This window comes from Chromobacterium sp. CV08 (assembly GCF_051129845.1).
In the GTDB taxonomy this organism is placed as follows: Bacteria; Pseudomonadota; Gammaproteobacteria; order Burkholderiales; family Chromobacteriaceae; genus Chromobacterium.
On sequence record NZ_CP150453.1, the window covers coordinates 562,363 to 672,677 of the forward strand.

The following is a 110,315-nucleotide window of genomic DNA, read 5'->3' on the forward strand; positions in this document are numbered from 1 at the left end:
ATCCGCCCGTTCGGCCAGCGCATCTGGCTGGACAATCTGTCCCGCGAACTGATCTCCTCCGGCGAGTTGTCGCGCCTGCTGGCCGATGACGGCATCGCCGGCGTGACCTCCAATCCGGCCATCTTCTACAAGGCGATCAGCTCCGACGCGAGCTACCAGGGCGAGCTGGCCGTGCTGAAGCGGGACGCCTCGCTATCCGCCGAGGCGCGGTACGAAAAGCTGGTGGTCGCCGATATCCAGGCCGCCTGCGACCTGCTGCTGCCGCAGTACGAGGCCAGCCAGGGCAACGACGGCTACGTCAGCCTGGAAGTGTCGCCGGAGCTGTCGCGCGACGAGGCCGGTACGCTGGCCGCCGCGCGCCGGCTGTGGGCCGAGATCGGCCGCGCCAACGCGATGATCAAGATCCCGGCCACGGCCGAAGGCATCCGCGCCTTCCAGACGCTGACCCGCGAAGGCGTCAACGTCAACATCACGCTGCTGTTCTCGCTGCCGCAGGTGGAGGCGGTGTGGGACGCCTACATCGCCGGCCTGTCCGCGCGACTGGCCGACGGCCGGCCGGTGGCCGGCGTCAAGGCGGTGGCCAGCTTCTTCCTGTCGCGCGTCGACAGCCTGCTGGATCCGCAGCTGGCCGAGCCGCACAAGGGCAAGGTGGCGATCGCGCTGTCCAAGGCCGCGTACGCCCGTTACCAGGAACGCTTCCACGGCGAGGAATTCGCCAGGCTGCGCGCCGCCGGCGCCCGTCCGCAATTCCTGCTGTGGGCGTCGACCGGCACCAAGAACGCCGCCTACCGCGACGTGCTGTATGTCGAGAGCCTGATCGGCGACGAAACCGTCAATACCGTGCCGGACGCGACGATGGCCGCCTTCCGCGACCACGGCGAAGCCGCGCTGACGCTGCCGACGGACATCGATCAAGCCAAGGCGCTGCTGGTGGCGGTGGAGGCCGCCGGCGTCGATCTGGCCGCCGCCGGCGAAAAGCTGCAGCAGGACGGCCTGAAGCTGTTCGAGGACGCCTTCGCCGAACTGCTGAAGCTGACGGCTTGATGCCGCCCCGCTGCGAATGAGGACGGAAACGGGTTGTCGGCGCGAGCCGGCAACCCGTTTTGCATCGCCGGCGGATTCAGTCGGCCTGCTGGCGGCGGCGCGCCATATTGGCGCCCGCCTGGCGCAGCTCGTCGGCGTTTAGCGCGCTGGCGGCGGTGGGGAAGAGCCAGGCCTCCTCGGCGGCGGCGTGTTCGCGGTACTGGCGGGCGAACTCCTGCAGCTCGACGTGGCTGATCTGCCGGATGCGGCCGTCGCGCAAGGACATCAGGTCGTCGCGGATCGCGTTCCAGCAGGAGTGCAGATAGCCGTGCTCGGCCGATAACTGCTCCAGCCGCGGAACGGCGGTGGGGACGCGCTGTTCTATCAGCGGGAACAGCTCCTCCTCTTCGTCGGTATGATGGGCCGGTCCGGCGAGGTCGAAGTAGCGCACCACGTCGTCTATCGTGTTGCGCGCCGCCTCGTCGATGCCGTGCTGCTCGATGTAGGGCGGCAGTTTGTCCAGCTGATCGCAGAAGCGGCGTATCTTGTCGTGGCAGGCCAACAGCATTTCCAGCGGCTGTTCGAAGCTGGGGGCGGTGGCGCCGCCCAGGGTGTCGAGCGTGAGCATGAGTGGTCTCCTGCATGGGGGTCGGCATGATTGTGCCGCACGGTGCAAACCTTGGACATGACGCGCCTCAAGTGCAGGCCGTCCGCCACACAGGCGGCCGCACGCGGCCGCAAGTTCTTGATTGATACCGCTTTGCGCGATGGAACACAAGCCGGATTTGTACGCGTGGGCCCGGCTTTTCGATGACGGGGGCGTAATGGATTTGCCTTTTGAAGTGAAGGACTTGGACCTCGGCGACGCGGCGCTGGCGCAGCGGGCCTTGCAACTGCAGCTGGATGCGCACCGGCTGGAGGTGGAGTGGCTGGACTATCCGGGCCTGCCGGTATTGTGGCCAGATCTGGCGGCGTTGCATTCTTGCCGCGACCGCATCCTGGCGGTCTTCGACGGCGATGCGCTGCGCGGCCTGCTGGTGACCTCGCGCCGGCTGGACGGCGGCATGCACATCGAGCGCACGGTGGTGGACCCTGGCCATCTGGGCGAGGGCTGGGGCTATCGCCTGCTGAACCACGCGCTGCAGGGGGAGAGCAGCGTCAGCGTCGACACCGCCGAAGTCAACAGCGCGGCGATCTCGCTGTATCACAAGGCCGGCTTCGTGCTGGCCCAGCGCTGGAACACCACCGACGGCCTGATGCTGTGGCGGCTGGAATACCGGCCGGCGACGCCGCCGGAGCTGGCGCTGGGCGACGACGGCTGGGTCCAGGGGGCGCGGCAGCTGCCGTCGCCGAACTGCGACGCGCGCGGGCCCGGCTGCGAGCCTGAGCTGCTGGTGATACACAATATCAGCCTGCCGCCTTATCGCTACGGCGGCCCCGGCGTCGAGCAGCTGTTCACCAACCGGCTCGATCCGACCGAGCATCCCTACTATCAAGGCATCCACCAGTTGCGGGTGTCGGCGCACTTCTTCGTCCGCCGCGACGGCCTGCTGCTGCAGTTCGTGCCGGTCGGACAGCGCGCCTGGCATGCCGGCGTCTCCAGCTGGCGCGGCCGCGAGAAATGCAACGATTTCTCGATCGGCGTCGAACTGGAGGGCTGCGACTTCGAGCCGTTCAGCGAGGCGCAGTACCGGACGCTGGCGGCGTTGGCGCGGGCGCTGCGCCGAGGGCTGCCGTCGCTGACGGCGATGACCGGTCACGAGCACATCGCGCCGGGACGCAAGACCGACCCCGGTCCTTGCTTCGACTGGTCGCGCGCCCGCGCCGACATCGGCCTGGACGCGTGAGGGCCTATTTCAGTTTCAGATAGGGCCGGGGGTGGCTGTGGAAGGTCAGCCCGGCGTCCGGCAGGCTGAAGGTGGCGTACAGGAAGCCGATGTAGAACGCGAGCTCGTCGCTGAGCCGCTGGATGACGTCGAGGTTGCTGAGCAGGTCCTTGTACGGGATGCCGATACGGGTGTCGTCGTCGCTGACGAAGCCGACGCTGCGCTCGAACACGATATCCTTCAACCGGAAGTCGCCGTCTATCGCGACGTCGCGGAAATCGTACTGCGCCTGCAGCGCCGGGCGGCCGCGCGCCACCTTGCCGGCGACGACGCCGGCCAGCAGGATCTCGTCGCGCGGCAGCCCCTCCAGGCTGGACAGCCGCACCGCCTTGTCCAGCGGCACGCGGTAGATCTTGGCGGTGTTGACCAGCCGCACCATGATGGCGTCGGGCGTGATGTCGTCTATCGTCAGCGTGGTCATAGCGCCTCCAGGATCAGCTTGGCCTTGGCATCCAGTTCGTCTTGCTCCAGTCTGGGGCTGGAGTGGCGGGTCACGGTGCTGCCGACGCGGGTGAACGCCGAGCCGCAGCGCAGCAGCGCGCTGCGGATCAGCGTGCCGAGATTGGTTTCGCCGGCGGTGACGTAGCCGAAGGCGCCGCCGTACCAATGGCGCTTCTCGTGGCGGGCCAGCAGCCGGATCGCCTCGGCGGCCGGGGTGCCGACTATGGTGGCCGGCCACAGATGGTCGCAGATGGCGTCGGCCTCGCCCAGGCCCGGCTTCAGCGTCGCGACGACGTGGGCCGAGGTGTGGAACACATTGGGAAACCGTTCGATCTCGCGTTCGGCGATCAGGCGGATGTCGTCGCCGCAGCCGCGCTTGGCCGCGATGTCGGCGCGCACGCACTCCTCCAGTTCGAAACGGTCCTTGTCCGAGGCCAGCAGTCTGGCGATCTGCAAGCTGTCCTCGTCGGCGTCGCGGCCGCGTGCCGCCGTGCCGCAGATCGGGCTGGTTTCCAGCCGGCCGGCGCGCAGCCGCAGGAACATCGCCGGAGAGGCGCCGGCCAGCTGGAAGCCGCCGCCGTCGAAGAACAGCTGGTAAGGCGCATCGCTGCGGTCCATCAGCCTCTGGTGCAGGTCCCAGCCGCCGCAGGCGGCCGGGCGGCGGATCGCGAAGCTGGGGTTCAGCGAGCGCAGCGTGCCGGCGTCTATCTGCCGTCGCGCCAGCCGGTACATGTCTGCGTATGGCGCGCCGCTGCCGGCGGCGAAGGCGTCCAGGTCCAGCCAGCGCTCGAGCCGTAGCGGCTCGTCGCCGGCATCGTCGGCGTCCGGCGCCATCCAGTAGCCGTGCGCTGCGCCGTCGACCCGCAGCCGTTGCGGCAGGTGGAACACGCCCAGCAGCTCGTCGTCGGCGGCATGCGCCAGCTCATAGGTGAAGAAACCGTACAGGCCGAAGTGCTCGTCGGCGTCGAACAGCCTCGGCAGCGCCAGCAGGCGGGCCAGCTTCTCGCGGGGGCCGGCGGCGTCCGACAGGTCGAGCCGCCAGGCGCCGCCATCGTCGGGGTGTAGCGGCAGGCGTTCCGCCAGCGCGGCGGCCATCGCCCGCCCGTTGTCGCCGCGCGGCAGCAGGATCAGGCTGTCGGCGCGGAACAGCACGGTCAGCGCGGCCTGGTCGACTTGCCGCGACTGCCTCACGTATTTGGCGGTATGGTCGTAATTGCAGCTCAGCGCGAAGACCGGCGGCGTGCCGGGCCGGGCCGCGCCGCGGCCGGGGTGCAGGCGTATCGTGTTCATACTTGCAGGTAGCGTGAGGAGAACTTGACGGTCTTGCCGGCCGGCGCTTCCTCGCTCCAGGCGCGATAGCGGTACAGCAGCTGCACGATGTATTGCGAGATCCAGGACAGGATCACCGTCGACGAGAACTTGAACACCAGGCTGAAGGCGAAGATCTTGACGATGGTGGCGAACGGGAACACGCCGTAGAAGGCGATCATGAAGCAGATGGCGGTGTAGACCACCTCGCCGATCACCGACGAGAAGATGTCGCGGATGAAATAGAAGCGGCTGGACCACAGATTCTTCAGATACAGCAGGAAGCGGGTGTTGAACTGGCTGCCTATCAGACAGCCCAGCGCGAAGGAGATCGAACCGCGGACGATGTGCTCGCTGATCAGCACATAGCTGGTGTTCAGCGCCTGGCAGCGATCGCGCTCGGCCAGCGCCATCGCGGCGCAGTCGCGTTCGGACTGGCTGAGCGCGGTGAAGGCCAGCGCGAACAGGATTTCGGCCAGGCAGGTGGCGAACAGGATCTGGTTGGAGCGATTCTTGCCGTAGACCTCGGCGATGGGATTCAGCAGCATCAGGATGATGGGCATCGTGAAGGTGCCGAGGCTGGCCTCGGTGCCGAATATCTGGACCACCTTGTACGAGGTCAGGTTGGAGACGATGGCCGCCGCCAGGATCATGAAGGACAGGATGACGATGGGGTCTATGGTGTCCAGGGTCTTGCGGGCGAGCAGGGAGAGGATTTTCATGCGTTCTTCCTGAAGGTGATGCCGATGATCTTGCCGACGGCGGCGCCGCCGGCGGCGAGGGACAGGTGGTCGCTGTGGCGGTACACCAGTCCTGAGGCTTCGTCGGCCCCGGACTGGATCAGCAGCACGGCGCGGGCCGGGAACAGCGCGGGCCGGAACAGCGCCTGGTCCACGGCCACGATGTCGGCCGCCGCCGGGTGGTCCAGCCGCACGTATTCGTCCCAGACCGGCTGGCCGGCCGGCGGCAGCCGGTCCAGCTGTTCGAGCCGGGTCAGAACCGGCGCCATGCGGACGTCGGGGCTGCGGTCGCGGGCGAAAGGGTCCAGGCCCAGCGCGTGGCTGATGGCGTGGGCGTTGCTGAGCGTCAGCTCCCTCTCCTCGAACAGGCCGCGGTGCAGCGTCGACTGCTTGATGCCGGTCAGCCGAGCCAGTTCGCTGATGGTCAGTTTGCGGTCGCGTATCCTGCGGATGGCGCTCGATTTGAATTCGTTCAGGAAACTGCTGTGTTGCGGTTCATCGTTGGCGTGCATCTGCGTTTTCCTTGCCTGGAGTCTGGAACGGCGAATATCGGTATCGGTGGTCGCTCCGCCTCGATCGGACGCTGCATGCGCGGGGTACTGGAAACAATGGCGCGCTCCATGCTAGATTCATGCTTTATGAATTTGGTAATAAAAAGTACTAATCAATTCAGTTTTATCGGCGACTGATCGCCAATATGGCGAGCGGTCCGGAAAATCATGCCGCGCCGAAATGGCCGCCGTCGGCGTCATTGAAATCCCGTGCCGGTTCGCTATGCCTGGTGATTTATCGATCCCGCGATAAAAATACCAGAGCATTATTTTTGACGCGAAATTCTATTCCAATAAAATATTCTTATACAAGCTTTTAGCTTAAATAGGATTTGGCCGAAATGGACAGGGTGTCCGCCGGCCCAGGATCGCCAGATGGTTCCCGGCGGGGACGGTCCGGTCGAGTTTCATGCGGTAATGACGGACGCGCCCGCCGGCGGCGGGGCGTTCAGGAGCGAGGAATGAGAGACGCATTCATTCAGACGGTATCCGGACGCTACCTCAATGTGCTGGATCCGCAGCCGGACGATATCGACATCGCCGACATCGCCCATCATCTGGCGCATATCTGCCGCTTCGGCGGCGCCTGCCGCCAGTTCTACAGCGAGGCGGAACATGCGATACGGATGGCGGAGATCCTGCCGCCGCAGCTGCAGCTGGCCGGCCTGCTGTACGGCGCCGCCAAGGCCTACTCCGGCGCGGTGGTACGGGCGGACTCCTTCGAGTGCTCGCCGCTGCAGCACAGGCTGACGGCGGCGGTGGAGGCGCGCTTCGGGCTGGAGTTGTCGGGCGAGGACAGGGCGACGCTGGCGATGGCCGATACCCGGCTGCTGGCGACCGAGCGGCGCGACCTGATGCCGCCGGACAATATAGAGTGGCCGATACTGGCCGGCGTGCAGCCGCTGCAGGAGCGCATCTGGCCGATGACCATCTCCCAGGTGCTGGCGCGCTTCTGCACGCAGTACGAGCAATACCTCGGCTGGGCGCCGAGCTCGCATATCCGCCTGCGCAGGGAGGCCCGCAGCTAGAAAGCCTCCGGCGGCGTCGGCCGCCAGGCAATGAAAAAGGCGCGCCGGGACGGCGCGCCTGTCTTGATGCGGAACGGCGCTCCTTACAGTTCGACCTGGGCGCCCAGTTCCACGACGCGGTTGGCCGGCACCTGGAAGAAGTCGGTGGCGCGCAGCGCGTTCTTGCTCATCCAGACGAAGACCTTTTCGCGCCAGCGCGCCATGCCCGGATGGTCGGTGATGATGATGGTCTCGCGGGACAGGAAGAAGGACGTGTCCATCAGCTCCATGTCGAAGCCCTCCTCGGCGCACATCTCGATCACCTGCAGCACGTTCGGCTCCTCCTTGAAGCCGTAGCGCGCCACCACCCGCCAGAACGACGCCGACATCTGCACGACGTCCAACCTGTCCTCCTCGGCGACATAGGGCACGTCCTCGGTGCGCACCGTCATCAGCACGACGCGCTCGTGCAGCACCCTGTTGTGCTTCAGATTGTGCAGCAGCGCGTGCGGCACGCCGTGCAGCGTGCTGGTCAGGAACACCGCGGTGCCCTGGACCCGCGCCGGCGGATAGGCTTCCAGATTCTGGATGAAGTCGTCCAGCGGCAGCGCCTGGTCGCGCAGGCGGCGGAACAGGATCTCGCGGCCCTGCTTCCACGTGCTCATCAGCGTGAAGATGATCATGCCCAGCACCAGCGGCAGCCAGCCGCCGTCCGCGACCTTGTGGACGTTGGCGGCGAAGAAGGCGGTGTCGATCACGCCGAACAGCACGGTGATGCCCAGCGCCAGCGGCAGCGGCCAGCGCCAGTTGACGCGGGCGACGACGAAGAACAGCAGCGTGGTGATCAGCATGGTGCCGGTGACGGCGATGCCGTAGGCGGCCGCCAGGCTGGACGAGCTCTTGAAGGTCAGCACCACCACCAGCACCGCGACCAGCAGCGCCCAGTTGATGAAGGGCATGTAGATCTGGCCGATCTCCTTGTCCGAGGTGTGGCGAACCTCCAGCCGCGGGCAGTAGCCGAGCAGGATGGCCTGACGCGTCAGCGAGTAGGCGCCGGAGATCACCGCCTGCGACGCGATGACGGTGGCCAGCGTCGCCAGCACGATCATCGGCAGCAGCGCCCAGTCCGGGGCCAGCAGGAAGAAGGGGTTCTTGATCGCCGCCGGATTGCTCATCAGCAGCGCGCCCTGGCCGAAATAGTTCAGCCCCAGGCCGGGCAGCACCAGGCTGAACCAGGCGCGGCGGATCGGCGTCTTACCGAAGTGGCCCATGTCGGCGTACAGCGCCTCGGCGCCGGTCAGCGCCAGCACCACCGAGCCCAGCGTCAGGAAGGCGTGGAAGCCGTTCTGCTGGACGAAGGTGACGGCGTGCCACGGGTTCAGCGCCTGCAGCACCGCCGGCTGCTGGATGATCTGGTGCAGGCCGAGTATGCCCAGGATGGCGAACCACACCGTCATCACCGGGCCGAACATCAGGCCTACCCTGGCGGTGCCGTGGCGCTGCAGCAGGAACAGCCCCACCAGCACGCCGACCGCCATCGGCAGCACATAGGCCTCCATGCCGGAGGAGAGGACCTCCATGCCCTCGGCGGCGGACAGCACCGAGACGGCCGGGGTGATGATGGCGTCGCCGTAGAACAGCGCGGCGCCGAACAGGCCGAGCAGCACGATCTTCCAGCGCGCGGCGTGGGTGGTGTAGTGCCGCGCCAGCGCCATCAGCGCCATGATGCCGCCTTCGCCGCGGTTGTCGGCGCGCAGCACGAAGGCGACGTACTTGATCGATACCACGAAGATCAGCGACCAGAAAATCAGCGACAGAATACCGAAGATATTGTCAGGCGTGGTGGGGAGGTTCTGGCTGACGAAACACTCGCGCAAGGTGTACAGCGGGCTGGTGCCGATATCGCCGTAGACCACGCCGAGGGCGGCCAGGGTCAGGCCCGCCATCGCCTGTTTGTTGTGATCCTGCATAAGTTTCCATTACGGTTGTGCGCCGCCGGCGGGGGAGGCGCAGCGGCGAGGGTCCGGGTTGTTTATGGCTGGATGCCCTCTCATTGTCGACGACAAGGGCAAAATAAAAAAGCCGTAAACCCCGGCTGCGCGCAGGTTACTCCAGTGCGACGGGGCCGCCAAGTACAGCGCGGCGGGCTGTGCGCAGGATTGTTGTACTGCAACAACTGGCAAAAACCGCGCGCCGGGCCCGGCGGCGCTTGGCCGGCGGGCGGGGACGACGCTACAATCGTCTCCATTTAGCCGAATTTTCAAGGACGCATCATGCGCGCATCGCAGTTTTTCATTTCCACTCAGAAAGAGGCCCCCGCCGACGCCGACATCGTCAGCCAGAAGCTGATGCTGCGCGCGGGCTTCATCCGCAAGCAGGCCGCCGGCATCTATTCCTGGATGCCGATGGGCCTGCGCGTGGTGCGCAAGGTGGAAACCATCATCCGCGAGGAAATGAACCGCGCCGGCGCCATCGAGGTGAGCCTGCCGGTGGTGCAGCCGGCCGAGCTGTGGCAGGAAACCGGCCGCTGGGACAAGATGGGCGCCGAGCTGCTGCGTTTCAAGGATCGCCATGAGCGCGACTTCGCGCTGCAGCCGACCGCCGAGGAGGTGATCACCGACATCGCCCGCCGCGAGCTGCGCAGCTACCGCGCGCTGCCGAAGAACTTCTACCAGATCCAGACCAAGTTCCGCGACGAGCGCCGTCCGCGCTTCGGCGTGATGCGCGGCCGCGAGTTCACGATGAAGGACGCGTACTCCTTCGACCGCAGCGCAGAGGACGCTGGCCGTAGCTACGACAATATGTACGCCGCCTACCGCCGCATCTTCGACCGCCTGGGCCTGAGCTACCGCGCGGTGGCGGCCGACACCGGCGCCATCGGCGGCGACCGCTCGCATGAATTCCAGGTGATCGCCGACACTGGCGAGGACGCCATCGTCTACTGTCCCGCTTCCGAATACGCGGCCAATATCGAACTGGCCGAGGCTGTGGCGCCGGCCGGCGAGCGCGCCGCGGCCGCCGCCGCGCTGGCCAAGGTCCACACGCCCAAGGTCAAGACCATCGCCGAGCTGGTCGATTTCCTGAAGGTGGACATCAAGGACACCGTCAAGGCCGTGGTGGTCGAAGGCGAACAGGACGAGGCCGTGCTGATGCTGGTGCGCGGCGACCACGAACTGAACGAGGTGAAGGCGCAGAAGATCGCCGGCATCAAGAACCCGCTGACTTTCGCCAGCCCGGCCGCCATCCGTGCCGCCTTCGGCGCCAATCCCGGCTCGCTGGGCCCGGTGGGCTTCCAGGGCCGCGTCATCGCCGACCGCACCGTCGCCAAGATGGCCGACTTCGTCATCGGCGCCAACGAGGACGACCAGCACTACACCGGCGCCAACTTCGGCCGCGACTGCGCCGAGCCGGAGGTGTTCGACATCCGCAACGTGGTGGAAGGCGACCCGTCGCCGGACGGCCAGGGCGCGCTGGCGATCCAGCGCGGCATCGAGGTCGGCCACGTGTTCTACCTGGGCACCAAGTACTCGGTGGCGATGAACGCGACCTTCCTGGACGAGGACGGCAAGTCCAAGCCGTTCGAGATGGGCTGTTACGGCATCGGCGTCACCCGCATCCTCGGCGCCGCCATCGAGCAGAACTACGACGACAAGGGCATGATCTGGCCGGATGCCATCGCCCCGTTCGCGGTGGTGGTGTGCCCGGTAGGTTACGACCGCTCCGAGGCGGTGAAGGAAGCCGCCGACAAGCTGCACGCCGAGCTGCAGGCCCGCGGCGTCGACGTGATGCTGGACGACCGCGGCGAGCGCCCGGGCGCGATGTTCGCCGACTGGGAGCTGATCGGCGCGCCGCACCGCGTCACCATCGGCGACCGCGGCCTGAAGGAAGGCAAGGTCGAGTACCAGCACCGCCGCGACAGCGAAGCCACCGCCGTCGCCGCCGATGCTATTCTGGAGCATGTCCTCTCCAAGCTGGCCTGATGAAGACGAGCCTCCTCCTCCCGCTATCGTTGTGCCTGGCGCTGGCGCATGCGCCGGCATGGGCCGGCGCGCAGAAGGAGGAGGCGCTGTCGGCCAATGTCGCCTCGGCGATGAGCCGTTCGATCTCGGACGTCAACGCGCCCAGGCTGGTGTTCGACGATCCGCGGCTGGGCCAGGCCTGGCTCGCCGAGATGTCGGTGCGGTTGCAGAAGCGCATTCCCGATCCGTGGGTGCGGGAGCGCCTGTTGACCGCGATCCAGTACGAGGCCGTCCGCGCCGGACTCGACCCGCAACTGGTGCTGGGCCTGATCCAGGTGGAAAGCGGCTTCAACAAGTACGCGGTCTCCGGCGCAGGCGCGCGCGGCCTGATGCAGGTGATGCCGTTCTGGGTGCGGCACATCGGCAATTCCCAGCACAATCTGTTCGACCTCTCCACCAATCTGCGCTACGGCTGCACGATATTGCGCTACTACCTCGACGTCGAGCGCGGCAATCTGTTCCGCGCGCTGGGCCGCTACAACGGCAGCCTCGGGCGTCCCGAATATCCCGATCTGGTCATAGGCGCCTGGCATAGGCGCTGGGCGTGGACCCCGCCGGCCTTGAGGGTGGCCGGCGACGCGCCTGCGCTGCGCGCGCGCTGAGCCGGCCCCGTTACCATCGCGCCATGCTGCCCACCACCGCCACCGCACCGTTCTGCCCGGCCGAGGTCAACGGCAGCATACGGATAGATCCTAACGCCTCCCTGGGCCAGCGCTTGCGCCGCTTCGCCGGGCCGGGACTGCTGGTCGCGGTCGGTTATATGGACCCCGGCAACTGGGCCACCGACATCGAGGCCGGCTCGCGTTTCGGCTACCAGCTGCTGTGGGTGGTGATGCTGTCCGGGATCGCCGCGATGCTGCTGCAGATGCTGGCGGCGCGGCTAGGACTGGTCACCGGCCTGGACCTGGCACAGGCCAGCGCACGCCGCTACGGCCGCGTCGGCCGCCTGCTCCACTGGCTCAGCGCCGAAGTCTCCATCATCGCCTGCGACGTCGCCGAAGTGCTGGGTTGCGCGCTGGCGTTCAAGCTGCTGTTCGGCGTGCCGCTGGCATGGGGCGTCGCGCTGACCGCATTCGACACGCTGATCGTGCTGGGGCTGAAGGGGCGCGGCTTCCGCCAGCTGGAGGCCATCGTGCTGGGGCTAATCGCCACCATCACCTTGTGCTTTCTGGCGCAGTTGGCGCTGCTGGATACCCATTGGCCGGCGGTGGCGGCGGGCCTGGCGCCCAGCTTGCCGGCGCAAGGCATGGACAAGGCTGTGGTGCTGGCGCTGGGCATCGTCGGCGCCACCATCATGCCGCATAACCTCTACCTGCACTCGTCGGTGGTGCAGACCCGGAAGGTGGAGGGCGGAAAGGACGCGCTGCGGCAGACGCTGCTGCTGTGCCGGATCGATACCATCGCCTCCTTGCTGCTGGCGATGCTGGTCAACGGCGCGATCCTGGTGCTGGCGGGCAGCGCCTTCCACGCCGCAGGCCACACCGCGGTGGCCGACATCGCCGACGCCCACGAACTGATCCGTCCGCTGGCCGGTTCGCTGGCGGCGCTGCTGTTCGGCGTCGCCTTGCTGGCGGCCGGACAGAGTGCCACCTTGACCGGCACCGTCGCCGGCCAGGTGATCATGGATGGTTTCCTCAAGATCCGCATCCCCTGCTATCAGCGGCGGCTGATCACCCGCGCGCTGGCCTTGCTGCCGGCGGCTGCCGGCATCGCGTGGCTGGGCGAGCAGGCGGTGGGGCCGCTGCTGGTGTGGAGCCAGGTGGTGTTGAGCCTGCAACTGCCGCTGGCGATGTGGCCATTGTTGCGGATGACGGGAGACAAGGCGTTGATGGGCGCGCATGCCGCGCCGCATTGGGTAGTCGTCTGCGGCTGGGGATTGTTCTGGCTGATATTGGCCGCCAATTGCGCGCTGCTTTTCGGGTGAGCGGCTGGGAAACGCCCGATGCGGCGTTGCGCCTCCTTGCCGTGCGACGGGCACTGTCTGCGTCGGCGCGCCTTGCCTCGGGCGTTTTGCCGGCTGCTCGAACAGCTGAGTGAGCAGGCGCGATGCGACGTCGCGCCTCCTTGCCGTGCGATGGGCACTGTCTGCGTCGGCGCGCCTTGCCTCGGGCGTTTTGCCGGCTGCTCGAATAGCTGAGTGAGCAGGCGCGATGCGGCGTTGCGCCTCCTTGCCGTGCGATGGGCAAGACAAAGGCCGCCCTCGGGCGGCCTGTCTGGCGGATCAGTCTTCCTGCGACTGCAGCATCTTCTTCAGCAGCCGCGCCAGCGTGCGGCGCTCGTCCTCGTCCAGCATGTCCATCAGTTCCGCCTCGGCCGCCAGGTGGTGTCCGGCGGCATCCTCTATCACCTGGAAACCCTTGGCCGTCAGCGTGACGATGACGCCGCGGCGGTCGTCGGGATCGGGCGAGCGGCTGACCAGCCCGGCCTCTTCCAGCCGGTTGATGCGGTTGGTCAGCGCGCCGGACGAGATCAGCACCATGCCCTGCAGCTGGTTCGGCGACAGTTGGAACGGCTCGCCGCCGCGGCGCAGCGCCGCCAGCACGTCGAACTCGCCCACGTTCAGATTGTGGCGGGCCAGGTCCTGCAGTACCCGGCGGGTGATGAAGTATTCCATCCGCACGATGCGGCCGATGACTTCGGTGGCGGAGGTGTCGAGGTCGGGGCGGACCTCGTTCCACAGGGCGACGATACGGTCGATCTGGTCTGGTGCTTGCTGCATGCTGCTGGTTCCTGATCCAAAAAGATAAACGCGGCAAACTCGGTCGGGCGCAAGAGTATCACGACTTCAAAATATACTATCTTCATCTAAAGACAATGAGTAAATCGCTTTCCTGCCTGTGCCGTCCTGCCGCCGGCTTGCCCTGTGGCATCGACGCGGGTATATTTACACGTAAAGATTCTTTAAGTGAAGATAAATGCCGGCGGCCAGCCGCCGGCGGAGGGAGAGGAATTTGAAGACTGCGGTACGCGGCGATGTGCTGACTTTCCGGGGCAATCCGTTCCGGGACGCCGAGCGGGATTGCCTGGCTTTCCAGCGCGATGCGCTGGTGGTGATGGAGAACGGCCGCATCGCGGCGTGCGGGCCGGCGGCCGAGCTGCTGCCGTCGCTGCCGGAAGGCGCGCGCGTCGAGCATTATCCCGACCATCTGATCGTGCCCGGCTTCATAGACTGCCACGTCCACTATCCGCAGACCGAGATGATGGCCGCCTTCGGCGAGCAGCTTCTGGACTGGCTGAACCATTACACCTTCGTCACCGAACAGGGCTTCGCCGACATCGACCATGCCCGGGACGTGGCGAAGTTCTTCCTGTCCGAGCAGCTGCGCAACGGGGTCACCACCGGCTGCGTATTCGGCACCGTCCACGGCGTCTCGGTCGACGCCCTGTTCGAAGAGGCGTCGCGCCACAATCTGCGCATCCTGGCCGGCAAGGTGTGCATGGACCGCCATGCGCCGGAGGCCTTGCTGGACACGCCGCTGGCCGCCTACGAGGCGTCGCGCGCGCTGATCGAGCGCTGGCACGGCAGGGGCCGCGCCGAATACGTGATCACGCCGCGCTTCGCGCCGACGTCCAGCCACGGCCAGCTGGAAATGCTGGGCGCGCTGGCGGCCGAATTCCCCGACGTCGCCATCCAGTCGCATATCTCGGAGAATCCGGACGAGATCGCCTGGGTCGGGCGGCTGTTCCCCGGTTGCCGCGACTACGCCTCCGTCTACCAGCGCTACGGCCTGCTGCGGCCGCGCGCGATCTACGGCCACGGCGTCCATCTGTCTGAAGCCGAACTGGAGATGTTGCACGACAGCGGCGCGTCGCTGGCGCATTGCCCGACGTCCAATTTCTTCCTCGGCTCGGGCAGCCTGAACCTGCGGCGCTGCGTCGAGGTCGAGAAACCGGTCGGGCTGGGCCTGGGCACCGACCTGGGCGCCGGCACCAGCTTCTCGATGCTGCAGACGATGAATGCCGCCTATATGGCGTCGCAGACCCACGGGCGGCCGCTGACGGCGGCCCAGGCTTTCTATCTGGCCACCCGCGGCGGCGCCGAGGCGCTGGGCATAGCCGACAAGGTCGGCAGTGTGGAAGCGGGCATGGAGGGCGACCTGGCGGTACTGGACCTGCGTTCGACGCCGCTGCTGGACTTCCGCATGCGCCACGTCCGCGACCTGTCCGAGGCGCTGTTCGTGCAGATGATGCTGGGCGACGACCGGGCGATCGCCGCCACCTATGCCGCCGGCGCGGCGGTGTACAGGCGCGGGGAGCGCGCCTGAGCCGGGTTGTGGATAAATTCTAAAATAACCGGCCGCTGTGGATAAGTCTGCGGCCGCGCGTTTTCACCCGCTGTCGGCGGGGCCGCCTCATTTGCCGCCGCGCGGCGGTTTGGGCAAGAGCACGAGCCTGGTGCCGGCCAGCCGGTCGTGAAGATGCCTCCGCTCCTTGTCGTAGAAGCGGGCGAGGAAGGGCAGCAGCCACCAGACCAGCGCCAGCCACTTGGCGGCAGGATGGTCGCCGTAGCTGCGCTGCCAGCCGAGATAGGACACGACCGGGAGGCCGACGAACAGCATCGCCGCGACGGCGAAGCGCATCAGCGCCTGTTGCCAGTTCAATAGCCGGCCATCGGCCGACTCCAGCCGGATGTGCCAGGTCTTCATTGCCGCGGTCTGGCCGCTGCGGGTCCAGCAGTAGCCGAAATAGGCGAACAGCACGCCGGCGGCGGCCAGCTGGATCAAGGTGTGCAGCAGCGCGGAGTCCTGGCCCAGCGCCAGCTGCAGCGGTGTCAGTATCGCCGCGGTCACCAGCAGCATCGCGACGATCAGCAGCGATTCGTAGAACAGGCTGGCCAGGCAGCGGGCCAGGCCGGGGGAGGCGGTTTCCGTCATTTTGCGTTCGAGGCCTTCGGCGTTTGCGCGCGCAGGCGCCGCATCACTTGTTCGCGTTGTTCGGGCGGCAGCTGTTGCAGTTTGCGCCAATTGGCCCGGATTTCGCGCCGCTGCTGCTGGCTCAGCTCGGACCAGGCTTTCAGCTTCTGCTGCACCTGCTGTCGCTGCGCGGCCGGCAGGCCGGAAAGCCGCGGCACGATGGCCAGCAGATTCTGTTTCTTGTCCGGCGCATAGCGGTTCCACTCCGGCGCCAGCGGCGCCAGCACCTGTTGTTGTTCGGCGCCGAGCTGGTCCCAGCGGGGGTCGGACGGCGGGGCGGCGAGGACGGCGGCGGGCAGCAGGGCCGCCAGGTACAGCGCGGCGGCCGGCAGCATCTTATTCATGCAGGCTCCGGCTGAAATGCGGCTCCAGCAGCGAGTCCAGCGGCAGGTCCTGCGACAGCACCGCGGCGTCGACCGATTCGGATTCGGCCAGCAGCCCCTCGGCCAGCATCAGGCCGACGGCGGTCAGCGCGGCGAAGCCCAGCGCGGCGGTGCCGCGCTTCAGCAGCACGATGTGGCGCTGCGCCCACAGGGCCAGCTGCTCGTGCAGACCGATGGGCTCGGCGGCGCGCATCTCGAAGCGCTCCATCGCGCGTCGGCGGGCGGCCTGCAGCCGCGCGGCCTGGCTGGCGGTCGGATGGGAATGGGGATTGTCGAGGATGCGGGCGATATGGGTCGGCAAATGGTCGCCGTGGCTATCGTTGGCGTGTTTCACAGCAATACTCCCTTTTGCGCAAGAATGGCCGCCAGGGTGTGGTTGGCGCGCGAGCAGTGCGTTTTCACGCTGCCCTCCGAGCAGCCCATCACCAGGGCGGTTTCGGCAACGTCCAGACCCTCCCAGTAACGCAGCAGGAAGGCTTCGCGTTGACGGGCCGGCAACAGCTGCAGCGACGCGTCTATCATCTCGGCCACTTCCTTGCGCTGGTACCATTTCTCCGGATTGGTGTGGGCCTCGTCGGCGGCGACGTCCAGCGTCTCCAGCGGGTCCGGGCTGTCGTCCTCGGCATGGGTGGGTATCAGCGACGACAGCAGCGTGCTGACGAAGCTGCGCACCTTGCTGCGCCGGTAATGGTCGCGGATGGTGTTCTGCAGGATGCGCTGGAAGATCAGCGGCAGCTCTTCGGCCGGCGCGTGCGCGTAGCGATCGGCCAGCTTCATCATCGAGTCCTGGACGATATCCAGCGCGTTGTCTTCGTGCCGCACCGCGTACAGCGCCTGCTTGAAGGCGCGCTTTTCCACCGACTCGAGGAAGTCGGCCATTTCCTTGCGGCTTGCCATCTGTGCGTTTCGGGTTGATGCCAACCAACGATGGTATCAGAGCAGGATTCGCTAGGCTAGTCCGATTTTTTGCCTGAAATAACCGTGGCTTAGCGGCTTTTTTGCACCTGCACAAAAGCACTTGACCATGCTTTGAGCAATACGATAAGGTCTTTGAGCAAACGGGATGAAATCAACATGAAATAGAGGCGATATGCAGATATCGGGCGCCGAAATAGCAGTCCGCTGCCTGCAGGAAGAGGAAGTCGAGTTCGTCTTCGGCTATCCGGGCGGCGCGGTACTGGAAATCTACGATGCCATCTTCCGGCAAGACAAGTTCAAACACGTGCTGGTCAGGCACGAGCAGGCCGCGGTGCACGCCGCCGACGCCTACTCGCGCTCCAGCGACAAGGTGGGGGTGGCGCTGGTCACCTCGGGCCCCGGCGCGACCAACGCCGTCACCGGCATCGCCACCGCCTATATGGACTCCATCCCGCTGGTGGTGATCTCCGGCCAGGTGCCGTCCCCGGCCATCGGCCTGGACGCGTTCCAGGAAGTGGACATGGTCGGCATCACCCGTCCCTGCGTGAAGCACAACTTCCTGGTCAAGGACGTGAACGAGATCGCCGCGACGATCAAGAAGGCGTTCTACATCGCCAAGAGCGGCCGCCCCGGCCCGGTGGTGGTGGACATTCCGAAGGACGTGACCCAGGCGCGCGCCGAGTTCCGCTATCCGGACAGCGTGCACATCCGCTCCTACGTGCCGGCCACCCGCGGGCACAGCGGACAGATCAAGAAGGCAGTGAACCTGCTGCTTGAGGCCAAGCGTCCGTTCATCTATGTCGGCGGCGGCGCGGTGCAGGGCGGCGCCGAGGCCGAGGTGACCGAGCTGGTGCGCCACCTGAACCTGCCGTGTACCAACACGCTGATGGGCCTGGGCGCCTATCCGGGTTCGGACCGGCAGTTCCTCGGCATGCTGGGCATGCACGGCACCTACGAAGCCAATATGGCGATGCAGTACTGCGACGTGCTGATCGCCGTCGGCGCGCGTTTCGACGACCGCGTGATCAGCGTGCCCTCGCATTTTCTGGCCCAGGCCAAGAAGATCGTCCACATCGACGTCGATCCGTCGTCTATCTCCAAGCGCGTCAAGGCCGACATACCGATCGTCGGCGACGTCAAGCTGGTGCTGCGCGAGATGCTGGACCAGCTGAAGCAGTCCGGCCAGAAGCCGGACGGCTCGGCGCTGAACCAGTGGTGGCGGCAGATCGAGGAGTGGCGCGGCCACGACTGTCTGTTGTACACGCCGTCGGACGAGTTGATCAAGCCGCAGATGGTGGTGCAGAAGCTGTACGAGATCACCGGCGGCCAAGCCATCATCACGTCCGACGTCGGCCAGCACCAGATGTGGGCGGCGCAGTACTACAAGTTCGACCGGCCCAAGCAGTGGCTGAATTCCGGCGGCCTAGGCACGATGGGCTTCGGCCTGCCGGCGGCCATCGGCGCGCAGCTGGCCAATCCGAACGCCCAGGTGGCCTGCATCACCGGCGAGGGCTCGATCCAGATGAACATCCAGGAGCTGTCCACCGCCAAGCAGTACCACACGCCGGTCAAGGTGGTGGCGCTGAACAACCGTTATCTGGGCATGGTGCGCCAGTGGCAGGAGTTCTTCTACGGCACCCGCTATTCCGAGTCCTATATGGACGCGCTGCCGGACTTCGTCAAGATCGCCGAGGCCTACGGCCATATCGGCTTCAAGGTGGAGAACCCGGCCGACGTCGAGCCGGTGCTGCGCGAGGCCTTCAGCGACAAGCTGAAGGAACGCCTGGTGTTCCTGGACTTCCGCACCGACCAGTCCGAGAACGTGTTCCCGATGATCCAGAACGGCAAGGGACTGGATCAGATGGACCTGCCGGCGCATATGCGCGCCGTCCAGCAGGTGCCTTTCGAGAACAACCGTGACTACGGCAATATGTGCTAAGGCGGCCGGCATGCGACACATCCTATCCATACTTCTGGAAAACGAGGCGGGCGCGCTGTCGCGCGTCGTCGGGCTTTTTTCCGCCCGCGCCTACAACATCGATTCGCTGACAGTGTCCACCACCGAGGACCCGACGCTGTCGCGGATGACCATCGTCACCCACGGTTCCGACGAAGTCATCGAGCAGATCACCAAGCAGCTCAACAAGCTGATCGAGGTGGTCAAGGTGATAGACCTCAACGAATCCGAGCACATCGAACGCGAGATGATGCTGATCAAGGTCCGCGCCGTAGGCAAGGACCGCGAGGAGATGAAGCGGATGGCCGACATCTTCCGCGGACGCATCATCGACGTGACGGAAAAGACTTACACCATCGAGCTGACTGGTACGAGCGACAAGCTCGGCGCCTTTATCGAGGCGGTGGACCGCGCAGTGATCCTGGAGACGGTCCGTACCGGCGCATCCGGCATCGGTCGAGGCGAACGGGTTCTGAAAATCTGAGCAGGACTTGAGCAAGTCCCTTAGCAAACAATACCAAGGACAAAGAAATGAAAGTTTATTACGACAAGGACGCCGATCTCTCCATCATCAAGGGCAAGAAAGTGGCCATCATCGGCTACGGCTCGCAAGGCCATGCCCATGCGCAGAACCTGAAGGAATCGGGCGTCGACGTCATCGTCGGCCTGCGCAAGGACGGCGCGTCGTGGAAGAAGGCCGAGGCGGCCGGCCACAAGGTCAAGGAAGTGGCCGAGGCGGTGAAGAAGGCCGACGTGGTGATGATCCTGCTGCCGGACGAGTCGCAGCCGGACGTCTACCACAAGGACATCGCGCCGAACCTGAAGAAGGGCGCGGCGCTGGCCTTCGCCCACGGCTTCAACATCCATTACAACCAGATCGTGCCGCCGGCCGACGTCGACGTGATCATGGTCGCGCCCAAGGGCCCGGGCCACACCGTGCGTTCCGAATACCTGAAGGGCGGCGGGGTGCCGACGCTGATCGCCGTCTACCAGGACAAGTCCGGCAAGGCGCGCGACGTCGCGCTGTCCTACGCCGCGGCCAATGGCGGCACCAAGGGCGGCGTGATCGAGACCAATTTCCGCGAGGAGACCGAGACCGATCTGTTCGGCGAACAGGCCGTGCTGTGCGGCGGCGCCGTCGAGCTGGTCAAGGCCGGCTTCGAGACGCTGGTGGAAGCCGGCTACGCGCCGGAAATGGCCTACTTCGAGTGCCTGCACGAGCTGAAGCTGATCGTCGACCTGATGTACGAAGGCGGCATCGCCAACATGAACTACTCGATCTCCAACAATGCCGAGTACGGCGAGTACGTGACCGGGCCGGAAGTGGTGACCTCGGCCACCAAGGAGGCGATGAAGAAGGCGCTGTACCGCATCCAGAGCGGCGAGTACGCGAAGATGTTCATCCTGGAAGGCAAGACCAACTACCCGGCGATGACCGCCCGCCGCCGCCTGACCGCCGCCCACCCGATCGAGAAGGTCGGCGCCGAGCTGCGCGCGATGATGCCGTGGATCGCCAAGAACAAGCTGGTGGATCAGTCCAAGAACTGAGCCGTCGGTTTATCCCGCGGGAAATGACGAAGCCGGGCTTGCGCCCGGCTTTTTTCATCGCCCCGCCGTCACGCGCCGTGGCCGGCGCGGCTGCCCGTCGTCTTCAGTTCCTGCAGATTGAGCAGCTGGTGTTTCAGACCCAGTTCCACCAGCGACAGCAGATATTCCTTGGTGAAGATCAGCGAGCCCTCCCATTCCGATCCCGGTTCGCCGACCATCAGCGGGCTGGTCACCAGCACCGGGTCGCCGCTGATCACATCCAGCGCATAGTTGTCGTCCGCGATTTCCCTGACAAGGTGGTGATGCATAGTTCGGCTCCGCGAAGTTGGGCTAGCAGGAATGGTCTTTATTCGCATTTAAAACAACTGCTTAGCTGGCGCCGGATCAGCCGGCTGCAGGAAACAGCCGCTACGTTAGCGCATTCGCGGGTCGGGAATAAGTACAGAAATCTGCAGTGAATTGCGGCGGAGGAGCCGGTGGCGAGCCGGGCTGCCCTTCGGGGCCGTTTCCTGCCGGCGCATGGCTTTGTCAAACGCCCCTTGCCGTGAACGACGCTGCGGCGGGCCATTTTTCGCGCCCCGCATCCGGCAGAAAACGGCCGCTGCCGCAAAAAGACCTTGAACAGGCTCTTAGACGTCGAACAGGTGGGAGGAGGAGGCGAGCGGATTGCCGCCCCAGGCGGCGTCGAATTGCGCCAGGCTGCCGTCGATGTCGGCGCTGGACGCGAACAGGCGGCGGTAGACCTCGACCGGCAGCGTGACCGCGGCGATGCCCAGGCGCGCGCAGCCGAGGAACTGGTCGACGGTCTTGATCGCGGCGCCGAGTATGGCTGTCGGGTAGCCGGCGCGGTCCACGATGTGCTGGGCCTGTTCCAGCATCGCGAAGGCGTTGCCGGTGGACTGCTCGATCCGGTTGACATAGGGCGCCGCGTAACGCGTGCCTATCATGCCGGCCATGACGATCTGCCGGGTCTCGAAAATGGCGGTGGCCAGCGTGGCGATGCCTTCTTTTTCCAGCGTCGCCATCGCCTGGAAGCCGTCTCCCATCGCCGGGATCTTGATCACGATGCGGGGGCTTTTGCGGGCGATGCGGCGCGCCTGCTTCAACTGGCCGGCCAGATCGTCGCTGCAGACCTGGACCGCCAGCAGGCCGGACTGGATGTCCAGCAAGCGGTCCAGTATGGCTTCGACATCCTCGTTCGCCGCGCCCAGGATAGCGGGATTGGTGGTCACGCCGGCGAGTATGCCCAGGTCCTGGGCGTGCTTGACGGCCTGAAAATCAATGGTATCCAGCCAGAGCTTCATGTCGTATCACCATGTTTGATTGAGAAGGGGTAGAGGTTTTTCGCGCTGAGCTTGCCCATGACGAAGCCGAGCTGGCACAGCGAGCGGCAATTCAGCCTGTCCTTGATGTTCTTGATGTGCTTGTTGACCGCGTCGCTGGAAATGCCCAGCTGCATCGACGCCTCGGCGCAGGAGGCGCCCTTGACCAGCTCCCGCATCAATTCCAGCTCCTTGGTGGTCAGGTAGGCGTTGCCGAACTCCTCGCCGACATAGATGCGGGAGACGTCCCGGCGGTCCAGCAGGCTGTAGAAATCGGCGGCCAGCATGTCGTGATTCAATTCGCTGTCGCGGATGGGATTCTTGGCCAGCGCGAAATCCGGCAGCACGATCCGGTTTTTCGCCGCGCCGTTGATGACGTCCTGCAGCTTGTATTTGAACAGCGACATGAATTTGTGCAGGACGCCCATTTTTCCCATCAGGTACTCGTTGTCGACGCTGTTGTCGTTGATCGCGCCGAAGTGATAGAAATCGCAGTGCTTGTCATGCCGCTCTATCAGCGTGACGCCATTGTCGATGCCGAACTGGGCGGCGGCCGAATAGATCGGTTCGCGGTTCAGCCAGTTCCAGAAGACGTGGCCGTCTGAAAAGCTGCTGGGCGCGTTCTCGAAGATCGCCAGCTTGTACATGTCGTTGCGCCAGTAATGCGTGATCCAGTCTATCGAATTGGTCAGCACCACGCGCGAGCCGTCCTGGTAATGCCGGTCGAAGGTGAAATAGTTGATTTTCAGGCTGCGCAACGGCCGGGTGAACTCGATGATCGCGTCGGTCGAGGTGAATGACGGGTTGGTCGCATAGAAAATATCGGACTGAAAATTGATGGTTTCCATTGACGCCTCATGCCGGCGGGGCAGACCTGTGCCGTGGTTTTCTTGCCGGAACGGCTGCCGAGCCGGCCGTTTGGGGCGACGGGATCGATGCGTGAGAACCGAGGGCTTCCGGCGCGCTCCGGATGGATCGGGATCGTATCCTATCATTTAGGCATTATTATTTGCATACTTTTATGATTTTGTAATAACGAGTAATTTCTCGTGTCGAACGGTGGGGCGGGACGGTCGGCGGGGGACGGGATGGGGAATAAAAAAAAACGACGCCGGGGCGTCGTTTCGGTTTGGCGGCGTTCGGCGTCGCTCAGTCGGCCATCGCCTCGCCCAGGCGCACCGGGCTGGCGGCCTGCCACTGCGGGTTGAACTTCATCGGGCCGGCCGGGAACAGCAGCACCACGGTGGAGCCGAGCAGGAAGCGGCCCATTTCCTCGCCTTTGGCCAGGCGGATGCCCTGGCCGCGGTAATCCCATTTCTCGACGGACGGACGGCGCGGCGGATTGACCACGCCGTGCCAGACGGTGGCCATGCTGCCGACGATGGTGGCGCCGACCAGCACCATGACGAAGGGCTGGCCGCCGTCGTCCTCGAACAGACAGACCACGCGCTCGTTCCGGGCGAACAGCCGGTCTACGCCGCGGGCGGTGGCCGGGTTCACCGAGTACAGCTCGCCCGGGACGTAAGTCATTTCCAGCAGCCGGCCGGCGCACGGCATGTGGATGCGGTGGTAGTCGCGCGGGCTGAGGTAGATGGTGGCGAAATGGCCGTCGGCGAAGCGGGCCGCCAGTTCGGTATCGCCGGCCAGCAGCGCCGTCGCGCTGTAGTCGCGGCCCTTGGCCTGGAAGATGCGGCCGTCGTCTATCGATCCCAGCTGGCTGACCGCGCCGTCGACCGGGCAGACCAGGCGGGCGTCGGCCAGCGGCCGCGCGCCGGGCCGCAGCGCGCGGGTGAAGAAGTCGTTGAAGGTGGCGTAGGCGGCCGGATCGCTGTTGGCGGCTTCGCTCATGTCGACGTGGTAGCGCGCGATGAAGCGGCGGATGGCCGCCGTGGTGATGCCGCCGCCCTTCCAGCCGGCGAAGCAGCCTGCCAGCCGGGTCAGCGCCAGCTTGGGCGTCACATGTTGGGACAGTACGAACAGGCGCTCGGACACGGGCATTTCCTGATGATGAGTTTAACCGCCCATTATATCGCAGCTAGGCGCGGCTGGCCCGCCGTCTGCCGATGACGCGACGCTTTCGCGCGGGCCATGCCGACTTCCCCTAAATGGACGAGCGCGCCACAGAAAGCGCCGCAGCCATCCGGCGCTGCGCTGAATGGCGGGCCGCCAGCGTGCGCCTTCGCGACGATAGCCGCGCGTTTCGGCTGGGTCAGAAATGGTAGCCCATGCCGATGGACACCTCCCGGATATGCGCGTTGAAATAAGCAAGGTCCGAGTTGAAACGGCCATAGTTGCCGCTGAGAAAGGCGGACCAGGCCTTGGCGCCGAACAGGTTTTTCCGGGTCAGGCCCAGGCTGAGCAAAGCGTCGCGGCTATCCGCTTTCTGGCCGGCGAAGACCGGATTGCCGGCTTGGTAGCGGGTGAGAAGCGCGGTGAGGGAGGCCGTGGCGTCCCAGTCCGCGCCTTGGTAGGCGTAAGCCAATTGCATCCCGTAGCGTCGGGTGTTCATCGCCTTGCCGTCCAGGTTCGAGCGCGCGTATATCAGGCCGGGGGTCAGCGTATGCGCGCCCTGGCTGTCCAACTTCCAGGCGTAAGAGGCTTGGACGCCGTAGTTGTTGCCATTGCGTTGCAGCAGGGCTTGATCGGCCAGCGTCAAGCCTGGCGCCTGCCCGCTCCGTTCATTGGCCAGCTTTTGTCTGGCGAAGCTGACGTTGGCGCTGAACGGCGTATTCAGGATGTTCGACCAGCCCAGCGCCAGACCCGCGCTTTTCAGCTTGCCGTCCTGGCGGGCGACATTCAAAGCATAGGGGTCCAGCCAGACTTCGCTCTCGCCATAAGTCAGCGCCGCCGACACCGTGCCGGCTTGTGGCAGTTGCTGGCGCAGACCGAACTGCATGCCGCCTCCGGCGGCGAAAGTGTCGGTATTGGAAGGCGAGATGAAGAGCCGGGTGCCTGTGCCGGCGAAGCCATAGCTCCATTCGCCTTCGAACAGGGGGGCGGTGCCGGATTGCGAGGCCGGCGATTGCGCCAGGCTGGCGGCGGGGGGACGGCCGTCGTTCGGCGCCTTGAGGAAATTGCTGGCCAGTTGATAGTGGCTGGCGCCTAGCCGGAAGGTCCCGGAGAAACCGTCTTGTTCATTCCCGGCGGCGACTGCCAGCAAAGGCGCAAGCAGTATCAATACGGCATGATGTTTCATCGGATATTCCTTTGGATGGAGTGAAAAGAGCGGGTCGCCGGGCGGGCAATTCATCCTGGCCTTGGATGGCCACGCCGATTGTCTGTCTTGAGCGCGCGACCATATACTCGATGGCCAGCGCAAAGAGAGGGCATCCCGTTGCATGGCGCAAGTATGCGTATGCCAACCTTTTGCTAAGCCAAAGATTGTCGCGGTGAAAACGAAAATGCATTTATTGATCGTTGAGGATGACTTGGATCTGGGGCGGGCTTTGCAGGCCGCGTTGAAAGCCGAAACGGTGACGACCGAATGGGTGCGCCAGTTGGCGGATGCGGACGCCTTGTTCGAGCCGGACCGGTTCGATTGCGTATTGCTGGACCTGGGCCTGCCGGACGGCAGCGGCCTGTCTTTGCTGCGCCAATGGCGGGCCAGGCAGATCGCCGTGCCGGTGATCATGATCACGGCCAGCGCCGATTTGAACGATAAATTGGCGGGTTTGGACGATGGCGCCGATGATTATCTGTGCAAGCCGTTCGCGGTGTCGGAAATGGTGTCGAGAGTGCGGGCGGTATGCCGCCGCAGCGCCCGCCAGGCCAGCGAAGTCTGGAACCTGGGCGCGCTGAGCCTCCAGCCGCGCGTGCATTTGGCTTGGCTGGATGGTCTGGCGTTGGACTTGTCGCCTCGCGAATTCCGCTTGCTGGTGGAACTGGCGCGCGATCCTGGCCGCATCGTCTCGAAAACGGTGCTGGGACAACGCCTGGAGCCGCTGGGCGACATTGTCGACGGCGCGACGATAGAGGTGCACTTGTCCAATCTGCGCCGCAAGATAGGTGCCGAACGCATCCGTACCGTACGCGGCGTGGGCTATCAATATGTGGTTTAAGCGACTGGCGGACGGTTTGGCGCCGTCGCTGACGAGGCGGGTCTTGCTGGCTTTGTTGCTGGCTTTCGCCTTGATATGGCTGGCGTTGGTCGGGCGGGAATACCAGGAGTCGATGTCATCGGAATCCCGCCGCCAAGTTTTGTGGAAAGCGGCCGATCTGCTTTCCGTGGTGCTGACGCCTGGCCGGATGGAGCAAAATCGGCAAGCCCTGGAGACGGCGGATCGCTTGTTCAACGCATCGCGGCGCATCAATGTGGCGTCCAAGGTCGAGATCGATCACCCGGGCGATTTGTTGATTTCGGCGCGAACGCGGCAAGGCGAGCGGATCTACGCTTCTCCGGGCGTCCCGGCCGCCGCGCTGCCGGCGCGCGATTTGAATAAGGGGGTGGTGCAGCTGAAAGGAAAAGCGTATCGGGTGGCGGAGCGTCTCTATCCCGCTGGGTATTTGACCGTGTTCGAGCCGCTGATTCCAGACGAGGAAGTGCTGCCTTTCATCACCAAGCAATATATCGCGCCCCTGGTCATCTCTTTTTCCTTGGTCCTGTTGCCGCTGTGGCTCGCCATTTCGCGCGGCTTGCTGCCGCTGAGGCGCTTGGCCGATTATCTGAACCGTCGCGCCTCCGATGATTTTTCCCCTTTGTCCATGAGCTTGCCCTACCGGGAGTTGGCGCCCATTGTCCAGGCGCTGGACCAGTTGCTGAGGCGCAGCCGCGACAGCATCGCTCGTGAACGCGCCATCGTGCAGGATGCCGCCCATGAGATGCGCACGCCGTTGGCGGTGATTTCCACCCAGGCGCATGCTTTGGCCTGCGAGGAGGATGCCGAGGCCAGGCAGCAAAACCTGGCCGCTTTGGAGCAGGCGGTGGCCCGCCATTCCCATTTGGTGCAGCAGCTGTTGCGGCTGGCGGCGTTGGAAGGTGTGGAGAGCGAGCGCCGGCAACAGGTCGATCTGGTCGAGGTGACCCGCAATGTCTTGATCGGCTTGTTGCCGCGGGCGGAAGAAAAGGGCATGGAGCTGGAGCTGGACTCGCCTGATGGCTTGCCGGCCAGCCTGGCCTTGGTTTCCTTCCTCTCGATTGTGGACAATTTACTGTCCAATGCGGTGGCCTATGGCCGCGCCGGCGGTTGCGTCCGGGTGCGCCTTGCCGCCGCCGATGGACGGATAGAGTTGGCGGTGGCGGATGACGGGCCTGGCATCGCCATTGAGGACAAGCCGCATCTGTTCGAGCGCTTTTACCGGGGCAAGACGGCATCCGCGCAGGGTTCCGGCCTGGGGCTCGCCATTGTTTGGCAGGCGGTACAGGTGCTGGATGGCTGCATCAGGCTGGAGGAAGGGCTGGAAGGTCGGGGCGTGGCGTTTCATGTCAGCCTGCCCTGGTTGCCGCCAAGTTAATGCTTTTCAAGATTGATGCGGGCGCCTGGAGGCGTTTTTTTTACGCCAATTTCTACAATTTGTCTAAAAAATAGAATTAGACATCGGGTGTGACGAATTTGATACAGATATTTTCCGTCAAATTTGACCTTGTGTCTTATTTTTGAGTAGTCTGACTCAAAATATGCTGCAGGAGCACATCAATGCAAGTGGACATCGACCGACTGGTGGCGGACTTCGGCGGACCGGGCAAGCTGGCCGACGAGCTGAACCGTCTGTTCCCCGAGGATCAGGTGAGCCGGGCAGCGATATACAAGTGGAGGGAACGCGGCAGCCTGCCGCTGGCCCAGCTGGGCCGGTTGGCGCAATTGGCCGCCGGGCAGGGCAGGCGCTTTGATTTCAACGACTATCTGGTCGGCGAGCCGGACCAGGCGGCAGGGAGAACTATCGACATGGGCGAGCGCCTCTACATTTTCGACACCACCTTGCGCGACGGCGAGCAATCGCCGGGCGCCTCGATGACGAAGGAAGAGAAGATCCGCATCGCGCGCCAGCTGGAGCGGCTGGGCGTGGACATCATCGAGGCCGGTTTCGCCGCCGCCAGCCCGGGCGATTTCGACGCGATCCGCGCGATCGCCGAAACGATCAAGGACTCCACCGTCTGTAGCCTGGCGCGCGCCAACGAGCGCGACGTGCGCGCCGCCGGCGAGGCGATTCGCCCGGCCGCGCGCGGCCGCATCCACACCTTCATCGCCACCAGCCCCATCCATATGGAGAAGAAGCTCAGGATGAGCCCGGACGAGGTGGTGGCGGCGGCGGTGAACGCGGTGACGATCGCCCGCGAATACACCGACGACGTCGAGTTCTCCGCCGAGGACGCGCTGCGCTCCGACATCGACTTCCTGGCCCGCATCTTCGGCGAGGTGATCAAGGCCGGCGCCACCACGCTGAACGTGCCGGACACCGTCGGCTACGCGGTTCCGCGGCTGACCGAGGCCTTCTTCCGCGAATTGATCGCCCGCACGCCGGGCGGCGACAAGGTGATCTGGTCCGCCCACTGCCACAACGACCTGGGCATGGCGGTGGCCAACAGCCTGGCGGCGGTGCTGGGCGGCGCGCGGCAGGTCGAATGCACGATCAACGGCCTCGGCGAGCGCGCCGGCAACGCCAGCCTGGAGGAGATCGTGATGGCGGTGAAGACCCGCCGCGACGTGTTCGGCGTCGACAGCCGCGTCGACGCCACCCAGATCGTGCCGGCGTCCAAGCTGGTTTCGACCATCACCGGCTACCCGGTGCAGCCGAACAAGGCCATCGTCGGCGCCAATGCCTTCGCCCACGAGTCCGGCATCCACCAGGACGGCGTGCTGAAGCACCGCGAGACCTACGAGATCATGTCGGCCGAGTCGGTCGGCTGGAGCGCCAACCGGCTGACGCTGGGCAAGCTGTCCGGCCGCAACGCGTTCAAGACCAAGCTGGCCGAGCTCGGCATCGTGCTGGACAGCGAGGAGGCGCTGAACGCCGCCTTCGCCCGCTTCAAGGAGCTGGCCGACAAGAAGCGCGAGATCTTCGACGAGGATCTGCACGCGCTGGTGTCCGACGAGATGGTCACCATCGAGCGCGAGGATTACAAGCTGGTCTCGCTGAAGGTGCTCAGCGAGACCGGGGAGCCGCCGCAGGCCAGCATCGTCTTCGTCGAGCGCGGCCAGGAGCGGCATGGCGAATCCAGCGGCTCCGGCCCGGTGGACGCGGCGTTCAAGGCGATCGAGATCGTCGCCGCCAGCGGCGCCGAGCTGGAGCTGTATTCGGTGAACGCCATCACCAAGGGCACCGAGTCGCAGGGCGAGGTGACGGTGCGCCTGTCGCGCGACGGCCGCATCGTCAACGGCCAGGGCGCCGACACCGACATCATCGTCGCCAGCGCCAAGGCCTATCTGTCGGCGCTGGACAAGCTGACGGTAGAGGAAAAGGTGAGCGCCCAGGCCATCGTATAGCAATGTTTTCCCGGCGCGGCGGCCCGTCGCCGCGGGGAGGCGGCAAGGTTTTCCATCCCGGCCTTGTCGTTGCGCCCCGCAGGCGGACGGTGTCGCCAAGCCAAGAGGCTTTCACTCCATCCCCGCGTGAAATCCTGCGCAGGCCTACCCGGCCGCCCCTACTGCGCCATCGCTCAAAAGGCCGACGGCACAGCGCCGACCCACAAGGTCGGCGTTGGCACGTCGACGGCGCGGTCCGGGGCCTTTCCCGTCAAACCGCCAGCGCCGGCTGCCCGCCCTCCAGCAGCCGCCGACAGTTCGCCGTCTTCGTCCAGTGCGTCAGCCACAGCGCCACCGCAGGCAGGATGGCCAGCAGATTGACATAGGGCACGAAGCACAGCACCAGCAGCGCGACCAGCGCGACGCTGACGGCGAGGCCGCCGTCGCCGGTTTCGCCGCGCTGCGCCAGCTCCGTTCTCAGCGCGCTGGCCAGCAGCACGATGTAGATCATGTACCAGATCAGCCCGGCGACCGGCACCAGCGCGAGCCAGATCAGCCCGCCGGGCAACGGCCGGTTGGCCGGCGACACCGCGTTCATCGCCTGCTGCAGCGTCAGGTAGTAGAAGATGCTGACCGCCAGCGCCAGCGCGACCATCACCACCAGCGCCACGATGCCCATGCCGGCCAGCGCGGCGAATGCCTCGTTTTCGTTCATGGCTTGCTCCTGAAGTCATCGGTGCGGGATTCTGGCATGGCGGGCGCGGGCGGGCCGCAGGGGCTGGTCTTTCGGCCTGCCGCGATCGACGCCGGCGCCGGACTGGCGGATCGGCGCGCGCTGGTGTAGAACATCGGTCCCGGGCGGCGGCTCGCCCGTCGACAACGATCATTTCAGGAGCAAGCATGAGCCAGGGCTATTTCATCACCGGCACCGACACCGAGATCGGCAAGACCCATTCCGCCGTCGAGTTGATCCGCCTGTATCGGGGGCAGGGCAAGACCGTGCTGGCGATGAAGCCGGTGGCGTCCGGTTGCGAGATACTGCCGGACGGCCGTTGGTTGAACGACGACGTCGCGCGGCTTGTCGCCGCGACCGGACAGACCGATCTCGACTTGATGAACCCCTACCGTTTCCTGCCGCCGGTTTCGCCGCACATCGCCGCGCGCGAGGCCGGGGTGGAGATCGAGCTGGCCCGCATCGGCGAGCATTACCACCGCTTGTCGGCCCAGGCCGACATCGTGCTGGTCGAGGGGGCCGGCGGCTGGCTGGCGCCGCTGTCGGACACGCTGTTCATGGCCGATCTGGCGCAATCGCTGGCCTTGCCGGTGATCCTGGTCGTCGGCATGCGGCTGGGCTGCATCAACCACGCGCTGCTGAGCGCGCGCGCCATCGCCGACAGCGGCCTGGAACTGGCCGGCTGGGTGGCCAACTGCGCGCAGCCGCCGCAGGCGGCCTATGCCGAGAACCTGGCCACGCTGCGCCGCCACATCCCGGCGCCGCTGCTGCTGGAGCTGCCGTACCGGCCGCTCGAGTGACGCTGCCGCGGGCCGCTGTGGGCGCCCGGCATCCGGCGGCAAACCGGCGATGCCGGAAAAATAAGGCGATCCGCTGCGGCATGCCGGCCTTGGGCGCCGTTTACCCGCTTGTCGCGCGGCATTGCGCCGCATCATGACACCTTCTTGTTTTTCTTGACCGAACTCCTACGATGAAAGCATGCTGGCGCCAAGCCGGCGGCTGGACATGCATTTCATTGAACCGGTCGTTTTGACCGCGAGGGGGCGACATGTCTTGTTTTCGCATTCCGTTCTTGTGCGGCCTGCTGCTGGCGGCGCAGGGCGCGGCCGCCGCGGAGTTCAATCTGCAGCAGCCGGTGACCCCGCTGGCGCGCACCGAATACCATCTGCACACGCTGCTGCTGATCATCACCGGCGTCATCTTCGTCGCGGTCTTCCTGGTGATGCTGTATTCCATCGTCCGCCACCGCAAGTCGGCCGGCCACGAGGCCAAGCAGTTCCATGAAAACACCACGGTGGAAATCATCTGGACCGTGGTGCCGCTGCTGATACTGGTGGTGATGGCGTTGCCGGCCACGCGCGCGGTGCTGGCGCAGAAAAGCACCCGCAGCGAGGACATGACGATCAAGGTCACCGGCTACCAGTGGCGCTGGCGCTACGACTACCTGGACGACAATTTCGGCTTCGTCAGCCACCTGGCCACGCCGCGCGAGGCGATAGAGGGCAAGATTCCGAAGCCGCCGCACTATCTGCTGGAAGTGGACGAGCCGCTGGTGGTGCCGACCCATCGCAAGATCCGCCTGCTGCTGACCGCCAACGACGTGATCCATTCCTGGTGGGTGCCGCAGCTGGGCGTCAAGCAGGACGCCGTTCCCGGCTTCCTGCGCGACAGCTGGATGCTGATAGAGAAGCCCGGCACCTATCGGGGCCAGTGCTCCGAGCTGTGCGGCAAGGACCACGGCTTCATGCCCATCGTCGTCGAGGCCAAGTCGCCGGAGGACTACGCGAAGTGGCGCGAGGCCAAGATGAAGCAGCTGGCCGCCAGCGCCGACGATCCGAACAAGGTGTGGAAGCTGGACGATCTGAAGGCGCGCGGCGAGAAGATCTACACGCAGAACTGCATCCCCTGTCATCAGGCCAACGGCAAGGGCGTGCCCGGCACCTTCCCGGCGCTGGACGGCTCGCCCATCGTCACCGGGGACAAGGCCGCCCACATCGAGATCGTGCTGTTCGGCGGCAAGAAGAATCCGGCGATGGCGGCCTGGGGCAAGCAGCTGTCCGATACCGACATCGCGGCGGTGATCACCTACGAGCGCAACAGCTGGGGCAATCATACCGGCCAGGTCGTGCAGCCGAAGGAAGTGAAGGCCGCGCGCGGCAAGACGGCATAAGGAGTCGGACTCATGGCAATCGCGGAAACCACCCACGCCGGCGGCGCCCACCACGGCAAGCCGCACGGCATCATGCGCTGGCTGATGGCTACCAACCACAAGGACATCGGCACGATGTATTTGTGGTTCTCGTTCACGATGTTCCTGACCGGCGGCGTGCTGGCGCTGTGCATACGCGCCGAGCTGTTCAGCCCCGGCATGCGCTTCTTCCAGCCGGAGCTGTTCAATCAGCTGACCACGCTGCACGGCCTGATCATGGTGTTCGGCGCCATCATGCCGGCCTTCACCGGCATGGCCAACTGGATGCTGCCGCTGATGATAGGCGCGCCCGACATGGCCTTCGCGCGGATGAACAACTGGAGCTTCTGGCTGCTGCCGCCGGCGGCGCTGCTGCTGCTGCTGTCGTTCGCGGTGCCGGGCGGCGCGGCCGCCGCCGGCTGGACGCTGTACGCGCCGCTGTCGACGCAGATGGGCATGGGCATGGACATGACCATCTTCGCGATACACATCCTCGGCATCAGCTCCATCATGGGCTCGATCAACATCATCGTCACCATCCTGAACCTGCGCGCGCCGGGGATGACGCTGATGAAGATGCCGATGTTCGCCTGGGCCAGCCTGATCACCGCCTATCTGATCATCGCCGTGATGCCGGTCTTGGCCGGCGCGGTGACCATGGTGCTGACCGACCGCCACTTCGGCACCCACTTCTTCAACGCCGCCGGCGGCGGCGATCCGATACTGTACCAGCACGTGTTCTGGTTCTTCGGCCATCCGGAGGTCTACATCATGGCGCTGCCGGCCTTCGGCATCGTCAGCCAGGTGATTCCGACCTTCGCCCGCAAGCCGCTGTTCGGCTACACCTCGATGGTGTACGCCACCAGCTCGATCGGCGTGCTGTCCTTCATGGTGTGGGCCCACCACATGTTCGTCACCGGCATGCCGGCCACCGCGCAGCTGTTCTTCATGTACGCGACGATGCTGATCGCGGTGCCGACCGGGGTCAAGGTGTTCAACTGGATCGCGACGATGTGGCAGGGGGCGATGAGCTTCGAGACGCCGATGCTGTTCTCGATAGGCTTCATACTGCTGTTCACGATAGGCGGACTGTCCGGCATCACCCTCAGCGTCGCGGCGGTCGACATCCAGCTGCACGCCAGCTACTACGTGGTCGCCCACTTCCATTACGTGCTGGTTGCCGGCGCGCTGTTCAGCCTGTTCTCGGCGATCTACTACTGGTTCCCGAAGATGAGCGGGCGGATGTACAGCGAGAAGCTGGGCAAGCTGCACTTCTGGTGGTCGATGATCTGGTTCAACGTCACCTTCTTCCCCATGCATTTCCTCGGCCTCGCCGGCATGCCGCGGCGGATTCCGGACTACGCGCTGCAGTTCACCGAGTTCAACCGCATCGCCAGCGTCGGCGCCTTCATGTTCGGCCTGGGCCAGCTGATCTTCCTGTACAACATCCTGCATGCGCTGCGCTACGGCGAGAAGGCGCCGCACAAGCCGTGGGAGGGCGCCAACACGCTGGAATGGGAGCTGCCGACGCCGGCGCCCTACCACAGCTTCGAGGAGGCGCCGCGGCTGGAGACCGGCGAGAACGGGGTGATCCTGTCCTACCGGGAGGGCGGGAGCGGACATTCGCACTGAGGAGGCGGCGATGAACACGATGGCCATCCGTCAGCGCAACCGCCGCCTGGTGCGCAAGCTGGCGGTGATCGCCGCGCTGATGTTCGGCTTCGCCTGGGCGATGATCCCGCTGTACCGCATCGTCTGCGAGCAGACCGGCCTGAACGACGTGGTCAAGGCCGACGAACTGGAGAAGGGCGACCTGGCCGCCGGCACCGGCGAGGTCGAGATGAGATTCGATTCCACGGTGCAGGCCGGCCTGCCGTGGCAGGTGCAGCCGCTGACCACGCGACTGAAGGTCAAGCCCGGCACTTTCGTCCAGGTGCAGTACCGGATCACCAACGCCAGCCCGCATGCTGTGGTCGGGCAGGCGCTGCCGCGCTATCTGCCGGGCGAGGCCGCCGCCTACGTCAAGAAGCTGGAATGCTTCTGCTTCACCCAGCAGCGCTTCGCGCCGGGACAGACCCGCACCTTCCCGGTGGTGTTCGTGATAGACCGCAAGCTGCCGGCGTCGATCACCAGCATCACGCTGGCCTACACCGTGTTCGATGTGCCGGGGCAGGGAGGAGGGGCGTCATGAGCTGGGGACAGGGCGTGAAGGCGGTGCTGGGCGCCTTCATCGGCGTGCGCAAGGGCTCAGCGGCCCGAGTGGACCAGATATTGAAGCCGTGGCAGCTGATCGCAACCGCCTTTCTTTTGATGGCGGGTCTGATCGCGCTGTTGCTGTTGGTGGTGACCTGGGTGACCAGCTAGGAGAGAGGCATGGCAACTGAGCAAATCGAGTCTATCGCCGAGCAGGACCGCTATTTCGTGCCGCCGCCGTCGCGCTGGCCCATGGTGGGATCGCTGGCGCTGTTCTTCATCGGCCTCGGCGCGGCCCTGGCCGTCAACGGCATGCTGCTGGGCAAGCTGTCGCTGGGCCTGGGCATGCTGATCCTGGTGGCGATGCTGTTCGGCTGGTTCGGCGACGTGATACGGGAGAGCCGGCTCGGCGTCTACCTCGGGCGCGAGGACATGTCCTTCCGCTGGGGCATGGGCTGGTTCATCTTTTCCGAGGTGATGTTCTTCGGCGCCTTCTTCGGCGCGCTGTTCTGGGTGAGGACGGTGTCGGTGCCGCTGCTGGGTTCGCTGGACTACAAGATGCTGTATCCCGATTTCGAGGCCTCGTGGCCGCTGGCGACCGGGCCGGGCATCACCCAGGCCTACCAGGCGATGGAGGCCTGGGGGCTGCCGGCGTTCAACACGATGATATTGCTGTCGTCGGGCGCCACCGTCACCTGGGCGCACTGGGGGCTGCTGACCGGCAAGCGCGGCCAGCTGAAGCTGGGCTTGTTCCTGACGGTGCTGCTGGGCTGCAGCTTCCTGGCGCTGCAGATGCACGAGTACGGTCACGCCTTCTCGACCTTGCACCTGACGCTGGCGTCCGGCGCCTACGGCATGACCTTCTTCATGCTGACCGGCTTCCACGGTCTGCACGTGCTGCTGGGCTCCATCATCCTGTTCGTGGTGTGGCTGCGCAGCCTGAAGGGCCATTTCGATCCGCAGCAGCACTTCGCCTTCGAGGCCGCCACCTGGTACTGGCACTTCGTCGACGTCGTGTGGCTGCTGCTGTTCATCTTCGTTTACTGGCTATGAAGGCAATCAGACCTGGTGCGGGCGCCACCAGCCGAACAGCGCGCCCAGCAGCAGCAACAGGAACAGGCCGATCGACAGGCCGACCCTCAGGGTCAGCGAGCGCACCAGGCGCTGGGAGCCGTGTTCGGCCTTCAGCAGTCCGGTCAAACCCCAGAACAGAGCCAGGACGATACAGGCGAGCAACAACAGGATGACGAGTTTCATGACCGTATCCTCCTCACATTCCGATGCGGAAAACAAACCCACATCCCGCTGGCAGCGGGTGCTGTGGGTGTTTTTGCTGGCAATCACATTATTGCCGTACGCATTGGCAGTATGGCAGTGGCAACGGGGGCAAGACAAGGAAGTGCTGTTGCGTTCGCTGACCAGCGCGATGAGCGTCGCGCCGGTCGGCCTGGTCTACCGCGAGGCGGAACCGCCGCCAGGCTTCACCCGGGTCAGGCTGATCGACGCCGAGCCGGCCGGTCCGGTGATCGAGCTGCGCAACAGCTATATGGCAGGCCAGAGCGGGCGGCGCATCCTGCAGCCGTGGCGGCAGGGGGTGGACCGCTCGATGGTGCTGCTGGACCTGGGCTGGGCGGTGGACGGCGCGCGGTTGCCGGCTTTCCGCCCCGATCAGATCGAGCCGCAGGGCTATCGGGTGCCGACGCCGCATCATTTCGTGCTGTCCGGCGCCGTCAAGGGCACGTCCGGGCCGGTCGACGAGATCGACGAGCCGGGACTGCGCCGCCGCTATCCCGGCCACTGGTTCCAGGGCGTGGTGGTGCTGGAGAGCTCGCCGGAACCGCTGCTGCACTGGCCGGTGGTCCCGGAGTTCATGCCGGACCGGCACTACGCTTACGCGGTGCAGTGGCTGTTGCTCGGCGTCTGCCTGAGCGGCTTGTGCTGGCTGATGTGGAGACGACGCCATGAAATCCATTAAACGCGGCCGGATGGCGCTGTTCGCGATGGCGCTGCTATGCCTGGCGCCGGTGCTGGCGGCCTGGCTGGCCTACGCGCTGCTGCCGCCCGGCGGCGGCGCCAGCTACGGCCTGCTGCTGCCGACCCAGCCTTTCGTCGCCGCCGGCCGGGCGGACTGGCCGCGCGGCAAATGGGTGCTGGCCGCGGCCCAGGGCGCCGATTGCCAGAACCGCTGCCGCCAGCGCTGGTACGCGATGCAGCAGATAGAGAAGGCCCAGGGCGAGGCGGCCGGGCGACTGACCCGCGTGGCGCTGCTGGTGTCGGCCCGGCCGGCCGAGGTGGACGCGCCGCACCGGCTGTCCCATGCGCCGGAGCATGCGCTGCCGGCCGGCACCCAGGGATTCTATCTGGTCGATCCGCTCGGCAACCAAGTGCTGTTCTACCGCGACGGCGCCGATCCGGGCCGGGTCATAGACGAGGTGGCCAAGGTGTTGAAGGTCAACAACGGCCTGGGATAGCCGGCCGAACCGACGAAACGCGTTGCAATGTGGGGGGCGCTTGCCATGCGAAAACTGATCTGGGCGGCCTTGCTGCTGGCCGCCGTCGTGGTGCCGTTCGGCGCCTATGTCAGATTGTCCCACGCCGGGCTGGGCTGCCCGGACTGGCCCGGCTGCTACGGCCAGATATCGCCTGCGCACGCCGCAGACAGCATAGGCCGCGCGCAGGCGCTGGCGCCGGATGGTCCGGTCAGCCTGGGCAAGGCCTGGCGCGAGATGGCGCACCGCTATCTGGCCGGCAGCCTGGGCCTGCTGATCCTGCTGATAGGCTGGCGCGCCTGGCGCGAGAAGCGCCAGCGGCTGCCGGCCGGCCTGCTGCTGGCGACGGTGGGCCTGCAGGGCCTGCTGGGCATGCTGACGGTGACGCTGGTGCTCAAGCCGGTCATCGTCACCTCCCACCTGCTCGGCGGCATGGCGGTGCTGCAGATCCTGGCCTGGATGGCGCTGGCGCCGGGCCTGGCGCCGGTCCGCGTCCCGGCGGCGCTGCCCAGGCTGGCCGGCCTGCTGGCGTCGGCGCTGGTGCTGCAACTGGCGCTGGGCGGCTGGGTGTCCAGCAACTACGCCGCGCTGGCCTGCCAGGGTTTTCCGGCCTGCAACGGCCAGGGCTGGCCCGAGCTGCGCTTCGACCGCGCCTTCCATTTATTGCGCGAACTGGGCGAGTCGCCGGACGGCGGCCTGCTCGATTTCGCCAGCCTGGTGACCATACATTGGCTGCATCGCCTGGGCGCGCTGGCGGTGTCCTTGCTGCTGTGCTCGGTAGTGTGGCTGGGCTGGCGCGAGACGGCGCTGCGTCCGCATCTGGGCTGCCTGGCCGCGGCCTGGCTGCTGCAGATCGGCCTCGGCGTCGCCAATGTGCTGCTGCAGCTGCCCTTGCCGCTGGCGGTGGCCCACAACGCCGGTGCCGCCTTGCTGTTGATGACGGCCTTGCTGCTGCGGTCGCGCCTGAGGGCGCCGGCGGCCGCGAGACGAAGGGCGGCGCTGCCGGCGCCGCCGCTGGGGCCGTGGGGCCGGCCGGGAGCGGAGCGATGAGCGCGCTCGGCCTGCCGCTGTGGCGCCAGCACGCGCAGGCGCTGTGGCAATTGTCCAAGCCGCGGGTGGTGGCCTTGATCGTGTTCTGCGCGGTGATAGGCATGTTCCTGGCCAGTCCCGGCCTGCCGGACGCGACGGTGGTCGTGCCGGCGACGCTGGGCATCGCGCTGGTGGCCGGCGCGGCGGCGATGATCAACTGCCTGGTCGAGCGCGGCGTCGACGCCCGTATGCGCCGCACTGCCTGGCGCGCGACCGCCACCGGCGACGTCGGGACGCTGGAAACGCTGTTGGTGGCGCTGTCGGCCGGCGGGGCAGGCCTGACGCTGCTGCTATTGTGCTGCAACGCGCTGACCGCCTGGCTGACGCTGGGCACCTTCGTCGGCTACGCCATCGTCTACACGCTGTTGCTGAAGCCGAACACGCCGCAGAACATCGTCATCGGCGGCGCCAGCGGCGCGATGCCGCCGGTGCTGGGCTGGGCGGCGGTCAGCGGCGAGATCAGCGCCTTCGCGCTGGTGCTGTTCCTGATCATCTACGCCTGGACGCCGCCGCATTTCTGGGCGCTGGCGCTGTACCGGCGCGACGACTACGCCCGCGCCGGCCTGCCTATGCTGCCGCTGACCCACGGCCAGCGCTACACGACCTTGTCCATCGTGCTGTACAGCGTGCTCTTGTGCGCGATCACGCTGCTGCCGGCGGCGCTGGCGACGGTCGGTTGGATCTATCTGGCCGCGGCGCTGGCGCTGGACGGCAGGCTGTTGTTCCTTGCCGTGCGCCTGCATCGACAGTATGCTGACGCTCTGGCGCGCCGCGTTTTCGCCTGGTCGATCTGGTATCTGACCCTGCTGTTCGCGGCCTTGTTGTTAGACCATTACTGGCTGATTCCGCTTTCCTGATGTCCAAATTCCTGCACTTCCTGTCCGGATTCCTGATCGTGCTGGCGCTGAGCGCCTGCGCGCCGCCCGCCGTCGATTTCAAGGGCACGTCGATAAACGATGATTCGATGGGCGGCGGCTTCACGCTGATAGACTACAGCGGCAAGCCGCGCAGTCTGGACCAGTTCCGCGGCAAGGTGGTGGCCGTGTTCTTCGGCTACACCAACTGTCCCGACGTCTGCCCGACGACGATGCTGGAGTACGGTTCGGTGATGAAGCAGCTGGGCGCCGACGCGGACAAGGTGCAGGTGCTGTTCATCAGCGTCGATCCCGAGCGCGACACGCCGCAGGTGCTGGCCGGCTACGTGCCGCACTTCGACAAGCGCTTCATCGGCCTGACCGGCGGCGTCGACGCGATCGAGAAGGTGAAGAAGCAATACAAGGTGGTGGCGCAGAAGGTGCCGACGCCAGGCGGGGGCTACAGCGTGGACCACAGCGCCGGCTCCTATCTGCTGGACCGGGACGGCAAGCTGAGGGTATTTGAGGCCTACGGCACGCCGGCGTCCAACCTTGCTTATGATATCAAGCAGTTGTTACGCTAAACTTGGCGTATCACTCCACTCCCGAAGACATGAAAGTCGGCATATCGTGAGCAACGACCCCACTCCCGTCAATCCGGCCGGCCAGCACCAGTCCCTGGACCTGGCCAGATTCACGCTGGCTTCGCCGGCGGAGATCGCCCAGCATCTGTCTGGTATCGCCAAGCACGGTCACATGGTGACGGTTTTCGCCAACAAGGGGAAAAACTTCATCCTGACCCGCTTGCTGGAGGTTGATTACCAGGCCGGCGTGTTCACCTTCGACTGGGGCGCCGACGAGGACACCAACCAGCAGGTGCTGAACAGCGAGCGCAATGTCTTCGTCTGCTCGCCGGAAGGCGTGAAGACCCAATTCGTCGCCGGCCAGATCAGCCGGGTGACGGTGGACGACAGGCCGGCCTTCCAGTGCCGGCTGCCGGATCAGGTGATCAAGCTGCAGCGGCGCGAGTTCTTCCGCATCCAGACGCCGCTGGGCACCCCGGTGTTCTGCCATATCGGCGACTTCAACCAGCGCGCGATCGATCTGGCGCTGTTCGACATCAGCCTGGGCGGCATGAGCCTGTGGCTGCCCGGCGTAGACACGCCGGGCTTCGACCTCGGCCAGCAGTACCTGCAGTGCTCGATAGAGCTGAAGCCGCTGGGCGTGCTGACGCTGGGCATCGAGGTGCGCCACCGGCTGACCGCGCGGATGCGCAACGGCAACGAGGCGATGCGGGTCGGCTGCTCCTATCTGAACCTGACGCCGCCGATGGAGACGCTGATACAGCGCTATGTCGGCCTGCTGGAGCGCGAGCGCCGCGCGCTGGTCGGCTGACGCCGGCACATCCAATCACTTTCGCAGTAGAAGACCATGAAGCTGACCATCGCCCTGTCCAAGGGCCGAATCTTTGAAGAGACGCTGCCGCTGCTGGCGGCGGCCGGCATCGTGCCGGCGGAAAACCCGGAATCGTCGCGCAAGCTGATCATAGGCACCAACCACCCGGAGGTGCAGCTGGTCATCGTGCGCGCGTCCGACGTGCCGACCTATGTGCAGTACGGCGCGGCCGACCTCGGCATCGCCGGCCGCGACGTGCTGATCGAGCACGGCGGCGCCGGCCTGTACCAGCCGCTGGACCTGAACATCGCCAAGTGCAAGATGATGGTGGCGGTGCAGGAGGGCTACGACTACGACGCCGCGGTGCGCCAGGGCGCGCGGCTGAAGATCGCCACCAAATATCCGCTGATCGCCCGCGAGCATTTCGCGAAGAAGGGCGTGCACGTCGACATCATCAAGCTGTACGGCTCGATGGAACTGGCGCCGCTGGTCGGTCTGGCCGACGCCATCGTCGACCTGGTGTCCACCGGCGGCACGCTGCGCGCCAACAAGCTGGTGGCGGTCGAGCACATCATAGACATCAGCTCGCGGCTGGTGGTCAACCAGGCCGCGCTGAAGCTGAAATACGACGCGATCCAGCCGGTGCTGGACGCCTTCGCCGGCGCCGTGCCGGCCTGATCGACACGCATGCCGGCCGGGTAGCGGTCAACCGATGGCCTCGGCCGGCGTTGGCCATTGTTCAGGCCTCAAGCATCAGAGAATCGTTATGTTGAAACTGTCATCTTCCCAGCCCGACTTCGCCGCGCGCCTGCAGGCGCTGCTGGCCTTCGAAACCGCGCAGGACCCCGCAGTCGACGCCGCCGTGGCGTCGATCTGCGCCGACGTCCATCATCGCGGCGACGCGGCGCTGGTGGAGTACACCAACCGTTTCGACCGCATGCAGGCGGCGAGCATGGCCGATCTGACGCTGAGCCGCGAACAGCTGGAGGCCGCCTGGGAGCGTTTGCCTGCCGACGTGCGCGACGCGCTGTCGGCGGCCGCCGGGCGGGTGCGCCGCTACCACGAAAGGCAGCTGGCCCACTCCTGGAGCTACGAGGACGAGGACGGCACGCTGCTGGGCCAGCAGGTGACGGCGCTGGACCGCGTCGGCATCTACGTGCCGGGCGGCAAGGCCGCCTATCCGAGCTCGGTGCTGATGAACGCGCTGCCGGCCAAGGTGGCCGGCGTGGCCGAAATCATCATGGTGGTGCCGACGCCGGGCGGCGAGCGCAACGACCTGGTGCTGGCGGCGGCCTATATCGCCGGCGTCGACAAGGTGTTCACCGTCGGCGGCGCCCAGGCGGTGGCCGCGCTGGCCTACGGCACCGAAAGCGTGCCGCAGGTCGACAAGATCACCGGCCCCGGCAACGCCTACGTCGCCGCAGCCAAGCGCCGGGTGTTCGGCGTGGTCGGCATCGACATGGTGGCCGGCCCGTCCGAGATCCTGGTGATCTGCGACGGCGACACCGACCCGGACTGGGTGGCGATGGACTTGTTCAGCCAGGCCGAGCACGACGAGATCGCCCAGGCCATCCTGCTGTGCCCGTCGGCCGAATACATCGCCAAGGTCGAGGCCAGCATGGCGAAGCTGTTGCCGGCGATGCCGCGCCGCGCCATCATAGCGGCCAGCCTCGGCAACCGCGGCGCGCTGATCCAGGTGAAGGATCTGGCCGAGGCCTGCGAGATCAGCAACACCATTGCGCCGGAGCACCTGGAGCTGTCGGTGGCCGATCCGGACGCCTTGCTGCCGCGACTGCGCCACGCCGGCGCCATCTTCATGGGTCGCTTTACTTCGGAGAGCCTGGGAGATTACTGCGCCGGTCCCAATCATGTGCTGCCGACCAGCCGCACCGCCCGCTTCGCCAGCCCCTTGGGCGTCTACGATTTCCAGAAGCGCAGCAGCCTGATCCGCGTGTCGCAGGCCGGCGCGCAGAAACTGGGCCGCGTCGCCAGCTTGCTGGCGCATGGCGAGGGGCTGACCGCGCACGCCCGCGCCGCCGAGCTGAGGTTGGACAAGTAAGTCCGTCGTAGCCGCGCCGCAACAGGCGAGGCCCGCCGGGCGCGCGGCGGTAGTCCGCCGCGCCCGGACGCGTTACGATGTTTTTTTGCCCGTTCGCGGGACCATGACGGCGGCTCGCGCCGCAGACACACGATGACGATCAAACTGACCGCCAAGCAACTCGTACGCGACGAGATCGCCGCCATCGGCGCCTACCATGTGGCGCCGGCCGCGGGTTTCATCAAGCTGGACGCGATGGAAAACCCATGGCCGCTGCCCGTCGAGTTGCAGCACGAATTGGCCGCCGAGCTGGCCCGGGTGGCGCTGAACCGCTATCCGGACGCCAACGGCGGCGGCCTGAAGGACGCGCTGCGCGAGGCCTTCGGCATCCCGGCGGCGGCCGACATCGTGCTCGGCAACGGCTCGGACGAGCTGATCACGCTGGTGACGCAGGCGCTGGCGCGTCCCGGCGCCAAGCTGCTGGCGTTGGAGCCGTCCTTCGTGATGTACAGGATGAACGCGCTGTTCTCCGGCCTGCAATACGTCGGCGTGCCGCTGCGCGAGGACTTCACGCTGGACCTGCCGGCCACGCTGGCCGCCATCGAGCGCGAGCGGCCTGCGGTGGTCTTCGTGTCCTACCCGAACAATCCCACGGGGCCGCGCTACGCCCGCGACGAGGTGATGGCCATCTGCCGCGCCGCGCCGGGGCTGGTCGTCGTCGATGAGGCCTATCAGAGCTTCGCCTCCGACAGCTTCATCGACCTGGCCGGCGAGCTGGACAACCTCTTGGTGATGCGCACGCTGTCCAAGCTGGGGCTGGCCGGCATCCGCCTCGGCTACGCCGCGGCCTGCCCGGCGTGGATCGATGAATTGAACAAGGTGAGGCCGCCGTACAACGTCAACGTGCTGACCCTCGCCGCCGCCCGCTTCGCATTGCAGCATCTGGAGGTGTTCAACCGCCAGGCGGCCGAGCTGCGGGCCGAGCGCGCCCGACTGTCCGACGCGCTGGCGGCGCTGCCCGCGTTGGCCGTCTTCCCGTCCGAGGCCAACTTCATCACCGTCCGCGCGCCGGACGCGCCGGCGCTGTTCCAGCACCTGAAGGCATCCGGCATCCTGATCAAGCAGCTGCACGGCAGCCATCCGCTGCTGGAGAACTGCCTGCGCCTGACCGTCGGCAGCCCGGACGAGAACGCCGCGCTGCTTGCCGCCATCCAACGTTTTTTCGCCTGAAGCCATGAGAACCGCAACCGTCACCCGCAACACGCTGGAAACCCAGATCACCGTCACGCTGAATCTGGACGGCACAGGCCAGGGCCATTTCGAGACCGGCGTGCCCTTCCTCGACCACATGATGGACCAGATCGCCCGCCACGGCCTGATCGACCTGGACGTCAAGGCGGTCGGCGACCTGCACATCGATGCCCACCACACGGTGGAGGACATCGGCATCACGCTGGGCCAGGCCTTCGCCCGCGCCATCGGCGACAAGAAGGGCATACGCCGCTACGGCCACGCCTACGTGCCGCTGGACGAGGCCTTGAGCCGCGTGGTGGTCGACCTGTCCGGCCGCCCGGGCCTGGTCTACGACGTCGAATACACCCGCGCCAGCATCGGCCAGTTCGACGTGGACCTGTTTTCCGAGTTCTTCCACGGCTTCGTCAACCACAGCATGGTCACGCTGCACATCGACAATCTGCGCGGCCACAACAGCCACCATCAGGCCGAGACCATCTTCAAGGCCTTCGGCCGCGCGCTGAGGATGGCCTGCGAGCACGACGAACGGATGGCCGGCATCACGCCGTCCACCAAGGGAACGCTGAGCATATGAGCCGGGTCGATCCCGGCGTCGCCGGCCTCAACCACCTGTGTCTGTCGGTGCCCGATCTGGATGCGGCCCTGGCCTTCTATGACCGGTTGATGCCGGCCATGGGCTGGCGGGGGCGCAGCAGCGCCGATTCGCGCGCCTATGTCGCCGGCAACTACGAAATCTATCTGCAGCAGAGCCAGGCCGCCGGCGCGGGCTTCGTCCGCCATGGCGTCGGCTTGCAGCATCTGGCCTTCAACGCGCCCAGCCGGCAGGCTGTGGACGCGCTGCATGCGCTGCTGCTGGAGATCGGCGCGCGCGTCACCGACGCGCCGGCCGAGTATCCGCATTACGGCGACGGCTACTACGCCGTTTTTTTCCAGGATCCGGGCGGTATCGCGCTGGAGTTCTGCCACACCCCGAACATGAGCTTGTAGCAAGATGAAAGTCGCAGTCATCGATTACGGCATGGGCAATCTGCATTCGGTGCTGAAGTCCCTGCAGGCGGTCAACGAAAACGGCGCCGACATCTTCCTGACGCGCGATCCGGATGCGGTGATCAAGGCCGACAAGGTGGTCTTCCCCGGCCAGGGCGCGATGCCGGACTGCATGCGCGAACTGAACCGCCACGGCCTGGCCGACGCCGTCCGTGAAACCACGCAGAACAAGCCGTTTTTTGGAATCTGCGTCGGCGCGCAGCTATTGTTCGAACATAGCGAGGAAGGCGACACCGCCGGCCTGGGGTTGTTTCCGGGCAAGGTGGTCCGTTTCGCCGACGATCTCGTCGCCGGCGGCGAGCGTCTGAAGGTGCCGCACATGGGCTGGAACCAGGTCTACCAGGCCAGATCCCATCCCTTGTTCGCCGGCATCGCCGACGGCGAGCGCTTCTATTTCGTGCACAGTTACCATTTTGCGCCGGCCGACGCGGCGCTGACGCTGGCGGAAAGCGATTATCCGCAGCGGTTTGCCTGTATCGTCGGGCGTGGCAATATATTCGCCACGCAGTTTCACACCGAGAAGAGCCACCGGGCCGGTCTTCAGATGATGAAGAACTTCCTGGCCTGGGACGGCAATGTTTAACTTACGTTTCGACTTAGCACCATGCTGCTGATACCCGCGATAGACCTGAAAGACGGTCAATGCGTGCGCCTGAGACAGGGCGCAATGGACGATGCCACCATCTTTTCCGATGATCCGGTCAAGGTCGCCGCCCACTGGCGCGACCAGGGCGCGAGACGGCTGCATCTGGTGGACCTGAACGGCGCCTTCGCCGGCAAGCCCAAGAACCTGGCGGTGATCCGCGACATCCTCGGCGAAGTCGGCGAGGACATGCCGGTGCAGCTGGGCGGCGGCATCCGCGACCTGGACACCATCGAAGCCTACCTCGACATGGGCCTGGCCTACGTGATCATCGGCACCGCCGCGGTCAAGACGCCGGGCTTCCTGCACGACGCCTGCGACGCCTTCCCCGGCCAGGTCATCGTCGGCCTCGATGCCAAGGACGGCATGGTGGCGATAGACGGCTGGGCCAAGATCACCAACCATAACGTGATCGATCTGGCCAAGCGCTTCGAGGACTACGGCGTCAACTCGGTGATCTACACCGACATCGGCCGCGACGGCATGATGACCGGCGTCAACATCGAGGCCACCGTCAAGCTGGCGCAGGCGCTGACCATCCCGGTGATCGCCTCCGGCGGCCTGAGCAACCTCGACGACATCCGCGCGCTGTGCGCGGTGGAGGACGAGGGCATCGAGGGCGCCGTCACCGGCCGCGCGATCTACGAGGGCAGCATAGACTTTGCCGCCGCGCAGACGCTGGCCGACGAACTGGCCGGTTGATCCGGCCGGGCGCGCCGGCGGCGGGCGGGTCCCGCCGCTTCGGCGCGCCTGAAGCTTTCTGGAAACGCACATGCTTGCCAAACGCATCATCCCCTGCCTGGACGTGACCGCCGGTCGCGTGGTCAAGGGCGTCAACTTCCTGGGCCTGCGCGATGCCGGCGACCCGGTCGAGATCGCCCGTCGCTACAACGAGCAGGGCGCCGACGAACTGACCTTCCTCGACATCACCGCCAGTTCCGACCAGCGCGACATCATCCTGCACGTGATCGAGGCGGTGGCCGAGCAGGTGTTCATTCCGCTGACCGTCGGCGGCGGCGTGCGCAGCATCGCCGATATCCGCCGCCTGCTGAACGCCGGCGCCGACAAGGTCAGCATCAACACCGCCGCGGTGACCCACCCCGAATTCGTCCGCGAGGCGTCCGAGCACTTCGGCAACCAGTGCATCGTCGTCGCGCTGGACGCCAAGGCGGTGACGCCGGAGAACGACCGCTGGGAGATCTTCACCCACGGCGGCCGCAACCGCACCGGGCTGGACGCCGTCGAGTGGGCGCGCAAGATGCAGCAACTGGGCGCAGGCGAAATCCTGCTGACCAGCATGGACCGCGACGGCACCAAGATCGGTTTCAATCTGCCGCTGACGCGCGCGGTGTCCGACGCGGTGAACATTCCCGTCATCGCCTCCGGCGGCGTCGGCAATCTGCAGCACCTGGTGGACGGGGTCAGGGACGGCCACGCCGACGCGGTGCTGGCCGCCAGCATCTTCCATTTCGGCGAATACACGGTGGCCGAGGCCAAAGAGGCGATGCGCGCCGCCGGTATCGAGGTGAGGCTATGAGCTGGCTCGACGAAGTGAAGTGGGACGACAAGGGCCTGGTCACCGCCATCGCCCAGGACGCCGCCAGCGGCCGCGTGCTGATGGTGGCGTGGATGAACCGCGAAAGCCTGCAGCTGACCGCCGACACCGGCATCGCCCACTACTGGAGCCGTTCGCGGCAGAAGCTGTGGAAGAAGGGCGAGGAGTCCGGCCATCTGCAGACGGTCAAGGAGCTGCGCCTCGATTGTGACGGCGACGTGATCGTGATGCAGATCGAACAAATCGGCGGCATCGCCTGTCACACCGGACGGGAAAGCTGCTTCTACCGCCGTTTCGACAATGGCGGCTGGACGACGGTGGACGCCGTGCTGAAGGATCCGCACGCGATCTACCGTCCCTGAATTGCCGTCGGTCAACGCCGACGGCGCCGGCCGGGTTACAATGGGCCGGTTTTGTCAGAATGTCATGCCCGCGCCGTATACTGTCTGGCCGGCGGACGCAAAGGATTACACGATATGAGCACCCCGGATGTGTTGAAAAGCATAGCCGACACGCTGGAAGCCCGGCGCGAGGCCAGTTCCCAGTCCTCCTACGTGGCCTCGCTGTTCCACAAGGGCGAGGACGCCATCCTGAAGAAGGTGGCGGAGGAGGCAGCCGAGACGCTGATGGCGTCCAAGGACAAGGACAAGCTGCACCTGGTGCGCGAAGTGGCCGATCTGTGGTTCCACACGATGGTGCTATTGGCATATCATGGCCTGCGGCCGGAAGACGTTGTAATGGAGCTGCATAGGCGCGAGGGCATTTCCGGCCTCGACGAGAAAGCCTCGCGCAAACCCACAGTCTGAACGACGGAACACATGATGAGCGATTGCCTTTTCTGCAAGATCGTGGCGGGCCAGATTCCCGCCAGCAAGGTTTACGAAGACGACGACGTGCTGGCCTTCCACGATATCCGGCCGATCGCGCCGGTGCATTTCATGATCATTCCGAAGCGGCACGTCGACTCGCTGGCCCACTGCGGCCCCGAGCACGAGGCGGTGCTGGGCAAGATCCTGACGCTGGCGCCTAAACTGGCCAAGGAGCAGGGCCTGGAGTCCGGCTTCAAGACCGGCATCAACACCGGCCGCGGCGGCGGCCAGGAAGTGTTCCACCTGCACGTGCACGTGTTCGGCCACAAGGGCTGAGGCGGCACCCGTTTTTCGAAACCGAGGAAGAGTCACAATGGGTTCTCTGAGCATCTGGCATTGGCTGATCGTGCTGTTGATCGTGGTCTTGGTGTTCGGCACCAGAAAGCTGCCCGGCATAGGCAAGGATCTGGGCAACGCGGTCAAGGGCTTCAAGGAAGGCATGGCCGAGGGCGGCAAGGACGCCCAGCCGCCGGCCAAGGACGCCGGCCGCATCATCGACGGCGAAGCCGACAAGAAATAAGCACGGACGGTGACGCGGCGTGCTTGACATCAGTTTCGGCGAATTCGTCCTGATAGGCGTGGTGGCGCTGGTCGTGCTCGGCCCGGAGCGGCTGCCGACGGTGGCGCGCACCGTCGGCGCGCTGGTGGCGCGGGCGCAGCGTTTCGTCGCCACCGTCAAGGCCGACATCCAGCAACAGACCAATCTGCAGGAGCTGGACAGCCTGCGGCAGAACCTGCAGGACGCCGCCCACAGTTTCCGCGGCCAGCTGGAGGCCGAGGTGCAGCAGGCGCGCGACGCCATCGACCAGCACGCCGCCGAGGCGCGCGAGCTGGCCGAGCAGGCGGCCCAGCCGTTCGACGAGGCCGGGCGCACGATACACGGCGGCTTGCAGCCGGACGCCGCGCCGCTGTTTCCCGACGAGGCCATGCCGGTGCCGGAGGACTTGGCGGCGCAGACCGAACTGCCGCCGCGCGACGACAGCCAGCTCGACCTGTTCGACGACCCGCCGCCGCATCGTCCGCCCGCTTCCCAACCCCCAGCCTCTGAAGCCCGCGAATGAACGAACAACCGCTGCTCGCGCACCTGATCGAGCTGCGCACCCGGCTGGTGCGCGCGCTCCTGGGCATCGCGCTGACCTTCCTGTGCCTGTTCCACTGGTCTTCCGACATCTACCACCTGCTGGCCAAGCCGCTGCTCGACGCCTTGCCGCAGGGGGGCAGCATGATCGCCACCGAGGTGACGTCCACCTTCTTCGTGCCGATGAAGGTGACGATGCTGGTGGCCTTCCTGATCTCGCTGCCGAACACCTTGTACCAGGTCTGGGCCTTCGTCGCGCCCGGCCTGTACAGCCATGAGAAGAAGCTGATCGTGCCGCTGCTGCTGTCCAGCCTGCTGCTGTTCCTGACCGGCATGGCCTTCGCCTATTTCCTGGTGTTCCCGGTGGTGTTCCACTTCATGTCGGCGGTGACGCCGGCCGGCGTCAGCATGATGACCGACATCGACAAATACCTGTCCTTCGTCCTCGGCATGTTCCTGGCCTTCGGCGCCACTTTCGAGGTGCCGGTGGTCGTGGTGCTGCTGACGCGGATGGGCGTGGTATCGGTGGCCAAGCTGCGCGAAGGGCGGCCGTACGTGATCGTCGGCGCCTTCGTCATCGCCGCCATCGTCACGCCGCCGGACGTGCTGTCGCAGACGATGCTGGCGGTGCCGCTGTGGTTGCTGTACGAGGCCGGGGTGGTGGTGGCGGCGCTGATGGAGCGCAAGGCGCGGGCACGCGAGCAGGCGGAGTCCGCCTGATGAGCCGCGACGGCTTCCGCAGCGGCGCCGCGGCGTCGCTGATCGCCCTGATCGCGCTGACGCTGGCCTGGGAGCTGTGGCTGGCGCCGCTGCGTCCCGGCGGCTCCTTCCTCGCCTGCAAGGCGCTGTTCCTGCTGCTGCCGCTGCGCGGCATCCTGGCCGGCAGGCTCTATACCTATCAATGGTCCAGCATGTTCATCCTGGCCTTTTTCACCGAGGGCGTGATGCGCGGCTGGGCCGACCATGGCCTGGCGCAACGCATGGCCTGGTGTGAAGTGGCGATCAGTACACTATTCTTCATCTGTGTATTGGGATTTGCCAGGAGCTTCAAGCGTCGCGCTTGAGCCGGATTGTGCGAGCCTGTCGACCGGTGGCCCATGCCGCCGGTTTTTTTTTGGATTTTCGATATTGATTTCGAGTGAATTCAGCCATTCCGAATGCCAGGGCTGGCTGGCCGCCGCGGCAGTCTACTAAAATCGCGGCATAAGAGCCTGTTCAAGGGCTTTAACAACGGATCGGACGCAGTCCGGCCAGGTTTCAACAACATCGGGTGTGGGGAAGGATTATGCGAAATTTGTCTATCGCGGCAAGGATTACTCTCGGCTTCGCGCTGCTGCTGGCGGCGCTCATTCTGACCGGGCTGCTGACGCAGCTCGGACTCGGCAAGATTTCCCAAAGGGTGGCGGAGGTCAGCTCGCACGAACTGGTGTTCTACACCGACATCGTCGAGCTGCAGCGCGACATGGGCAATCTGCGCCGTTTCGAGAAGGATTACTTCATCAATATCGCCGACGACGCCAAGCGCTCGGAATACCTGGGCAAGTGGAAGTCGGCGCAGGAGCATGCGCAGAAGGCGATAGCCCAGGCGGCATCCCGGCCGCTGAACGACCAGGCGGCGCAGCAGTTGACCAAGCTGTCCTCGCTGCTGGCCGGCTACGCCGACGGCGTGGCCAAGGTCTCGACCCAGGTCGAGGGCAAGCGCGTCACGGCCACCGCGGACGCCAACAAGGAGCTGGAGAAGTACAAGGACAACATCCACCAGATGGAGAGCGTCAGCGCCGATCTGGGCAAGGCCGCCGCCGATGCGGTGGGCCAGCTCGATGAGCAGATCGACGCCACCGCCGCCTCGGTGCGCGGCCAGTTGCTGACGGAAATCCTGATCGCGCTGGTGGCCGGCGCCCTGGTGGCCTGGTTCATCATCGCGTCGATACGCCGGCCGCTGCTCAGCATGCGCGACGCCAGCCAGGAACTGGCCGACCAGCGCAACCTCAGATTGCAGCTGCCGGATTTCGGCCAGAACGAGCTGGGCAGCGTCGCCGGCTCGCTGGCCAAGCTGGTGGACAGCGTGCGCACCGTGGTGGTCGAATCGCAGGGCCATTCGACCCAGCTGGCGCAAGCGGCCGGCAAGCTGTCCGGCGTCAGCGAGCATGTGTCGTCGGCGGCGCAGCAGCAGTCGGAAGCGGCGGCCAGCGGCGCGGCGGCGATCGAGCAGATGTCGGTCAGCATCAATCTGGTGGCCGACAGCACCAAGGACGTCGAGCGCCAGGCGCGGCTGACGATGGAGCAGGCGGCCTCCGGCAGCGATCTGGCGCAGCAGGCCGCCGGCGAGATCCGCCAGGTCGCCAGCAGCATCACCGACACCGCCACGGTGATGGACGGCCTGAACCGGCGTTCGGCCGATATCGGCGACATCGTCCGGGTGATACACGACATCGCCGACCAGACCAATCTCTTGGCCTTGAACGCGGCGATAGAGGCGGCGCGCGCCGGCGAGATGGGCCGCGGCTTCGCCGTCGTCGCCGACGAGGTGCGCAAGCTGGCCGAACGCACCAGCCAGGCGACCACCGAGATCTCCAGCCATATCGACGGCGTGCTAGCCGACACCCAGCGTGCCTACCAGAGCATGCAGCAGGCAAACAGCCGCATCGAGACCGGCGTGGTCAGCGCGTCCAGCGTCGCCGACGCGCTGGGGCAGATCCGGGAACTGGCCGAGCAGTCGGTCGAGCGCATCGCCGACATCGCCAACGCCATCACCGAGCAGAGCCACGCCAGCCAGGAGGTGGCGCGCAATGTCGAGCAGATCGCGCAGATGAACGGCCAGACCAATCGGGCGGCCGGCGAGGCCAGCGCGCTGGCCGGCGAGCTGCGCGGGCTGTCGCACCAGCTGGACGACTGCCTGCAGCGCTTCCGCACCTGAGCGCCGCGAGGCGTCGCCAGAAAAGGCCCCGGTTCCCCGGGGCTTTTTTCCTGGCGGCTCAGTCCAGCGCTAGCGCCTTCAGCGTATTGGCATGCAGCGCCGGCCGCAGCGTCTCTGCCCCGAGGCCGCGCAGGCCGGCCAGAATCTCGACGAAGCGGGCCAGCTGCGCCGGCTCGTTGGGCACGTCCTGCGCGTACTCGGGGCGGATGTCGGGCGCGTCGGTTTCCAGTACCAGGCTGTCCAGCGGCAGCGTCGCCGCGAGCTGGCGGATGCGGCGCGAGCCGCTATAGCTCATCGCGCCGCCGAAGCCCAGCCGGAAGCCCTGGCGGATGAAGGCCCGCGCCTGCTGCTCGCTGCCGTTGAAGGCGTGGGCGATGCCGCATTCCACCTTCTGCTCGCGCAGATGCTTGAGCACCCGGTCGACCGAACGCCGCACGTGCAGCACCACCGGCAGGCCGTGCTTGCGGGCCAGCTTCAACTGCTCGACCAGCAGCGCCTCCTGCCGCGCCGGGTCCAGTTCCGGCAGGTAGAAATCCAGGCCGATCTCGCCGACGGCGACCGGCGCGTGCGCGGCCAGCGCCGCGTCCAGCAGGGCCAGATGCTCGTCCAGGTGCCGGTCCAGGTAGATCGGGTGCAGGCCGAAGGCGATCCAGCAGCCGTAGCGCTCGCGCATCGCCAGCACGTCGTCGAAATTGCCGGCCGTTACCGCCGGCAGCAAGAGCTGGCCGACGCCGGCGGCCCGCGCGCGCGCGACGACGGCGTCGACGCCGGCGCGCAGCTCGGGCGCGTCCAGATGGCAGTGGCTGTCGATCAGGCAGCCGGCGGCAGGCCGGAAGTCGAAGCGGCTCACAGCTTCCACGTGAATCCCAGCAGCGTCTGCCAGCCGGCGGTGTGCTCGCCGGTGTTTTCCGCCGCCCAGCGGCTGCCGGCGCCCAGGTCCAGCGTCCAGTGGCGGGAAAGCGGGTGCGACATCAGCAGCAGCAGATTGCTTTGTTCCAGTTGCCAGCCGGGGCCGTCGTCGCTATGTGCCAGGCCGAGCCGGCGCTTCTGGTTGGCCAGGCTGGCCCAGCCCAGCAAGGAGAACTTCTGTCCCATCCAGTCGCCCAGCGGCGCGTCCAGCGTGGCCACCAGCAGCTGGCCGGGATGGCTGTCGCCGATGCGGCTGGCGTAGCCGAAGGACAGGCTGCCGTCGAGCGGCAGGTCGAAGCCGTAGCGCGCCAGCGCCAGGCTCTGCGACACCCCGCCGCCCAGGCTCCAGGCCGGCTCGTTGGCTACGCCCAGCGACACCCAGCCGGCCGGCGCCGGCAAGGCCCAGCCGCCTTCGCCGTCCTGCACGTAGAGCGCGCCGAAACGGGTGCGGTACTGCAGGTCCACGCTGGGCTGCAGCCGCGACGAATTGCCGTAGGACGTCTGCCGCGTCATCAGCTCGGTGCTGATGGACAGATCGAGATCCTTGCCGTCTTCGGCGCGGCAGGGCAGGGCGGCCAGCAGGCATAGCAGGCTGGCCAGAGCGGGTAGGCGGAACATCGCGACTCCGGTGTCTTCGAGGGCGGGCGCGGCGAGGCGCCGCGATTGACGTGACCTGGGCCCCGTCTCAAGCGTCTATCTTAGCCAACTTGCCGGCCGGGCGCGCGCTTGCCGCTCACGCCTCTTCCTCCTCTTCGGCCTGCATCTGCTGCAGCAGATACAGCCGCTGGTAGATGCCGCCCTGGCGCATCAGCGCGTCGTGGGTGCCGGTCTCGGCGATGCGGCCGTGGTTCAGCACCACGATGACGTCGGCGTCGCGTATCGTCGACAGCCGGTGGGCGATCGAGATCAGCGTGATCTTGCCGGCCAGCCGCGCCAGCGCCTGCTGCACCAGTTGCTCGGTCTCGCTGTCTATCCGCGAGGTGGCCTCGTCCAGCAGCAGGATGCGGGGCTTGCCGGCCAGCGCGCGGGCGATGGCGACCAGCTGCTTCTGTCCGCTGGACAGCCGCGCGCCGCTTTCGCCCATATCGCTGTCGTAGCCGTTCTCCAGCGACAGGATCAGCTCGTGGACGCCGGCCGCGCGGGCGGCCGCCTCGATCTCTTCCTGCGGCAGGCCGCGGCCCATGTCTATGTTTTCGCGGGCGCTGGCGGCCAACAGGAACGGGTCCTGCGGCACCAGGCCGACGCCGGCGCGGAAGGCGGCGTCGCCTATCGCGTCCAGCGGCTGGCCGTCGACCAGGATCGTGCCTTGCTGCGGACGATAGAAGCGCAGCAGCAGCGACAGCAGCGTCGACTTGCCGCTGCCGGTATGGCCGACGATGCCGACGAAGGCGCCGGCCGGAATGTCCAGGCTCAGATCGTGCAGCACCGGGTGCGCCGGCTGGTAGCCGAAGCGCAGATCGCGGAAGCTGACCGCGCCGGCATCGATGCGGCCCTGCTCGGCCGGCCGCGGCGCCGCCGCCTCGTCCAGCAGCTGGCCGACGCGGCCGGCGGCCACCAGCGCCTGTTGCAGCTGGCCGAACTGCAGCGTGATCTGGATCAGCGGCTCGACGACGCGGCCGATATAGCCGACGAAGGCGTACAGCACGCCGATTTCGACGGCGCCGAGGCCGCGCTGGCCGTAACTGTGTATCACCGCGACCAAGAGCAGCACGTTCAGCAGGTCCAGCGCCGGGCGCAGCAGCCAGGCGTTGGCGCGCAGCTCGAGCCGCCGCGCCTGGTAGTAGCGCTGGTTGACGTCGTCGAAGCGGGCGATGAAGCGGGGTTCGGCGTTGCTGGCCTGCAGCACGGCGATGCCGGAGATCGATTCCGCCATCTGCGCGTTGATGTCGCTGCGCAGCGCGCGGGAGCGCGCCACCGACGGCGCGCTCAGGCGCTGGTACAGCCAGACGATGGCGACGGTGGCCGGGAACAGCAGCAGCGTCACCAGCATCAGCCGCCAGTCCAGCCAGGCCATCGCCGCCAGCGCGCCCAGCACCACGATGCTGCTGTTGAGGATGACGAACAGCGCCTGCACGTACAAGGCCTTGACCGACTCGGTGTCGTTGGTGACGCGGCTGACCAGCTGGCCGGTGATGGCCTGGTCGAAAAAGGCCATAGGCAGCCGGATCACGTGGCGGTAGACCCGCTCGCGCAGCCGCAGCACCGAACGCATCGCGACGCCGGCCAGCCGCACCAACTGCCGGTAGCGCAGCAAGGCGGCCGCCAGGCCCAGGAGCAGGCTGGCGGCCAGCAGGCCGGAGATGGCGGGCCAGTCGGCCCGGTGCGGCAGCAGATAGCTGTCGATGAAGATCTTGCCCAGCAGCGGCGCAGCGGCCTCCAGCAGCGCGGCCAGCATCAGCCACAGCGCGCCGCGCAGGAACTGGCCGCGGTCGGGGCGGGCGGCGTCGGCCAACAGCGCGGCGGCTTGGCGTATCGGCGTGCGGCGGGTGTCAGATTGCATCGAGGCTGGCCTCCAGTTGCTGATAGCGCCATTGGCCGGCATACCAGCCGTCCTGCCGCAGAAGTTGTTCGTGGCTGCCCTGCTCGACGACGCGGCCGTGCTGCAGCACCACGATGTGGTCGGCGTCGGCGACCGCCGACAGCCGGTGGCTGACGATGATCACGCTGCGGCCCTGCCGCGTCGCGCGCAGGTGCTCGAGAATGCGGGTCTCGGTCTCGGTGTCCACCGCCGACAGCGCGTCGTCCAGCAGCAGCAGCGGCGCGTCGGCCAGCAGCGCGCGGGCAATGGCCAGCCGCTGGCGCTGGCCGCCGGACAGCGTGACGCCCTTTTCCCCGACCGGCGTGGCGTAGCCCTGCGGCAGCCGCAGGATGTCGTCGTGGACGGCAGCCTGCCGCGCGACGCGCTCGATGTCCTGCTGGCCGGCCCCGGGGCGGGCCAGCGCGATGTTCTCCGCCACCGTGGCCGAGAACAGGAAGGCTTCCTGCGGCACCCAGCTGATCGCGCCGCGCAGCGCGGCCAGCCGGTAGTCGGCGATGTCGGCGCCGTTCCAGCGTATCGCGCCCTGCTGCAGCGGATATTGCCGCATCAGCAGCTTCAGCAGCGTGGACTTGCCGCTGCCGGTCGGGCCGACCACGCCCAGCGTGTCGCCTGCCGGCAGCTCGATGCCGATCTGCTGCAGCGAGGCCGGGGCGTCGGCGGCGTAATGGAAGGTCAGGTCCTTCATCGTCAGCGCGCCGGGGATCAGCGTGTCCAGCGTGCCGTCGTCGGTCACCTGAGGGGCCTCGTCCAGCACCGGCCGCAGCCGCACCCAGGCGGCGGCCCCGCGCTGCAGCAGCGACAGCACCCAGCCGGCGGCGAACATCGGCCAGATCAGTTGCACCAGATACATATTGAAGCTAGTCAGCGCGCCTATCGTCAGCTGGCCCTGCCACACCAGGTAGCCGCCCACCGTCAGCGTGATCAGCGTGGCGAACACCAGGGTGGCGCCGACCACCGGCTCGAAGGCGGCTTCCCAGCGCTGCGCCTCGAAGCTGCTGTCCGAGGCGGCGGCTGCCAGCCTCGACAGCTCGGCGTCGTTGCGGGCCTCCAGCCCCAGCGCCCTGAGCGTGCGCACGCCGGACAGCGTTTCCTGCACATGGTCGTTGAGCCGGCCGAAGCGCGCCAGCGCCTCGCCCCATTCGCGGTGGATGTGATTGGAGATGCGGGAGAAGGCCAGGGCCATCAGCGGGAACGGCAGCAACGCCGCCAGCGCCAGCCGCCAGTCGACGCCCAGCGTCATCATCGCCAGTATCAGCACCAGGGTCAGCATGCCGTCGAAGCCGGCCAGCATCGCCTCGCCGGCCGCCATCTCGACCGAATCGATGTCATTGGTGGCGCGCGCCATCAAGTCGCCGGTACGCTGGCGCTGGAAGAAGGCCGGACCCTGGGCGGCCAGCTGCCGGTACAGCCGGGTGCGCAATTCCACGCCCAGCCGGTAGGAGGCGGAGAACAACTGCAAGCGCCAGCCGACGCGCAGGAAATAGATCGCCAGCCCCATCGCCAGCAGCTTGGCCAGCTCGGCCAGCAGCGCGTCGCCGGCCAGCCTGCTCGCCACCAGCGCGTCGACGATGTGGCCGACCTGGCGCGGGATCAGCACGGTGAGCACCGCCACCGACGCCAGCATCAGGGCGGCCAGGACATAGGATCGCCAGTGGCGCGAGACGAAGCTGAACAGCAGGCGGGACAAAGTCATCGGGCGGCAGCGATTGGTTCGGGACGGTCCATTCTATGCAAAGCCAATTGTCATGGCTAGCGGGCTTTTGTTTCACTTCCGCGATCCGGCCGTCCGGCGGAACCGCCCGCCCGGAGCGGTTTTCAGTACTGGTAGACGCCGCGGCGCGGCGGCGGTTCCACTTCCAGCGGCAGGCCCTGCATCTCGCGCAGCGACGATTCTATCGTATGGCACAGCGTGGACAGCGGCAGGTCGTTGCCCTCGGTCCCGAACGGCTCCTCCAGCTCTTCGGCGATCTGCTCCAGCGCGAAATAGGTGTAGGCGATGAAGACCGCGATAGGCGGCGTCAGCCAGCCTATGCTACTGGCCAGTCCGGCCGGCAGCAGCAGGCAGTAGATGGTCACCGTGCGGTTCAGCAGCACGCGGTAGGTGAACGGCATCGGCGTGGTGGCGATGCGCTCGCAGCCGCCGAGGATTTCCGACAGCGTGTTCAGATTGTGGTCCATCGCGAGCCACTGCAGCTCGCTCAGCCGGCCGGCGCGCTGCAGACGCTGCGTCTCGCCGCCCAGCCAGGCCAGGATCAGCGCCGGACGGAAGCGGCCGGCCATGATGCGTTCGCGTTCGCCGGCGGGCAGCAGCCGCGCCAGGTGCTCGTCGGCGTCGTCGCCGCGCAGCTGGGCCTTCAGCGCGTAGGCGAACGCGCATACCGCGTCGGCGAAGCGGCGGCTGTCGGCGTCGTCGCCGAGCGCCGCCAGCATCTGCCGGCCCAGCGAGCGGCTGACGATCAGCAGGCTGCCCCACAGCTTGCGCGCCTCCCAGAAGCGCTCGTAGCTGACCGAATTGCGAAAACCGAGAAAGATGGCCAGCGACACGCCCAGCAGCGTGAAGGTGGGAATGCCCAGCGACGATTCGCGCAGGCTTTGCAGCCACCAGTGGCGGATGGCGGCGGCGACGACGGCCACCGTCAGCACCATCAGCAGCCGGGGCAGGATGCGCGGCAGCACCGAGCCGTGCCAGACGAAGAGCAGGCGGAACCAGGACGGGGTATTGCGGACGATCATGGCGCGGCGACCAGAAGGCTAAAATCGAATGTTACACAATTATCTTCATCGAAATAGTCGCGATGTCGCCGTCGGACGCGCCGGGATCGGACGGAGGCGGGCTTGCCGTCGATGACCTGGCATAAAGAACAGTTTTTGCCGATGTCAATCGTTCTATAACGAACGAATTGCGCAAAGGGGTTTGTCCGCGCGGCCGCGTCCACCGCTCGTCCGCGCGTCGTGCCGCGGCGTCGGCCGGCTTCGGACGACGGCCCCCGCCATCCTCCCGCCGTCGCCGCGGATATTCCGCGTTCCCCGACGGGAGGCATCATGAAGACCACCACCATCCAGCCGGTCAAGCCGGCGCAGAGCGCACCGCTGGTGCTGCCGGCCGCCCAGCTGCGCAGCAATGCCCAGGCGCTGTTCACCCAATTGGACAAGGACGCGGCCGCGCGCGCCGAATTCATCCACAACCCGGCCGGCGTGCTGGCGGCCAAGGTCGGCCAGCGCCCGCTGCCGCCCCAGCAGGTATCCGACGTCAACCGCCTGTTGTTCACCATGCTGGCCAATGACGGCTTCCGCCAGTGGATGGACGACTATCAGGCCAGCCCGGGCGGCAAGCCGGTCAGCGAGGAGCAGTTCAGCAGGGATTTCGCCGCGGCGGTGCTGAAGTTCGGCGACGGCGACCTGATCCGGGCGATGTTCAAGCTGGCCAGCGACGGTTTCGGCCTGCCGGGTTTCGGCAACTCGGCCGAACAGTTGCTGATCGGCCCGGAGAAAAGCCTGGTCACGCCGGCGGCGACGCCGTCGACATCGGACCAGACGCTGCGTTCCAGCCAGAACTTCAACGGCTTCGCCTCCGGCCTGTCGTTGGGCTTCGCCGGCGTGGTCGACGCGGCGCTGTTGCGGACGGTGATCGGCCAGCTGGTCGACCAGGCCAAGCAGATGCAGGCCGCCGGCCAGCTCAGGGTTTGAACTCGGGCCGCGGCGCGCAGGCAATGCGCGCCGCGGCGGGAGAACGCGCATGAGCGCCGATATGCCGGTTCCGGGCCTGTTCCGCGGACCCAAGACCTTGTCCATCATGCCCACCTACGCCTGCCCGGCCGCCTGCGAGCACTGCGCGTCGATGAGCCATCCGAAGGCCCGCGAGAACCTGACGCTGCAGACGATGCTGTCGGCGATAGACCAGGCCAGGGCGCTGGGCTTCTACAATGTGGTGTTTACCGGCGGCGAGGCCACGCTGCGCTGGCGCGACCTATTGCTTGCGATCCGCCACGCCAGCGGGCTGGGCTTTCCGGTGCGGCTGGTCAGCAACGCCCACTGGGCGGTCAGCGCGAAGAGCGCCGACCGCCGGTTGGATGCGTTGCTGGCGGCCGGCCTGACCGAGATCAATTACAGCACAGGCGACGAGCACGCGCGCTTCGTGCCGGTGGAGCGGGTGGTGGAAGCCTGCCTGGCCGCGGTGCGGCGCCGGCTCAAGGCCTGGGTGATGGTGGAATTGCGCGCGACGCGCGCGGTCACCGCCGCCTCCGTCACCGGCCATCCGCGCATCGTCGCGCTGGGGCCGGAGGACAGGGGGCTGATCGAGATCGTCGAAAGTCCGTGGATGCCGCTGGACCCCGGCCTGGTGGAGGACTACCCGGCCGGCGTCGCCGCCGACAACCACAATCTGAAGTCCTTCCGCGTCTGCTCCAATGTGCTGCAGACCTACACGATACAGGCCGACGGCCGGGTCGGCGCCTGCTGCGGCATAGGCATGCGGCAGATACCCGAACTCAGCGTGGCCGCCGTCGATCAGCCGGACTTCCTGTCCCGCGCGGTGGAGGCGGCCGAGAGCGATTTTCTCAAGCTGTGGCTGCATTACCTGGGGCCGGAGCGGGTGCTGGCCTGGGCCGCCGCCCACGACCCAAGCATCCGCTGGGAGGGCATGTACGCCCACCACTGCCAGGCCTGCGCCCGCATCTACCGCGACGAGGCGGTGCGCCGGCTGGTGCGCGAGCACTACGAGGAAATGATAGCCGAGGTCCTGCAGGCCGCCTGGCTGGACGAGCACCACGTGCCGGTCGAGTCGCGCCGCATCGCGGAGAGCCGCTGCGCCGGCGAGCGGCAGGCCCGGGCGGGGCGGCTAGGCGTGGCGGCCTTGCCCGGACATGATTAGGCCATCCGTTGTCGGATGGCCTGGCGTCTGGCATGGCCGGCCTGACGGCCGGCCATCCGGCGTGCGCGCCCAGGACAGTCGCTGGCAGCTTGACCGACGCCGGAGGGCAGGGCTCCCGGCCTGCGGGGCGTGGTCTGGTGAGGGCTGCTTGGACTGGATGGACGCGGGCGCCGGATTGGAAAATCTGGCTGGAAGAATGTCCGCGTGCGCCGCTATCTTGCTCTCCGTGGTGAGACTATCGGAACTGCTGACCTTAATATCGGCCGGCCGCGGCGAAATTAAATCATTGAACGCGTTACGCTTTGTCTCTGTTTGTAGCGGCCCGCGCGACCGGCGTCTTCCGTCGCCGGCCGCGTCGCTAACGGTCTTCCCGGCGCCGCACCATGAAGTCCCGGCTGGGCGAGAGCAGCGTCCTGCCCTGCCTATGAATCTCGTAGTATGTCCGGAAGATCGAGAATTCGTCCCGCCGATGCGTTCGGTTCCAGCTGATGTAGCTTGTGGCCGGGACCGGCAGCGGAAATTGCAGCTGCCCGTCGCCGGCGCCGGAATAGACTTGCGTCGTCACGATCGGTTTCTGCCCGATCGCCTCCCAGTGGAACAGCACCTGATCGCCGGCCTGCAGATTGCCGACGGTGGCCTTGTCGCCGCTGTCGAAGCGCGGGTCGGCGTCGTGCGGGAAGACTACCGGCAGCAGGCCCGGCGACGGCATGCGGCCAATGATCGGATAGGTCGCGACCGGCGAGCGTTCATTGCCCGCCGTGTACGACAACTGCAATGACTTGCCCGAGTACGGGCCGATGTGGATGTAGGGGATATCGACCATGAGCGGGACGATGCGGTCGTCGGGGGCGTCATGATCCTGGCGGAATGCCGCATGGTATTGATGCAGGGTCTGATGGGTTTGCGGATCGACGATGGCCAGTTGCAGCTCGCCCGTCGTCGGCGGTCCGCCTGCAATGCCGCTGTCCTGGACGATGGCCGAGAACACGCCGTTCGGACTGATGTAGTTGCCGACATCGACGGCGAAGCGCCCGACATAGTCGCTGGGGTAGACGTAGGCGGCCGGCAGGCTGTTCTTCCTGCCTTCGACGCATAGCGTCAGCGGCGGGCTGCGCATCAGCCCGTCGTTTCGGGTATAGCTGAGCACGATACGGCTGCCGGCGCCGGCCACGCCGGCGAAAGGCAGCAGATTCCAGCTGGCCTTGCCGGACGACAGCTCGGGCCAGGCGCTTGTGCTGGCCAGGCTGGCGCGCCGGATGGGGAAGCGGTTGCTCCAGTCGATTTCGAGACGCAGCTTCTGGCCGTTGTCGCCGTCTTTCAGCGGCACGCTGACCCGCCAGCTCGGGTCGGCGGCGTCCAGATCCAGCAGGTAGCGGCATTCGCCTTGCCGGCTGGGCGTCGCGCCGCTGATTTCCAGCGGCGGCAGGGCGCTGTCGGCCAGTTGGTAGCTGCAGCTTTCGGTGTAGGCGCGCCGGATCCTGTCCACTTGCTCGGCGGGGTAGCGCAGCGTTTTGGCCGCCAGCAGCACCGCCTGCGCCGCCTGGTCCTGCAAAGTGTTTTCCCCGGTCATCGCCAGGCCCAGCAGCATCGCCTTGTCCATCGCCGGGCCGCCTATCGCGTCCCGCGCCAGCATATTGCACGCGTTCCAGTACTGGCCCGAGATGTGGGGATCCTCGCCGCCGTTCGGCCGCGCGGCCGCGCGCTGCACATCGTCCGGATAATGGCGGCCGATATTCCAGTTGCTGGTCCGCAGCGTCTTCTTCTGCTTCAGGGCGCCCCATGCCCAGGCGAACAGTCCGTGGTATTCGGGATCGCCGGGCCGCCAGCGGCCGTGGTCGCGAAAGCTGCCGGCGGCGAAGTAGTCGGCGCTGCCCTCGTTCAGGCCGTCCTCGTCCGAGGTGTGGCCGTGGGTGGCCCAGTCGTACAGGCCGTGGCCCAGTTCGTGGATGATGACCGGACCGTCCTCGGCGAAGTCCGGCGAGTCCGGCAGGCTGCTGACGGCGCCGTGGGCGCTGCCGCCGCCGAAGCGGAGCTGGCCACGCCGCCCCCCGGCGTAGGCCGAGTCGGGCGCGGTGTGGACCTTGCCGTCGGCATCGCTGACGGCGCGCCAGCCGTGCGGATCGTACTGGACGCCGCCGGCGTACTGGAAGGGATGGATGGCCAGGCCCAGCGTCTGGTTGACGTAGCGCATCATCCTGTCGATGTGGAAATAGGCGTTGACGGCTTCGAAGGCCGGATTGTCGCGGGTGTATTCGAACACCGGGGCCGTCTCGCGCGGGCAGCTGTCGTAGTCGGTGATCGCGACGCAGTGGGCCCATGGGCCGACCAGCTGGTATCTGCCGTCGATGTCCTTGCTGATGCCGGGCAGCGGCACCCGCACGCGGGCGGCCTTCAACTGCGGCGAGTCCCGGTCGTGGTTGTTGACGTAGCCCGGGTCGCCGTAATGCGAACGCGTCGACGACAGCGGGTCGGGATCGAAGACATAGCCGCGGCCGGTGGACTGATCGTCGGCGCGGACGCGGGCGGCCGGTGTCTGGACGGGAGCCGTGCCGCCGATGCCGCCGATGTCGTTTTCCATCTTCTGCGCGCGCAGCACCGCGCCGCTGCGCTGGTCGACCAGAAGCTGCCACCAGCGACCGTCGTCGGCGCGGCCCTCCACCTGCCATGCCCGCGACGGCGCCTGTCCGGCACGGACGTATACCGTCTCCTCGAAGCGCGGAGACAGCAGCCGCGCGGTCCCTAGGTGGCGCCTGGCCGCCGCCAGCGCCTGGACCCGGCTCAGCTGCGGCGCGGCGGCGCGCCAGACCGGCTGAGCCTCGGGCAGCGGCGAGGTCTGGTTGCTGACGTAGACGACATCGCCGTCGTCGGTCATCGACACGGCGATGTCGGAGCCGAAGACCGGCAGGCCGGCATAGCGCTGTTGCAGGCGGACGACGGTGACGGTGGCCAGCCGGTTGACGGCGGTGACTTGCAGCAGCCGGGCCTGGCCGGCGGATAGGCCCAGCGCGGACAGGTGATGGGCGATGTATTCGCGCGCCATGGCCTCGGGCGCGGCCTTGGCGGCTCGGTAGGCCGGGGCGTGCAGCTGGGTGGCGACGCCGTCGGGCCGGTACCAGCCGTCGGCGCGCAGCCGCTGCGTCGGCGGCGCTTCACGCAGAGATCTGTCGGGGACGGACGGCGCGGCCGCGCAGGCGAGAGCCGGCGCCAGCGCCAGCAGGCAGATCGAGACAAGGGATTTTTTCATCATTCACACTCCTGACCAAGAGTCCGCACTGTGGTGCCATCGTCATGGCGCGGCCGGCGGCGTGGTCGGAATTAGGCGGAATCCGATTCGCGGCGGCCGCGGCCCGGCATCATGGCGATCGCCGCGATGTGCTCACCGGCACCCGGCTGATCAATACCATCAGGTCCTGGCTAGGAGACAGCAGCGTCCGGCCCTGCCGGCGGATCTCGTAATAGGCCCGGAGCCTGGAGTAGGCGTAGATGGCGCGGTCCCACCGCGTGACGTGGTTTGTTGCCAGCGGCGGCGCGGCGAATTGCAGCTGACCGTCGGCGGGGCCGGAGTAGGTCCGCGCCACCACGATCGCTGGCCGCCCGGCCATTTCCCAATGCAGGGACACCTCGTCGCCGGGCTGCAAGTGGCCGATCTTCGCTCCGGCGCCGATCTCCTCGGCGTTGGGATGGTCGATGTTGGCGAATGCCGCCGGCAAGAGGCCGGGCGACGCCATCCGCCCGATGATCGGATACGTCGCCGCCGGCGAGCGCGCGTCGCCGATGCGATAGGAGAGCTGCAACAGCTTGCCCGAGTAAGGGCCGATATGGGCGTAGGGGATGTCGATGCGGAAAACCGGCACCTGCTGGCCCGGCATCCTGTGATCCTGGCGAAAGCTCGCATGATATTGGTGAACGGTCCGGCGGCTTTGCGGATCGACGATCGCCAATTGCAGTTCGCCGGCCGTCGACGGCTCGCCGGGCAGGCGATTGTCCTCCAGCTGGACGCGCAGTGCCCCGGCGGCATTGACGTAGTTGCCGACATCGACGGCCAGGCGGCCGACGAAGGGGCTGGCCGCGAAGTAGGGGGCGGGCAGGGAGTGCCGCTTTCCCTCCAGGCACAGCGTGACCGGCTGGCTGCGTATCCGTCCGTCGTCACGGGTATAGCTCAGGATGATCTTGCGCCCGGCGCCGGCGATGCCCGCCAACGGCATCAGATTCCAGCTCGCCCTGCCGGGAGACAGCCGCGGCCAGGCCATTTCGATGGCCGGACCGCCGAGCCGCAGGCGGGACAACGGAGTCCAGTCCAGTTCCAGGCGCAGGTCCTTGCCGTCGTCGCCGTCTTTCAGCTGCACGCTTGCCGTCCACTGCGGATCGGCGGCGTCCAGGTCCAGCAGATAGTCGCAACCCATTTGCCGGCCGGGCGGCGCGCCGCCGATTTCCGCCGGCGGCGGCAAGCCGGCGATGCCGTAACCGCAGCTCTCCGTGTACGCGCGCCGAATCCCGTCCAGCTGCTGCGGCGTGTAGCGCAGCGCTTCGGCCGCTTTCAGCACCGCCTGCGCCGCCTGGTCCTGCCGGGTGTGCGTTCCGGTCATCGCCAGGCCGACCAGCATCGCCCTGTCCATCGCCGGACCGCCTATCGCGTCCCGCGCGACCATATTGCACGAGCTCCAGTATTGGCCGGCGACATGGGCCTCATTGCCGGCGTTGACGACGTCCTCCGGATAGCGGCGGCCGATATTCCAGTCGCTGGCGCGTTTTTCGCCGGCCCAGACCGCGACCTGGCGGTATTCGGGGTCGCCGGGCCGCCAGCGGCCGTGATCGCGGACGTAGCCGGCGGCGAAATAGTCGCCGACGCCTTCGCCCAGCCCCTCGTATTCGTAAGCCGACGGGGCGCCATGGGTCACCCAGTCGTGCAGGCCGTGGCCCAGCTCATGGATGACGACCAGGCCGTCCTCGGCGAAGTCCGGCGAGTCCGGCTCGTCGCTGACGGCGCCGTGGGCGCTGCCTCCGCCGAACTGGATCCGGCCCTCCTCTCGGGCATATCTCGCATTGGCCTCGGTGCGCGTCTTGCCGTCTTTCGGATCGACGACGCGCAAGCCGTGCGGATCATAGCGGACGCCGCCGGCGTACTGGTAGGGATGGATGTCCAGGCCCAGCGTCCGGTTGACGTAGCGCATCATCCTGTCGATGTGGAAGTAGGCGTTGACCGCGGCGAAGGCCGGATAGTCGCGGGTGTATTCGAACACCGGGGCCGTCTCGTGCGGGCAACTGTCGTAATCGGTCGCGGCGAGGCAATGCGCCCACGGTCCGACCAGCTGGTATCTGCCGTCGATGTCCTTGCCCAGGCCGGGCAGCGGCACCCGGACGCGGGCGGCCTTCAATTGCGGCGAGTCCTGGCCGTGCCGGTTCACGTAGCCCGGGTCGCCGTAATGGGCGCGCGTCGACGACAGCGGATCCGGATCGAAGACGTAGCCGCGACCGGTGGCCTGGTCGCCGGCGAATGTGGACGGCAACAGGCCCAGCAGGCAGGCCGCGGCTAGCATGGTTTTCATTGAGGTCTTTTTCAAAAACTTCCGGCGCCGGGTGGACGACGCCATGCATTCGGATCGAGCCTGGCGGCGGGGCAAGCCGGTCGGGCGGGCTTGGGAAGGAGAGCGGCGCGCCGCCGGCGTCCTGCGGAGGCGGCATCGCTCGATTCAGGCGTCTAGCCGTGGTGGCATGTCGTCGGACGGGGATGCAGGACGCCGAGCGGATCCAGCGGATGGCGCGGCGATCGCGTGCAATGGATGGCGCCGCTCGGATGAAGCGTGCCTCCCGGACGGTGCGTGCCCAGCGGGTAACGCCAGCCGCCGCGCAGGGCGGCCTGCAGCAGCGAGGTTCGGGCGTACATCGTCTGGCCGGCCGTTTGCGTGATGGACGGTTCGGCAACGGCCAGGCATGGCAGCAAGGCCAGTAGGCAAAGCAGATTCTTTCCCATCTCCATTCTCCTTCGGTTTCAAGGAGTCTTGACTATCCGGCGATTGCGACGCCGTCGCGGCGGGGCGGCGGCAAATTCAGCCGAATCCGATGGACAATCGCTGCGTACAGGTGGAACTGGGCGGTCGCTCATCAAGCGCCCTGGCTGAGGAACGGTTGCGGTGGCGGAGCGCTGTGTGAAACGAGGAGGAGTCCGAACGGGCGGCTTGCGCCGGCTCGGCTCGCCGGGGAGGGGCTTCGGACAAGAAAAAACCCGCAAAGCCCAAGGCCGTGCGGGTGTTTCGCGTTGCGGAAGCGGGTGGTGCCCAGAGTCGGACTCGAACCGACACGCCTTGCGGCGGGGGATTTTGAATCCCCTGCGTCTACCAATTTCGCCATCCGGGCGGCATCAGCGCTTCTCGCGAGAGAGGAGCAATCTTAACCTTGGCGGCGGGGTTTGTAAATGGTGGCCGCTCAGTCTTTCTTCATTTTCAGCGCGTGGTCGTACAACTGCTTGCGGTTGGCGCCGCTGATCTGGGCGGCCAGCGTGGCGGCCTGTTTGGTCGGCAGTTCGGCGGCCAGGATTTCCAGCGCGCGCAGCGCCTCGGGCGGCGGCGCGTCGGCGTCGGCTTCCGGCGGCGGCGCCGCGTCTATGATCAGCGCGATCTCGCCGCGCTGCTGGTTGGCGTCGGCCTTGACCCAGGCCAGCAGTTCGGCGGCCGGCAGCGTCTGGAAGGTCTCGAAGGTCTTGGTCAGCTCGCGCGCTATCATCACCCGGCGTTCGCCGCCGAGCTCGGCCACCAGGTCCTCCAGCGCGTCGACGATACGGTGCGGCGCCTCGTAGCAGACGGTCAGGTGGGGCGCCGCCAGCCATTGGCGCAGCGTCTTGCGGCGCTCGCCGCTCTTCGGCGGCAAAAAGCCGTGGAACAGGAAGGCGGGGGCGGTGAAGCCGCTGGCCGACAGCGCGGCGACGACGGCGCTGGCGCCGGGCAGCGGCCGTACCGGGTGGCCGGCGGCGCGCACCGCCTCGACCAGCCGCGCGCCGGGGTCGGACACCGCCGGCGTGCCGGCGTCGGACACCTGGACCACGATCTGGCCCTCGCCCAGCCAGCGCGCCACCTGTTCCGCCATCGCGCGCTCGTTGTGCTCGCGCAGGCTGACCAGCCGCTTGGCGCGGATGCCGTAGGCGGACAGCAGCTGGCCGGTGACGCGGGTGTCCTCGGCGCAGACGACGTCGGCCGCCTCGAACGCCGCCAGCGCGCGGGCGCTGATGTCGGCCAGATTTCCAATGGGCGTGGCCACCACATATAATGTGCCGTTATGGAAACTTTCCCTGGCGGCATCGATCAGGTGGGCGAACGAGGTATGCAAAGACTGACTCCGCTGTTGTTGGTTGGCGTCCTGTTGACGTGGCTGACGCCGGCCATGGCGCAAACCCCAGACTATATCATCCAAAGCAACAGCGCGCCGATGCGGGCGCTGGAGCGGCCTCCGGGCCAGACGCCGCGCCTGGCCCCGGTCCGGCCCGCGGCGGAGGCCGCGGCGCCGTCCCAGCCGGCCGGCGCGTCGGCCGGCGCGTCGGCCGGCGCGTCGGCCGCCCGGACCGGCGGGCGCGGCAAGCTGCGCATAGGCGTCATCCTGCCGGTGGAGACCTCGGCGCTGGGCGAGGCGGCGGCGGTGGTGCGCAGCGGCGTCGAGGCCGCCGCCCAAGTCGACCAGAACGCCGAGCTCTACAGCGTGGACGCCAGCACCGACAACGTCGTGCAGCGCTACCGCGCCGCGGTGGCCGACGGCGTCAACGTGGTGATCGGCCCGCTGTCGCGCGAGGCGATCGCCCAGCTGGCGCCGGCGGTGACGGTGCCGACGCTGGCGCTGAACTCCATCGGTCGCGAGGTGGCGCCGAATCCCAAGCTCTATTCGCTGTCGCTGATCGTCGAGGGCGAGGCGCGCCAGCTGGCGCAGCTGATGCGCGCCGACGGCCGCGCCAATCCGATGCTGGTGGTCGGCACCGACGCGTTGTCGCAGCGCTTGGCCCGCGCCTTCGCCGACGAGTGGCGCAGGCTGGGCGGCAAGGATGTGCTGCAGCGACCGTTCGACGGCAACGATCTGCCGGCGCTGCTGGCGGCCAGCGGCCAGGCCGACGCGCTGGCCCTGGCGCTGGACGCATCGCAGGCCGGCAGGCTGAAGGCCGCGCTGACGCCCGACATGCCGGTCTACGGCACGTCGCAGCTGAATATCGGCGGCAGCCAGCCAGAATTGGCCGGCGTGCGCTTCATCGACATGCCGTGGTTCCTGATGCCGGACCATCCGGCGGTGAAGCGCTATCCGCGGCCGGCCACGGCGCTGACGACGCAGACCGAGCGGCTGTACGCGCTGGGCATAGACGCCTACCGGCTGGCGGTGCTGCTGGCGACCGCCCGTCCGGGTGCGGCGGTGAAGCTGGACGGCGTCAGCGGCGATCTGAAGCTGGGCCGCGACCGCGTGTTCGAGCGCCAGCTGCCGGCCGGGCTGATGGGCGGCAACGCGCTGCAATGAACCAGGCCGGCCGCGACGCCGAAGACCGCGCGTTGGCGCTGCTGCAGGCCGCCGGCCTGCGACTGGTGGCGCGCAACTGGCATTGCCGCGGCGGCGAGATCGACCTGATCATGCGCGACGGCGCCTCGCTGGTCTTCGTCGAGGTCCGCCATCGCGGAGGCGACCGCTTCGGCGGCGCCGCCGACAGCATCACCGCGGCCAAGCAAAGGAAACTGACGCTGGCCGCGGAAGTCTATCTAAGCAGTCACCATCTCGACCTGCCCTGCCGCTTCGACGCGGTGGTCAGCGTCGGCGGCGCCGCGCCGCAGTGGCTGAAGAACGTGTTTACGCAGTAATTCGATAAAGGGGATTCCCCAATGGATTTGATCGACCGGGTGGCCAGCCATTTCCTGGAAAGCATCGCGGCCAAGCAGGAGGCGATGGAGCTGTTGTCGCCGGGCGTGGCGGCGGCGGCGGAGCGGATGGTGGCCTGCCTGATGAACGAGGGCAAGATTCTGGCCTGCGGCAACGGCGGCTCGGCCGCCGACGCCCAGCATTTCGCCGCCGAGATGGTGGGGCGTTTCGAGAAGGAGCGGCCGGGCCTGGCGGCGATTTCGCTGGCCACCGACACCTCGGGGCTGACCGCCATCGGCAATGATTACGACTTCGACATGGTGTTTTCCAAGCAGGTGAGGGCGCTGGGCCATACCAACGACCTGCTGCTGGCGATTTCCACGTCGGGCAATTCCGCCAATGTGATCGAGGCGGTCTACGCCGCCCACGAGCGCGGCATGAGCGTGATCGCGCTGACCGGAAAGGACGGCGGCAAGATTACTGAAATACTGTCGCCGGAAGATATACATCTTAACGTGCCGTCGCTGCGCACCTGCCGGATCCAGGAAGTCCACATCCTGCTGATCCACGCGCTGTGCGACGCCATTGACTGCATGCTGTTGGGAGGGGAATGAAATGAAGCGTACCGTATTGACCTTGTTGCTGGCGGCGGGCGTCGCCAGCGCCTTGAGCGGTTGCGTCGGCCTGGTGGCCGCGGGCGCCGCCGGCGGCGCGCTGGTGGCGTCGGACCGACGCACCAGCGGCGCCTATGTCGACGACCAGGCGATCGAATTGAAGTCGGGCGAGCAGATCGCCAGCCGGCTGCCGTCGGCCCACGTCAACCGTACCAGCTTCAATCGCGCGGTGCTGCTGACCGGCGAGGTGCCGAACGACGAGGCCCGCCAGCAGGCCGAGCTGATCGTGCGCGGCCTGCCCAATGTGCGCCGCGTGTACAACTACACGACGGTGAGCCCGGTGTCCGGTTTCTCCGAGCGCAGCAACGACACCTGGATCACCAGCAAGGTGCGCACCCGGCTGCTGGACGGCAAGGGCGTCAACCCGAACAACATCAAGGTGGTGACCGAGCGCGGCGTGGTCTACCTGCTGGGTCTGGTGACCCAGGGCGAGGGCGCCGAGGCGGCCCGCGTGGTCAGCGAGACCGCCGGCGTGCAGAAGGTGGTGACGCTGTTCGAGTACATCCAGGATGTGACGCCGGCGCAGTAAGCGCGAGGTGGCAAGGCGGCGGTCCATGCGGGCCGCCGCTTTTTTTGCGGGGCGCGTCGGTCCAGCTGAGTGATGAAACGAGAGAGAAAAAATGAAAAACAAGTTGTGGCTATTGTTGGCCTTGCTGCCGGGTTTGGTTTGGGCGGACTGCGGGGCTGGGGCGAAGACGGTGTTCGCCTGTACGACCAAGGTCGGCAAGAAGGTGGAGCTGTGCGATGCGGGCAAGACTATTCGATATGCTTTTGGCAAGCCCGGCGCGCCGGAAATCGCGCTGAGCGTGGAGCGCAAGCGCGCGAGCACGGGGCAGTGGACCGGCGTGGGGTCGCCGTCCTATACCGTGAATGTGCCGAACGGTGATACGGTTTATACCGTTTTCTGGGGCTTTGACAGGAATGCCGACGATCAGCCAATTGAGGCTGGTGTGCATGTGTATGTGAAGGACAAATGGCTGGCCACGGTGAGCTGTTCCGGCAAGAAGCCGATCGTGCAGAACATCGAGGACATCCAGCTGCCAGCCGAGAAAATCTAGGCGGGCCATCGTCAGAGCGTGTCGGTCTGCGGCACCAGCAGGTCGGCGCACAGCACGTGCATGCACTCGTCTATCTCTATCGCCATCGACATCGTCACGCAGGAGCGCGGGTCGGTCATCGACAGGTAGGGCTCGCTCATGTACAGCACGCCGGGCTGGTCGACCGCGTGCTGGAAGTAGCTGCGGCGGGACCAGACCGCGCCGGTGGTGTCGGCCAGCGGCGCGAAGCGCGGGTCCAGGCTGGCCGCCGACTGACGGCTGCTGAGGTTGCGGCCTATCTGCCGGCCTTCGCTGTCCAGCAGGAAGCAGCGGATCACGTCGGGCAGCGACAGCATCGGTTTGGCGGCGAGGTCGAACGGCGTGCCCTGCATCAGCGAGATCGCGCTCTGGACGAAGCATTGCCGCGCCAGCTCGATCTGGCGGCGGGTCAGCTTGCGCTTCAGCAGCGCGTGCGCCATCAGTTCGTCCCAGCGCTCGTCGAGCTTGGGCGTGATGATGTCGTCGCCTTCCGGCTCCTCGGCCGGATGGGCGATGAAATAGCCCTGGATCAGGTCGCAGCCGGAATCCATCGCCACCAGCACGTCGCGCTCGGTCTCTATCCCTTCCACCACCACCAGTGCACCGATTTCGTGCATCAGGCGCACCAAGCGCGTCAGCAGGCTGCGGCTGCGCGGTTGAACGATGGCGTTGCGCAGCAGCTGGCGGTCGAACTTGACCAGGCCCGGCTCAAGCTGGCACACCCGCTCCAGATTGGAATGGCCGACGCCGAAGTCGTCGATGGCGATCATGAAGCCGTTGTTCTTCAGGATGTTGACGCCCTCGATCAGCGCCTCGTCCACCTCCAGCACGTGCTCCAGCACTTCCAGCACCACCGAGTGGGGCGGCAGGCCGGCCTGGCGGATATTGTTGACCAGCGCCATCGCCCGGTCCGGCCGCGACAGCGAGGCGGCGTCGATATTGAGGAAGAGCCAGCGCGGCTTGCCCGACTGCAGCGCGTTGAAGCGTTGGATGTGGGCCTGGCACACGGCCAGGTCCAGCTGATGGCGGCGTTCCGGCGACACGGCGGTGTAGAAGGCCTCGGCCGGACTGAGCGCGGTATTGCCCTGCTCGGCACGCAGCAACGCCTCCACGCCTATGCTGCGCCGGTGCGCCAGGCTGTAGACCGGTTGGAAGTGGCTGCCGATTTTCAGGCCGGCGTGCTCGAAAACTGTCATCGGGATGCTGCCTCCATGTGGTCGGGCTCTGTCGTTTGGCCCGTCTGTGCGCACAAGCAATCGGCATTCCAGTTTAGTGCATGGTCGTCGGAAACAAGAAACGGGCCCAAAGGCCCGTCGTCAACGAGTGTTAAGCGCGCCGGGAACGCGACAGCGCCCGGACGCGCGGCATCGCTCAGTCCTGCTGGATGCCGGCCACCAGCCAGCGGCCGCCGGTATTGCCGTCCTTGACGTAGTGCCAGGTTTCGCCGAACGGCACCAGCGGAGCGTTCACTTCTTCGCTGACCTGGCCGGAGAAGCGCACGCTGGCGACATAGCCGCCGTTCTCGACGGTGGCGTCCACCAGTTGGCAGTCCAGTTGCGGGAAGTCGGCGACGCCGCTGTTGCCGGCGATGTCGTCACGCAGCGCCGCGAACAGCTCAGGCGTCAGGTATTTGCGCACTTCCTCCAGGCTGTCCGGCGTGTTCAGGCTCTGCAGGTGCAGGAAGGTGGCCTTGGCCTGGCGCAGGAAGTTCGGCGTCTCGGTGCCGTCGGGCAGACGGGCCGGCGCGTTGCTCGGCGCCGGGGCGCCGCCGCCGAAACCGTTGCCGCCGAGGCCGGAGCCGATTTTCGGAATCGGATCGAAACCGGCGTTCTGCTCCTGCACGCGGTTCATGCCTTGCGGCATGCCGGCCGGCTGCGGGGCGCCGGCGTTGCCCGCCTTGCGGCGGAAGAACATCATGCCGCCGACCAGCAGCAGGCCGAGCACCGCCAGCAGGCCCCAGGGCATGCCGCCCTTTTCCTGCGGCGCGGCGGCCGGCTGTTGCTGCGCCTGGGAGGCGTTCGGCTGCGCGGCCTGTTTGTCGTTGCCGGACGAGCCTATCATGTAGCCGGCGGCGGCGCCGACGGCGCCGGCGGCCAGCGCGGTGCCGATGCCCGGGCCTTTCTTCTGAGGCTGGGCCTGGGCCGGCACGCCGCCTGCCTGCGGCGCGGCCATCGGCTGCGGAGCCGGCGTGCTCGGCTGGTAGCTGCGGGTGGGGGCGGAGCGCTGCATGCCCGCGCTCTTGCCCTTGCCGAGGCGGGCGGCCTCGGCGAACGGCGTGGCCAACACGGAAACCATGGTGAAGGCGAGTACGATCGTCTTCGCGCGAGTGGTCATGTTTTATTTTCCTGAGTGGTTTGAGTTGCCCCGGTAGGACCGGGAAGATGCGATTTAGTTTTGGTCCGCATACAGAATTTCAAGCACGCGGGCGGTGCCGTCGGCGATGCCGAAGCGTACATTGTAGCAATACAGCGACACGCCGTAGACGCGTTCGGGATCGTCCTGGTAGGCCGGGCGCGGGTCCTGCGCCAGCACCTGGTCCACCAGCTCGGCGAAGCCGGCCGGCGCGGCCAGCGACGCCAGCTGCCGGCCGGCCCGTTCGCTCCACTCGACGGCAAGCCGCGACGGCGGGCCGTCGACGAAGCCGCCGCGCGCGTCGGGCCGCGCCTCGACGAAGGGGATGTAGGGCTTGATGTCCAGCACCGGCGTGCCGTCCATCAGGTCGGCGCCGGCCAGCTCCAGCGTCGCGCCGCCGTCGGTGTTCACCGAAACCAGTTCGACCAGCGACAGGCCCAGCGGATTCGGCCTGTGGGTGGCGCGGCTGGCGAACACGCCGACCTTGGCGTTGCCTCCCAGCCTGGGCGGACGCACCAGCGGCTGCCAGCCGCGCGCCAGCGTCTGGTGGAAGACGAAGTGGATCCAGACGTGGGAAAACGCCTCCAGGCCGCGCACGCAGTCCGGCTGATTGTACGGCGGCAGCAGCTCCAGCGTGACGCGGGCGTCGACCAGCGACGGCTGGCGCGGAATGCCGAATTTCTCGCGATACGGCGAGCGGATCACGCCTATCGTTTCAAAGCTGTAGTTCATGCCGGGATTGTAGCATCCCGGCCGGAGCGGGCCGCCGGACCGGCCTCAGCCGACGAAGTGCTTGTTGTAGCGCGCGCTGAGCCGGCTCATCGGCAGCAGCATGAAGAAGTCGGCGCAGTTGAAGTCCGGATCCCAGGCCGGCTCGCCGCAGACATGGGCGCCGGCGCGCAGATAGCCCTTGATCAGCGGGGGCAGCGGCACCGGGGCGGTGTCGTCGGCGACGCGGTCCAGCGGCAGTGGCAGGTGGGGGAAGACGCGCCATTCGGCCGGCGCCAGATACTGGCCCTCCAACTGGCGGTACAGGCTGACCGCCTGGTGGCCGCCGTCGGTCAGCGATACGCTGGCACAGCCGGCCAGGTAGGCGCCGCCCTGTTGCTGGACGTAGTCGGCCAGGCCCGACCACAAGAGCGCGATCACCGCGCCGGAGCGGAAGTCGCGGTGCACGCAGGAGCGGCCGACCTCGATCAGGCTGTCGCGCAGGTGGGAGAGGCGGGAGAGGTCGAACTCGTGCTCGGAGTAGAGGCTGGGCGCACGGCGCGCGGCGGCCGGCGGCAGCATGCGGTAGGTGCCGACCACCAGGCCGCTGTCGCGGTCCTCGACGATCAGGTGGTCGCACAGCTCGTCGTATTCGTCGCAGTCTATGCCCAGGCCGGCGGAGGCCAGTTCGGCGCCCATCTCGCCGGCGAACACGTCGAAGCGCAGCTTCTGCGCGCGGCGGATGTCGTCGGCGCTGTTCGCCAGCCGCACGGCGAGTTTGGCTTTGTTTCTGCTTGCAAGCTGTTCATTTAGCAGCATGTTTTGCCCCTCGTGGTGATGAGCCACATGCTAGGGGGGCTGTTTGACGCGACGATGTCCGTGCGATGACCATGTCGTGACGCGGTCTTGACGATGGTGTTACGGCGGCGGGGTTATTGAAATCAATGACTTATCAGGCAAACGGTTTTGGCGTAGAATAGGCCGTTTTTCCGTTCGGTTTGCTCTTTCAGCCATGATTTATCCGACAAGCTTCGACGTGATAGTGGTGGGCGGCGGTCACGCCGGCACCGAGGCCGCGCTGGCCGCCGCGCGCATGGGCTGCGCCACGCTCCTCCTGACGCACAATATCGAGACCCTGGGTCAGATGTCGTGCAATCCGTCGATAGGCGGCATCGGCAAGGGACATCTGGTGAAGGAGGTCGACGCGCTGGGCGGCGCGATGGCGCTGGCCACCGACATCGGCGGCATACAGTTCCGCACGCTGAACGCGTCCAAGGGGCCGGCGGTGCGCGCCACCCGCGCCCAGGCCGACCGCGTGCTGTACAAGGCCGCGATCCGCGAGATGCTGGAGAACCAGCCGAATCTGACGCTGTTCCAGCAGCCGGTCGACGATCTGTTGATCGAAGGCGACCGCGTCGTCGGCGCCATCACCGCCATCGGCATCACCTTCCGCGCCAAGACCGTGGTGCTGACCGCCGGCACCTTCCTGTCCGGCAAGATCCACGTCGGCATGGAGAACTACACCGGCGGCCGCGCCGGCGACCAGGCGGCCAGCACGCTGGGCGCGCGCCTGCGCGAGCTGAATCTGCCGGTGGGCCGGCTGAAGACCGGCACGCCGCCGCGCATAGACGGCCGCAGCGTCGATTTCTCGGTGATGGAGGAGCAGCCGGGCGACGTGCCGGAGCCGGTGTTCTCCTACCGCGGCGATCGCGCGATGCACCCGAAGCAGCTGCCGTGCTGGATCACCCACACCAACGAGCGCACCCACGACATCATCCGCAGCGGCTTCGACCGCAGCCCGATGTTCACCGGCGTGATCGAGGGCGTCGGCCCGCGCTACTGTCCGTCGATCGAGGACAAGATCAACCGCTTCGCCGACAAGGACAGCCACCAGGTCTTCCTGGAGCCGGAAGGCCTGACGACGCACGAATTCTATCCGAACGGCATCTCCACCAGCCTGCCGTTCGACATTCAGCTGGCCGCCGTGCGCTCGATACGGGGCATGGAGAACGCCCACATCCTGCGGCCCGGCTACGCGATCGAATACGACTATTTCGACCCGCGCGGCCTGAAGGCCTCGCTGGAGACCAAGGCCATCCAGGGTCTGTTCTTCGCCGGCCAGATCAACGGCACCACCGGCTATGAGGAAGCCGCCGCCCAGGGCCTGCTGGCCGGCCTGAACGCCGGCCTGTTCGCCCGCGAGCAGGACGCTTGGTGCCCGCGCCGCGACGAGGCCTATCTCGGCGTGCTGGTCGACGATCTGATCACCAAGGGCGTGTCCGAGCCGTACCGGATGTTCACCAGCCGCGCCGAGTTCCGCCTGCAATTGCGCGAGGACAACGCCGATCTGCGGCTGACCGAGGCCGGCCGCAGGCTGGGCCTGGTCGGCGACGCGCAATGGGACGCCTTCTGCCGCAAGCGCGACGCCGTCGACGCCGAGAAGGCCCGGCTGCGGGCCACCTGGCTGCATCCGTCCAAGCTCGCCGATCCGGCCGCGCTCGCGCGCGTGCTGGGCAAGCCTATCGAGCGCGAATACACGCTGGAGGACCTGCTGAAGCGGCCCAATGTGCCGTACCGCGAGCTGATGACGGTGGCTGAAGCCGCCGAAGGCGCGTCGGAACTGTCCGACGAGGTTGCCGAGCAGGTGGAAATTCAGGTCAAATACCAGGGATACATCAATCGCCAGAACGAAGAACTGGCGCGCCGCGACAATCTGGAAGACATCCGTCTGCCGGGCGACATCGACTACAGCCTGGTCAAGGGCCTGTCCAAGGAAGTGCAGCAGAAGCTGAACCAGCAGCGCCCGGAAACCATGGGCCAGGCTTCTCGCATCCAGGGCATCACCCCGGCCGCCGTCGCCCTGCTGCTGGTGCACCTGAAACGCGGCTTCACCGACGCTAAGACCGCATGACACTACATACCGCAGAATTGAAACAGGGGCTGGCGCAACTGGCGCTGGATTTGACCGAGCCGCAGCTGGCGCTGCTGGAGCGCTATCTGGCGCTGCTGGTCAAGTGGAACCAGACCTATAATCTGACCGCTATCCGTCAGGAAGAGCGCATGGTCAGCTATCATCTGCTGGACAGCCTGAGCCTGGTGCCGCACCTGGCCGGCGGCACGCGCATGCTGGACGTCGGATCCGGCGGCGGCATGCCCGGCATCCCGACCGCGATCGCGCGGCCGGACCTGCAGGTGGCGCTCTTGGATTCCAACCACAAGAAAACCACCTTCCTGCGCCAGGTGGTGGTGGAACTGGGCCTGCCCAATGTGCAGGTGGTCACCGACCGTGTCGAGGCCTACCAGCCGGAAGAGAAGTTCGATCGCATCACCAGCCGCGCGTTCTCGGAACTGGGCGAGTTCGTCAAGCTGACCCGCCACCTGATGGCCGAAGACGGCCAGTACGTGGCGATGAAGGGCGTGTATCCGTATGAGGAAATCGCCTTGCTGCCGCAAGGCGTGGCGGTTTCGGAGGTGCTGCCGGTAACGGTGCCGGGGCTGGACGCCGAACGCCATCTGGTGAGGATGGTGCTGCAATGAATCCACGCGTGATCGCGGTGGCCAACCAGAAGGGCGGGGTGGGCAAGACCACCACCGTCGTCAATCTGGCGGCCGGTTTGGCCGAGCTGGGCCGGCGGGTGCTGATCGTCGATCTGGACCCGCAGGGCAACGCCACGATGGGCAGCGGCATCGCCAAGCAGTCGCTGGAGAAATCCGGCTACGACGTGCTCTTGGGCGACGCCACCGTCGAGGAGGCGCGCCAGGACGCCAAGGCCGGCGGCTACCACGTGCTGCCGGCCAACCGCAATCTGGGCGGCGCCGAGCTGGAGCTGGTCAACGAGTTGGCGCGCGAGGCGCGGCTGAAGAACGCGTTGGCCGAGGTGGCCGGCCAGTACGACTACGTGCTGATCGACAGTCCGCCGTCGCTGAACCTGTTGACGTTGAACGGCCTGGTGGCCGCCGACAGCGTGCTGATCCCCATGGTGTGCGAATACTACGCGCTGGAAGGCTTGTCCGATCTGGTGGCCACGCTGCGCAAGGTGCGCGTCGCGGTCAATCCGAAGATCGAGATCATGGGCTTGCTGCGCACGATGTTCGACGCCCGCAACAATCTGTCTCAGCAGGTGTCGGAGCAGCTGGCGCGCCATTTCGGCGACAAGGTGTTCCAGACCGTGATTCCGCGCAATGTGCGCCTGGCGGAAGCGCCCAGCCACGGCCTGCCCGGCCTGGTCTACGACCGCAGCTCGCGAGGCGCCCAGGCTTATCTGGCGCTGGCGCAGGAACTGGTCGAACGGCTCGAACCCGCAACCGCAACTCCCACCGTCTGACAATATGGCCAAACTCAAAGGATTGGGGCGCGGACTCGACGCGCTCCTGTCCACCGTTGACGCGGTGGACGACAGACTTTCCACTCTTCCCATCGACAGCATCCGCCCCGGCAAGTACCAGCCGCGAAGCTTCATGGACGAGGCGGCGCTGGACGAGCTGGCGGCCTCCATCCGCGCCCAGGGCATCATCCAGCCCTTGATCGTGCGCGAGCTGGGCCTCGGCGACTACGAATTGATCGCCGGCGAGCGCCGCTGGCGCGCGTCGCGCAAGGCAGGCCTCGCCGAGGTGCCGGTGGTGATCAAGAGCGTGCCGGACGAGGCGGCGCTGGCGATGGCGCTGATCGAGAACATCCAGCGCCAGGAACTGGACCCGATCGAGGAGGCGCAGGGCATCAAGCGCCTGATCGACGAGTTCGGCCTGACCCACGAGACCGCCGCCGACGCCGTCGGCCGCTCGCGCAGCGCGGTGTCCAATCTGCTGCGCCTGTTGGCGCTGCCGCAACCGCTGCAGCAGATGATGCACGAGGGTCAGCTGGAGATGGGCCACGCCCGCGCGCTGTTGAGCCTGCCGGCCGTCGCCCAGCTGGAATTGGCGCAGGAGACGGTGCGCAAGGGCATGTCGGTACGCGAGGTGGAGCGGCGAGTACAACAGCATGCTGCGCAAAAAGCGACAGTTTCGCCGCAGCAAAAGCGCGCCGATCCGGATGTGGCGAGGCTGGAGGAGCAGGTGTCCGAGGCGATAGGCGCCCGGGTCTCCATCCGTCACGCCGGCGGCGGCAACGGCAGGCTGGTCATAGAATATGCCAGTCTGGACGAGCTGGATTCACTGCTGGCCAAGCTGCAAAAAAATCCCCAAAAATGAGCCTGTTGCGCCGCAAAAACCCCGAATGGGCGAAGTTGACGCAACTGAAGCGCAAAGCCTATAATCCAGCGGTTTTTTTGCACTGGCGGCCATGATATATCCGGAAGTTAAGCGCGTACTGCGCCTGCAGGCCAGCCTGACGGGTCTGGCCGTAGTCGTCGCGCTACTCGCCAGCGCCGGCAACCCGACGACCGGCCTGTCCGCGCTGTTGGGCGGACTGGTGGTGCTGGGCCCCGCGCTGTTGTACGCAAGGATCGCCTACGCCAAGCGCCATGTGGCGCCGGCGGTGCTGATCAAGGCGCATTTCCTGGCCGAGGCGGTGAAGTTTTGCCTGACCGTATTGTTAAGTGGTGCGGTTTTGGCCAGTTTCAAGGATTTGTCCGTAGTCGGATTTTTGGGTGGGTTCTTTGCCGCCACCTCCGGCTACGGCTTCGGGCTTCTAATCAAAAATTGAGAAAAGAGCGATGGCAAGCAACGCAACCGATTACATCAAGCACCACCTGACGTTCTGGAATTCCGACCCGTCCGCCGGCTTCTGGAGCCTGCACGTCGACACCTTCTCCATCTCCCTGCTGCTGGGCTTCATCTTCGCCGCCGTGTTCGCCGTCGTGGCGCGCCGCGGCAGCATCGAGGCGCCGGGCCGTCTGCAGCTCTTCGTCGAGATGGTGGTCGAGATGGTGCAGACCCAGGTCAAGGAAGTGTTCCATGGCCAGAGCAAGATGATCGCCCCGCTGGCGCTGACCATCTTCTGCTGGGTGTTCCTGATGAACTTCATGGACCTGTTCCCGGTGGATCTGTTCCCGATGGCCGCCCAGTGGATCGGCCACACCTTCTTCGGCCTGGAGCCGCACCACGTGTACTTCCGCGTCGTGCCGTCCGCCGACGTCAACGCGACTTTCGCGATGTCGCTGTCGGTGCTGATCCTGATCGTCGGCTTCTCGATCAAGGCCAAGGGCCTGGGCGGCTGGGGCAAGGAACTGCTGACCGCTCCGTTCCACAGCTCCCACCCGATCGGCGCCATCATCCTGGCCCCGCTGAACTTCGCCTTCCAGCTGGTCGAGCTGGCCGCCAAGCCGATCTCGCTGTCGCTGCGGTTGTTCGGCAACCTGTACGCCGGCGAGCTGATCTTCATCCTGATCGCGCTGCTGCCGTGGGGCCTGCAGTGGGTGCTGGGCGCGCCGTGGGCGATCTTCCACATCCTGATCATCACGCTGCAGGCCTTCGTGTTCATGATGCTGACCATCGTGTACCTGAGCCTGGCAGTGGAAGCGCACTGATTTACCGTAGATTTCATTCGTTTTACTTTTACCAACCATCCTTGCATTAAGTCTTAGGAGATACACAATGGAAGCACTCGTTTCTCAGATCCAGTCGATGACCGCAATTGCTGCAGCCCTGATCATTGGCCTGGGCGCTCTGGGTACCGCCATCGGTTTCGCCATCCTCGGCGGCAAATTCCTCGAGTCCTCCGCTCGCCAGCCGGAAATGATCCCGGTTCTGCAAACCAAGCTGTTCATCATCGCCGGTCTGCTGGACGCGATCTCCATGATTGGTGTTGGTGTCGCCATGCTGTTCACCTTCAACAACCCGTTCCTGTCCGCTGCCCTGGCCATCGTTAAGGCGGCTCACTAATCCGTTTCCGACGGACACGTAGACGGTTGTTGTAGTCATACTCTGGAGGAAAACAAGCGTGGAATTCAACGTAACACTACTGGGTCAGGCGATCACCTTCGCCATCCTGGTATGGTTCACCATGAAGTTTGTTTGGCCTCCGCTTACCAACATGATGGATGAGCGGGCCAAGCGCATTGCTGATGGCTTGGCCGCAGCTGAGCGTGGCAAGCAGGATCTGGAAGCCGCTGAAAAGCGCGTTGCGGACGAACTCCGCAAGGCCAAGCAGCAGGCTACCGAGATCGTGGTCGCTGCCGAGAAGCGTGCCAATCAGATCGTGGACGAAGCCAAGGAAGCGGCGCGCACCGAAGGTGCCCGCATCGTGGCCGACGCCAAGGCGGAAACTGACCAGGAAGTGCTGCGCGCCAAGGAAGCTCTGCGCGCGCATGTCGCCGACCTGGCCGTTGCCGGCGCCGAGAAGATCCTGCGCAAGGAGATCGACGCCGCCAAGCACGCCGACCTGCTTGCCTCCATCAAAGCGGAGTTTTAACTAACTCATGGCAGAACTCATTACCGTCGCAAGGCCCTACGCCGAAGCGGTATACAGCCTCGCCACGGAACAGGGCAAGCTCGACCAGTGGTCGGATGCGCTGTCGTGGCTGGCTGCCATGGTGAACAACCCGGATCTGGCCCAAGTCGTCACCAATCCGAAACATACCGCACAAGAGGTTGAGGCGCTGATGCTGGATGTGCTCGGCTCGCGCGGCAATGAAGACGTGAAACGCTTCATCGCCACGCTGATCGAGAACGCCCGTTTGACGCTGCTGCCCGAAATCGCCGCGCAGTTTGAATTGCTGAAGGCGCAATCGGAAAACATTGTGGACGCCCTGGTGGAGTCCGCTTTTGCTTTGTCCGATGAACAGAAAGCCGAACTGACCAACATGCTTTCCAAGAAGTACGGCAAAGCCGTGCGTCTTGACGTGCGTGAGAACGCCGACCTGATCGGCGGCGTTCGCGTGTCGGTCGGCGACGATGTCATCGACGCTTCCGTGCGCGGCAAACTGCAGGCAATGGCAGCAAGCCTCAAGAATTAGGAGAGATCATGCAGTTGAACCCCTCTGAAATCAGCGATCTGATCAAGGCCAAGATCCAGAATCTGGCTGAAGGCGCTGAAGTTCGCACCAAGGGCACGGTTATCTCCGTGACCGACGGTATCGTCCGCATCCACGGCCTGGCCGACGTGATGCAGGGCGAAATGCTCGAATTCCCGGGCAACACCTTTGGCCTCGCCATGAACCTGGAGCGCGACTCGGTCGGCGCCGTGGTGCTGGGCGAGTACGAGCACATCTCCGAAGGCGACGAAGTCAAGTGCACCGGTCGCATTCTGGAAGTGCCGGTCGGTCCGGAGCTGGTTGGCCGCGTGGTCAACGCCCTGGGTCAGCCTATCGACGGCAAAGGCCCGATCAACGCCAAGAAATCGTCCCCGATCGAAAAGATCGCCCCGGGCGTGATCGCGCGTAAGTCGGTGTCGCAGCCGATGCAGACCGGCCTGAAGTCCATCGACTCGATGGTTCCGGTCGGCCGCGGCCAGCGCGAGCTGATCATCGGCGACCGTCAGACCGGCAAGACCGCCGTGGCGCTGGACGCCATCATCAACCAGAAGGGCAATGGCGTCATCTGCATCTACGTAGCCGTGGGTCAGAAGGCTTCCTCCATCGCCAACGTGGTTCGCAAGCTGGAAGAGCACGGCGCGATGGGTCACACCATCATCGTGGCCGCCACCGCTTCCGAAGCCGCCGCCCTGCAGTTCATCGCCCCGTACTCCGGCTGCGCGATGGGCGAATACTTCCGCGACATCGGCGAAGACGCGCTGATCGTGTACGACGACCTGTCCAAGCAAGCCGTCGCCTACCGTCAGATCTCGCTGCTGCTGCGCCGTCCGCCGGGCCGCGAAGCCTACCCGGGCGACGTGTTCTATCTGCACTCCCGTCTGTTGGAGCGCGCCGCGCGCATCAACGAAGAGGAAGTGGAAAAGCTGACCGGCGGCGCCGTGAAGGGCAAGACCGGCTCGCTGACCGCGCTGCCTATCATCGAAACCCAGGCAGGCGACGTGTCCGCCTTCGTTCCGACCAACGTGATCTCGATCACCGACGGCCAGATCTTCCTGGAGACCGACCTGTTCAACGCGGGCATCCGTCCGGCCATCAACGCCGGTATCTCGGTATCGCGCGTCGGCGGCGCCGCTCAGACCAAGGTGATCAAGAAGCTCGGCGGCGGTATCCGTCTGGCGCTGGCCCAGTACCGCGAGTTGGCTGCGTTCGCGCAGTTCGCCTCCGATCTGGACGAAGCCACCCGCAAGCAGCTGTCCCACGGTGAAGTGGTGACCGAACTGATGAAGCAGAAGCAGTTCTCCACCCTGTCGACCGCGGAAATGGCGCTGACCCTGTGGGCGGTGAACAAGGGCAGCTACGAAGACGTTCCGGTGAAGAAGGCCCTGGCTTTCGAAGCCGAGTTCCTGGCCAATGTGCGTGCGAACCACGCCGAAGTGCTGCAGGCCGTGAACGCCTCCGGTGATCTGTCTGCCGACAACGAGAAGGTACTGGCCAAGGCGATGGAATCGTTCAAGGCCGGCTACAGCTTCAACTGAGCCTTCGACTTACGTCGTAGCTAGAGAAAGGTTCAGGATATGGCAGTCGGTAAAGAGATTCTCACCAAGATCCGAAGCGTGCAGAACACGCAGAAGATCACCCGCGCTATGCAGATGGTGTCGACCTCGAAGATGCGCAAGACGCAAGAGCGTATGCGCGCTGCCCGTCCTTACGCCGAGAAGGTGCGCACGGTTATGGCGCACCTCGCTCAGGCGAATGCGGAACTGAGTCACCCTCTGCTTGCCCGTCGCGAGACGATCAAGCGCGCCGGCATCATCCTGGTTTCCTCCGACAAGGGCCTTTGCGGCGGTTTGAACGTGAACTCGTTCAAGCGCTTCTTCGCCAAGGTCAAGGAGTTGCAGGATCAGGGCGTCGAAGTCGACGTCTGCTGCCTGGGCCAGAAAGGCCTCGGCGCTGCCCAGCGCGCCCGTCTGAACGTGGTGGCAAGCGCGGTCCATCTCGGCGACATGCCGAAGATGGAGAAACTGATTGGCCCGCTTACGGTTCTGTTCAAGCAGTACGCCGAAGGCGAACTGGATGCGGTTTACATCGTGTACTCCAGCTTCGTGAACACCATGAAGCAGGAGCCGGCACTGGAACAGCTGCTTCCGCTGACGCCGCACCACATGGTGGTCGAGCATTCGCACTCGTGGGATTACCTGTACGAGCCGGATGCGCCGACGCTGATGGAATTCCTGGTGCGCCGTTATCTGGAATCGGTGGTGTATCAGGCTCTGGCCGAGAACATGGCTTCCGAGCAGGCCGCGCGTATGGTGGCGATGAAGGCCGCCACCGACAACGCCGGCAACACCATCAAGCAGCTGCGCCTGGTGTACAACAAGGCGCGTCAAGCGGCGATTACGACCGAGCTGTCGGAAATCGTGGCAGGCGCCGCCGCGGTGTAGCCCACTTGCGGAACACAAAGTTTATTTTTAGGAAGCGATAATGAGCCAAGGCAAAATCGTACAAATCATTGGCGCGGTGATCGACGTGGAATTTCCGCGCGACGCCATGCCGAAGGTTTATGATGCCCTGAAGCTGGTGGACGCCGACCTGACGCTCGAAGTTCAGCAACAGCTGGGCGACGGCGTGGTCCGTACCATTGCGATGGGCAGCTCCGACGGTCTGAAGCGTGGCATGGCCGTTGCCAACACCGGCGCACCGATCTCGGTGCCGGTTGGCGCCGCCACCCTCGGCCGCATCATGGACGTACTGGGCAACCCGGTTGACGAAGCCGGTCCGGTGGCTACCGACGCCCGTCGCGCCATCCACCAGTCCGCGCCGAAGTTCGACGAACTGTCGGCCGCCTCCGACATCCTGGAAACCGGCATCAAGGTGATCGACCTGCTGTGCCCGTTCGCCAAGGGCGGCAAGGTGGGTCTGTTCGGCGGCGCCGGTGTCGGCAAGACCGTCAACATGATGGAACTGATCAACAACATCGCGAAGGCCCACTCGGGTCTGTCCGTGTTCGCTGGCGTCGGTGAGCGTACCCGTGAGGGCAACGACTTCTACCACGAAATGAAGGACTCCAACGTTCTGGACAAGGTGGCGATGGTTTACGGTCAGATGAACGAGCCGCCGGGCAACCGTCTGCGCGTGGCCCTGACCGGCCTGACGATGGCCGAGCACTTCCGCGATGAGAAGGACGAAAACGGCAAGGGCCGCGACGTTCTGTTGTTCGTGGACAATATCTACCGTTACACGCTGGCCGGTACCGAAGTGTCCGCTCTGCTGGGCCGTATGCCGTCCGCGGTGGGCTACCAGCCGACGCTGGCCGAGGAAATGGGCCGTCTGCAAGAACGCATCACCTCGACCAAGGATGGTTCCATCACCTCCATCCAGGCCGTGTACGTCCCTGCGGATGACTTGACCGACCCGTCCCCGGCGACCACCTTCGCCCACTTGGACGCTACCGTGGTACTGTCGCGCGACATCGCCTCGCTGGGTATCTACCCGGCCGTGGACCCGCTCGACTCCACTTCGCGCCAGCTGGATCCGCTGGTCGTCGGCGACGAGCACTACTCGGTCGCCCGCGGCGTGCAGTCCACCCTGCAGCGCTACAAGGAACTGCGCGACATCATCGCGATTCTGGGCATGGACGAACTGTCCGAGGAAGACAAACTGGTCGTGGCTCGCGCCCGTAAGATCCAGCGCTTCCTGTCCCAGCCGTTCCACGTGGCCGAAGTGTTTACCGGTTCCCCGGGCAAATACGTGCCGCTGCGCGAAACCATCAAGGGCTTCAAGGCCATTCTCGCTGGCGAATACGACCACCTGCCGGAACAAGCGTTCTACATGGTTGGTTCGATCGAAGAAGCTGCCGAGAAAGCCAAGACCCTTAACTAAGGAGAGGGCGGATGTCCAAGATGCGTGTGGAAGTGGTTAGCACCGAGCAACTCATCTTCTCCGGCGAGGCGGAATTCGTCGTCGCGCCGGCCACCGAAGGCGAGATCGGCGTCTACCCGCAACACGTGCCGCTCCTGACCCGTATCAAGCCCGGCGTGCTTCGTCTGAAGGTGCCGGGCAACAAGGAAGAAGTACTGGTGGCGGTGTCCGGCGGCATGATGGAAGTGCAGCCGAGCCTGATCACCGTGCTCGCCGATACGGCGATCCGCGGCGAGGATCTCGATGAGGCCCGCGCCAATGAGGCGAAACGCGCTGCCGAGGATGCCCTCAAGCGCGCGACCGACGACACGAGCACGGCCAAGGCCCACGCCGCACTGGCGGTGGCGATTGCCGAGCTCAAGACGCTGGACTACCTCAAGAGGCGCGCTCACTGATTGCGCGAGACGTAATCGTGTATAGTGCTAGGCTGCCACGCAAGTGGCAGCCTTTTTCCGTTCTGGTGAAGCAAAATTATCATGGATAGTCTGAGCATCGTCATTCTCGCTGCCGGCAAAGGCAAGCGCATGTACTCCTCTATGCCCAAGGTGTTGCATCCTATCGGTGGAGAACCGATGCTGGCGCGGGTGATACGTACCGCGCGGGCCCTGAACCCGTCCCGACTGGTGGTGGTGTACGGCCACGGCGGCGAACAGGTGCGCGCCAGGATTCAGGATGCCGACATCGTCTGGGCCGAGCAGGCGGAGCAGTTGGGCACCGGCCACGCGCTGAAGATGGCGCTGCCGCACTTGCCGGCGGACGGCAAGACCCTGGTGCTGTACGGAGATGTGCCCTTGACCAAGGCATCGACGCTGCAAAAGCTGGTGGATGCCGCGGGCCAAGGCATGGCGGTGCTGACCGACGTGCTGGCCGACGCCACTGGCTACGGCCGCATGGTGCGCGGCGCCGACGGCAAGCTGAAAGCCATCGTCGAACACAAGGATTGCACGCCGGAACAGCTGGCCATCCGCGAGATCAACACCGGCATGATGGCGCTGCCGAACGCGCGCCTGGCCGGCTGGCTGTCCGCGCTGAACAACGGCAACGCCCAGGGCGAATATTATCTGACCGACGTGCTGGAACTGGCGGTGAACGACGGCGTGGCGGTGGACAGCGCCAGCGTCGACGCCAGCTGGGAGGCTTCCGGCGTCAACAACAAGCTGCAGCTCGCCGAGCTGGAGCGCATTCTGCAGCTGGGCCAGGCCCGCGCCTTGCTGGAAGCCGGCGTCACGCTGGCCGATCCGGCGCGCATCGACATCCGCGGCGAGCTGAAGCACGGCATGGACGTCAGCATCGACGTCGGCTGCGTGTTCGAGGGCCGAGTGGAGCTGGGCGACAATGTCGAGATCGGCGCCCATTGCGTGCTGAAGAATGTCCGCGTCGCCGCCGGCAGCAAGATCGCGCCATTCTCGCACCTGGAGGACGCTGTGGTCGGCGAGGCGTGCAGGATAGGCCCGTACGCGCGGCTGCGCCCGGGCGCGGAGCTGGCCGGCCATGTGCATATCGGCAACTTCGTCGAAGTGAAGAAGAGCGTGATCGGCGAAGGCTCCAAGGTCAACCATCTGACGTATATCGGCGATGCCGAGATCGGCCGCAAGGTCAATGTCGGCGCCGGTTCGGTCACCTGCAATTACGACGGCGTCAACAAGTCCAGGACCGTGATAGGCGACAATGTCTTCGTCGGTTCCGGCACGCTGATGGTGGCGCCGGTGACGCTGGAAAGCGACGCCACGATAGGCGCGGGCTCGGTGATCAGCAAGGATGCGCCGGCAGGCGCGCTGACGGTGGCGCGCGCGCGCCAGGTGACGGTCGCCGGCTGGAAGCGGCCGCAGAAGAAGTCCTGATCGCAGGCGGCGGCGAGTCCGCCGGCCCGGCTAGGCAAAACGGCATCCGCTTCGCGGATGCCGTTTCCCATTGCGCTTCCCTTCACCCGCGGACATGCAGCTCGCAAGTCTGCGCCGGCGAGCCGCCGTCGGCGTGCGCCGCGACCACGGTGATCCTGGCGGTGCCGCCGGCGGTCGCCGCCGTGGTGTGGATCACCGCCTTGCCGTCGTCGTCGGTCGGCACGCTGCCGGTCGGCAGCGTCAGTCCCGTCGTTCCGGCGTCCAGCGAGAAGCGGACCGGCACATGGCGGCCGAGATGGCCGTCGTCCTGCACCATGGCCGTCAGGCGGGCGGAGTCTCCGACCTTGAGCCGGAGCAGCTTGGGCGCGATTTCCAGCGAGCGATTCTCGACCGCCCAGACATCGAACAGCACCGGCTCGTGCGCCCCCTCGGCGGCCGCGCCGATGATGGCGTGTCCCGGGGGCCGGATCCGGCCGCTCAACTGGATGCTGGCCTCGCCCTGGCTGTTTGTCGTCGCATGGGTGTCGGGCAACAACAGTCCGGGACCCGCGGCGGCCAGCACGAAGGTCACCTGGGTGCCGGCGCCGACCGGCCGGCCCATCTCGCGGACCTGGACCCGCAGCGGCGCCGGCGTGTCGCCGCTGAACAGCGACTGCTTGTTGCCGCCGGTGATGACCAGGACCCTGCCGGCGATCTCGAAATCGAAGCGGACCGCCGCGCCGGTCGACAGCCGCGCGTCCACCTGCACCGCGCCCAGCTCGCTGCCGGTTTGCAGCGTCGCGTGCGCGTAGCCTTCTGCGTCGGTCCGCACCCGGGGTTCGCCTTTCAGCCGCGTTCCCTTCGGCGCGCGGGGCAGGCTGAACGCGATCCATTGCTCCGGCAGCGGCGCGCCGTTCGTCTTGTCTAGCACGCGCACCGTCAGCCGCCGTTCGCCGTCCGCCTCCAGGATCTGGTCCTCGCGTAGCCGGCTCAGCGTCCGGTTGTCCCTGAGCTTCGCCTCCAGGTGATGGGCCCGCTCCATGCGCAGCGCCAGCGACGCCTCGCCGCCGACCGGCTGTCCGTCCAGCCGCCATTGCTCCAGCGCATGGCCGGGCGCCAAGGCCGTCAATTCCACGTTGACCATGCTTCCCGGAAGGTAGGCGGGGCCCGGCGGCGTCAGGACGATCCGGCCGCCGGCGTCGGCGGGCAGCGGCGCCACCTCCAGCCGGCACCACTGGTCGCCGTCGACGAACACAGCCGCCAGCGCGTGCGCCTGTTCCATCGAGACCGTGATATGCGGATCGGAGCCGGCGTCCCGTCCATCCAGCATCCAGCGGGCGAAGCGGTAGCCGACGCGCGGTGTGGCGGTGACCGATACCAGGCTGCCCCTGGCATAGGGACCCAGCATGCCGGGCGTGGCGGTGCCGCCCAGCGCCGGGTCGACCGACAGCTCCAACGCCACCACATCCCTGAGCGGCGCGCTGGCACCGCGGTAGCGCGCGACCACCTGGGTGCTGAGGCGGAAGAAACGCGCGGCATCGGCGGCGTCGGGCTGGCCGAGCGGAATGCCCAGCGCCTTGCCGTTCCAGCTCCGGTCGGCGGCGGAGTAGGCCGGCACGCGGGAAAGGCCCTCGTCTTCATAACCCATCACCGTGACGAATGACTTGTCGGCCGGAACATGGCCCCGGACATAGTCGTATTGCGGGGAGAAGGGGCCGCGGCCGGGCTGGGTCAGCCTGTCGTGCTTGCCGCCCAGCAAATGCCCGAGTTCATGGCTGAAGGTGTAGCGGCTGTCGCCGTCGACGACTATCGCGAACGTCGCGCGCAGCAGATCAGACGCATCGCGCCGCGGCGGTTCGGGAATGCTGGCGGCCTTGCCCATCACCAGGCCGAAGTCGTTCGGTCTGGCCTGATCGGTCAGCAGCGCGACCACGGCCGCCCGCGCCTGGTCGCGCGCGGCCGACACCTCGTTCCACAGCGGGCCTCCCGGCTTTCCGGTCACCGCGGCCAGCAGGGCCACGACATCGACGTGCGGCAGCGACGGCAAGGCCCGGACCGTGATTTCGACGCGCGCGTCTATGCCGCTGTGCAGGAAGGCCTCGTTGGTCTGCGTCCTGGCCACCGCCATCGCCGCCGCGACAGCGGCCTCGCCGCCGACCCCGCCTATCCGGATATCCGGCGGATACAGCGCCAGCACGTGGATGACGGCGGTGCCTGCTTCCTCGTCTGCCTGCTCGATATCGATATCGCCGGCGTCCGCCGGCGCCGTATCCGGAACCAGGGCGCCGCCGCAGAAGCCCGGCGCGCGGCGGACGCGCGCGATGCGAACCCTGCCGCCGGTCTCGGGACGGATCGCGTAATCGCGTCCGTTCAGCATCACGCAGCCGGAGACGACGGGCGGGGCGTCGCCGCTCCCGTCCAAGCCCATCGCGGCCAGATAGGCGCGCACATCGGGCATGCCGGGCAAGCCGCCGCGCCAGACCGCGCCGCCGGCGCCGACCGGTTTCACCGACACCGTCCGCAGCGTCAGCGCGAGCTCGGCGGACAGGTTCAGCGTCAGCGGCGGCGCCTCCGCGCCGCGGGGAGGGAAGAAGGCCGCGCGCAAGGCCGCCATATCCAGATCGCAGACCCGGGTTTCGCTGTCAGCGTTGACGGCGTGCAAGAAAACCGGCCTGTCCGTCGATGAAGCCATGTCGTCGTCCTTTGTCGGGGTATCGTCAAACCGGACGATGCGCGCCGGCGGACGGCGGGAGCCGCCGGGCCGCGCAAAATCAGACAGCTCTGTTTCGTTTGCCCGCGCGGCGGGTCTTGTCTTTCGCCTGGCCGGCGATTATCATCACAAAACTTTCGAAACGAAACTTGTTATGACGAAACGAAACACTCAGCAGCGCCGCCATGCGATTGCCGCGCTGGTGCAGGAAAGGGGCGAGGTCAGCGTCGAAGAGCTGACCCAGCGCTTTGCGACTTCGGAAGTGACGATACGCAAGGACCTGGCGCTGCTGGAGACCGGAGGCCTGCTGCTGCGCCGTTACGGCGGCGCGGTGTCGCTGCCCAGCGAGATGATGGCGGAGCCGGACCTCGTCCAGGTTTCGAAGCGAAAGCAGGCGATCGCGCGCGCGGCGGCCGAGCGCATCCGCGACCACAACCGCGTGATCATAGACAGCGGCACCACCACCAGCGCGATGATCCCGCTGCTCGGCAACAAGCGCGGCCTGGTGGTGATGACCAATTCGCTGAACGTGGCCGGACAGCTGCGCGAACTGGAAAACGAACCGATCCTGCTGATGACCGGCGGCACCTGGGACCCGCATTCGGAGTCCTTCCAGGGCCAGGTGGCCGAGCAGGTGCTGCGTTCCTACGATTTCGACCAGCTGTTCATCGGCGCCGACGGCATAGACCTGGCCCGCGGCACCACCACCTTCAACGAGCTGGTCGGTCTGTCGCGCGTGATGGCGGAAGTGGCGCGCGAAGTGATCGTGATGGTGGAGTCGGAAAAGATAGGCCGCCGCATCCCCAATCTCGAGCTGCCGTGGGAACGCGTGCACACGCTGGTGACCGACGATGGCCTCTCCGAGGAGGCCGGGAAACAGATTCAAGCGAAGGGCGTGACGCTGATTTGCGCGCCCACCAATCAAGATAGTTCTAGGAGAAAGTAATGTGCGGCATCGTTGGCGCCATCGCGGCGCGTGATGTGGTTCCGGTTCTGGTGGACGGCCTGAAGCGGCTGGAATACCGCGGCTACGATTCGGCCGGCGTGGCCGTGCTGGCCGGCGACGAAATCCGCCGCGTGCGCCGCGTCGGCCGCGTGGCCGAGATGGAAGGCGCCGCCGCCGAGGAAGGCCTGCATGGCCGGCTCGGCATCGGCCATACCCGCTGGGCCACCCATGGCGGCGTGACCGAGTACAACGCCCACCCGCACGTCTCCTTCGACAAGATCGCCGTCGTGCACAACGGCATCATCGAAAACCACGAGGAGCAGCGCCTGCGCCTGAAGGGCCTGGGCTACGCCTTCGAGTCGCAGACCGACACCGAAGTGATCGCCCACCTGGTGCATCACTACTACCAGGCCGGCGACAGCCTGTTCGACGCGGTGAAGAAGGCCACGCGCGAACTGACCGGCGCCTACGCGATCGGCGTGATCGCGCTGGACCGCCCGGACGAGCTGGTGTGCGCCCGCATGGGCTGCCCGCTGCTGGTGGGACTGGGCGACGGCGAGAACTTCATCGCCTCCGACGTCTCCGCCATCCTGTCGGCCACCCGCCGCGTGATCTTCCTGGAAGAGGGCGACATCGGCCGCCTGACCCGCGACGGCGTCACGCTGGTCGACAAGCACGACCAGGCCATCGAGCGGCCGGTGCACCTGTCCGACGTCTCGCTGGCCTCCTTGGAGCTGGGCCCGTACAGCCACTTCATGCAGAAGGAAATCCACGAGCAGCCGAAGGCGCTGGCCGACACCATAGAAGCGGTGCAGGACTGCGGCTTCAACCCCGAGCTGTTCGGCGACGCCGCGGCCGGCATCCTGCCGCAGCTGGAAGGCGTCAAGATCCTGGCCTGCGGCACCAGCTACTACGCCGGCCTGACCGCCAAGTACTGGATCGAAAGCATCGCCGGCCTGTCGTGCGATGTGGAAATCGCCAGCGAATACCGCTACCGCGACGCCTTCGCCAACCCGAGGCACCTGGTCGTCACCATCTCCCAGTCCGGCGAGACGCTGGACACGATGGAGGCGCTGAAGTACGCGAAAGAACTGGGCCACCAGCACGCGCTGTCGATCTGCAATGTGCGCGAATCGGCGATTCCGCGCGCCAGCGAGCTGGTGTTCTACACCCGCGCCGGCGCCGAGATCGGCGTGGCGTCGACCAAGGCCTTCACCACCCAGCTGGTCGGCCTGTTCGCGCTGGCGGTGACGTTGGGCAAGACGCGCGGCAAGGTGACGGCCGCCGACGAGGCCCAATACCTGGACGAGCTGCGCCACCTGCCGGGCAGCGTGCAGCACGCGCTGAACCTGGAGCCGCAGATCAAGGCCTGGTCGGAGCGCTTCGCCGCCAAGGACGACGCGCTCTTCCTCGGCCGCGGCCTGCATTATCCGATCGCGCTGGAAGGCGCGCTGAAGCTGAAGGAAATCTCCTACATCCACGCCGAGGCCTATCCGGCCGGGGAGCTGAAGCACGGCCCGCTGGCGCTGGTCGACGAGAACATGCCGGTGGTGGTGATCGCGCCGAACGACGCGCTGCTGGAGAAGGTGAAGTCGAATATGCAGGAAGTGCGCGCCCGCGGCGGCGAGCTGTTCGTGTTCGCCGACGCCGACAGCCACTTCCACGAATCCGACGGCGTGCACGTGATCCGCACGCCGCGCCACGTCGGCATCCTCAGCCCCATCGTCCACACGATACCGGTGCAGATGCTGGCCTATCACGTGGCGCTGTCACGCGGCACGGACGTGGACAAGCCGAGGAACCTGGCCAAGAGCGTGACGGTGGAGTAAGCCGGTTTTGCGTCCTCTGTGAGCCGCGAGAATAAAGTTGGTCGGATCTGATAAATTTTTCAGAGTCCGAGAAAGACAAAGGGGCCTAAGGCCCCTTTGTCTTTGCGCGTTATCGGTAAGGAAATCGCAGGGCAAAGCATTCTTGGCACGATGGCATCTGGATGTGTGATATGCACTTGATCAACACCGCCTTGCCATGAGCCGCATTGTGCATTTAATCGTCACTGCCATTAAAATAAGCTCAAAGCGAAAAGTGAGCAGGAGACCGCACGCCAGATCTTGAGTTCATCATCGCTATCCTGGAGTGTTGATAACGAGTGGAACCGTCCAACGATCCGGACTGCACCGGATGACCGGGGGACCAGCATTCCTCTCGCGGCAAGCTCAATGCGATTTTGTCGTCGTCGCGCTGCTCTATTAATAGGATCAAATAGTTCGGTGAACAGTAGAGGTGGGCCGAGTTCAGACCTTTCACCCCTATAATAAGATCAGGAACAGCTGCTGCAATCACAGAAAGACCAGTTATGGTGTTCTGTAGAAATGCAGCATCTTGTTCGGATAAATCGAAGACCTCAGGCATAGTTTAATCTTGTTCGAAATAGGAATTCGATTTTTATATGGATGGAATCTGTTGGCCTCTGTTTTTTCAGTCCAGGGCAGAATGGTTTTTCCTAAAGCAGATTCATGCCACAGCGTAGGTTTTTAGCGGATCTTAGTGCCGCAATTGTGGTGTGGAACCTGTGAAGTCAATCCAGGGGTTGGTTCCCAGGATGTCAGCTCCGACAACGCTCGGATCATCGTAGCGCATGTGGAAATTCTTCGGTCCGATTGCATATGCCACGGTCAGTCCATAGGGAGCATTGATGAATGCACCGTGTGGGAACAGGCCGGGGTAGCTGATACGAAAAGCTTTTTCTCCGACGTGTACAGGACCGACAGATAGTTTCACAATCTCGCCATCCTGCAAGCGGAAAAACCAGACCCACGGTCCGCCAGACACGACAGTCATGAGTTCATCAAGGCCGAAGCCGTCATCTGAAGTGTTGACGTGTAATTTGCCGTATTTAGCCAGGGCTGTGCGAAGGGTGCTGGCAGTACCAGCATGAATGGCTTTCATATCGTATATTTTGGGATAGGGTGTGTCGCCGATGTCGGACGTCGTAAGATAGCCGCCGCGATGAACTTCTGGTTGGCGCCCAGCTTTGAAAATCTCTTCCAGCAACTGCCTGCGATTTAGTGAGAAGAGTGCCATGAAACGTTGCTCTTCATCTTTGGTCAGTGCCCGTGTCTTGGAAGCCTCAATGAAAGGAATCGCCTCGGCTGGGGTTGACACTAGGCTAATATGAACGCCAATCGGCGCTAAAACTTTATTAACATTATCCACCCCGACAGTGGGCAGTTTTCCGTCGAGATACGAGATCTTCAGAAGCTGATCCTCCGGGCCCGCTTGGGCAATGCGAGGAATCATGGTGGCTGAAATGGCAAACGCCACAAACAAATTGGTCAGAGATTTCATCATTGCTGTTTCTCTTTCTTATCGATTAGATTCGATTCCCGATTTGATTCAAGCCATTGCGTCAGTAAATGGCTGACCATTTCCGGCTGTTCCAGTGGGGGCAGGTGACCGCACTCTTCTATGATAGAAAGTTGGGCATTGGGTAGTTTCTCCATCATCAAGTGCTGCATTTCCAGAGAAAAAAACTGATCTTGACGCCCATACAGAATGAGCGTTGGCATGGTCAGGGCGGAAAGTTGATTGGAAATATCTCGAGCATCCATCAGCACTCTGGTTTGATTGATCAACCCTTCGACTGACAAACCCTGGCACTCAAGTAATTCCTGCAACAAATCTTGATCATTTTCCCGGGTCGGCGCCACGCATGCCTTGTTCAGCTGTTCCCAGTGTTGCGCTATCGAACCATCCAATAGTGGTTTCAGCATGCCGGTTTCAAAGAAGGCCCGCTGCTCGACTGGCGTATTACCAGGAAAGGTACCCACAAGCATGAGTCGTTTCACGCGATGAGGAGCTTTAAGTGCTACATTTTGAGCAATCAGACCGCCGAGCGAGTGACCCAATAGGAGGAAGGTGTCCGGTGTCCGTCTTAAAACTTCATCGGCCATTTCACTAACCGTAGTTTTATTTGAAACAACAATGGTTTCAACATCATAATGTTCTTGTAAATATGGCAGCTGATGCTTCCACATTTTATTACCCGCATTGCTCCAGCCGGGAATAATCACTAGTTTTTGACGGTTGTTCATGATGTTGCTCCTTAAACCAGTTTGGGTTTGATGAGTGTTTTAATTTCGTTGACCGCCAGTGCTGCAATAATACATGCCAGTGCCAACCACTCTTTAGTACCAAATTGCTCGCCGCGCACCAGAACACCCAATATCACGCCGACCATCGGTACGATGAAATTGGAAATCGAGGTAAATACTGGACCGGTACGCTGAACCAGCGTTGCATATAGAAGATAAGCGAGGGCTGATCCTGCTATGCCCAATACCATGAGAGCGACGATGCCTCCGATTGCCCAATTCAAAGTCCAAGGTTTATCCAGCAACAGAGAGGCAACCAACAACGGAACGGATGCAACTGACAGGATGATTCTTGCAGTGCGGATCGGAGTGCCATGCGGTAATTTTTCGAATAGAATCAAACTGAGTGCAAAACTAACTGCTCCAGCAAAAATGGCAATTTCGTAAATTAGAGTATCAGCATTCAAGCCACTGGTATTGGGATTGACCAAGATGACTATTCCAATAAATCCAAGCACTACGCTCATGGCGGAATTTATGCTGAACTTACTATTCTTACTCAAGAATGCAGAAAAAATCAGGGTAAGAATGGGCACGCTGCCAATCAATACGGCAGTCACGCTGCTATCGACATGTTGCTGACCCCATACGATCAGAAACAGCGGTAGCACAGCTTCCAACACCGCAACCCCTGCGAACAACAAACCGATTGAAATAGTGGAACGTTGGGAGGGCTCTGGCGTTTTTTCCGGGATGAAGAGAGACAGGAGGGACAGGGTCAGCGCGCCAATCAATACGCGTCCAGCCGCCACCGTGATGGGGGGGAAGTATTCGACGGCTTTGGCATTGAACAGGAACTGTCCGCCCCAAACCATTCCGACACCCAGCAACAGTAAGTAGTCAAGTGTAGATCTCTTGCTATGCATAGCTTCGCCTTTCTGAAATGCCTTTGAGCCACGTATGGTTCATGATGTATAATGCAAGAATATACTTGCAATATTATCGAGGTCCCATGAGTTACGCAAGAAAAAACTTTGATAATTCGCCTCCTCGTGCGATCGACCAGCTGCTGATGCACATCAAGACGCATGGCGCCAGCAGCACCAGCGCATTGGCGCAAGTGCTGGGCGTATCTTCCGAAGCGGTACGCCAGCACTTGACCAGGCTGGTCGAGCAGGGGATCGTTGAAGGCGAGCGATCGAGCACAGGCGTTGGCCGACCCAAACAGTTATGGCGTTTAACGCAAGCGGGTCACGCCCGCTTCCCCGATACACACGCACAACTCACGGTACAGCTCATCCAGATGATTACTCAGGTCTTCGGCGAGGCCGGCGTACAACGCATCGTGGAGAGTCGTAGCGCGAAACAGTTGGATGAGTACCGTGCACAGCTCTCGTCCTGCACCAAGCTGATCGATCGGGTGACGCGTCTTGCCGATTTGCGCACCGAGGAGGGATACATGGCTCGGGTGGAGCACGATGGCGACGACTTGCTGTTGATCGAGGACCACTGCCCGATCTGCGCCGCCGCGTCCACATGCCAGGGTTTCTGCGCTTCGGAGCTGGCTCAGTTCCAGACGCTGATGCGTGGCTGGGCCGAAGTCAGCCGCGAGGAGTATCTGCAACACGGGGCCAATCGATGCGTATATCGTTTACGGAGGGATGAGAGCTCGAAAAGCCTATGCGAGCCTGCTGAAGGTAAAATCACATCGTCCTGATGTCTGGCAGGGCCTCTGTGCGATGACGTCGTGCAACGTCATCAAGAGCGATGGCTTTACTGCTGATCACCATCGGCAGACCGTCCGGGCATCAGAGGCTTTGTTGCACAAATCCGCCAACGCAGCGGCTTGGTAAGATAGCGGCATGACCAAGCCCACTCCGAAACGCTACCGAACCACCAACTGGAAGGCCTACAACCCAGCTCTGATCCAGCGTGGCTCTCTATCCGTCTGGCTGGACACGAGTATGTCATGACAGGCGACCCCGCGAGGCAAGCGTGGACGGACGCAGACCTATAGCGACCCCGCCATTCCATTCTGTTTGACCATCAAGAACCTATTTGGACTGCCATTGAGGCAGACCATCGGTTTCATTCAAAGCCTGTTCAAGCTGGCGGGCCTGGACTGGCGAGTCCCCGACTACAGCACATTATCCAGGCGGCAGCAGACGCTGCAGGTCCAGATTCCCTACCAGAAAAGCTCCGGCGCGCTGTATCTGCTGGTGGATAGCACAGGCATCAAGATGCTGGGCGAAGGTGAGTGGAAAACCAAGAAGCGCGGCGCGGAATATCGCCGGCAATGGCGCAAGCTGCATCTGGGCATCGATGCGGAAACCCTGCAAATCCGCGCCATTGAAGTCACGGACAATCGTCAGGGCGATGCGCAAATGCTGCCTCCGCTCTTGGCGCAAATCCCCACCGATGAGCCAATAGCCTGCGTGAGTGGCGACGGAGCTTTCGATACTCAGACGTGTCATGAGGCGATTGCCGCGCGGGGCGCAATCGGGTGCATTCCAACGCGCAAGAACGCGAGGCCATGGCAAGGCATTTCACTGGGCGTACTGGCGCGAAACGAGATTCTGCGGGCCACCAAACGATTAGGTATGGCGATCTGGAAACGCTGGAGCGACTACCATCGCCGCAGTCTGGTGGAAACCAAGATGTATTGCCTCAAACGGTTGGGGGAAAGGGTGACGGCCCGGCGTTTCGATGGTCAAGTGGCAGAACTGCAAGTGCGTGCCACCATCTTGAACCGCTTCAGCATGCCGGCCCGTCCATGCACGGTGGCGGTGGCGTAAATCCGTTTGGGGAAAGGGGAAGCTCGCACTGCCTAGGATTTATGCAACAGCGTCCATTTGAATGGCCAGTATGCCAAGCTGTGGGCATTGCAGACCGGGCGCTGAGTCCGCATGTGATCAGAAGCATCAGCTGGCCGCAGTACCAATCCAAATCCCAAGTCGACTGGAGAGTCCGCATGACAGAGAAACCCATCTCCCATATCGCCGTGCTTGGCACCGGCATCATTGGCGCCGCCGTCGCCCGCAACCTCGCCCGAAAAGGTTTCGACGTGCACGCCTGGAACCGCACGCCAGCCAAAGCGCAGGCGCTGGTCGCCGATGGCGTGAAGGCGGACGTCTGCGTTGAAGACGCCGTGCGCGGAGCCAGCTTGATCATCACCATAGGCAAAGACGGCGCCGCTGTGGCGGATGTCATGCGCCAGGCTGAAGTCGGTCTCGTGCCCGGCCAAGTATGGTTGCAATTGGCTACCGTCGGCCTGCAAGCGACGGCCGAGCTCAGCGCTTGGGCAAGCCAGCGCGGGCTGGTTTTCTACGACTCGCCGCTGTTGGGTACGCGCCAGCCGGCCGAGGCCGGCCAGTTGCTGATGCTGGCATCCGGGCCGCAGTCGTGTCGCGGGCAGGCGCAAGCGGTATTCGACGCGATCGGCCGTCGCACCATCTGGGTATCGGAGCAGCCGGGCGACGCCAGCCGGCTGAAGCTGGCTTTGAACAGTTGGGCGCTGGCCTTGACCCACGGCGCGGCGGAAAGCCTGGCGCTGGCGCGCGGCTTGGGCCTGGATCCGGCGCTGGTGCTGGACGCGGTGGCCGGCGGCCCGCTGGACAGCCTCTATCTGCAGGCCAAGGGCAAGGCGATGCTGGCCGGCGACTACACGGTCAGTTTTACCGTGGACAACGCGGCCAAGGATGCGGAGCTGATCCTGGCGGCGGCGGCCGAGGCTGGGGTGGCGCTCGATTGTGCGGCGGCGGGCCTGCGGCGCTTCCAGCGCGCGATGGAAGCCGGCCACGGCGACAAGGACATGGCGGCGTCCTTCCTGGTCTGAGCGTGAAAAAGCCGCCGGGGCTGAGGGCACGGCGGCGACGCCCGCTTGTCGTCATCGCCGGCCTCTTCGTCCACATGATCGAGCCGGCTGGCGTCGCGCAGTTCGATCTTCTGCTTCAGCGGGCCGCTTGAGCCGCTGACTGCCGCACGAGGTCGCCGGGCGACGCTCCCGGCAGGCCGTCGATGCGTGCCGGCCCTGCATCGCATCCCGCCGCGCGGGGGCTTTCATTCTGGCCAGAATAATTTCATTTAAACTGTTTAAATCATTTCATCCGGATGCTATGCTGTTGGCCATCTGCTGTCGCGAAAAGACCTTGAACAGGCTCTTGGAGCCCGCAATCGCCGAGGTGAGCAATGCACATTTCCCAAGCTTCTCAGCAATCATCTGTCGGCCTCGTCGCCGGGCGCGCCTTGCTGGCGCTGCTGTTCCTGGTCGCCGGCCTGCTCAAGCTGGCCAATTTCGCCGGCGTCGCAGGCAGGCTGGCCGCGATGGGTCTGCCTTTCGCGTCACTGCTGACCGTCGCGGCGATCTGTCTCGAGATCGGGTGCGGCAGCGCGCTGGCATACGGCTGGCGAGTGTCATGGGCCGCGCGCCTGCTCGCCTTGTTCCTGATTCCCGCCACCGTGATGTTCCACGCCTTCTGGTCGGCGGAATCTCCGGCCGAGTTCAGCAATCAGCTGAATCATTTCCTGAAGAATCTCGCGCTGATCGGCGCGTTGTGGTTCGTCGCGTCCAGTTCCGCGGCGCAGGCGAGCCGTTCCGTCGACGCCGGAGAGCGGCCGATGTGAAACGCGCGCTTCGGCGCCGGCTTCCGCGCGGCCTCAGCCGAGCGGTTCCGTTAGCCTTCCGGAGGGACGGCATGATGAAAATCGATCATATCCACCACGTGGCCTACCGATGCCGCGACGCCAGGGAGACCGTGCTGTGGTACCGGCGGATGCTGAACATGGATTTCGTGCTGGCGGTGGCGGGGGATGCGGTGCCGTCTACCGGGGAGAGCGATCCGTACATCCATGTCTTTCTCGACGCCGGCGACGGCAATATGCTGGCCTTTTTCGAGTTGCCGGCCCGAGCGGAACGGGTGCCGGATCCGAATACGCCGGACTGGGTGCAACATATCGCCTTCAGGGTCCGGGACCGCGCCGTGCTGCTGGCGTGCAAGGCGCATCTGCAGGCCAACGGCGTCGATGTGCTGGGCGTGGTAGACCACCGGATGTTCCACTCGATCTACTTTTTCGATCCGAGCGGCCATCGACTGGAGTTGACCTGTCCTGATCCGCACGAGGAGGCAATCCTCGAGCGGCTGGACGCCGTCAAATGGGAGATGCTGGACGAGTGGGCCCGGACCCGATGCCCGCCCCGGCATGCCGACTTTCTGTACGAACGCGGCTTCGCGGACGCGATTGAATGAGGCGCGCGACGCGCGAACGGCTTTACGACGGCGCCAGCCGATCGGCCGGCAACTCCCCGCGCTGTTCCAGCAGCGGGTAGGCGGTGCCGGTCAGATAGGAATCTATCCGCTTGAGCACGCGCAATGTCTCGAGGTAGAGATTGCTGGCTTCCAGGTCGCCGGTATGGCCCGCCCGGATCTGCTTGAACTGGCGCTCGGCGGCGTTCATCTCCATCTCGCGCATGCCGGCCTTTTCTCTCAGCAACTGATGCGCCGAGCTCGCGTCGCCGAACATCAGGATGGTGACCGCCAGGTGCAGGTGGCCCAGCAGGCGGCCCAGCCCTTCCTCGATGTCGGAGAGCTCGTCTTCCGACAGCGTCAGCTGCTGTTTCAGCAGCCGGTTGGCGCTGGCCATCAGATTGCGGTCGACCATTTCGCTGATATGCTGCAGCACGCCGGCGAAATGGAGGAGCTCACCGACCCGGTGCAATTTCTCCTGGTCCAGCGAATAGGGGCTGAGCGCCGCCAGATAGCGCTGGACGGCGCCGTGCAGCTGGCTCAGCTGATTGTCCATCGCGCGCACCTGGCCCACCATATTGCGGTCCTCCTCGCGGAAGACCGCCTGCGAGTTGCGCAGCATCAGCGTCAGCATGTCGGCCATGCGCAGCACCTCGCGCGCCGCGTTGGTCAGCGCCAGCGTCGGCCTGCCCAGCATGGCCGGATCCAGGTACATCGGACGGGACGGCTCGTCCTGGGCGGTGTGGGCCGGCAGCCATTTGACCAGCTGCCTGGACAGCGCCGGCAGCAGGCCGATGAACAGCACCGACATCGCCAGATTGAACAGCAGGTGAAAATGCGCCGCCAGGCGGCCCGGATCGGGGTCGACGCTGAGGATCGCGCGCTGGATGTCGCCGAGGAAGGGCAGCGCCAGCGCGCATCCGGCCAGCCGGTTCAGCAGATTGCCTATCGGCATGCGCAGCTGGGCCGGATCGTCGCGATTGCCCTCCAGCACCGGATTGATCGCGCTGCCGAGATTGGCGCCGAGCACCATGGCGACGGTGATGGTCGGCGACAGCACGCCGGCGCCGGCCAGCGACATGATGAACAGCATCGACGCCACGCTGGAGTGGGCGGCCAGCGAGAACAGCGCGGCGATCAGCAGGTTCAGCGCCGGATCGCTGGTGATGTCCCCCAGCAGCGTTCTCAGCGTGCGCGAGGCCTCGATGGGCTGGACCGTTTCCAGTATCAGGTGCAGGGCCAGCAGCATCAGGCCCAGGCCGATGCCGACCCGTCCCAGATCGCGGGTGCGGGCGCGCGCGCTGCGTCGGAAGGCGGTGACGCCGACCAGGATCAATAGCGGAAAGACCAGGGTGATATTGAACGACAAGGCCTGCACGATCAGCGTCGTGCCGACATTGGCGCCCAGCATGACGGCCAATGACGGGGCCAGGTCGACGATGCCGCCGGCGGCGAAGGCGCCCAGCATCAGCGCGGTGGCGGTGCTGCTTTGCAATAGCGTGGTAATGCCGAGGCCGGACAGGAAGGCCCGAAGCGGATTGCGCAGGCTTCTGCCGAGAAACAGGCGAAGCTGGCTGCCGAATACGCGCAAGATGCCGGTATGCACCATGTGGATGCCCCACATCAACAGGGCAACCTCGCCAAACAGATCGATTAGTATCTGAGTTGCCATATGGCCTGGCCTCTTTGTTTAATCAAAGCCTTTCAGAGCCTTTTCCGGCGGCGGACCTTATTTTTCGGGCGGCCCAAGAATGCCGGCATCGTTTTTGTATCATAAGCTGAAAAGCGCAAACTTTCAGAACCGGGCTTTTTGCTGGAATTTACGGTTTCAGATCGGCCGGCGGCGCCAATATCTTTCTTATTCCGGGCCGGCGTCGAATAAGGACCGCTAATAAAATTCCTGACGCGGCGTTGCGCCGACTTGGCGTACTCAAGTACGGCCTGAGCCGGCGCGCCTTGGCTCAGGCGGGAAACGGATTTTTGTCAGCCATTCCAGTGCCGGTTTGATTCCGGATAAAACGAAGGGGCCGGCGGCCCCTTCCTATTCGGCTTTATCGATGCGGCCGGATCAATGGCTGAGCATGAACGGCGGCGCCGCGACCAGATTGGAGGCGTTGCCGCCGACGCTGCATTGTGCCACCTGCTGCGCTTGCAGCTTCAGCTGGTACATCAGGCCCAATGCCTTGTCCAGCATCGCCGGCTGGCCGTTGAACACCTTGTTCAGGCTGTTCAGCAGCAAGAGGTAGGCGTCGTAGAAGCGCTGCGCCGCCAGAGAGGCCGGCGTGCCGGGGATGTAGTCGCTGACCGCCGCGTTGGACAGGAAGTTGTAGATGCGCTCGCCGTCCAGCGGCACCGGCTTGCCGCGGTAGGACCAGCCGGACACCGCCTCGACGTCGGGCACCAGCGCGCGGCCGTGGTAGATCTCGCCGAACTTGAAGTAGTGCGCGTAGCTGCCGTCGCCGTCGGTCGGCAGCGAGAGCTTGGCGAAGTCTATGCCTTCGCCCTGCAGCACGATGGTTTCTATCGCCTGGGCGGCGCTTTTCAGATCGACGATATAGCCGTTGGCCGGCGCGGTCCTGACCGGCGGGAACCATTTGCCGATATCGACTTGCTGCTGCTGGCGCGGGTGGGCGAACAGTTCCGGGTCCAGCTCGGCGGCCACGGCCAGCGCCGCCAGCACCGCCTGGTAGAACTTGCCTATCGAGGCGAACTCGCCGGGCTTTTCGGGCGTCGGTTCCGGCACCGTCTCGCCGGGCAGTATCTCCCCTTCGCCGGTGGCCGGGCGCTCGATGGCCATCAGCACGTTTTTCAGCTGCGGCCTGGACAGCGCAGCCAGCGTGACCTGCAGGTCGTTGTCTATCTTGGCCGGCAGCGGTCCCGGATAGCTCAGCGATTTGCCGATGGCGACGATGTCGGGATTGCCGCCGAGGGCGATCAGGATATTGGCCGCCAGCGTCATGTGCAGCATTTCCTCGGTCACCACCGACTGGATCAGCGCCGCCGCCGCGCCGTTGCTGCCGGGCATGATGGAGAACAGCGCGGTCAGATACGGCGGGATGGTGGAGAATTCCAGCTCGACCGCGGTGGTCAGCGCCTTTTTCAATTCGGCGCTACAGGGATTGCTCTTCAGCTGGTCGATGACGCTTTGCTTGATGCGCAGCATATTCTTGCCTTTCTCGAATGGAGTGGAGGGCGCGCCTCAGCGCTTGCCGCCCTTGACGAAGTCCGCGGCGTGGGCGCCCTGCAACGCGTCGCCCCTGGCGCCGCCGCCGCGGGTCGGGCAGCGCTTGCCGAACATCTCCAGCATGCTTTTCGGCCGCCCCTGCTGTTGCAGCACCTGGTCGAAGTAGTTCACCAGCGCGCGCCGCTTGCTGCTGGACAGGTCGCGGGTGACCGGCATCTGGTCGGGATCGTCGTCGGGTTTGTCGAGCACGAATTTCAGGATGAAGGCGTTGGCGTCGGCCTGTTCCTGCTGCGAGAAGTCGAACAGGCCCTGGCTCATCACCGGGTATAGATTGGCGTACTGCTGCAGTATCGGCTGGACGTCGCTCCAGTTGACCGGCGACGGCGCCGTGTAGCTGGAGCGCACGACGATGGCGTACTGGTCGAATGTCTGCTGCACCGTCGGCTTGCCGTGGACCGAGTTCTCGGAGAAGTTGTAGCTGTAGTTGAACAGCTGGCCGTCCAGATAGCCGCGAGGATAACCCAGCGCCTTGGGGCCGGTGATGGTCAGGTTGATCCGGCCGTAGCCGTCGGTGCCGGCGGCATCCTGGGTGAAGCGTATCTGCTCCTGCGGCAGATTGGTGGTCGGCGGCGCGGCCTTCGGCGTGGTCTGCGGCGGGTTGTCGGTCGGGCAGTCGCCGCTGTCCACCTGCGGCCCGATCCAGGTCTCGCTCAGCGTCACTTCGCTGTTGGCCAGCGGCACGCCGTATTGCGCGACGAAGACGGCGGACGTCAGCGTATTGGCGTCGACGTTGGGATCCGGGTAGCCGCCGTTCGGGTCCAGGCGCAGCGCGAACTGATCGGCGCGCACTTCCCAGCCGTACTCGCCCTCGCAGCACAGCAGCAGCGCCAGGCCGTCGCCGCTGTCATTGGCTGCGGTGACCAGGGCCAGCGGCAGCGAGTTGATCGTCGGCATCACCGCGTCCGAGATCGGCACCGCGGCGATGCCGCTGCGGCTCAGCAGGCTGGCGTTGGAGATATCGATCGTGGCCAGCGGGCGGTACTGGTTCGGCTGCAGATAGGGGCTGTCCGGCAGGCTGCGCACGGGCTTTTTCGCCGGATCGGGCGGGAACAGCTGGGCGATGATGAACGGCTGTTGCCAGTATTGCTGGGTGTCGCCCTGCGTCGGCGCCTGCGGATTGGCGCTGCCGCTGCCGCATGTGACGTCGACCAGGTAGGAGGTTTCCAGCGTGGCGCCGGGCTGGTAGCGCAGCGGCAGCGCGTTGCTGAGGTCGGCGTACAGGGTGTTGCCGACCAGCTGGGCGCTGAACCAGCCGACATTGGGAATGTAGTCCTGCCGGTAGGACTGCGGCGGCAGCAGGCTGGCGGCCGGGATGAAGCGCCGGCCCAGCACGAAGGACTGCGGCTCGGTCGGATAGGCCGGGCCGATGGCGCCGAGCAAGAGGCCGTAGGAGAAGAAGCTTTCGCCCAGCCTGTCGTCATAGCCGTAGGTGGTCAGCCGCAGCGACAGCGTATGGTTCTGCTGTTCGCAGATGGCCTTCAACGCCTGCAGCAGCGGGCTGGTCACGCCGTCCAGATTCCATTCGACGCCGGTCAGCTGGGTCTGCCAGATCGCCGAGGCCGCCCTGTCGCCGCTGCTGTTGCCTACGCGGTTGAACCACAGGTCGCGGAAGGGATTGGGCGCGTAGGCGCCGCGCATCAGCACTTGTCCGTTCGGGGCCTGCAAGGTGATGATCTGCCCGTAGATACAGGAGGCCAGCTGCCAGTCCGGGTCCAGGTCCACCATCTTGCCCGACGGCTGGTCGCCGGCGTTGCCGACGGTCAGGCCGATCGCGGCGTCCTGGTCGTAGCGGGTGATTTCCCGGCCATCCGGACCGAGCGCCGATTGCACGACGCAGTTTTTCAGGCTGAAGATGCCGGTGCCGAACGGATTCCACCAGCCGTTCCATTCGATCTCCTGGCTGTTGCCGGGCACCTCGACTTTTTCCGGCGCATAGGTGGGCTGCTGGAAATGCGATTCGAAAGTGGCGTTGTCGAAGTGGCGCGGATCGTTGTTGACGGTGGAGACATCGGATTGGAACAGGCCGGAAAACGCCAGGCGGGGGTACTGAAGATAGCTCATGCAACCGCTCCTTGATCAGTTTGCAACAGTGTGGACAGGCACGTTGAACTGCGGGAACCGCCGGTGATGCTTGGGATCGAGCGTCGGGTGACACCTGCACGAGAAGTGGATCGCGAATGGGCCGGAACGGGGTTGGCTTGCCCGCCGCCAGTCGTTCGTCATTTTGTTTGATTTTCAATCTGGCAGAGGGCATACCCGATTGCAATGGAAAATCAAGGCGCTAAGGGAAAGCACCGAGTCGATCGCGATGGCCTGCCGGCCGAGCTGTCCGCAAAAAGACTTTGAGCAGGTTCCGGAAGGGCGGCGGCGGGACGGCGCCCGCCGCCGGTAGTCTACGGCTGACGGCGATGGACGTCGTGGGTGACGAAGGGGCGGTCGGGCGACGGCATCCGCAGCCACTCCGGGTGGGACAGGCTGCTGCGGATGTCGGCCAGGCCGGCGGCCCAGTGCTCGCGCATCGTGCGGGCGCCGAACTGGTAGTCCTTGTAGTGGCCCTCGCAGGGCTTGTCCTGGTAGATCAGGTGCACCACATTGAACAGCCGGTCGCAGGCCTGCTCGGCGGCGCGGCGGTAGGCCGGCGAATCGCGCGCCGCCTCCGGAACCAGTTCCAGCGCCTCGCGCAGCAGCAGGCGGAACTGCTGCGTTTCCCGCATATAGTCGGTGATCATCCGCGTGCGGCTGGAGAACTGGATGTCCTTCTGCCTGAGCGCGACGCGCGACAGATCCTCCGGCATCGCGCCGCCGGCGTTCCACAGGTCCACCTGGAATACCAGCGCGTGCTTGCGCGGCCGGGCGGCCAGCACCTGCTGCAGCGGCGTGTTGGACACCATGCCGCCGTCCCAGTAGTGCTCGCCGTCTATCTCCACCGCCGGGAAACCCGGCGGCAGCGCGCCGGAGGCCATGAAGTGTTCGGCGCGCAGCCGCTTGCGCGTGTTGTCGAAGTAGACGAAATTGCCGCTTCTGACGTTGACGGCGCCGACCGAAACCCGCATTTCGCCGCTGTCGTTCAGCCGGTCGAAATCGACCAGCCTCTCCAGCGTGCTTTTCAGCGGCGAGGTGTCGTAGAAGCTGGCGGCGCCGGACGCCAGCGGATAGCGCGGCACGAAGAAGCCGTTCTGGCCCTCGATCAGCGCGCGCCAGGCCTCCAGGCCGTTCAGCCAGCCCAGCAGCGTCGGCGGCAGCGTCTGTGCGTCGTCCAGCAGATTGTGCGGCGTCGGCGGCAGCAGCGGCTGGCGGCTGATGGTCTGCCAGAACTGCTCCAGCCGCTCCACGCGCTTGTCCGGCGGGTTGCCGGCGATGACGGCGGCGTTCAGCGCGCCTATCGAAATGCCGGCCACCCAGTTCGGGTGCAGCCGTGTCTCCGCCAGGCCTTGGTAGACGCCGGCCTGGTAGGCGCCGAGCGCGCCGCCGCCCTGCAGCACCAGCGCCACCACCTGGTAGCGGTGGTCGGGCGGCAGCGCCGGGCTGTGGTAGGGCCCGGCGTCGGCATGGCAGGCCGAGTTCAGTTTGTCCGATGCCATGCCCGCCCCTTACTGCATGAACCAGCCGTGGCTGACGACGAAGGACTGGCCGGTCATCGCGGCGCTGGGGAAGGCGGCCAGAAACAGCGCGGTCTGGGCGACGTCGTCGACGGTGGTGAACACGCCGTCCACGGTATTGCCCAGCATCACGCGCTTGACCACTTCGTCCTCGCTGATGCCCAACTCCTTCGCCTGCTCCGGAATCTGCTTGTCGACCAGCGGCGTGCGCACGAAGCCGGGGCAGATCACGTGCGAGCGCACATTGTACGGCGCGCCCTCCTTGGCCAGCACGCGGGCCAGGCCCAAGAGCGCGTGCTTGGCTGCGACATAGGCCGACTTCAGCGGCGAGGCCTCGTGCGAGTGGACCGAGCCCATATAGATGACCACGCCGCCGCGCTTGTCCTTGTACATGTGCTGAAGCGCGGCCTTGGTGGTCAGGAAGGCGCCGTCGACATGGATGGCCTGCATCTTCTTCCAGTCGGCGAAGCTGTAGTTGACGATGGGGTTGACGATCTGGATGCCGGCGTTGGACACCAGGATGTCCAGACGGCCGAAGGCGTCGACCACTTGCTGGGTGCCCTGGTTGACGGCGGCCTCGTCGGTGACGTCCATCGCCACGCCTATGGCCTTGCCGCCGGCGGAGGCGATCTCGTCGGCCGCCTTGCGCGCGGCGTCGAGATTGATGTCGGCGATGGCCACCGCCGCGCCGGCGGCGGCGTAGACCCGGGCGATTTCCTTGCCGATGCCGCTGGCGGCGCCGGTGATCAGGGCGACTTTTCCATTCAATTGCATGGCGCTTCTCCTGTCGTTTCTATCAAGGGAACAACTGGCGGACGACGGACGGCGCGGAGCCGCCGCCGGTCTATCGGATGCATTCGGTACGAGGCCGGCAGGCGGGAGGAGTTCCCGCTGCAATGACGTTGTATTGTAGTCCGGCCGCCCGGCTACGTCCGATCGGCCTCGGCCAGCCAACGGCAGAAGGCGGCGACGGCCGGATGGCCGTTCCTGGCCTCCGGCACATAGGCGAAGTAGCGCCAGTCCTCCAGTCTCGGGCCGGCGAAGGGCTGGACCAGCCGGCCGCTGGCGAGATCGTCGGCGATCAGCCGGCTGGGGCCCAGCGCCACGCCCAGCCCGTCCAGCGCCGCCTGCAAGGTCAGATAGAAGTGTTCCAGCGTCAGGCTGGCCGCCGGCTGCAGCTCGGGCGCGCCGGCGACGGCCAGCCATTGCGGCCAGAAGTCGGGGCTGCCGGCGGTGTGCAGCAGCGTGTGGCGGGCCAGGTCGGCGGGCTTGGCGATAGGCAGCCGGTCGAGCAGCTCCGGGCTGCAGACCGGCAGCCGGCTCTCCTGCAGGAATTCGTGGGCGATGTAGCCGGGCAGCGCCTGGGGGCCGCCGCGTATCGCCACCTCGAAGCCGTCGGCCAGCTGGGCGACGGGCTCGCTGGACGTGGTCAGCTGCAGCTCGATCTGCGGGTGGCGCAGCTGGAAGCGCGACAGCCGCGGGATCAGCCAGCGCAGCGTGAAGGTGGCCGGCGCGTTCACCCGCAGCGGCAGCGGACCCTGTCGCAGCCTGGCGCTGGCGCTCTCTATCCGCTCCAGCGCGGCGCGGATGTCGGCGAGGTAGCCGCGGCCGGCGTCGATCAGCCTGACCTGGCGGTGATGGCGCTCGAACAGCGGCGCGCCCAGCCATTCCTCCAGCAGGCGGATCTGGCGGCTGACCGCGCCGTGTGTGACGTGCAGCGCCTCGGCGGCCTCGCTGAAGCTGAGCCGGACGGCGGCGGCCTCGAAGGCGCGCAGCGCGTTCAACGGCGGAAGCTCTCGTTTCATTCGTGTGAGTTTTCCTGACATGAAAAGCCAGAATAAGTCGTTTGTCAGCCTGCCGGCAAGTTCCGTAAGGTGTTGTCGGAACAAGATGAATCCTCACTCGGGAGAGCAGCATGAACAAGGTGGTTGTGATAGGCGCGCAATGGGGCGACGAGGGCAAGGGGCGGATCGTCGATCTGCTGGCCGAGACGGCGGACTGCGTGGTGCGCTTCAACGGCGGGCACAACGCCGGCCATACGCTGGTGGTCGACGGCAAGACCTGGAAGCTGGCCTTGCTGCCCTGCGGCCTGCTGCGCGGCAAGCCGGGCGTGATAGGCAACGGCGTGGTGGTGGATCCGCGCGCGCTGCTGGACGAGATCGACCGCATCGCCGCCGAGGGGCTGGAGATCACGCCGGACAAGCTGGCCATCGCCGACAACGCGACGCTGATCCTGCCGTCGCACGTCGCGCTGGACGCCGCCCAGGAGGCGGCGAGGACTCTGCCGATAGGCACCACCGGCCGCGGCATCGGACCGGCGTTCGAGGACAGGGCCGGACGGCGAGCGATCCGGCTGGCGGACCTGGCCGACCGCGACATGCTGGCCGCCAGGCTGGACGAGGCCCTGCGCTACCACAACGCGGTGCTGGCCGCGCTGGGGCGGCTGGTTTTCGAGCCGGAGGCCGTGCTGGCGGCGCTGCTGGAGCAGGCGCGCCGCATCCTGCCGTATCTGCGGCCGGCGTGGCAGCTGCTTGACGAGGCCGACTCGGCCGGGCGGCGCATCCTGTTCGAGGGCGCGCAGGCGATGCTGCTGGATGTCGAGCACGGCAGCTACCCCTTCGTCACCTCGTCCGGCGCCGGCGCGGCGCAGGCCGCCGCCGGCTCCGGCCTGGGCAGCGCCGCGCGCGGCCATGTGCTGGGCGTGTGCAAGGCCTACGCGACCCGGGTCGGCGGCGGACCGTTCCCGACCGAGCTGAGCGACGCCGCCGGCGAACTGCTGCGCGAGAAGGGCGGCGAGTACGGCACCAATACCGGCAGGGCGCGCCGTTGCGGCTGGCTGGACGCCGCGCTGCTGCGGCAGAGCGTGCGGGTCGGCGGCATCGACAGCCTGGCGCTGACCAAGCTGGACGTGCTGGACGGCGTAGAGGAATTGAAGATCTGCACCGCTTACCGCCTGGACGGCGCGCTGCGGCGGGACTACCCGGCCGGGCTGGCCGAGCGCGGCCGGGTCGAGCCTGTGTACGAGACGCTGCCCGGCTGGCGGCAGCGCACCCGAGGCGCGCGCAGCCTGGACGCGCTGCCGGCGGAGGCGCGCGCCTATGTCCGGCGCGTCGAGGAGCTGGCCGGCGTGC

110 protein-coding genes, 1 tRNA gene and 2 pseudogenes (2 of these 113 only partly in view) are annotated in these 110,315 nt (G+C 65.8%); 71 read left to right on the forward strand and 42 right to left on the reverse strand.

The features are described from left to right. Window positions 1–1,044: the 3' portion of a transaldolase gene (gene tal / locus WNM05_RS02695; RefSeq protein WP_434632277.1), read on the forward strand. The gene continues 18 nt to the left of window position 1, outside the view; 1,044 of the gene's 1,062 nt are visible here — the last part of the coding sequence; the start codon falls outside the window, past its left edge; the stop codon is at window positions 1,042–1,044. Window positions 1,045–1,120: 76 nt separating this feature from the next. On the opposite strand, the gene WNM05_RS02700 is transcribed toward tal, so the two are convergent. After that, a complete protein-coding gene (locus WNM05_RS02700; protein ID WP_434632279.1) occupies window positions 1,121–1,651 on the reverse strand; it encodes a hemerythrin domain-containing protein in 531 nt (176 codons plus the stop codon). A 196-nt stretch (window positions 1,652–1,847) separates the two neighbouring features. On the opposite strand from WNM05_RS02700, the pseudogene WNM05_RS02705 reads away from it, so the two are divergent. Both WNM05_RS02705 and ampD read left to right on the forward strand, forming a co-directional pair. After that, a pseudogene (locus WNM05_RS02705) lies at window positions 1,848–2,231 on the forward strand (GNAT family N-acetyltransferase); the annotation flags it as partial. A gap of 48 nt (window positions 2,232–2,279) precedes the next feature. Next, window positions 2,280–2,870 (forward strand): 1,6-anhydro-N-acetylmuramyl-L-alanine amidase AmpD, encoded by a 591-nt coding sequence (ampD, locus tag WNM05_RS02710; RefSeq protein WP_434635116.1) that lies wholly within the window; start codon window positions 2,280–2,282, stop codon window positions 2,868–2,870. A 4-nt stretch (window positions 2,871–2,874) separates the two neighbouring features. Here the strand turns inward: ampD and WNM05_RS02715 are convergent, their stop codons facing one another. Genes WNM05_RS02715 through WNM05_RS02730 form a run of 4 tightly spaced genes read right to left on the reverse strand, consistent with a single transcriptional unit; the run spans window position 2,875 to window position 5,910 of the window. Then, a complete protein-coding gene (locus WNM05_RS02715) occupies window positions 2,875–3,330 on the reverse strand; it encodes a hypothetical protein (RefSeq protein ID WP_434632281.1) in 456 nt (151 codons plus the stop codon). Further along, window positions 3,327–4,640 (reverse strand): chorismate-binding protein, encoded by a 1,314-nt coding sequence (locus tag WNM05_RS02720; RefSeq protein ID WP_434632283.1) that lies wholly within the window; start codon window positions 4,638–4,640, stop codon window positions 3,327–3,329. The genes WNM05_RS02715 and WNM05_RS02720 overlap by 4 nt, the downstream gene beginning before the upstream one ends. Beyond that, window positions 4,637–5,380, reverse strand: coding sequence for a queuosine precursor transporter (locus tag WNM05_RS02725; RefSeq protein ID WP_434632285.1), 744 nt, complete (start codon window positions 5,378–5,380; stop codon window positions 4,637–4,639). Before WNM05_RS02725 ends, WNM05_RS02720 begins: the two co-directional genes overlap by 4 nt. Then, window positions 5,377–5,910 carry a helix-turn-helix domain-containing protein gene (locus tag WNM05_RS02730; RefSeq protein WP_434632286.1) on the reverse strand — a complete coding sequence of 178 codons (534 nt, stop codon included), beginning with the start codon at window positions 5,908–5,910 and terminating at the stop codon, window positions 5,377–5,379. Before WNM05_RS02730 ends, WNM05_RS02725 begins: the two co-directional genes overlap by 4 nt. Before the next feature lie 500 nt (window positions 5,911–6,410). On the opposite strand from WNM05_RS02730, the gene WNM05_RS02735 reads away from it, so the two are divergent. After that, the gene (locus WNM05_RS02735; RefSeq protein WP_434632288.1) at window positions 6,411–6,977 is read left to right on the forward strand and encodes a phosphohydrolase; all 567 of its coding nucleotides are present in this window, start codon (window positions 6,411–6,413) and stop codon (window positions 6,975–6,977) included. An 83-nt stretch (window positions 6,978–7,060) separates the two neighbouring features. Here WNM05_RS02735 and kup read toward each other — a convergent pair whose 3' ends face one another. Further along, window positions 7,061–8,926 carry a low affinity potassium transporter Kup gene (gene kup, locus WNM05_RS02740; protein WP_434632289.1) on the reverse strand — a complete coding sequence of 622 codons (1,866 nt, stop codon included), beginning with the start codon at window positions 8,924–8,926 and terminating at the stop codon, window positions 7,061–7,063. 303 nt (window positions 8,927–9,229) lie between these two features. Between kup and WNM05_RS02745 the strand changes: the two genes are divergently transcribed. Genes WNM05_RS02745 through WNM05_RS02755 form a run of 3 tightly spaced genes read left to right on the forward strand, consistent with a single transcriptional unit; the run spans window position 9,230 to window position 12,899 of the window. Next, window positions 9,230–10,936 (forward strand): proline--tRNA ligase, encoded by a 1,707-nt coding sequence (locus tag WNM05_RS02745; protein ID WP_434632290.1) that lies wholly within the window; start codon window positions 9,230–9,232, stop codon window positions 10,934–10,936. After that, the gene (locus tag WNM05_RS02750) at window positions 10,936–11,577 is read left to right on the forward strand and encodes a lytic transglycosylase domain-containing protein (RefSeq protein WP_434632292.1); all 642 of its coding nucleotides are present in this window, start codon (window positions 10,936–10,938) and stop codon (window positions 11,575–11,577) included. Before WNM05_RS02745 ends, WNM05_RS02750 begins: the two co-directional genes overlap by 1 nt. A gap of 23 nt (window positions 11,578–11,600) precedes the next feature. After that, complete coding sequence (locus WNM05_RS02755) at window positions 11,601–12,899, forward strand: Nramp family divalent metal transporter (RefSeq protein WP_434632294.1); 1,299 nt, start codon at window positions 11,601–11,603, stop codon at window positions 12,897–12,899. A 297-nt stretch (window positions 12,900–13,196) separates the two neighbouring features. On the opposite strand, the gene WNM05_RS02760 is transcribed toward WNM05_RS02755, so the two are convergent. Next, entirely contained in the window at window positions 13,197–13,694 is a 498-nt protein-coding gene (locus WNM05_RS02760; protein WP_434632296.1) for a MarR family winged helix-turn-helix transcriptional regulator, read from the reverse strand. 232 nt (window positions 13,695–13,926) lie between these two features. Between WNM05_RS02760 and guaD the strand changes: the two genes are divergently transcribed. Continuing rightward, window positions 13,927–15,240 carry a guanine deaminase gene (gene guaD, locus WNM05_RS02765; protein ID WP_434632298.1) on the forward strand — a complete coding sequence of 438 codons (1,314 nt, stop codon included), beginning with the start codon at window positions 13,927–13,929 and terminating at the stop codon, window positions 15,238–15,240. A gap of 87 nt (window positions 15,241–15,327) precedes the next feature. On the opposite strand, the gene WNM05_RS02770 is transcribed toward guaD, so the two are convergent. The 4 genes from WNM05_RS02770 to WNM05_RS02785 are packed head-to-tail and all read right to left on the reverse strand — an operon-like array spanning window position 15,328 to window position 17,168. After that, window positions 15,328–15,849, reverse strand: coding sequence for an RDD family protein (locus WNM05_RS02770; protein WP_434632303.1), 522 nt, complete (start codon window positions 15,847–15,849; stop codon window positions 15,328–15,330). Then, entirely contained in the window at window positions 15,846–16,232 is a 387-nt protein-coding gene (locus WNM05_RS02775) for a DUF3106 domain-containing protein (RefSeq protein WP_434632305.1), read from the reverse strand. The genes WNM05_RS02770 and WNM05_RS02775 overlap by 4 nt, the downstream gene beginning before the upstream one ends. Beyond that, window positions 16,225–16,605, reverse strand: coding sequence for a DUF3619 family protein (locus WNM05_RS02780; RefSeq protein WP_434632307.1), 381 nt, complete (start codon window positions 16,603–16,605; stop codon window positions 16,225–16,227). The genes WNM05_RS02775 and WNM05_RS02780 overlap by 8 nt, the downstream gene beginning before the upstream one ends. Next, entirely contained in the window at window positions 16,602–17,168 is a 567-nt protein-coding gene (locus WNM05_RS02785; protein ID WP_101710455.1) for an RNA polymerase sigma factor, read from the reverse strand. Before WNM05_RS02785 ends, WNM05_RS02780 begins: the two co-directional genes overlap by 4 nt. 193 nt (window positions 17,169–17,361) lie before the next feature. Between WNM05_RS02785 and ilvB the strand changes: the two genes are divergently transcribed. Genes ilvB through ilvC form a run of 3 tightly spaced genes read left to right on the forward strand, consistent with a single transcriptional unit; the run spans window position 17,362 to window position 20,694 of the window. Then, the gene (gene ilvB / locus WNM05_RS02790) at window positions 17,362–19,128 is read left to right on the forward strand and encodes a biosynthetic-type acetolactate synthase large subunit (protein WP_434632310.1); all 1,767 of its coding nucleotides are present in this window, start codon (window positions 17,362–17,364) and stop codon (window positions 19,126–19,128) included. Window positions 19,129–19,138: 10 nt separating this feature from the next. Then, window positions 19,139–19,630 (forward strand): acetolactate synthase small subunit, encoded by a 492-nt coding sequence (gene ilvN, locus WNM05_RS02795; protein WP_101710457.1) that lies wholly within the window; start codon window positions 19,139–19,141, stop codon window positions 19,628–19,630. Window positions 19,631–19,677: 47 nt separating this feature from the next. After that, window positions 19,678–20,694 (forward strand): ketol-acid reductoisomerase, encoded by a 1,017-nt coding sequence (gene ilvC, locus WNM05_RS02800; RefSeq protein ID WP_166439534.1) that lies wholly within the window; start codon window positions 19,678–19,680, stop codon window positions 20,692–20,694. A gap of 68 nt (window positions 20,695–20,762) precedes the next feature. Here the strand turns inward: ilvC and WNM05_RS02805 are convergent, their stop codons facing one another. The 5 genes from WNM05_RS02805 to WNM05_RS02825 all read right to left on the reverse strand — a co-directional run bounded on the left by WNM05_RS02805 (window position 20,763) and on the right by WNM05_RS02825 (window position 25,356). Next, window positions 20,763–21,002: a hypothetical protein gene (locus WNM05_RS02805; protein WP_434632312.1), complete on the reverse strand. Its 240-nt coding sequence runs from the start codon at window positions 21,000–21,002 to the stop codon at window positions 20,763–20,765. 321 nt (window positions 21,003–21,323) lie between these two features. After that, window positions 21,324–21,998 carry a transaldolase family protein gene (locus WNM05_RS02810; protein ID WP_434632314.1) on the reverse strand — a complete coding sequence of 225 codons (675 nt, stop codon included), beginning with the start codon at window positions 21,996–21,998 and terminating at the stop codon, window positions 21,324–21,326. Beyond that, window positions 21,995–22,864 (reverse strand): helix-turn-helix transcriptional regulator, encoded by an 870-nt coding sequence (locus WNM05_RS02815; protein WP_434632315.1) that lies wholly within the window; start codon window positions 22,862–22,864, stop codon window positions 21,995–21,997. The genes WNM05_RS02810 and WNM05_RS02815 overlap by 4 nt, the downstream gene beginning before the upstream one ends. A gap of 301 nt (window positions 22,865–23,165) precedes the next feature. After that, the gene (asd, locus tag WNM05_RS02820) at window positions 23,166–24,008 is read right to left on the reverse strand and encodes an archaetidylserine decarboxylase (protein ID WP_434632317.1); all 843 of its coding nucleotides are present in this window, start codon (window positions 24,006–24,008) and stop codon (window positions 23,166–23,168) included. A gap of 217 nt (window positions 24,009–24,225) precedes the next feature. Then, window positions 24,226–25,356 (reverse strand): DUF2860 domain-containing protein, encoded by a 1,131-nt coding sequence (locus WNM05_RS02825; RefSeq protein ID WP_434632319.1) that lies wholly within the window; start codon window positions 25,354–25,356, stop codon window positions 24,226–24,228. Between WNM05_RS02825 and WNM05_RS02830 the strand changes: the two genes are divergently transcribed. The 3 genes from WNM05_RS02830 (at window position 25,355) to WNM05_RS02840 (ending at window position 29,437) form a co-directional block, all read left to right on the forward strand. Continuing rightward, window positions 25,355–26,074, forward strand: a complete 720-nt coding sequence (locus tag WNM05_RS02830; protein ID WP_434632321.1) for a response regulator — start codon at window positions 25,355–25,357, stop codon at window positions 26,072–26,074. The genes WNM05_RS02825 and WNM05_RS02830 overlap by 2 nt on opposite strands. A 43-nt stretch (window positions 26,075–26,117) precedes the next feature. Continuing rightward, entirely contained in the window at window positions 26,118–27,467 is a 1,350-nt protein-coding gene (locus WNM05_RS02835) for a sensor histidine kinase (protein WP_434632323.1), read from the forward strand. Between the two features lie 182 nt (window positions 27,468–27,649). Then, entirely contained in the window at window positions 27,650–29,437 is a 1,788-nt protein-coding gene (locus WNM05_RS02840; RefSeq protein ID WP_434632325.1) for a 2-isopropylmalate synthase, read from the forward strand. Between the two features lie 250 nt (window positions 29,438–29,687). Here WNM05_RS02840 and WNM05_RS02845 read toward each other — a convergent pair whose 3' ends face one another. Beyond that, window positions 29,688–30,131, reverse strand: coding sequence for a hypothetical protein (locus tag WNM05_RS02845; protein WP_434632326.1), 444 nt, complete (start codon window positions 30,129–30,131; stop codon window positions 29,688–29,690). 185 nt (window positions 30,132–30,316) lie between these two features. Here WNM05_RS02845 and bioD point away from each other — a divergent pair, with 185 nt between their 5' ends. From bioD to WNM05_RS02875, 6 genes are all read left to right on the forward strand, one after another. Beyond that, window positions 30,317–30,949 (forward strand): dethiobiotin synthase, encoded by a 633-nt coding sequence (gene bioD, locus WNM05_RS02850; RefSeq protein WP_434632328.1) that lies wholly within the window; start codon window positions 30,317–30,319, stop codon window positions 30,947–30,949. 248 nt (window positions 30,950–31,197) lie between these two features. After that, window positions 31,198–32,319 (forward strand): cytochrome c oxidase subunit II, encoded by a 1,122-nt coding sequence (gene coxB, locus WNM05_RS02855; RefSeq protein ID WP_434632331.1) that lies wholly within the window; start codon window positions 31,198–31,200, stop codon window positions 32,317–32,319. A gap of 12 nt (window positions 32,320–32,331) precedes the next feature. Continuing rightward, window positions 32,332–33,969, forward strand: a complete 1,638-nt coding sequence (ctaD, locus tag WNM05_RS02860) for a cytochrome c oxidase subunit I (protein WP_434632334.1) — start codon at window positions 32,332–32,334, stop codon at window positions 33,967–33,969. Between the two features lie 10 nt (window positions 33,970–33,979). Further along, the gene (locus tag WNM05_RS02865; RefSeq protein WP_434632337.1) at window positions 33,980–34,528 is read left to right on the forward strand and encodes a cytochrome c oxidase assembly protein; all 549 of its coding nucleotides are present in this window, start codon (window positions 33,980–33,982) and stop codon (window positions 34,526–34,528) included. Beyond that, window positions 34,525–34,701, forward strand: a complete 177-nt coding sequence (locus WNM05_RS02870) for a DUF2970 domain-containing protein (RefSeq protein ID WP_434632340.1) — start codon at window positions 34,525–34,527, stop codon at window positions 34,699–34,701. Before WNM05_RS02865 ends, WNM05_RS02870 begins: the two co-directional genes overlap by 4 nt. Window positions 34,702–34,710: 9 nt before the next feature. Next, on the forward strand, window positions 34,711–35,583 hold the full coding sequence (locus tag WNM05_RS02875) for a cytochrome c oxidase subunit 3 (protein ID WP_434632341.1): 873 nt from the start codon (window positions 34,711–34,713) through the stop codon (window positions 35,581–35,583). A gap of 6 nt (window positions 35,584–35,589) precedes the next feature. Here WNM05_RS02875 and WNM05_RS02880 read toward each other — a convergent pair whose 3' ends face one another. Further along, window positions 35,590–35,787, reverse strand: a complete 198-nt coding sequence (locus WNM05_RS02880; RefSeq protein ID WP_101710475.1) for a DUF2909 family protein — start codon at window positions 35,785–35,787, stop codon at window positions 35,590–35,592. On the opposite strand from WNM05_RS02880, the gene WNM05_RS02885 reads away from it, so the two are divergent. From WNM05_RS02885 to WNM05_RS02990, 22 genes are all read left to right on the forward strand, one after another. Beyond that, window positions 35,786–36,505 carry an SURF1 family protein gene (locus WNM05_RS02885; protein WP_434632344.1) on the forward strand — a complete coding sequence of 240 codons (720 nt, stop codon included), beginning with the start codon at window positions 35,786–35,788 and terminating at the stop codon, window positions 36,503–36,505. The genes WNM05_RS02880 and WNM05_RS02885 overlap by 2 nt on opposite strands. Then, the gene (locus WNM05_RS02890; protein WP_434632346.1) at window positions 36,492–37,001 is read left to right on the forward strand and encodes a hypothetical protein; all 510 of its coding nucleotides are present in this window, start codon (window positions 36,492–36,494) and stop codon (window positions 36,999–37,001) included. Before WNM05_RS02885 ends, WNM05_RS02890 begins: the two co-directional genes overlap by 14 nt. Window positions 37,002–37,046: 45 nt before the next feature. Next, entirely contained in the window at window positions 37,047–38,069 is a 1,023-nt protein-coding gene (locus tag WNM05_RS02895; protein ID WP_434632348.1) for a COX15/CtaA family protein, read from the forward strand. Next, window positions 38,066–38,965 (forward strand): heme o synthase, encoded by a 900-nt coding sequence (locus WNM05_RS02900; RefSeq protein WP_434632350.1) that lies wholly within the window; start codon window positions 38,066–38,068, stop codon window positions 38,963–38,965. The genes WNM05_RS02895 and WNM05_RS02900 overlap by 4 nt, the downstream gene beginning before the upstream one ends. Then, window positions 38,965–39,546, forward strand: coding sequence for an SCO family protein (locus WNM05_RS02905; RefSeq protein WP_434632352.1), 582 nt, complete (start codon window positions 38,965–38,967; stop codon window positions 39,544–39,546). Before WNM05_RS02900 ends, WNM05_RS02905 begins: the two co-directional genes overlap by 1 nt. A gap of 46 nt (window positions 39,547–39,592) precedes the next feature. Beyond that, entirely contained in the window at window positions 39,593–40,357 is a 765-nt protein-coding gene (locus WNM05_RS02910) for a flagellar brake protein (protein WP_434632354.1), read from the forward strand. Between the two features lie 36 nt (window positions 40,358–40,393). Further along, entirely contained in the window at window positions 40,394–41,035 is a 642-nt protein-coding gene (gene hisG / locus WNM05_RS02915) for an ATP phosphoribosyltransferase (protein WP_434632357.1), read from the forward strand. Window positions 41,036–41,123: 88 nt separating this feature from the next. Next, complete coding sequence (gene hisD, locus WNM05_RS02920) at window positions 41,124–42,416, forward strand: histidinol dehydrogenase (protein WP_434632360.1); 1,293 nt, start codon at window positions 41,124–41,126, stop codon at window positions 42,414–42,416. A 132-nt stretch (window positions 42,417–42,548) separates the two neighbouring features. After that, window positions 42,549–43,625: a histidinol-phosphate transaminase gene (hisC, locus tag WNM05_RS02925; protein ID WP_434632362.1), complete on the forward strand. Its 1,077-nt coding sequence runs from the start codon at window positions 42,549–42,551 to the stop codon at window positions 43,623–43,625. Window positions 43,626–43,629: 4 nt separating this feature from the next. Next, window positions 43,630–44,223: an imidazoleglycerol-phosphate dehydratase HisB gene (gene hisB, locus WNM05_RS02930; RefSeq protein ID WP_434632365.1), complete on the forward strand. Its 594-nt coding sequence runs from the start codon at window positions 43,630–43,632 to the stop codon at window positions 44,221–44,223. Continuing rightward, entirely contained in the window at window positions 44,220–44,636 is a 417-nt protein-coding gene (locus WNM05_RS02935; protein WP_434632367.1) for a VOC family protein, read from the forward strand. The genes hisB and WNM05_RS02935 overlap by 4 nt, the downstream gene beginning before the upstream one ends. Window positions 44,637–44,640: 4 nt before the next feature. Continuing rightward, entirely contained in the window at window positions 44,641–45,279 is a 639-nt protein-coding gene (gene hisH / locus WNM05_RS02940) for an imidazole glycerol phosphate synthase subunit HisH (RefSeq protein ID WP_434632371.1), read from the forward strand. 21 nt (window positions 45,280–45,300) lie between these two features. Next, window positions 45,301–46,041: a 1-(5-phosphoribosyl)-5-[(5-phosphoribosylamino)methylideneamino]imidazole-4-carboxamide isomerase gene (gene hisA / locus WNM05_RS02945; RefSeq protein WP_434632374.1), complete on the forward strand. Its 741-nt coding sequence runs from the start codon at window positions 45,301–45,303 to the stop codon at window positions 46,039–46,041. A gap of 70 nt (window positions 46,042–46,111) precedes the next feature. Then, on the forward strand, window positions 46,112–46,876 hold the full coding sequence (gene hisF, locus WNM05_RS02950; RefSeq protein WP_434632377.1) for an imidazole glycerol phosphate synthase subunit HisF: 765 nt from the start codon (window positions 46,112–46,114) through the stop codon (window positions 46,874–46,876). Beyond that, entirely contained in the window at window positions 46,873–47,256 is a 384-nt protein-coding gene (gene hisI, locus WNM05_RS02955) for a phosphoribosyl-AMP cyclohydrolase (protein WP_434632378.1), read from the forward strand. The genes hisF and hisI overlap by 4 nt, the downstream gene beginning before the upstream one ends. Window positions 47,257–47,370: 114 nt before the next feature. Continuing rightward, window positions 47,371–47,700, forward strand: a complete 330-nt coding sequence (locus WNM05_RS02960; protein ID WP_434632380.1) for a phosphoribosyl-ATP diphosphatase — start codon at window positions 47,371–47,373, stop codon at window positions 47,698–47,700. Between the two features lie 15 nt (window positions 47,701–47,715). After that, on the forward strand, window positions 47,716–48,039 hold the full coding sequence (locus WNM05_RS02965) for a histidine triad nucleotide-binding protein (RefSeq protein ID WP_434632381.1): 324 nt from the start codon (window positions 47,716–47,718) through the stop codon (window positions 48,037–48,039). Window positions 48,040–48,076: 37 nt separating this feature from the next. Continuing rightward, window positions 48,077–48,283 carry a Sec-independent protein translocase subunit TatA gene (tatA, locus tag WNM05_RS02970; RefSeq protein WP_101710492.1) on the forward strand — a complete coding sequence of 69 codons (207 nt, stop codon included), beginning with the start codon at window positions 48,077–48,079 and terminating at the stop codon, window positions 48,281–48,283. A gap of 19 nt (window positions 48,284–48,302) precedes the next feature. After that, window positions 48,303–48,824 carry a Sec-independent protein translocase protein TatB gene (gene tatB, locus WNM05_RS02975; protein WP_434632384.1) on the forward strand — a complete coding sequence of 174 codons (522 nt, stop codon included), beginning with the start codon at window positions 48,303–48,305 and terminating at the stop codon, window positions 48,822–48,824. Further along, window positions 48,821–49,561 carry a twin-arginine translocase subunit TatC gene (gene tatC / locus WNM05_RS02980; RefSeq protein WP_434632387.1) on the forward strand — a complete coding sequence of 247 codons (741 nt, stop codon included), beginning with the start codon at window positions 48,821–48,823 and terminating at the stop codon, window positions 49,559–49,561. The genes tatB and tatC overlap by 4 nt, the downstream gene beginning before the upstream one ends. Further along, window positions 49,561–49,905 carry a DUF2069 domain-containing protein gene (locus WNM05_RS02985; RefSeq protein ID WP_434632389.1) on the forward strand — a complete coding sequence of 115 codons (345 nt, stop codon included), beginning with the start codon at window positions 49,561–49,563 and terminating at the stop codon, window positions 49,903–49,905. Before tatC ends, WNM05_RS02985 begins: the two co-directional genes overlap by 1 nt. Window positions 49,906–50,126: 221 nt before the next feature. After that, on the forward strand, window positions 50,127–51,758 hold the full coding sequence (locus tag WNM05_RS02990) for a methyl-accepting chemotaxis protein (protein ID WP_434632390.1): 1,632 nt from the start codon (window positions 50,127–50,129) through the stop codon (window positions 51,756–51,758). A 58-nt stretch (window positions 51,759–51,816) separates the two neighbouring features. On the opposite strand, the gene WNM05_RS02995 is transcribed toward WNM05_RS02990, so the two are convergent. The 5 genes from WNM05_RS02995 to WNM05_RS03015 form a co-directional block, all read right to left on the reverse strand. Then, window positions 51,817–52,617, reverse strand: a complete 801-nt coding sequence (locus tag WNM05_RS02995) for a TatD family hydrolase (RefSeq protein WP_434632392.1) — start codon at window positions 52,615–52,617, stop codon at window positions 51,817–51,819. Continuing rightward, window positions 52,605–53,285, reverse strand: a complete 681-nt coding sequence (locus WNM05_RS03000; RefSeq protein WP_434632394.1) for a hypothetical protein — start codon at window positions 53,283–53,285, stop codon at window positions 52,605–52,607. Before WNM05_RS03000 ends, WNM05_RS02995 begins: the two co-directional genes overlap by 13 nt. A 115-nt stretch (window positions 53,286–53,400) precedes the next feature. Continuing rightward, window positions 53,401–55,167, reverse strand: coding sequence for an ABC transporter ATP-binding protein (locus tag WNM05_RS03005; RefSeq protein ID WP_434632396.1), 1,767 nt, complete (start codon window positions 55,165–55,167; stop codon window positions 53,401–53,403). Further along, window positions 55,157–56,899, reverse strand: a complete 1,743-nt coding sequence (locus WNM05_RS03010) for an ABC transporter ATP-binding protein (RefSeq protein WP_434632399.1) — start codon at window positions 56,897–56,899, stop codon at window positions 55,157–55,159. The genes WNM05_RS03005 and WNM05_RS03010 overlap by 11 nt, the downstream gene beginning before the upstream one ends. Window positions 56,900–57,021: 122 nt before the next feature. Beyond that, entirely contained in the window at window positions 57,022–57,939 is a 918-nt protein-coding gene (locus tag WNM05_RS03015) for a bestrophin family protein (RefSeq protein ID WP_434632402.1), read from the reverse strand. 309 nt (window positions 57,940–58,248) lie between these two features. On the opposite strand from WNM05_RS03015, the gene WNM05_RS03020 reads away from it, so the two are divergent. Continuing rightward, the gene (locus WNM05_RS03020; RefSeq protein ID WP_434632404.1) at window positions 58,249–58,893 is read left to right on the forward strand and encodes a hypothetical protein; all 645 of its coding nucleotides are present in this window, start codon (window positions 58,249–58,251) and stop codon (window positions 58,891–58,893) included. A gap of 49 nt (window positions 58,894–58,942) precedes the next feature. Continuing rightward, on the forward strand, window positions 58,943–60,076 hold the full coding sequence (locus WNM05_RS03025) for a radical SAM protein (RefSeq protein ID WP_434632406.1): 1,134 nt from the start codon (window positions 58,943–58,945) through the stop codon (window positions 60,074–60,076). Window positions 60,077–60,434: 358 nt separating this feature from the next. On the opposite strand, the gene WNM05_RS03030 is transcribed toward WNM05_RS03025, so the two are convergent. The 5 genes from WNM05_RS03030 to rsmI all read right to left on the reverse strand — a co-directional run bounded on the left by WNM05_RS03030 (window position 60,435) and on the right by rsmI (window position 67,396). Continuing rightward, entirely contained in the window at window positions 60,435–63,320 is a 2,886-nt protein-coding gene (locus WNM05_RS03030) for a hypothetical protein (protein WP_434632409.1), read from the reverse strand. A gap of 109 nt (window positions 63,321–63,429) precedes the next feature. Continuing rightward, window positions 63,430–65,622 (reverse strand): hypothetical protein, encoded by a 2,193-nt coding sequence (locus WNM05_RS03035; RefSeq protein WP_434632412.1) that lies wholly within the window; start codon window positions 65,620–65,622, stop codon window positions 63,430–63,432. A gap of 152 nt (window positions 65,623–65,774) precedes the next feature. Continuing rightward, window positions 65,775–66,047 (reverse strand): hypothetical protein, encoded by a 273-nt coding sequence (locus WNM05_RS03040; RefSeq protein ID WP_434632415.1) that lies wholly within the window; start codon window positions 66,045–66,047, stop codon window positions 65,775–65,777. 298 nt (window positions 66,048–66,345) lie between these two features. Next, window positions 66,346–66,430 (reverse strand) — tRNA-Leu (locus tag WNM05_RS03045). A 69-nt stretch (window positions 66,431–66,499) separates the two neighbouring features. Next, the gene (gene rsmI, locus WNM05_RS03050) at window positions 66,500–67,396 is read right to left on the reverse strand and encodes a 16S rRNA (cytidine(1402)-2'-O)-methyltransferase (RefSeq protein WP_434632417.1); all 897 of its coding nucleotides are present in this window, start codon (window positions 67,394–67,396) and stop codon (window positions 66,500–66,502) included. On the opposite strand from rsmI, the gene WNM05_RS03055 reads away from it, so the two are divergent. From WNM05_RS03055 to WNM05_RS03075, 5 genes are all read left to right on the forward strand, one after another. After that, window positions 67,391–68,560, forward strand: coding sequence for a penicillin-binding protein activator (locus tag WNM05_RS03055; RefSeq protein WP_434632420.1), 1,170 nt, complete (start codon window positions 67,391–67,393; stop codon window positions 68,558–68,560). The genes rsmI and WNM05_RS03055 overlap by 6 nt on opposite strands. After that, window positions 68,557–68,895, forward strand: coding sequence for a YraN family protein (locus WNM05_RS03060; RefSeq protein ID WP_434632423.1), 339 nt, complete (start codon window positions 68,557–68,559; stop codon window positions 68,893–68,895). Before WNM05_RS03055 ends, WNM05_RS03060 begins: the two co-directional genes overlap by 4 nt. Before the next feature lie 21 nt (window positions 68,896–68,916). Then, window positions 68,917–69,507 carry a phosphoheptose isomerase gene (locus WNM05_RS03065; RefSeq protein ID WP_101710516.1) on the forward strand — a complete coding sequence of 197 codons (591 nt, stop codon included), beginning with the start codon at window positions 68,917–68,919 and terminating at the stop codon, window positions 69,505–69,507. Window position 69,508: 1 nt separating this feature from the next. Further along, a complete protein-coding gene (locus WNM05_RS03070; protein ID WP_434632426.1) occupies window positions 69,509–70,096 on the forward strand; it encodes a BON domain-containing protein in 588 nt (195 codons plus the stop codon). A 91-nt stretch (window positions 70,097–70,187) separates the two neighbouring features. Further along, a complete protein-coding gene (locus tag WNM05_RS03075) occupies window positions 70,188–70,625 on the forward strand; it encodes a hypothetical protein (protein WP_221662693.1) in 438 nt (145 codons plus the stop codon). Between the two features lie 11 nt (window positions 70,626–70,636). Here the strand turns inward: WNM05_RS03075 and WNM05_RS03080 are convergent, their stop codons facing one another. The 4 genes from WNM05_RS03080 to WNM05_RS03095 form a co-directional block, all read right to left on the reverse strand. After that, the gene (locus WNM05_RS03080) at window positions 70,637–71,839 is read right to left on the reverse strand and encodes a sensor domain-containing phosphodiesterase (protein WP_434632429.1); all 1,203 of its coding nucleotides are present in this window, start codon (window positions 71,837–71,839) and stop codon (window positions 70,637–70,639) included. A gap of 175 nt (window positions 71,840–72,014) precedes the next feature. Next, window positions 72,015–72,977 carry a Tim44 domain-containing protein gene (locus WNM05_RS03085; RefSeq protein ID WP_434632432.1) on the reverse strand — a complete coding sequence of 321 codons (963 nt, stop codon included), beginning with the start codon at window positions 72,975–72,977 and terminating at the stop codon, window positions 72,015–72,017. 54 nt (window positions 72,978–73,031) lie between these two features. Further along, window positions 73,032–73,727, reverse strand: coding sequence for a tRNA (N6-threonylcarbamoyladenosine(37)-N6)-methyltransferase TrmO (gene tsaA, locus WNM05_RS03090; RefSeq protein ID WP_434632435.1), 696 nt, complete (start codon window positions 73,725–73,727; stop codon window positions 73,032–73,034). Window positions 73,728–73,772: 45 nt separating this feature from the next. Beyond that, complete coding sequence (locus WNM05_RS03095; RefSeq protein WP_434632438.1) at window positions 73,773–74,474, reverse strand: GNAT family N-acetyltransferase; 702 nt, start codon at window positions 74,472–74,474, stop codon at window positions 73,773–73,775. 241 nt (window positions 74,475–74,715) lie between these two features. Between WNM05_RS03095 and mnmG the strand changes: the two genes are divergently transcribed. The 14 genes from mnmG to glmU all read left to right on the forward strand — a co-directional run bounded on the left by mnmG (window position 74,716) and on the right by glmU (window position 87,372). After that, window positions 74,716–76,614 (forward strand): tRNA uridine-5-carboxymethylaminomethyl(34) synthesis enzyme MnmG, encoded by a 1,899-nt coding sequence (gene mnmG / locus WNM05_RS03100; protein WP_434632441.1) that lies wholly within the window; start codon window positions 74,716–74,718, stop codon window positions 76,612–76,614. Further along, complete coding sequence (gene rsmG / locus WNM05_RS03105) at window positions 76,611–77,240, forward strand: 16S rRNA (guanine(527)-N(7))-methyltransferase RsmG (protein ID WP_434632444.1); 630 nt, start codon at window positions 76,611–76,613, stop codon at window positions 77,238–77,240. The genes mnmG and rsmG overlap by 4 nt, the downstream gene beginning before the upstream one ends. Then, complete coding sequence (locus WNM05_RS03110; protein WP_434632446.1) at window positions 77,237–78,028, forward strand: ParA family protein; 792 nt, start codon at window positions 77,237–77,239, stop codon at window positions 78,026–78,028. The genes rsmG and WNM05_RS03110 overlap by 4 nt, the downstream gene beginning before the upstream one ends. Window positions 78,029–78,032: 4 nt before the next feature. After that, the gene (locus WNM05_RS03115; protein WP_434632449.1) at window positions 78,033–78,890 is read left to right on the forward strand and encodes a ParB/RepB/Spo0J family partition protein; all 858 of its coding nucleotides are present in this window, start codon (window positions 78,033–78,035) and stop codon (window positions 78,888–78,890) included. A 91-nt stretch (window positions 78,891–78,981) separates the two neighbouring features. Next, window positions 78,982–79,344 (forward strand): ATP synthase subunit I, encoded by a 363-nt coding sequence (locus WNM05_RS03120; protein ID WP_434632452.1) that lies wholly within the window; start codon window positions 78,982–78,984, stop codon window positions 79,342–79,344. Window positions 79,345–79,354: 10 nt separating this feature from the next. After that, window positions 79,355–80,167, forward strand: coding sequence for a F0F1 ATP synthase subunit A (atpB, locus tag WNM05_RS03125; protein ID WP_434632455.1), 813 nt, complete (start codon window positions 79,355–79,357; stop codon window positions 80,165–80,167). Between the two features lie 67 nt (window positions 80,168–80,234). Next, entirely contained in the window at window positions 80,235–80,522 is a 288-nt protein-coding gene (atpE, locus tag WNM05_RS03130) for a F0F1 ATP synthase subunit C (RefSeq protein ID WP_021474885.1), read from the forward strand. 58 nt (window positions 80,523–80,580) lie between these two features. Further along, entirely contained in the window at window positions 80,581–81,051 is a 471-nt protein-coding gene (locus WNM05_RS03135) for a F0F1 ATP synthase subunit B (protein WP_434632458.1), read from the forward strand. Between the two features lie 7 nt (window positions 81,052–81,058). Beyond that, the gene (locus WNM05_RS03140) at window positions 81,059–81,595 is read left to right on the forward strand and encodes a F0F1 ATP synthase subunit delta (protein WP_434632461.1); all 537 of its coding nucleotides are present in this window, start codon (window positions 81,059–81,061) and stop codon (window positions 81,593–81,595) included. Between the two features lie 8 nt (window positions 81,596–81,603). Next, on the forward strand, window positions 81,604–83,148 hold the full coding sequence (gene atpA / locus WNM05_RS03145) for a F0F1 ATP synthase subunit alpha (RefSeq protein WP_434632464.1): 1,545 nt from the start codon (window positions 81,604–81,606) through the stop codon (window positions 83,146–83,148). Between the two features lie 39 nt (window positions 83,149–83,187). After that, window positions 83,188–84,054, forward strand: coding sequence for a F0F1 ATP synthase subunit gamma (gene atpG / locus WNM05_RS03150; RefSeq protein WP_434632467.1), 867 nt, complete (start codon window positions 83,188–83,190; stop codon window positions 84,052–84,054). 40 nt (window positions 84,055–84,094) lie between these two features. Continuing rightward, complete coding sequence (gene atpD / locus WNM05_RS03155; protein ID WP_434632469.1) at window positions 84,095–85,492, forward strand: F0F1 ATP synthase subunit beta; 1,398 nt, start codon at window positions 84,095–84,097, stop codon at window positions 85,490–85,492. A gap of 11 nt (window positions 85,493–85,503) precedes the next feature. After that, a complete protein-coding gene (locus WNM05_RS03160) occupies window positions 85,504–85,926 on the forward strand; it encodes a F0F1 ATP synthase subunit epsilon (protein WP_434632471.1) in 423 nt (140 codons plus the stop codon). Window positions 85,927–86,007: 81 nt separating this feature from the next. Beyond that, window positions 86,008–87,372, forward strand: a complete 1,365-nt coding sequence (gene glmU, locus WNM05_RS03165; protein ID WP_434632474.1) for a bifunctional UDP-N-acetylglucosamine diphosphorylase/glucosamine-1-phosphate N-acetyltransferase GlmU — start codon at window positions 86,008–86,010, stop codon at window positions 87,370–87,372. Between the two features lie 82 nt (window positions 87,373–87,454). On the opposite strand, the gene WNM05_RS03170 is transcribed toward glmU, so the two are convergent. Further along, on the reverse strand, window positions 87,455–90,043 hold the full coding sequence (locus WNM05_RS03170; RefSeq protein ID WP_434632477.1) for an InlB B-repeat-containing protein: 2,589 nt from the start codon (window positions 90,041–90,043) through the stop codon (window positions 87,455–87,457). Window positions 90,044–90,215: 172 nt separating this feature from the next. On the opposite strand from WNM05_RS03170, the gene WNM05_RS03175 reads away from it, so the two are divergent. Both WNM05_RS03175 and glmS read left to right on the forward strand, forming a co-directional pair. Beyond that, window positions 90,216–91,007, forward strand: a complete 792-nt coding sequence (locus WNM05_RS03175) for a DeoR/GlpR family DNA-binding transcription regulator (protein ID WP_434632480.1) — start codon at window positions 90,216–90,218, stop codon at window positions 91,005–91,007. Next, the gene (gene glmS, locus WNM05_RS03180) at window positions 91,007–92,836 is read left to right on the forward strand and encodes a glutamine--fructose-6-phosphate transaminase (isomerizing) (RefSeq protein ID WP_434632483.1); all 1,830 of its coding nucleotides are present in this window, start codon (window positions 91,007–91,009) and stop codon (window positions 92,834–92,836) included. The genes WNM05_RS03175 and glmS overlap by 1 nt, the downstream gene beginning before the upstream one ends. A gap of 712 nt (window positions 92,837–93,548) precedes the next feature. Here the strand turns inward: glmS and WNM05_RS03185 are convergent. Genes WNM05_RS03185 through WNM05_RS03195 form a run of 3 tightly spaced genes read right to left on the reverse strand, consistent with a single transcriptional unit; the run spans window position 93,549 to window position 96,024 of the window. Continuing rightward, a complete protein-coding gene (locus WNM05_RS03185) occupies window positions 93,549–94,355 on the reverse strand; it encodes a hypothetical protein (RefSeq protein ID WP_434632486.1) in 807 nt (268 codons plus the stop codon). After that, window positions 94,352–95,098: an alpha/beta fold hydrolase gene (locus WNM05_RS03190; protein WP_434632489.1), complete on the reverse strand. Its 747-nt coding sequence runs from the start codon at window positions 95,096–95,098 to the stop codon at window positions 94,352–94,354. The genes WNM05_RS03185 and WNM05_RS03190 overlap by 4 nt, the downstream gene beginning before the upstream one ends. Window positions 95,099–95,109: 11 nt before the next feature. Further along, complete coding sequence (locus WNM05_RS03195; protein WP_434632492.1) at window positions 95,110–96,024, reverse strand: DMT family transporter; 915 nt, start codon at window positions 96,022–96,024, stop codon at window positions 95,110–95,112. 86 nt (window positions 96,025–96,110) lie between these two features. Between WNM05_RS03195 and WNM05_RS03200 the strand changes: the two genes are divergently transcribed. From WNM05_RS03200 to WNM05_RS03220, 5 genes and pseudogenes are all read left to right on the forward strand, one after another. Further along, the gene (locus WNM05_RS03200; RefSeq protein WP_434632495.1) at window positions 96,111–96,815 is read left to right on the forward strand and encodes a helix-turn-helix transcriptional regulator; all 705 of its coding nucleotides are present in this window, start codon (window positions 96,111–96,113) and stop codon (window positions 96,813–96,815) included. A gap of 145 nt (window positions 96,816–96,960) precedes the next feature. Beyond that, a pseudogene (locus WNM05_RS03205) lies at window positions 96,961–97,893 on the forward strand (IS5 family transposase). A gap of 176 nt (window positions 97,894–98,069) precedes the next feature. Then, window positions 98,070–98,933, forward strand: coding sequence for an NAD(P)-dependent oxidoreductase (locus tag WNM05_RS03210; protein ID WP_434632498.1), 864 nt, complete (start codon window positions 98,070–98,072; stop codon window positions 98,931–98,933). 353 nt (window positions 98,934–99,286) lie between these two features. After that, entirely contained in the window at window positions 99,287–99,721 is a 435-nt protein-coding gene (locus WNM05_RS03215; protein WP_434632501.1) for a DoxX family protein, read from the forward strand. 71 nt (window positions 99,722–99,792) lie between these two features. Beyond that, window positions 99,793–100,344 (forward strand): VOC family protein, encoded by a 552-nt coding sequence (locus tag WNM05_RS03220; RefSeq protein WP_434632504.1) that lies wholly within the window; start codon window positions 99,793–99,795, stop codon window positions 100,342–100,344. 22 nt (window positions 100,345–100,366) lie between these two features. On the opposite strand, the gene WNM05_RS03225 is transcribed toward WNM05_RS03220, so the two are convergent. From WNM05_RS03225 to gcvA, 6 genes are all read right to left on the reverse strand, one after another. After that, complete coding sequence (locus tag WNM05_RS03225) at window positions 100,367–102,013, reverse strand: Na/Pi cotransporter family protein (RefSeq protein ID WP_434632507.1); 1,647 nt, start codon at window positions 102,011–102,013, stop codon at window positions 100,367–100,369. Window positions 102,014–102,409: 396 nt separating this feature from the next. Beyond that, entirely contained in the window at window positions 102,410–103,504 is a 1,095-nt protein-coding gene (locus WNM05_RS03230; RefSeq protein WP_434632508.1) for a ferritin-like domain-containing protein, read from the reverse strand. 36 nt (window positions 103,505–103,540) lie between these two features. Further along, window positions 103,541–105,646, reverse strand: a complete 2,106-nt coding sequence (locus tag WNM05_RS03235) for a hypothetical protein (protein ID WP_434632510.1) — start codon at window positions 105,644–105,646, stop codon at window positions 103,541–103,543. A 332-nt stretch (window positions 105,647–105,978) separates the two neighbouring features. Further along, window positions 105,979–107,166, reverse strand: a complete 1,188-nt coding sequence (locus WNM05_RS03240; protein ID WP_434632512.1) for a patatin-like phospholipase family protein — start codon at window positions 107,164–107,166, stop codon at window positions 105,979–105,981. A gap of 9 nt (window positions 107,167–107,175) precedes the next feature. Beyond that, window positions 107,176–107,958 (reverse strand): 3-hydroxybutyrate dehydrogenase, encoded by a 783-nt coding sequence (locus tag WNM05_RS03245; protein WP_434632513.1) that lies wholly within the window; start codon window positions 107,956–107,958, stop codon window positions 107,176–107,178. A gap of 152 nt (window positions 107,959–108,110) precedes the next feature. Further along, window positions 108,111–108,989 carry a transcriptional regulator GcvA gene (gene gcvA / locus WNM05_RS03250; RefSeq protein ID WP_434632514.1) on the reverse strand — a complete coding sequence of 293 codons (879 nt, stop codon included), beginning with the start codon at window positions 108,987–108,989 and terminating at the stop codon, window positions 108,111–108,113. A 110-nt stretch (window positions 108,990–109,099) separates the two neighbouring features. On the opposite strand from gcvA, the gene WNM05_RS03255 reads away from it, so the two are divergent. Next, window positions 109,100–110,315, forward strand: partial view of an adenylosuccinate synthase gene (locus WNM05_RS03255; RefSeq protein WP_434632516.1) — the 5' portion only. Its footprint extends 74 nt past the window's final position; 1,216 of the gene's 1,290 nt are visible here — the first part of the coding sequence; it begins with the start codon at window positions 109,100–109,102; the stop codon falls past the right edge of the window.

What these genes read in the sequence shown, in the direction of transcription:
- atpA (WP_434632464.1), top strand. Translation starts at nt 81,604, where the DNA reads ATGCAGTTGAACCCCTCTGAAATCAGCGATCTGATCAAGGCCAAGATC.
- WNM05_RS03030 (WP_434632409.1), bottom strand. Translation starts at nt 63,320, where the DNA reads ATGAAAAAATCCCTTGTCTCGATCTGCCTGCTGGCGCTGGCGCCGGCT.
- WNM05_RS02715 (WP_434632281.1), bottom strand. Translation starts at nt 3,330, where the DNA reads ATGACCACGCTGACGATAGACGACATCACGCCCGACGCCATCATGGTG.
- tatA (WP_101710492.1), top strand. Translation starts at nt 48,077, where the DNA reads ATGGGTTCTCTGAGCATCTGGCATTGGCTGATCGTGCTGTTGATCGTG.
- hisB (WP_434632365.1), top strand. Translation starts at nt 43,630, where the DNA reads ATGAGAACCGCAACCGTCACCCGCAACACGCTGGAAACCCAGATCACC.
- WNM05_RS03235 (WP_434632510.1), bottom strand. Translation starts at nt 105,646, where the DNA reads ATGAGCTATCTTCAGTACCCCCGCCTGGCGTTTTCCGGCCTGTTCCAA.
- WNM05_RS03065 (WP_101710516.1), top strand. Translation starts at nt 68,917, where the DNA reads ATGGATTTGATCGACCGGGTGGCCAGCCATTTCCTGGAAAGCATCGCG.
- atpG (WP_434632467.1), top strand. Translation starts at nt 83,188, where the DNA reads ATGGCAGTCGGTAAAGAGATTCTCACCAAGATCCGAAGCGTGCAGAAC.
- WNM05_RS02960 (WP_434632380.1), top strand. Translation starts at nt 47,371, where the DNA reads ATGAGCACCCCGGATGTGTTGAAAAGCATAGCCGACACGCTGGAAGCC.
- WNM05_RS03245 (WP_434632513.1), bottom strand. Translation starts at nt 107,958, where the DNA reads ATGCAATTGAATGGAAAAGTCGCCCTGATCACCGGCGCCGCCAGCGGC.
- WNM05_RS03015 (WP_434632402.1), bottom strand. Translation starts at nt 57,939, where the DNA reads ATGATCGTCCGCAATACCCCGTCCTGGTTCCGCCTGCTCTTCGTCTGG.
- WNM05_RS03075 (WP_221662693.1), top strand. Translation starts at nt 70,188, where the DNA reads ATGAAAAACAAGTTGTGGCTATTGTTGGCCTTGCTGCCGGGTTTGGTT.
- WNM05_RS03185 (WP_434632486.1), bottom strand. Translation starts at nt 94,355, where the DNA reads ATGATGAAATCTCTGACCAATTTGTTTGTGGCGTTTGCCATTTCAGCC.
- WNM05_RS02935 (WP_434632367.1), top strand. Translation starts at nt 44,220, where the DNA reads ATGAGCCGGGTCGATCCCGGCGTCGCCGGCCTCAACCACCTGTGTCTG.
- tsaA (WP_434632435.1), bottom strand. Translation starts at nt 73,727, where the DNA reads ATGAACTACAGCTTTGAAACGATAGGCGTGATCCGCTCGCCGTATCGC.
- glmS (WP_434632483.1), top strand. Translation starts at nt 91,007, where the DNA reads ATGTGCGGCATCGTTGGCGCCATCGCGGCGCGTGATGTGGTTCCGGTT.
- hisD (WP_434632360.1), top strand. Translation starts at nt 41,124, where the DNA reads ATGTTGAAACTGTCATCTTCCCAGCCCGACTTCGCCGCGCGCCTGCAG.
- WNM05_RS02755 (WP_434632294.1), top strand. Translation starts at nt 11,601, where the DNA reads ATGCTGCCCACCACCGCCACCGCACCGTTCTGCCCGGCCGAGGTCAAC.
- WNM05_RS02775 (WP_434632305.1), bottom strand. Translation starts at nt 16,232, where the DNA reads ATGAATAAGATGCTGCCGGCCGCCGCGCTGTACCTGGCGGCCCTGCTG.
- hisI (WP_434632378.1), top strand. Translation starts at nt 46,873, where the DNA reads ATGAGCTGGCTCGACGAAGTGAAGTGGGACGACAAGGGCCTGGTCACC.
- WNM05_RS02770 (WP_434632303.1), bottom strand. Translation starts at nt 15,849, where the DNA reads ATGACGGAAACCGCCTCCCCCGGCCTGGCCCGCTGCCTGGCCAGCCTG.
- WNM05_RS02905 (WP_434632352.1), top strand. Translation starts at nt 38,965, where the DNA reads ATGTCCAAATTCCTGCACTTCCTGTCCGGATTCCTGATCGTGCTGGCG.
- ilvN (WP_101710457.1), top strand. Translation starts at nt 19,139, where the DNA reads ATGCGACACATCCTATCCATACTTCTGGAAAACGAGGCGGGCGCGCTG.
- WNM05_RS03210 (WP_434632498.1), top strand. Translation starts at nt 98,070, where the DNA reads ATGACAGAGAAACCCATCTCCCATATCGCCGTGCTTGGCACCGGCATC.
- WNM05_RS03055 (WP_434632420.1), top strand. Translation starts at nt 67,391, where the DNA reads ATGCAAAGACTGACTCCGCTGTTGTTGGTTGGCGTCCTGTTGACGTGG.
- WNM05_RS02845 (WP_434632326.1), bottom strand. Translation starts at nt 30,131, where the DNA reads ATGAACGAAAACGAGGCATTCGCCGCGCTGGCCGGCATGGGCATCGTG.
- WNM05_RS02725 (WP_434632285.1), bottom strand. Translation starts at nt 5,380, where the DNA reads ATGAAAATCCTCTCCCTGCTCGCCCGCAAGACCCTGGACACCATAGAC.
- WNM05_RS03225 (WP_434632507.1), bottom strand. Translation starts at nt 102,013, where the DNA reads ATGGCAACTCAGATACTAATCGATCTGTTTGGCGAGGTTGCCCTGTTG.
- WNM05_RS02875 (WP_434632341.1), top strand. Translation starts at nt 34,711, where the DNA reads ATGGCAACTGAGCAAATCGAGTCTATCGCCGAGCAGGACCGCTATTTC.
- coxB (WP_434632331.1), top strand. Translation starts at nt 31,198, where the DNA reads ATGTCTTGTTTTCGCATTCCGTTCTTGTGCGGCCTGCTGCTGGCGGCG.
- WNM05_RS03020 (WP_434632404.1), top strand. Translation starts at nt 58,249, where the DNA reads ATGAAGACCACCACCATCCAGCCGGTCAAGCCGGCGCAGAGCGCACCG.
- WNM05_RS03240 (WP_434632512.1), bottom strand. Translation starts at nt 107,166, where the DNA reads ATGGCATCGGACAAACTGAACTCGGCCTGCCATGCCGACGCCGGGCCC.
- WNM05_RS03230 (WP_434632508.1), bottom strand. Translation starts at nt 103,504, where the DNA reads ATGCTGCGCATCAAGCAAAGCGTCATCGACCAGCTGAAGAGCAATCCC.
- WNM05_RS02990 (WP_434632390.1), top strand. Translation starts at nt 50,127, where the DNA reads ATGCGAAATTTGTCTATCGCGGCAAGGATTACTCTCGGCTTCGCGCTG.
- WNM05_RS02700 (WP_434632279.1), bottom strand. Translation starts at nt 1,651, where the DNA reads ATGCTCACGCTCGACACCCTGGGCGGCGCCACCGCCCCCAGCTTCGAA.
- WNM05_RS03060 (WP_434632423.1), top strand. Translation starts at nt 68,557, where the DNA reads ATGAACCAGGCCGGCCGCGACGCCGAAGACCGCGCGTTGGCGCTGCTG.
- WNM05_RS03200 (WP_434632495.1), top strand. Translation starts at nt 96,111, where the DNA reads ATGAGTTACGCAAGAAAAAACTTTGATAATTCGCCTCCTCGTGCGATC.
- ilvC (WP_166439534.1), top strand. Translation starts at nt 19,678, where the DNA reads ATGAAAGTTTATTACGACAAGGACGCCGATCTCTCCATCATCAAGGGC.
- WNM05_RS03190 (WP_434632489.1), bottom strand. Translation starts at nt 95,098, where the DNA reads ATGAACAACCGTCAAAAACTAGTGATTATTCCCGGCTGGAGCAATGCG.
- hisH (WP_434632371.1), top strand. Translation starts at nt 44,641, where the DNA reads ATGAAAGTCGCAGTCATCGATTACGGCATGGGCAATCTGCATTCGGTG.
- WNM05_RS02745 (WP_434632290.1), top strand. Translation starts at nt 9,230, where the DNA reads ATGCGCGCATCGCAGTTTTTCATTTCCACTCAGAAAGAGGCCCCCGCC.
- WNM05_RS03220 (WP_434632504.1), top strand. Translation starts at nt 99,793, where the DNA reads ATGATGAAAATCGATCATATCCACCACGTGGCCTACCGATGCCGCGAC.
- ampD (WP_434635116.1), top strand. Translation starts at nt 2,280, where the DNA reads ATGCTGTGGCGGCTGGAATACCGGCCGGCGACGCCGCCGGAGCTGGCG.
- atpD (WP_434632469.1), top strand. Translation starts at nt 84,095, where the DNA reads ATGAGCCAAGGCAAAATCGTACAAATCATTGGCGCGGTGATCGACGTG.
- WNM05_RS02750 (WP_434632292.1), top strand. Translation starts at nt 10,936, where the DNA reads ATGAAGACGAGCCTCCTCCTCCCGCTATCGTTGTGCCTGGCGCTGGCG.
- WNM05_RS03085 (WP_434632432.1), bottom strand. Translation starts at nt 72,977, where the DNA reads ATGACCACTCGCGCGAAGACGATCGTACTCGCCTTCACCATGGTTTCC.
- hisF (WP_434632377.1), top strand. Translation starts at nt 46,112, where the DNA reads ATGCTTGCCAAACGCATCATCCCCTGCCTGGACGTGACCGCCGGTCGC.
- WNM05_RS03040 (WP_434632415.1), bottom strand. Translation starts at nt 66,047, where the DNA reads ATGGGAAAGAATCTGCTTTGCCTACTGGCCTTGCTGCCATGCCTGGCC.
- kup (WP_434632289.1), bottom strand. Translation starts at nt 8,926, where the DNA reads ATGCAGGATCACAACAAACAGGCGATGGCGGGCCTGACCCTGGCCGCC.
- WNM05_RS03195 (WP_434632492.1), bottom strand. Translation starts at nt 96,024, where the DNA reads ATGCATAGCAAGAGATCTACACTTGACTACTTACTGTTGCTGGGTGTC.
- WNM05_RS02880 (WP_101710475.1), bottom strand. Translation starts at nt 35,787, where the DNA reads ATGAAACTCGTCATCCTGTTGTTGCTCGCCTGTATCGTCCTGGCTCTG.
- ctaD (WP_434632334.1), top strand. Translation starts at nt 32,332, where the DNA reads ATGGCAATCGCGGAAACCACCCACGCCGGCGGCGCCCACCACGGCAAG.
- WNM05_RS02985 (WP_434632389.1), top strand. Translation starts at nt 49,561, where the DNA reads ATGAGCCGCGACGGCTTCCGCAGCGGCGCCGCGGCGTCGCTGATCGCC.
- bioD (WP_434632328.1), top strand. Translation starts at nt 30,317, where the DNA reads ATGAGCCAGGGCTATTTCATCACCGGCACCGACACCGAGATCGGCAAG.
- hisG (WP_434632357.1), top strand. Translation starts at nt 40,394, where the DNA reads ATGAAGCTGACCATCGCCCTGTCCAAGGGCCGAATCTTTGAAGAGACG.
- WNM05_RS02735 (WP_434632288.1), top strand. Translation starts at nt 6,411, where the DNA reads ATGAGAGACGCATTCATTCAGACGGTATCCGGACGCTACCTCAATGTG.
- WNM05_RS02720 (WP_434632283.1), bottom strand. Translation starts at nt 4,640, where the DNA reads ATGAACACGATACGCCTGCACCCCGGCCGCGGCGCGGCCCGGCCCGGC.
- WNM05_RS02900 (WP_434632350.1), top strand. Translation starts at nt 38,066, where the DNA reads ATGAGCGCGCTCGGCCTGCCGCTGTGGCGCCAGCACGCGCAGGCGCTG.
- WNM05_RS03000 (WP_434632394.1), bottom strand. Translation starts at nt 53,285, where the DNA reads ATGTTCCGCCTACCCGCTCTGGCCAGCCTGCTATGCCTGCTGGCCGCC.
- WNM05_RS03115 (WP_434632449.1), top strand. Translation starts at nt 78,033, where the DNA reads ATGGCCAAACTCAAAGGATTGGGGCGCGGACTCGACGCGCTCCTGTCC.
- tatC (WP_434632387.1), top strand. Translation starts at nt 48,821, where the DNA reads ATGAACGAACAACCGCTGCTCGCGCACCTGATCGAGCTGCGCACCCGG.
- WNM05_RS03080 (WP_434632429.1), bottom strand. Translation starts at nt 71,839, where the DNA reads ATGACAGTTTTCGAGCACGCCGGCCTGAAAATCGGCAGCCACTTCCAA.
- WNM05_RS03035 (WP_434632412.1), bottom strand. Translation starts at nt 65,622, where the DNA reads ATGAAAACCATGCTAGCCGCGGCCTGCCTGCTGGGCCTGTTGCCGTCC.
- WNM05_RS02810 (WP_434632314.1), bottom strand. Translation starts at nt 21,998, where the DNA reads ATGAAGCTCTGGCTGGATACCATTGATTTTCAGGCCGTCAAGCACGCC.
- WNM05_RS02730 (WP_434632286.1), bottom strand. Translation starts at nt 5,910, where the DNA reads ATGCACGCCAACGATGAACCGCAACACAGCAGTTTCCTGAACGAATTC.
- ilvB (WP_434632310.1), top strand. Translation starts at nt 17,362, where the DNA reads ATGCAGATATCGGGCGCCGAAATAGCAGTCCGCTGCCTGCAGGAAGAG.
- hisC (WP_434632362.1), top strand. Translation starts at nt 42,549, where the DNA reads ATGACGATCAAACTGACCGCCAAGCAACTCGTACGCGACGAGATCGCC.
- atpE (WP_021474885.1), top strand. Translation starts at nt 80,235, where the DNA reads ATGGAAGCACTCGTTTCTCAGATCCAGTCGATGACCGCAATTGCTGCA.
- atpB (WP_434632455.1), top strand. Translation starts at nt 79,355, where the DNA reads ATGGCAAGCAACGCAACCGATTACATCAAGCACCACCTGACGTTCTGG.
- WNM05_RS03005 (WP_434632396.1), bottom strand. Translation starts at nt 55,167, where the DNA reads ATGCAATCTGACACCCGCCGCACGCCGATACGCCAAGCCGCCGCGCTG.
- glmU (WP_434632474.1), top strand. Translation starts at nt 86,008, where the DNA reads ATGGATAGTCTGAGCATCGTCATTCTCGCTGCCGGCAAAGGCAAGCGC.
- WNM05_RS03070 (WP_434632426.1), top strand. Translation starts at nt 69,509, where the DNA reads ATGAAGCGTACCGTATTGACCTTGTTGCTGGCGGCGGGCGTCGCCAGC.
- WNM05_RS02890 (WP_434632346.1), top strand. Translation starts at nt 36,492, where the DNA reads ATGAAATCCATTAAACGCGGCCGGATGGCGCTGTTCGCGATGGCGCTG.
- WNM05_RS02965 (WP_434632381.1), top strand. Translation starts at nt 47,716, where the DNA reads ATGAGCGATTGCCTTTTCTGCAAGATCGTGGCGGGCCAGATTCCCGCC.
- WNM05_RS03160 (WP_434632471.1), top strand. Translation starts at nt 85,504, where the DNA reads ATGTCCAAGATGCGTGTGGAAGTGGTTAGCACCGAGCAACTCATCTTC.
- rsmG (WP_434632444.1), top strand. Translation starts at nt 76,611, where the DNA reads ATGACACTACATACCGCAGAATTGAAACAGGGGCTGGCGCAACTGGCG.
- WNM05_RS03025 (WP_434632406.1), top strand. Translation starts at nt 58,943, where the DNA reads ATGAGCGCCGATATGCCGGTTCCGGGCCTGTTCCGCGGACCCAAGACC.
- mnmG (WP_434632441.1), top strand. Translation starts at nt 74,716, where the DNA reads ATGATTTATCCGACAAGCTTCGACGTGATAGTGGTGGGCGGCGGTCAC.
- WNM05_RS03120 (WP_434632452.1), top strand. Translation starts at nt 78,982, where the DNA reads ATGATATATCCGGAAGTTAAGCGCGTACTGCGCCTGCAGGCCAGCCTG.
- WNM05_RS02805 (WP_434632312.1), bottom strand. Translation starts at nt 21,002, where the DNA reads ATGCATCACCACCTTGTCAGGGAAATCGCGGACGACAACTATGCGCTG.
- WNM05_RS03215 (WP_434632501.1), top strand. Translation starts at nt 99,287, where the DNA reads ATGCACATTTCCCAAGCTTCTCAGCAATCATCTGTCGGCCTCGTCGCC.
- hisA (WP_434632374.1), top strand. Translation starts at nt 45,301, where the DNA reads ATGCTGCTGATACCCGCGATAGACCTGAAAGACGGTCAATGCGTGCGC.
- WNM05_RS03110 (WP_434632446.1), top strand. Translation starts at nt 77,237, where the DNA reads ATGAATCCACGCGTGATCGCGGTGGCCAACCAGAAGGGCGGGGTGGGC.
- gcvA (WP_434632514.1), bottom strand. Translation starts at nt 108,989, where the DNA reads ATGAAACGAGAGCTTCCGCCGTTGAACGCGCTGCGCGCCTTCGAGGCC.
- WNM05_RS03010 (WP_434632399.1), bottom strand. Translation starts at nt 56,899, where the DNA reads ATGACTTTGTCCCGCCTGCTGTTCAGCTTCGTCTCGCGCCACTGGCGA.
- WNM05_RS02825 (WP_434632319.1), bottom strand. Translation starts at nt 25,356, where the DNA reads ATGCAACGGGATGCCCTCTCTTTGCGCTGGCCATCGAGTATATGGTCG.
- WNM05_RS02760 (WP_434632296.1), bottom strand. Translation starts at nt 13,694, where the DNA reads ATGCAGCAAGCACCAGACCAGATCGACCGTATCGTCGCCCTGTGGAAC.
- WNM05_RS02865 (WP_434632337.1), top strand. Translation starts at nt 33,980, where the DNA reads ATGAACACGATGGCCATCCGTCAGCGCAACCGCCGCCTGGTGCGCAAG.
- WNM05_RS02785 (WP_101710455.1), bottom strand. Translation starts at nt 17,168, where the DNA reads ATGGCAAGCCGCAAGGAAATGGCCGACTTCCTCGAGTCGGTGGAAAAG.
- WNM05_RS03175 (WP_434632480.1), top strand. Translation starts at nt 90,216, where the DNA reads ATGACGAAACGAAACACTCAGCAGCGCCGCCATGCGATTGCCGCGCTG.
- WNM05_RS03170 (WP_434632477.1), bottom strand. Translation starts at nt 90,043, where the DNA reads ATGGCTTCATCGACGGACAGGCCGGTTTTCTTGCACGCCGTCAACGCT.
- WNM05_RS03140 (WP_434632461.1), top strand. Translation starts at nt 81,059, where the DNA reads ATGGCAGAACTCATTACCGTCGCAAGGCCCTACGCCGAAGCGGTATAC.
- WNM05_RS02840 (WP_434632325.1), top strand. Translation starts at nt 27,650, where the DNA reads ATGCAAGTGGACATCGACCGACTGGTGGCGGACTTCGGCGGACCGGGC.
- WNM05_RS02815 (WP_434632315.1), bottom strand. Translation starts at nt 22,864, where the DNA reads ATGGAAACCATCAATTTTCAGTCCGATATTTTCTATGCGACCAACCCG.
- WNM05_RS02830 (WP_434632321.1), top strand. Translation starts at nt 25,355, where the DNA reads ATGGCGCAAGTATGCGTATGCCAACCTTTTGCTAAGCCAAAGATTGTC.
- WNM05_RS02870 (WP_434632340.1), top strand. Translation starts at nt 34,525, where the DNA reads ATGAGCTGGGGACAGGGCGTGAAGGCGGTGCTGGGCGCCTTCATCGGC.
- WNM05_RS02885 (WP_434632344.1), top strand. Translation starts at nt 35,786, where the DNA reads ATGACCGTATCCTCCTCACATTCCGATGCGGAAAACAAACCCACATCC.
- WNM05_RS02895 (WP_434632348.1), top strand. Translation starts at nt 37,047, where the DNA reads ATGCGAAAACTGATCTGGGCGGCCTTGCTGCTGGCCGCCGTCGTGGTG.